Here is a 115,343-nt window from a genome sequence, read left to right on the forward strand (position 1 = left end):
CATCCCGGTCCTCTCGTACTAAGGACAGCTCCTCTCAAATTTCCTGCGCCCGCGACGGATAGGGACCGAACTGTCTCACGACGTTCTGAACCCAGCTCGCGTACCGCTTTAATGGGCGAACAGCCCAACCCTTGGGACCGACTACAGCCCCAGGATGCGATGAGCCGACATCGAGGTGCCAAACCTCCCCGTCGATGTGGACTCTTGGGGGAGATAAGCCTGTTATCCCCAGGGTAGCTTTTATCCGTTGAGCGATGGCCCTTCCATACGGAACCACCGGATCACTAAGCCCGACTTTCGTCCCTGCTCGACTTGTAGGTCTCGCAGTCAAGCTCCCTTCTGCCTTTACACTCTACGAATGATTTCCAACCATTCTGAGGGAACCTTTGGGCGCCTCCGTTACACTTTAGGAGGCGACCGCCCCAGTCAAACTGCCCGTCAGACACTGTCTCCCAGCCAGATCATGGCTGAGGGTTAGAGTGGTCATACAGCAAGGGTAGTATCCCACCATTGCCTCCACCAAGACTAGCGTCCTGGCTTCATAGGCTCCTACCTATCCTGTACAAGCTGTACAAACACTCAATATCAAACTGCAGTAAAGCTCCATGGGGTCTTTCCGTCCTGTCGCGGGTAACCTGCATCTTCACAGGTACTATAATTTCACCGAGTCTCTCGTTGAGACAGTGCCCAAATCATTACGCCTTTCGTGCGGGTCGGAACTTACCCGACAAGGAATTTCGCTACCTTAGGACCGTTATAGTTACGGCCGCCGTTTACTGGGGCTTCAATTCTGAGCTTCGCTCGAGAGCTAACCCATCCTCTTAACCTTCCAGCACCGGGCAGGCGTCAGCCCCTATACGTCATCTTTCGATTTAGCAGAGACCTGTGTTTTTGATAAACAGTTGCTTGGGCCTATTCACTGCGGCTGACCAATTGGTCAGCACCCCTTCTCCCGAAGTTACGGGGTCATTTTGCCGAGTTCCTTAACGAGAGTTCGCTCGCACACCTTAGGATTCTCTCCTCGACTACCTGTGTCGGTTTGCGGTACGGGCAGATTGTTTCTAACTAGAAGCTTTTCTTGACAGTGTGACATCGGGAACTTCGATACTTAATTTCTCTCCCCATCACAACTTGTCCTTAATAGAGGCAAGCATTTGACTCACCTCAAGACTTGTTGCTTGGACGCACATATCCAACAGTGCGTATTCCTTAGCCTACTGTGTCCCTCCATTGTTCAAACAAAACAAACTGGTACAGGAATCTCAACCTGTTGTCCATCGTCTACGCCTATCGGCCTCGACTTAGGTCCCGACTAACCCTGGGAGGACGAGCCTTCCCCAGGAAACCTTAGTCATTCGGTGGACGGGATTCTCACCCGTCTTTCGCTACTCATACCGGCATTCTCACTTCTAAGCGCTCCACCAGTCCTCACGGTCTAGCTTCGACGCCCTTAGAACGCTCTCCTACCATAGAACCTAAGTTCTATCCACAGCTTCGGTGTTATGTTTAGCCCCGGTAAATTTTCGGCGCAGGGTCACTCGACTAGTGAGCTATTACGCACTCTTTAAATGATGGCTGCTTCTGAGCCAACATCCTAGTTGTCTAAGCAACCCCACATCCTTTTCCACTTAACATAAACTTTGGGACCTTAGCTGGTGGTCTGGGCTGTTTCCCTCTCGACTACGGATCTTATCACTCGTAGTCTGACTCCCGGATATAAATCAATGGCATTCGGAGTTTATCTGAATTCGGTAACCCGAGAAGGGCCCCTAGTCCAAACAGTTGCTCTACCTCCATGATTCTAATTCCGAGGCTAGCCCTAAAGCTATTTCGGAGAGAACCAGCTATCTCCAAGTTCGATTGGAATTTCTCCGCTACCCACACCTCATCCCCGCATTTTTCAACATACGTGGGTTCGGTCCTCCAGTGCGTATTACCGCACCTTCAACCTGGACATGGGTAGATCACTTGGTTTCGGGTCTACGACCACATACTCATTCGCCCTATTCAGACTCGCTTTCGCTACGGCTCCGTCTCATCAACTTAACCTCGCATGGGATCGTAACTCGCCGGTTCATTCTACAAAAGGCACGCTATCACCCATTAACGGGCTCTAACTACTTGTAAGCACACGGTTTCAGGTGCTGTTTCACTCCCCTTCCGGGGTTCTTTTCACCTTTCCCTCACGGTACTGGTTCACTATCGGTCACTAGGGAGTATTTAGCCTTGGGAGATGGTCCTCCCGGATTCCGACGGAATTTCTCGTGTTCCGCCGTACTCAGGATACTGATCAGAGTGAACAAAGTTTCAGTTACGGGGCTTTTACCCTCTTCGGCGGACCTTTCCAGGTCGCTTCTCCTACTTCGTTCATTTATGACTCTATGTGTTCAGTCCTACAACCCCAGAAAGCAAGCTTTCTGGTTTGGGCTATTCCCGTTTCGCTCGCCGCTACTCAGGGAATCGATTTTTCTTTCTCTTCCTGCAGGTACTTAGATGTTTCAGTTCTCTGCGTCTACCTCTATTGACCTATGTATTCAGTCAATAGTAACACCCGATAAAGAGTGTTGGGTTTCCCCATTCGGAAATCTCTGGATCAAAGCTTACTTACAGCTCCCCAAAGCATATCGGCGTTAGTCCCGTCCTTCTTCGGCTCCTAGTGCCAAGGCATCCACCGTGCGCCCTTATTAACTTAACCTATGGTCATGTTAACTATTCCATTCACCCTAAGGTGAAGAAATACATTAAAAAATAAAACGCGATGTTTTCTTGGTTTCTTGCTTTTCTTACATGTTAAACACTATCCAGTTTTCAAAGAACAACTACTTACTTTCTGAGAAGATTAGACCTCTCAAAACTAAACAAAGTAAAACAACTGTGACGGTTCCGTTATATCCTTAGAAAGGAGGTGATCCAGCCGCACCTTCCGATACGGCTACCTTGTTACGACTTCACCCCAATTATCTATCCCACCTTAGGCGGCTGGCTCCCAAAAGGGTTACCTCACCGACTTCGGGTGTTACAAACTCTCGTGGTGTGACGGGCGGTGTGTACAAGACCCGGGAACGTATTCACCGCGGCGTTCTGATCCGCGATTACTAGCGATTCCGGCTTCATGCAGGCGAGTTGCAGCCTGCAATCCGAACTGAGAATGGCTTTAAGAGATTAGCTTGACCTCGCGATCTTGCGACTCGTTGTACCATCCATTGTAGCACGTGTGTAGCCCAGGTCATAAGGGGCATGATGATTTGACGTCATCCCCACCTTCCTCCGGTTTATCACCGGCAGTCTCACTAGAGTGCCCAACTGAATGCTGGCAACTAATAATAGGGGTTGCGCTCGTTGCGGGACTTAACCCAACATCTCACGACACGAGCTGACGACAACCATGCACCACCTGTCACTTTGTCCCCGAAGGGAAAGCTCTATCTCTAGAGTGGTCAAAGGATGTCAAGACCTGGTAAGGTTCTTCGCGTTGCTTCGAATTAAACCACATGCTCCACCGCTTGTGCGGGTCCCCGTCAATTCCTTTGAGTTTCAGCCTTGCGGCCGTACTCCCCAGGCGGAGTGCTTAATGCGTTAGCTGCAGCACTGAGGGGCGGAAACCCCCCAACACTTAGCACTCATCGTTTACGGCGTGGACTACCAGGGTATCTAATCCTGTTTGCTCCCCACGCTTTCGAGCCTCAGCGTCAGTTACAGACCAGAGAGTCGCCTTCGCCACTGGTGTTCCTCCATATATCTACGCATTTCACCGCTACACATGGAATTCCACTCTCCTCTTCTGCACTCAAGTTCTCCAGTTTCCAATGACCTTCCCCAGTTGAGCTGGGGTCTTTCACATCAGACTTAAAGAACCGCCTGCGCTCGCTTTACGCCCAATAAATCCGGACAACGCTTGCCATCTACGTATTACCGCGGCTGCTGGCACGTAGTTAGCCATGGCTTTCTGGTTAGATACCGTCAGGGGATGAGCAGTTACTCTCATCCTTGTTCTTCTCTAACAACAGAGTTTTACGATCCGAAAACCTTCTTCACTCACGCGGCATTGCTCCGTCAGACTTTCGTCCATTGCGGAAGATTCCCTACTGCTGCCTCCCGTAGGAGTCTGGGCCGTGTCTCAGTCCCAGTGTGGCCGATCACCCTCTCAGGTCGGCTACGTATCATTGCCTTGGTGAGCCATTACCTCACCAACTAGCTAATACGCCGCGGGTCCATCCATAAGCGGTAGCCGAAGCCACCTTTCATCTGTCTGCCATGCGGCAATCAGAATTATGCGGTATTAGCATCCGTTTCCGAATGTTATCCCCCACTTATGGGCAGGTTACCCACGTGTTACTCACCCGTCCGCCACTCCTCTACTATCGAGTGCAAGCACTCAATAGTAGAAGCGTTCGACTTGCATGTATTAGGCATGCCGCCAGCGTTCGTCCTGAGCCAGGATCAAACTCTCATAAAAGTTGAAACAACCCGTTAGGATTGTTTCGCTTTTTAACGATGCTTGAAGCTCATTAAAATGACTTGCTAGCGAATAATTATTCACTTTGTTTCTTTTGGTTCGACCCTTGGCCGAACCGCCGTTCACAGTTTGTTGTTCTACTTTGTTCAGTTTTCAAAGGTCTAATTTGTTTGCGTTGTCGTTTTGACAACTTCTAAATACTACCAGAAGCCATTTAATTTGTCAATACTTTTAGATAAATATTTTTTATTAATGTATATTTATTCAATATTGATTTCCTCGTTCAACACGACTTCAATATATTATCATGAATGGTTATTCATTGTCAAGCACATCATCTATGTTTTTTCTTTAATGCTTTATCTCATTATTCTGTTGCACAACTTGTGTAACAACTTCTATTAATATAACAAGTTTATTAATATTGGTCAATAGAAAAACAGCTTTTTTTCTTTTTTAGGCCAATCTTTTAATTAAATGAATCTAAATCACATTGATAGAGATGAAAATCTTTTTTTTCACCGTCTGCTATCCTATCTATTTTCTTTCCAACATAAGTGAATCCAATATCTTGATACAGTTTGTTCAAGTAGGCATTATCTGCTATACAGTCTAAACGTATTGCTGAATTTTTTTTCTTTTTAGCATAAAGTTTCGCTTCAGATAAAAGTTGTTTTGATATCCCTTGTCCTGAAAAACTACGTTGAACAGTTAGACGATGCAAATATACATAAGCATCACTTGAATCTTTACCCCAAAATTCTTCATCCCATTCACTTTGATGGTTCCATAAAACAAACATCCCTGCTAGTTGATCATCAATCCTGCCAATAAAAACTTCGCCACGCTTAATAGCTTCTGAAGTATTATGCCTGTCTTCACCTTTTAAAATTCCACTCCATTGCTTTGAGCCTTTTGTTTGTAACCACTGTGCAGCTTGTTGCAACATTTCTTTGATGAACGGTTCATCTTTTAGCTCAGCTCTTCGGACAACTAATTTTCTAGTCATATTTTTCCACTTCCAGTCTATTATATAGTAGTAAATCTATTATCTTCTATTAAAAAAAATAAAAAATCCTGATTATAGGTACAGTCAAGGCAATCAATGACTAGATTAGTTGCTGCTTGCCTTGACTATACGACATCAGGATTCGTATTTATTCGTTATTTTATAGACGTGCGTTTAATTCTTTTGCTAATTCTTCAAATCCAGGCTTACCCAATAGAGCAAACATATTTTTTTTGTAAGCTTCTACTCCTGGTTGATCAAATGGGTTTACCCCATTTAAGTAACCAGAAATACCGACTGCTATTTCAAAGAAATACATCAAATAACCTAAAGTATAAGCATCCGTTTCAGGAATCGTTACAAGCAAGTTCGGTACGTCTCCATCAGTATGAGCTAACAAAGTGCCTTGGAAAGCTTTAGTATTAACAAAGTCGATTTCCTTTCCTTGCAAATAACCCAATCCATCTAAGTCATCAGCCGTTGTTGGGATGACCAATGTGTGTTTAGCTTTATTTACTTTAATAATCGTTTCAAAGATATTTCTTTGTCCATCTTGAATGGTTTGTCCAACGGAATGTAAATCAGTGGAGAAGTTTGCACTTGCCGGAAAAATACCTTTTTGATCTTTTCCTTCTGATTCGCCGAATAACTGTTTCCACCACTCTGAGAAATATTGTAAGTTTGGTTCGTAGTTAACCAATATTTCAGTTGTTTTGCCTTTACGATATAGTGCATTACGAATAGCTGCATATTGGTAAGCTTCATTTTCTTCTAACTTATCGCTGCTAAAAGCGTCTACTGCATCTGCTGCACCCTGCATCAAAGCATCGATATCTGCTCCACTTGCTGCAATAGGCAATAAACCTACTGCTGTTAATACTGAAAAACGTCCGCCGATGTCATCTGGGATAATGAAAGATTCATATCCTTGTGCATTAGCTTCTTCTTTTAAAGCACCTTTTGCTTTGTCTGTTGTTGCATAAATTCGTTTTTTAGCTTCATCTTTGCCATATTTCTTTTCTAACATTTCTTTAAAGATACGAAACGCGATTGCTGGCTCTGTTGTTGTACCTGATTTTGAAATGATATTTACAGAAAAATCTTTGTCTCCAATAACATCAATCAAGTCGCTTAGATACGATGAACTAATACTATTACCGGCAAAGAAAACTTGCGGCTGTTTTCTATCTTCTTTAGGAAGAACGTTATAGAATGAATGATTTAAAAAATCTAGTGCCGCTTTAGCACCTAGATATGATCCACCAATACCAATAACCACTAAAACTTCTGAATCATTTTGGATTTTTTTTGCTGCAGCTTTGATACGAGAAAATTCTTCTTTATCATAATTTTTAGGCAAGTCAATCCAACCCAAATAGTCACTTCCTGCACCTGTTCCCTTACGCAACATTTTATCCGCAGTAGTCACTTGCTGTTGCATATTTGAAATTTCATGTGCTTGAACAAATTTGTCGATTTTTGAATAGTCAAATTTAATGTGTCCCATGTAAATCCCTCCATCATTTTATGTATTTATAAATGTACCCTTGCTTCATTTATCATACTTTCTTAACTTTAGTAGTTTTTTATAGAAATAGCAAGAAAAAACAGCATGATTTCACGTGGCATGCTGTTTGTTATTTTTATTTTAAAATTGTGGAACACCAGTAATTTCCCATTCTTCAAGAGCTTCTTTTAAAGTAGCTGATTGAACAAAAGAGAGATGCGCTAAATTTTCTTTCAAAATAGTACTTACCTGTATCTCTTTGTTTGCAACTTCAAATACAAATAAGGGAATATTCTTTCCGTTAACAACTGCATTTGTTAATTCAAATAAGTTTAGATTGTGGATATCAATAGCTAACTGTTGCTTTAGTTCTTCTAAAATACACGCTAACCCTGTTTGTGTATCAAGAATCTGAGTTACTGGAAAGGAAACTTTTTCATTTTCTTCCTTCACTAAAAATAAGTATTTACCTTCTGGGCTATGCGTCATTATAGTTCCAGCTACCCGTTGTCTTTCTGTCATTTTCAAACACCTCACGCTTAAGTTTTTAAATCCAGTCAGTAAATAGATAAATTTTTAATACAGCACAAAGAACAAATAAATCTTCCTCAGTTTATTTGCCTTGCTTCATCGTCTTTAGCTTCTTTGATCCAATACGGCATTAACTCACGGATAGTATCAAATCCATCACGATCCGTTTTTTCTTGGCGGTATTTTCTTTTTTTAGAATGGTACTGGAAATGATTTTGTTCTTCTAGTACTCTTAATGACAGACTAATTTTCTTTGTATACTCATCGATATCTAAAATCATAATATCCATTGTGTCTCCAACAGTTAATACATCATTTAGATTTTTAACGTATCCATGCGTGCATTCGGAAATATGAATTAATCCTTGCGTCTCTTTATCCAAAGAAACAAATGCACCATAAGGTTGAATACCTGTTATTTTCCCTTTAACTATCATCCCAATTTTATAATCCACCCGGTCACCTCATTTTAATACGTTTATAAAAATCTTCTATTTATTTGCTTCTTAATTGTATCATAACGATAAAATTTATGAAAATAGTATTCGCTTTCAAAGTCTGATTCTTTTTTTATGAAAGGTAAATAGTTATAGAATCACTATCTTTATTAACGTATACTGGGACAGAGATGAACAAAATTATTTTATTACAAGACAAAGGGAGTGTTTATATGGACTATTCGTTTGACGAAGTTATCGACCGTAAAGACAGTTTAGGACTTAAATGGAATAATTTAGATCAACAATTTGGTTGCGAAGAAGTTTTACCTATGTGGGTAGCCGATATGGATTTTTCCAGTCCACAACCCATACTTGATTCATTAAAGGGCGTTCTTGATACTCGTATTTTAGGCTACGCCACTCCTCCTGACACTCTTTATAACGCTATTATTCACTGGCAAAAAGAGCACCATCAAATGGAATTAACAAAAGACGCTATTTTATTTGCACCAGGAGTTGTTCCTAGTATTGCCGTTATTATTCAGGCTCTAACCAACGAACAAGACGCTATTATGATTCACGATCCTGTTTATACACCTTTTTCAACTATGATTGAATTAAATAAACGCCGCTGTATTCGTTCTACACTATTAATGGAGAACAATCAATTTAAAATGGATTTTGAAGACATCGAAAAGAAACTGGTTGAAGAGCAAGTGAAATTATTTGTTTTATGTAATCCACAAAACCCAGGTGGACGTGTTTGGTCTAAACAAGAACTCTTAACTTTAGCTGAACTCTGTAAAAAATACCACGTGCTCATTATTAGTGATGAAATACATGCTGACTTAATTTTTTCACCTTACCAATTTACTTCTTTAGTTACCTTAGACCCAAGCTACCAAGATTTTGTCTTAACACTTTCTGCTGCAACTAAGACATTTAATATAGCGGGTGTAAAATTAGCTATGATTTTTGCCCATAACCCAAAGCTCTACAAACAAATTCATCTTTACCAAGAAGCTATTGAACATAGTTGCTTGAATACATTTGGCTATGTTGCTACGGAGACTGCATTTACTCAATGTGGCCCTTGGTTGGAACAATTGATGGCAAGGCTCGAAGAAAATCTGACGATGGTTTGTCACTTTTTTGATACACGACTACCCCAAGTGAACTATATGAAACCACAAGGAACGTACTTATTCTGGTTTGATTGTTCTAGCCTTGGTTTGACGGACGAAGAATTGATGAATCACTTTATCCATGTAGGTAAAATCGCCTTAAACGCTGGTGTGGCATACGGTCCAGGAGGCTCACAATATATGCGCTTAAATTTTGCAGCTCCAAAAGTGCTTATTGAAGAAGGCTTAAAACGAATCAAATTTGCTTTTGAACAATAAAAATAAAAACGACTCGATAAGAAGAACACTTTAAAAGTGGCTTTTATTGAGTCGTTTTTACTTAGTTAGTTAGTTAGTTAGTTGTTCTGCCGCTAACAACAAACATCCAGTAATCCCAGCATTATCTCCTAGAGCTGGTGGAACAATGTATTCTTCTAATGGAGGCAGTTCAACATAATCACCCATTAGTTTTTCAAATTCTTGGCGAATTAGTGGGAATAGTTGTGCTTGCTTCATAACTCCTCCACCTAAGACAATTCTTTCAGGACTTACTATTAACGTATAATTCATCAATGCCTGAGCAATGTAGTAGGCTTCCATTTCCCAAACAGCTGAATCAGAGGTTAATTCATGACCTGTTTTTCCATATCTTTGTTCGATAGCTGGACCGGCTGCAATACCTTCTAGACAATTTCCGTGGTATGGACAAGTTCCTTTAAACGTTTCATCTGGGTGCAAACGAACCATGATGTGCCCCATTTCTGGATGACCGTATCCGGATAATAATTCTCCATTTACAACTGCTCCACCACCAATACCCGTACCAACCGTTAGATAAACACAACTAGAAAGCCCCATTGCTGCCCCTTTTTTCACCTCTCCTAACGCTGCTGCGTTAACGTCAGTCGTCCATCCTATAGGAATAGCGTATCTTTTTTTGATAGCTCCTAAGAAATCAAAGTTTTTCCAAGCTGTTTTAGGTGTTGTCGTTACGTATCCATAAGTTGGTGACGTTGGATTAACATCTATCGGGCCAAATGACCCAATGCCTATCGCTGATAACTCGAACGAATCAAAATAATTAAAAACGTGTTCCAGTGTTTCTTCTGGCGTTGTTGTTGGAATACTAATTTTCTCTTTTAATTCTCCTCGTTCATCACTTATTGCACAAACAAATTTTGTTCCACCTGCTTCAATTGCACCATACATCATTCATTAAACAGTCCCTTCTCACTCTTGTTGTCCACTATATTATAACATAAGTCGTAAAAAATGAGGGCGTTCTCAACTAATCTAATGAAAAAAACAGGGTAAACAAACTCTTACTGCTTCAATCACAACTCGTTTTAGCTGCTGTTAGATTTATTGAGCTTTTAATGGCTCAATTGACTTGTCGATTTTTTTTAAATAGGATATCTTATATTTATCTACTGCCCTTTTTGCATTTATTCTTTACCATTGGAGGTTTCAATCTTGCCTATAAAACTGACTGTCCTAACTATCTTAATCTTTGTTGCTCTTGATCACTTTTTAAATCCTATTGCAGGATTACTCTTTCCAATTGACGCCTTAGGGGTTCTTTTTAGTTTTCTCTATTGGTTTTTATTGCTCTTTCTTTCTTATAGATTAGCTTGTTATTTCACTAAATAAAAGACGTTTCATTATAAAAGTTAGTTATGGTTTGTACTCAGCCAAAATAAAAAAACTCATCGCAACTAGTGCAACGAGTTTTTTTATTTTTAACTTAAGCTAATTCGATTGTTTCGATTACAACATCATTAACAGGTTTGTCTTGAGGACCACGTTTGACGTTTTGAATAGATTCAACCACATCCATACCTTCAATAACTTGTCCAAAAACAGTGTGCTTGTTATCTAACCAAGGTGTTCCATCTGGAGCTGTAACGATAAAGAATTGGCTTCCGTTTGTCCCAGGTCCAGCATTAGCCATTGAAAGTGTGCCGTACAAGTTAAAAACTTCTGTTGAAAATTCATCTTCAAAAGAATCTCCCCATAAGCTTTCTCCGCCCATTCCAGTACCTGTTGGGTCACCACCTTGAATCATAAATTCAGGAATGACACGGTGAAAAATAACGCCATCGTAATAGCCTTTCTTTGCTAGGCCTAAAAAGTTTTCAACTGTTTTAGGAGCCACTTCTGGGAAGAGTTTAATTTTAACGTCACCCATCGTTGTTTTAACGGTTACTAATTTTTCGTTGTCTGCTATTTCTTTTGATAATTGAGAAAGTTGAGTCATGTTGTATCCTCCTTATTTTTAATTACTCTTCAATCATACTTAAGAAGTTAACTTTTTACCAATGATTTTAATCAAATACAGGAACTAATTTTTAATCTTATTGCTAACTTAGCGTTTTAAACCCTATTTAGAACTAAAAAAGATGATTTTTTAATTCTTTTAACTTAAGCATGCTCTGTTTTCATGGTATGATAGAGAAAATAAATAGGCTTTACTTAAAAAAGGTGGTACATTATGGCAATTTTATCTAATTTTCCTCTTATCGCTGCTGTAACCGCGATTATCTTTGCACAACTGATTAAAATTCCAGTTGCTTTTCTTTTACAAAGGAAAAGCACCTGGGGATTAGCTACTTCAACCGGCGGTATGCCTAGTTCTCATTCGGCATCTGTGACGGCTTTGATCACAGCCTTAGCCCTTCAAGAAGGTGTGAGTTCACCTTTTGTAGCAATCGCTAGTACATTTGGGATGATTGTCATGTTTGATTCGATGGGTGTTCGCAGACAAAGTGGCGAACAAGGGATCTTATTGAATCACTTAATCATTGATTTTCAAAACCTCAGCAACAAAGTTTTAAGAATTTCCCAAGAACCTGACGGCACACAAACCGTGCAAAAAGAGACTCATTTGAAAGAATATTTAGGACATAAACCGATTGAAGTCTTCTTTGGAATTTTAACCGGTATTGGCGTTGCCTTTGTTGTTAAAAATATTTTACTAACTATCGGATTCTGAAAAATTTCAGTTTGGTCGGATAATTATCTTAAAGCATCTTTTAGTGGACCAGTGTAGGTCCTGCTAATAAAGATGTTTTTATTTATATCGGAGACCATTGAATCCAAAAAAATTTCACGTTATACTAAAACACACCTGACAGATTTATTACTAGATGGAGGAATAACCTTGAAAACAACTGAAGAACTATTTGACATCACGATTATTGGTGGTGGCCCGACAGGCATGTTTGCGGCTTTTTATGGCGGTATGCGGAATGCAAAAGTTAAAATTATCGAAAGCCTTCCACAACTCGGCGGACAATTATCAATGCTTTATCCTGAAAAAGATATCTTTGATATTGCTGCTATGCCAGTGATTGGTGCCCAAGAATTAATTGACAACCTCGCTGTTCAGCTGTCTCGCTTCGATCAAACAACTTGCTTGGAAGAAGAAGTGGTTGATATCAAAAAGAATCATGACGGTATATTTGAATTACACACTAAGAAAGCCATTCACTATTCAAAAGCAGTTATTATTACTGCTGGAAATGGTGCGTTTCAACCGCGTCGCTTAGAAATTGAACAGGCAGAAAAATATGAAGGTAAAACCCTTCATTACTACGTTAATAATGTTGAACAATTTAAAAACCGAACCGTTGCTATTTGTGGTGGTGGAGACTCTGCTGTTGATTGGGCATTAGCGCTAGAGCCCATCGCTAAAAAAGTTTACCTCATTCATCGTCGCAATAAATTCAGAGCACTAGAACACAGTGTTTCTTTGCTTGAAAAATCTAGTGTTGAAATAAAAACACCCTTTGTACCTGAATCTCTAAGTGGTACCGATCGCTCTTTAAGCCACGTCACTTTAAAAGAAGTCAGAGGAGACCAAGAAAAAACACTAGAAATCGATGATTTTCTCGTTAATTATGGCTTTACTTCTTCTATTGGGCCTATGAAGAATTGGGGTTTTGAAGTAAAGCATAACGAAATTGTTGTTAACACAAAAATGGAAACCACTGTTCCTGGCATATATGCTGCTGGTGACATCTGTACCTACGACGGTAAAATCAAACTCATTGCGACTGGCTTCGGTGAAGCTCCTACAGCTATTAATAATGCGATGAGTTACATCAACCCAGACGAACGTGTTCAACCCATGCACAGTACTAGTTTATTTTAAAAGTCACTTTTTCCGACTATTTTCTTTAGTTACGGTATAATGGACTTATTTATTATAGGAGGTTTTACAACATGGTAAAAGAAAGTGAAGGTTTGCATCAAAAAGCACTTAGCTTGATTAAAGAACGTGGCGTAGAATTAACGGATATAGCAGATTTAGTTTTATTTTTACAAACACCTTATATTAAAGATTTAACCCAAGAAGAATGTTTGCTTAACGTTGAAGCTGTTTTAACAAAACGCGAAGTTCAAAACACTATCTTGACTGGGATTCAATTAGATATTTTAGCAGAACAAAACCAATTAATGGAACCTTTACAAAGTATCATTTTAAGTGATGAAGGACTTTATGGGATTGATGAAATTTTAGCTCTTTCAATTGTTAATGTCTACGGATCAATTGGATTTACAAACTATGGCTATATCGATAAAATAAAGCCGGGTATTTTAGCTCAACTAAACAGTCACGAAGGCGATAAAGTACACACCTTTATGGATGACATAGTCGGAGCTATCGCGGCGGCGGCAGCAAGTCGACTAGCACACGCCAACCCAGCAAAAAGCGACCTAGTAAAATAAGATAAGAAGAACTCTGTTCAGCTCTGACAAGGAAATGTAACATTACCCAAAGAGCTAAGGTTCAAAGCTCCATTATGGCAAGATTTGGAGCGACCTATCTTGTTTCGAAAAGAAAACAAGAAACAGTAAGCACCTTACTATTAAATTAGTAGGGTGCTTACTGTTTTTTATCTTTTTTTAAACGCTAATCGTTTAGTAGTAAAATAGCCGATTACCATCGCTAGCTCTATCAAAGAAAAAACTAAAATAAAGCAATGCATAAAGAATGCTTCTGGCAAAGCCAATATAATAGGGTCTGTTGAAGGATTGAATAACCAAGCATCGTTGTTAAAAAACAATTCATGGAAAGCAATAAATAAGGCATCGAAATTTAAAGCCACAATGACTAAAACAACAAAAGGCATAATCATTCCCCATTGAAATGGACGAACAAGTTTCCAAGTTTGTTCAGTACGTTTAATGTATCTCAAATAAAAGAAAGTTCCGATCGTTGATAGAAAAGCCACACTATAATTTAGTAAAAATAATCTCTTTACTTCATAAAAATGGAAAAGACCATCTTCTGAACTAGGAAAATCTGGCATCACTAATTCTGATACCCAAGGTTTATTTAAGTAGTCTAATAAAATAGAGTAATTATTCATAATCGTTTCTTTGCGGAAACCGAGTGATTCAGGAATAGTAAAATAAGTGACGTCAAATGCATATAACGGAGTGAAATTGATCGTAAAGGTAATGGCTAAAGTTAAAATGCATAAAAATAAACTGATTAAACCGAAAAAGTGACTAGCTGTCTTTTTCATCTTATTGTCCACTCATCTAACGAATGGATACTATGCGTAGGTTTTTTCATATCTAGTGTTAAGTCTTCTGGTTTCGTAAAACCAGTGTAAACCAATAAAGTATCGATGTCATTTTGAATACCAGCTAAAATATCTGTTTCATAATTGTCACCAACCATGACAACTTCTTCTTTCTTTAATCCAATTGCTTCCAATGCTTCACCCATAATAATCGACTCAGGTTTCCCAATGAATGTAGGCTCTACTCGAGTTGCAGCAACGACTAAAGCTACTAGTGAGCCTGCTCCAGGAACCATCCCTTTTTCACTTGGCATATTCGTATCTTTATTAGTCGCTATAAATTGGGCCCCTTTTTGAATAGCTAAAGTTGCTGTTTCAAAATCGGTATATGTAGCTTCACGATCTAAAGCAACAACGACGAAATCAGGATTTTTTTTATCTTCAATAAAGCCAGCTTTAGTTAAGGCATCTTTTAGACCTGTTTCTCCAATGGCAAAAACTTTATTGCCTTTATTTAATTTTTTCATATACTTAGCTGTCGCTAATGAACCCGTATAAATATGATCTTCTGTTACAGTAATACCAAAATTCGTCTGCAGATTATCCATCACTTCTTCTTGTGTTTTCGTTGTATTGTTCGTAACAAATAAAAAGGGTACCTGTTTATCTTGTAGTCGTTTGATAAATCTTGGGGCTGCAAGAATAGGTTCTGTTCCATTGTACATCGTTCCGTCTAAATCAATTAAATAGCCTTTATAATCCATACTTAATTTTACAACTCCTATTCTTTTTCTTTATCCGTTTCACTTATTTTACGCCGAATACTAAAGTGACGCTTACCATTGGCCTCATTCTTTGGTTTAAACGTTTCACTTTCTTGTACTTGCTTTTTCTCAATGGGCGTTGTCTTTATCTCTTTTTTAACAAAATCACGTTTTGGTTTTGGTTTTGGTTTGGGTCTTGATTTTGTTTTAGAACTTAAAGGAGCTTGTTTTTTATCCTTTTCAACATCAGCTCGTGTTGTTTGCTCTTTTGCTTCTTGTTTTTGATTCGTTGAATTTTTGTTTTTTTGGTTTCTTTTTCTTCTAATGGGTTTTTCTATTTTTTCTGCTGCTTCTTTCTTAGGCTTATTCTTTTTCGCTTCTAAGCGTTGGACAACAAAATAAGGACAGCCAAAATTACAGTATTCATATAAGTAATCTTCTAAATTATTAATCCTCTGGTCTTGTGGAACTTTTCGGTTACGATTATCATAAAACCCCTTTAGGCGTAACTGTTCAAATCCCCAGTCCGCTACAATATAGTCATATTTATCAAGAATTTCGCTGTATCTTTCACCTAGACGTTCGCCATCAAAAGCCTCTTTGTAGTCTTTAACAATTTCGTACTTTATTCCATCAATTGTAATCATAGTAGCATCTATACGATAAACAAGCTGTTCTATTTTTTCGCCAGTTAACTCTGATTCTAGTTGCAACGCTGAACCCAATGCCATTGTTTCTTTCTTTTCAGTTGTGCGTTTTCTTGAGGGAATGCGCTTTTTGCTATGTGATTCTCTCGTTGGTTGTTTTCTTGCTTTTTTATATTCGTCATTTTTCACGGTTTTCCCGTTAGACTTATTTTCCAAAGTCTGTTCTTTTGTTTTATCTATCTGTTCACTTTGATTGACTTCATTTCCTGGCATCTTTTCCACCTACATTTTCTATTCGTATTTGTTTTTCTTACTTATCCGTTAGTGTCTAATGGGAAACTCTTTTTGCAAATACTGTCCTAAAACATTCCTAATAAAATAAGGGAATAAAACTTCATTCTTTCCTTTCAACTCTATGGTCGGGAAAAATGGAACATAAAGAAAGTGATCAACCGTAGCAAAAGTATAGATTTTTTCTACTTTAATTTGCTCACCTTGCCAGGTTACCTCACCTGTTTTTTCATCAAGATGAATTCCACTATAACAAATTTCACCAAAAACTTCGCCTCTAAAACCCATCCCTTTAATTGGAAAATTGCGTAAGAAGAGATGGTTTTTATTCATCTCATACATCAAGCGAATCAACTCTTCGCCACTTAACGTACAGCGCATGACTCTGATAGGATGCGGTAAAATCTGATGCAGCTCATCATTGGTTACAATTCCTTTGATAATTGGTTGCATAAACAAACCCGCATTGACTATCGCTACACCCGTTTTAGCATAATCTTTAAGCGCCTCTAATCCAACCTCAACTAGATTAGATTTCTTCTGCCAACTGACAGATAAATTTTTAGGCACAAAAGCAATTTCTTGTTCGTTTAGGAGTTGATGACCTAGCTGTTCGTAGCCTTTTATCAAATCTCCTTCATTATCAACAGCTGGAAGCTGACTTGTTTCAGTAACTGTTGCCTGTGCGGAAACTAAGCGACTGCCTTCGACATCAAGGGTTACATGACCAACATATCTCCCAAACTTTCCAGCTGCTGCTATTAATGTATTGCGCACTTGTTCGCCTTCTGGTAATAAATGATGAGTATGTGAACCTAGGATGATTTTTATCATTGGATATTTTTCAGCAATTTCTCGATCTTCAAGAATACCTAGATGAGACAATAAAATCACCGTATCTACAAGAGGCGTTAATAACTCTAACATTTCGGGTATCACATCATCAGTCTCTTTTACTTTCCAACCAATTGGTTCGTAGCTAGTAGGAAAAGGCGCTGTTAAGGCAAATAAACCAATTTTATGTCCTGTTTCTGTCTGTAAAATATCAAACGGCTGGGTAAAATCCGGGTAAGCGGCAGTTTTTTTATCCAACACATTTGATAAAATAACTTTAAAGTTTGCTTCATCGTATAACTGATTCAGTTCTGCTTTTGAACTGCCAATTCCTTCATTGTTCCCAATTGTTACAGCATCGTAATGGACTTCGTTCAATAATTTCACATTCGCTTGCCCATTCGTCGCCTCCGTTAAAGGGTGGACTCGATCACACGCATCTCCAAGATCAAACAAAAAACACGGTTCATTTAACTGAACTTTTTCTTTCTTTTTAGCTTGAAGATAAGCAGAAATTCTTGGCCAATTTTCAAAATGAGAATGGAAATCATTGGTATGATAAATATGAATACGCTCCATAGCTTATTTACCTTCTCTTTCTAAAATTTAGATACATTCAGTATACCAATATTCATAAGATTTCGCTTGAATTTTAGAAAAAAAATAAATCTCTCCTTTTTTCATTCTTTTCATGCTAAAAACACAAAGAAAGAAGGTTTTTTTTGATCAATAAAATCAGTTGTAAAAAACTTTCAGTTAATTCTTATTTACAATTCAACTAGTTTAATGCTAATCTTAGGGTTCATGGCTTAGCTAACCCAACAGAAAGCGAACAATACAACGTATTATGACTACATTATGTCGTTTTGCATTAGACTATTTCTGACTATTTTTTATAAGTCCTTAAATTTATATCTGAAAAGATGAATGCTAGTCAGCCCTGTTGGTGGCTATTTTATTTAATGGTTTTTTAGCTAACTTATTTTAAAAAGCAACTGTTTTATATAAAGATAGGAAGCATAAGAGGTATTTAAAGCGCCTCCTATTCTTCCTCCTTTATTTATCTTCACAAATTGATTAAGGAGTGTGTCTACATGATTGAATTTAAAAATGTTGAAAAATATTACGGTGACTTTCATGCATTAAAAAATATTAATTTACATTTCAAAAAAGGGGAAGTTGTTGTAGTAATTGGTCCTTCTGGTTCCGGCAAAAGTACGATGTTGCGTTGTATTAATGGACTAGAAGAAATTACAAAAGGCGATTTGACTATTAATGAATACAATATTCACGATAAAAAAACAAACATCAATAAAATTCGGAAAAATGTCGGAATGGTTTTCCAACACTTTAACTTATACCCTCATAAAACAGTGCTAGAAAACATCATGCTTGCACCCGTAAAAGTATTGAAACAAACAAAAGAAGAAGCACAAAAAAATGCTGAAAAGTTATTAGATAAAGTAAATATGCTAGACAAAAAAGATTCTTATCCTTCTCAACTTTCCGGTGGACAACAACAACGGATTGCGATTGCTAGAGGGCTTGCAATGGATCCGAATGTCTTGCTTTTCGATGAGCCAACAAGTGCGCTTGATCCTGAAACGATTGAAGATGTTTTAGATGTTATGAAAAAATTAGCTAAAGAAGGCATGACGATGATTGTCGTTACCCACGAAATGGGCTTTGCTCGTGAAGTAGCTGACCGGGTTATTTTTATGGCAGATGGGCAAGTCTTAGAAGACCGTGAAGCAGCTGCTTTTTACGAGAATCCCCAAGAACCAAGAGCAAAACAATTTTTAAGTAAAATTATTAATCATTAATCAAAAGGAGGGTGTTTAAATGAAACAGACGTTTAAACCAGTTACTTTACTCCTTTTACTCTTTCCGGTACTTCTATTAGCAGCTTGTGGTACAAAAAGCTTATCTACAGTAGCTATTAACGACCGACTAGAAGAAAACCCAGAGATTACTTGGGGAGTAAAAGTAGATACAAGTTTATTTGGATTATACAATATTGAAACAACAGAGATTGAAGGATTCGATATTGATATCGCAAAAGCTTTAACGAAAGAGATCACCGGTGATGCCCAAAATGCAAATTTTGTTGAAGTCACATCAAAAACAAGGATTCCCTTATTAAAAAATGGCAATATCGATGTCATTATCGCTACGATGACCATTAACGAAGAACGTAAAAAGCAAGTTAATTTTTCGGATGTTTACTTCGCCGCTGGACAAGCTTTGTTGGTTCCAATGGACAGCTCAATCCAAGGTATTGAAGACTTATCCAGTGAAACAACTGTTTTAGCAGTTAAAGGATCAACATCTGCTGTAAATATCAGAAAATATGCGCCCGACGCGACAGTTCTTGAATTAGAAAATTATTCTGAAGCTTTTACCGCCATGCAATCTGGCCAAGGCGATGCAATGACCACGGATAATGCTATCCTGTTAGGCATCATTGCTAAAAATCCAGACTATCGTTTAGCCGGTGATAACTTCACTGACGAACCTTATGGGATTGCTATCAATAAAGGACAAGAGCCTTTTGTTAAAACGATTAATACTGCTTTACAAACCATTAAAGAGAATGGGATTTACGATAAAATCTACGCAAAATGGATTCCTAAATTAGATTAATTAGTGTACTTATTTCAATAGATAAAGTGAGGTGTCACCTATGATTCAAATTTTCAATGATAATTCAGGTATTTTACTTGAGGGGTTTAAATTCACCTTATATTCAAGTGTCATTGCCTTATTTTTTAGTTTAATAATTGGTACCTTATTCGCTATCTTTCAAATTTCAACAAATAAAGTGGTCAGATTATTAGCTAGTGCTTATGTTGAGTTTTTCAGAAACATCCCTTTACTGATTATCGTGATGTTTTTCTATGTTGTTGTTCCATTGTATTGGTTCCAAATTGATGGATTCACAGCTGGAACAATTGGATTGACGATTTACACGTCTGCTTTTATTGCTGAAACCATCCGAGCAGGTATTTTAAGTGTTCCAAAAGGACAAATGGAAGCTGGTCTTTCAACTGGATTTACCTATAGCCAAACAATGCGCTACATTGTCTTGCCTCAAGCGGTTAAAATTGTTATTCCGCCTCTTGGCAATCAATTTATCAATCTTGTTAAAAATTCATCGGTGCTGGCTATGGTAGCCGGTCTTGATTTGATGTATCAAGGAGACTTGATCGCAAGCACAACTTTTAATACATTTGATACCTATATTTTAATCGGTCTTTTATATTTAATCATCACTTTACCATTAACTTACTTGATGGCGCACATTGAACGTCGCTTAGCGAGTAACGATTAAAAGGAGGAAATTCAATTGAACTTTGTAGAGGCTTTATCATGGGTCAACATCCGCTTCTTGTTGGATGGACTCCTAGTTACCGTAGAAGTAGCGGTTCTTTCCATTATTTTCAGTTTTATTATTGGTAGTTTATTAGGCTTAGTTCGTTACTTGAAGATTCCAGCTGTTTCAAAATTAGTCGGTTTACTCATTGACTTAATTCGAAACTTGCCACTTTTACTGATTATCTTCTTCACCTACTTTGCTTTACCACAAATCGGCATCCGCTTAGACATCTTTTGGTCGGCGATTGCTGCAATGACTATTTTTGAATCAGCTATGCTATCTGAAATTATTCGTGCCGGACTAAACTCTATACCTAAAGGACAAACAGAAGCAGGTCTTTCAACTGGACTAACGTATAGCCAAACGTTGATGCATCTTATTATTCCACAAGCCTTTAAAGCGATGGTTCCACCTATTTTAAGTCAGTTCATCTCACTGATTAAAGACACTTCCTTGGCTGTCATTATCTCTCTTCCTGAGATTACACATAACGCTAAAATTATTTACGGTCAAAATACCGACTATGTTATCCCGATGTTTGTTGCAATGGCTTTATTGTATTTCAGTATTTGTTTTGCTTTATCACGTGTCGTCAAACGGTTGAAATTAGGCGTACAAATTTAAAAAAAGATTTCAACCATATATGTTGGTTGAAATCTTTTTTTATTTACTCTCAATTAACTTATATAGGTAGAAACAAATTCTTGAACCACTTTTTTATAGGCTTCTTTATTTTCTTGATAGGCTTTTGCATGCGCTGCATGTGGTGAGAGATACATCTTTTTAGGCGACGCATTCGCTTCGTATACCTCATGAAGCATTTTTGTTGGAACAAATGTATCCTTCTCACCATGGATAAAGAGCATTGAAACTTATTTTTCTTCACTTGGTTCACACTGCTCGCTTCACTAAACCAGTAGTTCGAACGAATTTTAGTGATTAAACTAGTGATTAGCACTAAGGGAAAAGCCGGTAAATGGTACATTTCTTTCAACTGATGAGCTAATTCACCTGTTACAGAACTATACCCGCAGTCTTCCACAATGACTTTAACATTAGCAGGTAAGGGTTCACCACTAACATTCATCACTGTTGCACCACCCATACTAATGCCGAATAAAGCTATTTCAGTATCTTTACCGACTTTTTCAAGCATTAATTGAATCCATTGCAAGTAATCTTTTCGTTCATGCCAACCAAATCCAATATAATTCCCTTCGCTTTCCCCGTGTCCTCTAGCATCTGGCACAAGGACGTTAAAGCCCATTTCAGCATATCGTTTGGCGTATGGTGCCATCTCTTTCAAATTGCCAGTATACCCATGAGCTAATAGTGCTACCTTTTTAGAATCTGGATTTTCTGCTAAATAAATAGCTGATAAGATCAAGTTATCCGTTGATTGAATCGTAAGAATCTGATGATTCGCTTTCTCGTACCACATTCGCTCCGTTCTCCACGGATCATCAAGCGGATAGACACCCGCAATAATAGCTTGCCCAATAAACTCTTTGTCATTTAACGCTACGGCTTTACGGTAAAAGAACTCTCCTCCGATACCTAATCCTATCATAAGTAGAATAACTAAAATAACCAAAATCATTAATGCTATTCCCCCCACATTTTCTCACTCCTACATACGCTTATTAACTAGTTCATTCTTTCCTAGCCTCTTTTGATGAGAATTAGTAGAGTTCTTTATCTATCGTATTGTAAAAATTCAGCAATTCTTTCGTCAACATCCTTATTCTCATGTAATTGACTGTGGCTGGCTTGGTCACCCGTTATTATCACCTCTTGGTAGTTAAATTTATTTGACTGCATTAAGTACCCAATGGATAAACTGCTGCTGAGAGAAACGGTGCCATCACTTTTAGATCCATCTGTTTTATCTCCAGCAATATTGAGCATTCCTGTTGATGCAGGATACTGTTGAATTGCAGCTGAAAATTCCGTGTAGCGCCCGCTATAAACAAGTGGACCATTTTGATGCAGTGCTTCAAGTGTTTGATTTTCATTACCAGCTACAAAATCATTAAATGGCGCACCCATTGCTACGAAACGTTTAACAACTGGCTGTGTATCTTCCTTTCCATAAGCAACTAAATATCTAAAGCTGCTAACTCCTCCCATTGAGTGCCCAACTAAATTCACTTCATCTACCTGATAAGTCGTTTTTAGATAAACCAAAACGGCTTTAATCCAATCAGCTTGATTCCATTCATTGTTTTTATTATCTACAAATAAAACCTGAATGAACGGATTAGAAGAATCGCTCTGCCAATTACCCGTCTCAAAAATACCGCCATCTGGTTCAACAGTTAGGGTTAACTCTTGTTTTCCGTAATCTTCAGCCTCAAAACGAGTTAGCATAGCATTGAATGTAAAATCCGTTCCGCCATACCCATGGATAAAAAGAGTCGGTATGCTAGCTTGGCTAGTGGAACTTGAATCACGTTTTTCGCTATTAGCTATTTTCTCTTGAGTAATCTCGCTTGATTTTGACTCACTTATTAACTGACTTTCATTAACGGAGTCTGCCCTTTTTTTGTTTCCACACCCTACCACTAGGATACTCAATAAAATAGCTATAAATGAAACTAAAACCACTCGCTTCAATTTTTTCCTCCCAACATTACTTCCACTTATCTGTACTTTCTTTTCTTACACTCATTATAACCCACCAACTAATTCTTCACCCTTCTAAATAGACAAGACAGACAGGAATATTACCTCACTCAGGCGTTTTCAACGCAAAGATGACCAGTCGATTCACTCTAGTCCATCACTCGGCAGTTTTTGTTTCGCTTTGGACAAGTGAGGTAGCTGGAGGTTGAATCTGGTCCGTTCCAAAGCCGAAACGCGAATAGGAGCAGTGATGAGGTTCTTTTCTTCAAAATGGACAAGTCAAACAAAAATATTACCTCACTCAGGCGTTTTCAACGCTAAACCGACCAGCTCATTCCCCCTAGCCTCTCACTTAGCAGTTTTTGTTTCGTTTTGGACAATTAAGGTAGCTGGAGGTTGAATCTGGTCCGTTCCAAAGCCGAAACGCGAATAGGAGCAGTGATGAGGTTCTTTTCTTCAAAATGGACAAGTCAGACAAACAGATTACCTCACTCAGGCGTTTTCAACGCTAAACCGACCAGCTCATTCCCTCTAGCCTCTCACTCGGCAGTTTTTGTTTCGCTTCGGACAAGTGAGGTAAATGGAGGTTGAATCTGGTCCGTTCCAAAGCTTAAATCTAAATTGGAGTAGTAAAAAAGATTTTTAAGTATAAAAACTTAAAAAACCTTTCTTTTAAACAAATAGGCTATTAGAGCGTTTCAATTATCTGGATATCTCCTGTGGATAAGTTAAAATCAAATAGCTCTAAATTAGATAATTGGCGCTGTATGTTATGAGATTTGGGGATAACCACGACTTTTCTCTGAATTTGATAACGAAGCAATACTTGTCCCCAGTTTTTCCCATACTTATCCCCAATAGTGGTTAACTTAGCTCGTTGTTCCTCGGTTACTCTACTTAATGGCCCCCAAGCTTCAGGTATGATTAATTGATTTTTCAAGTAGTCAATTAGTTCATTGTTCCAATTAGATGGATTGGATTCAATCTGATTGACAGCAGGTTGGATTTTTGTGTAAACTTTCATTTCTTCTAATAGTCTAATAGAAAAATTAGATACACCAATCGACTTTATTTTTCCTGCATCAACGAATGACTCCAATACTTGCCATGTTCTTTTTAACGTCTTTTTGTCTTCAATCGGCTGGTGGATTAAATATAAATCAATGTAGTCTGTTTGTAAGTTTTCTAAACTTTTCAATAAAGCTTGTTCAACGATTTCTTTAGATCCTATATACTCCTCAATTTCAGGGATTTTTGTTGTTAAGTAAAATTCTTCTCGAGCAATGCCGCTGTCTTTGATTGTTTGACCAACACCTGCTTCATTTCGATAATAAATAGCCGTATCAATTAAACGATAACCTGCTTTAATAGCTGATTCTAACGCTCTAAAATCATTATTCAAGTCACCTTTGTATTGATTTTCTACTTTTCCATACGTATTCGTCCCCGTTCCAACTAGTGGCATTTTCGTTCCATTTGCTAACGTAACTGTTTCCATTACTTGCCATCCCCTTTGTTGTATGATAAATCGAATCTATTATCTTTATAGTAGAGATTTTCACCTGTATAAGTCAAGTTAGAGGATTGATTTTTTTGAAAAGCAAAAAAGCCAAAAGTACGTTTTGAACATACTTTCGACTTTTTATTATTAGCTTAATGTTGATGGCTTAAGTTTTTTAATCCCAATATTTGCATAGCCACTTATCACCGTTAAGATTGGTGAAAATAAACAAAAGAAAGCATATGGTAAATACGTTAACGTTGGAACGCCTAAAGCAGTTGAGATAAAGACACCACTTACGCCCCATGGAATTAACGAATTCATCACTGCACCCGCATCTTCTAGTACACGTGAAAGAGCTAAAGGAGATAGTCCCATCTGTTTGTATGTTTTCTTAAAGGCATTTCCTGGCAAAACAATCGCTAAATACTGTTCACCGACTAAAGCATTAATGCCGATAGCAGATAATGCCGTAACTAGAATTAGATTCCCAATTGATAGACGCGCATTAGAAATTGGCGCCATAACTGTATCAATAATCTTAAATTCCATCAACAATCCACCTAGAGCAAGGGCCAAAATAATCAGTGAAATAGACCACATCATACTCTGAACTCCACCCCTTGAAAGTAACGCATCGATTATTTCATTACCTGTTGTTGAAACATATCCTTCTTGAATGTAACTGGACATCTGCGAAAGGCTGACTTCTGGCGAATGAATTTTTAATAATCCAATCGAAACAGCAATATTAATCAATAGTGTTGGGATAGCTGGAATCCTTCTCCATGAACTAATGAAGATAAGAACAATTGGGATGGCTGCTAACCAACTTACGGTAAAATTCGTTTCTATCACTTTTGTTAACTCAGCAACTTGGTTCGTTGTTGCAAGTTGCTTGTTCATTCCAAAAAACAAAAACAATAAAGCCGATAGAATCAAACTCGGAATCGTTGTCCACATTAAGTTTTTTATGTGTTTAAACAAATCTACTTCAGCTACTGCTGCTGATAAATTTGTACTATCGGATAAAGGAGACATCTTATCCCCAAAAACACTCCCCGATACAATCGCTCCCGCTACTAAACCAGGGGCAAAACCCATAGCTGTTCCCATCCCCAAAAAAGCTAATCCGATGGTAGAAACTGTCGTGAAGGCTGAGCCAATCGACGTACCCACTACGGCACAAATTAAAAAGACGGATGGAATAAAGAAGCTAGGATTTAATAATTTAAATCCAATAACCATCATCGAAGGAATAATCCCTGAGGCAATCCAAATAGCAATCAAGGCACCAATTAGAATGAAAATAATCATTGGAATAACACCTGTCTTCACACCTTTTTGAATGCCTTCGTGAATCTCTTCCCAGCTGTGTTTACGAAACCTTCCCCAGATGATTAGCACAGTTATGGCTAATAATAAGGGCGTTTGTGGATCCAAATTAAATTTAATAATGCTGACACCGATCATAATTAATAATAAAAATAGTAAAGCAAAACTTTCTCGTATTGACAATTTCTTCATTTTCTACACTCCTAATTTTTATAGTGATGAGGTAAAATGAGTCATACGATAATAGGTAATGCCTCCAGTTGTTTTACATAAAAACATTGCCCATACTTCCTTTCTTTCCTCTATGTAGTCATTTCTCTTAATGTATTCGTAGAAAAAACTATTCCACTTAGTATGTCTTATTAGTAAGGTCTTGTCAAAGTAATGTTACTAATGAAAAGGAAATTAGCCATGGCTAATCTCCTTTTAGATAATAATATGCTTTTAATAAACGGATTCTTCTAGAAATTTTTGGAGTTATCAACAGAAATTAATCATTTTGTTGATAAATAAAGGGATTAATTTCTACTATAATTTCTTTGCCCAGTGTAAAAGATATATTTTCTACAAAATGAGGTGCCGAGTGCACTTGAACTCCCATTTTGAAGACTTTAAAAACAAGACTAGAAACATCTCAAAAGTTTTTTGATTTAAGAAGTATAGCTATCTTTTCTTCTTTATTTTGAAGCAAATCTACTTCACCTGTTAATTTTACTGACCAGCCATATAATAAGTCATAGTCTATGGTATTCATTTCTTGATTTATTGTTGTCGTCATAGTCATCCCTTCAGGTTTAATTTTTTGATCATATCACTAACTATTTTAATCTTGACCTGCCTCTAAATAACGATAAAGGTTTAAATCTATTGGTTCAGAAAATTTTAATAACATCTCAACGACTTTTTTCTTTCCGCCATCTTGAGTTGGTTTTTCTAATTCAATAATTGTTTCTTCTACTGGTTTTACATCTCCTAAGTAATAAAATTCTGTTCCCTCATTGTCAGATTTTTTAGCGAATACGCGGATGGTCCAATCTTTGGGATGCATTAATTTTTTTACTTCCGGAGAGTTTAGCGATCTGGGAGCTTTCGTAAACCATTTCATTGTTGAAGTATCTAGTAGTTCATCTTCGTAAGCCATTTGAGCACCAGAAAAATTTTCACCTTTTTTTAGTGTAACAAAAATAACAAATTCTCCATTGCTTGTTGTATATCCTCCAATATTTTGATCGACCATTTGTTGTTGCCAATTTAGTAATCGTAAAACATCTTTGCGCTTGTATTTTTGATAGCGTGTTAAAAGTTCAGTAGGCACATAGCTAGCAGACTTCATCTTACCTGTATCAAGAATATCTTCCATCAATTTAATGAAATAAGCATGATTCATTTCTTTTTTGAATAATGGTGATAAAGTAACTTTATTCTCAATTTTTTCTATAAAAGCTTGTTTTTTATAAGCTTTAGCTAAAGATCCGGTATAAAAACTTAGGTCTAAGGTATTCAAAACAGATCTAATTATCTCATCGCTTACTAATAACGATTCTTGCTCAAATAATTGTTTTATATTTTCTAAAGACCAGGATCTATCAAGATCGTTCATCATATTTTGTAATAAAATTAGTTCCTGTTTTCTCATTCCTTGTAAAAATTCTCTTGTAGCGATCATTAAAAAAATAGTAGCGGTTTTTGTTAATGTTGCTTCATTTTTCTTTATATTTTCTAAGAACCCATAATAAGTTGCTTTTTTATTCGCAATTAATAGTGGGTCTAACGTTTGTTGTTCTTGGAAATCTTTAAGATAAGGAACTCTCCCAAGTCGATTAGAGAGTAAGTCGAAGCTCTTTCTTAATTCACTCATGCTATCCATAGCAACTTTATTAATTGAAGTGAAAATTTGTTGTTTCGCTATTTTTTCAAAGTTAACAGAAGAAATACCTGAAATAAAATTAGCATCAAATGTATCTTTACGTAAATTATTCTTGTCTCTTGATGTATCTCCTGATAGGGCCATCGGAATCATATAGTTATTTTTGTAGTTTCCAATAAAATCAATAACTGTAACAAATTCTTTGGAATGGTCTTTTCTTAGCCCTCTGCCTAATTGTTGGATAAAGATAATACTTGATTGTGTATTCCGAAGCATCACTACTTGATTTACTTTTGGTATATCAATTCCTTCGTTAAATATATCTACTGTAAAAATATAATTAATTTCACCTTTTTCTAATCGCTCAACTTCATTTTCTCGCTCTTCAAGTGAATGGTCCCCAGAAAGATAAGAGCTTGGTCTTCCCTTTTGATTGAAAATTCCTGAAAGAGTTTGCGCTTCTTGTTTACGACTACAGAATATTAATCCTTTAGGGCTATTACCAGAACAACCATAATAAGTTAACTTTTCAAGTAAATACGTTACTCTCTCTTCATCTACCAAATATTTCAAGTCTGTTGCCTCAGAAATTAACTCGCCATTTCTTTCATAATCTGTTACTCCAAAATAATGAAATGGACAAAGCATCTCTTCTTCAAGTGCTTCTTGAAGGCGTATTTCGTAAGCAATATTGTAATCAAATAGTTCAAAGATATTAAATCCGTCTGTTCTCTCTGGAGTAGCGGTCATGCCCAATAAGAACGAGGGTTTAAAATAGTCTAGTACACGATGATAAGACTTTGCACCAGCTTTATGGACTTCATCTATTAAAATATAGTCAAAATGATCTTTAGGAAACTGAGCCAGTATTTGCTCTTTAGAAATCGTTTGAATTGTAGCAAAAAGGTATTTCGCATCGATTTCTTTTTTATTCCCAGATAATATTCCATAGTCTTTATCCAGTCCACCAAGAATTTTTTGATAATCACTTTTTGCTTTATTTAGAATTTGTTCTCGATGAACAACAAACAAGACTCTTTTAGGCTTAACCTGTAAAACATCAAATGCAGATAGAAACGTCTTACCTGTACCCGTAGCTGAGATAACTAAGCCTTTTCCAGCTCCGGATTCCCTCAACTCAGCTAAGTTAGCTAAGGCAATTTTTTGCATCTTATTCGGTACAATATACGGTACATCTTTGTCTATTAAAGAGTGCTCATTGACCATTGTCATCTCTTTAAAAAAAGTTGTTGGTTGATAGAAATTTTTATAATTTAAAATCCATTCTGGAGTCAACAACTCCGCTTCTTGCCATTCTTTTTCCATATGCTTTTGAATATCTTGAATCATCTTCCCATGATTGTATGATGTTAAACGCACGTTCCACTCATAATTAATTTTCAACGCACTCATCGTTAAATTAGAACTGCCAATAATAAAAGAATGATAGCCTGTTTGTTTGAAAAGATACCCTTTGGAATGGAATCCTTGTTTTTTCGAAATACGTACCTCTATATTAGGTATATTAAGCAAGTCTTCAAACACTGCTGGTTGGTTAAAGGCTAAATAAATAGAAGTTAAAATTTTCCCTGTAATTTTTTGTCTATGTAAATCTGATAGTTGTGTTTTTAATGCAGCTAATCCATCTTGGGTTAGAAAAGCTACTGAAAAAAAGAATTCTTGACAACTATTCAACTCATCTTGTAAAACATTCAACATATACTGTTTTGTTTCAACATCGTTTATAATAATTTTAGGATCATATATCGAGCCCTCAACTCTTTGATCAATAAAAGCTTTTTTCAATGAACGTTCTAGAATATCAGTCAATAGTATCACATTTCTTTCATCAATTTTTTAACTGCCGGTATATCCGCCGGCGCCCATTCTAAGCTATCTAACTCTGAAGACTTAAGCCATTTCATTTTAGTGTGTTCTGTTAACTGGGGACTTCCTTTTTTTATTAGACAAATAAAAGTCGTTAAATTTACTAAACCAAAATCATAGGAATAACTTGTCTCTTCAAATTTTTCTGATGCTACTTCTACTTCAATCATCAATTCTTCTTTTAGCTCTCTTCCTAATGCTTCTTGGGGTGTCTCGCCGAGTTCAATTTTCCCGCCCGGAAATTCCCATAGCTTTGCTAATGTTTTAGTTTCTCCTCTCTGAGCACACAGTATCCGATTATTTTCTATTACTATCGCACCTACGACATTTATTTCTTTCACTTCTTTCCCTTCTTCCTTTTTTTATTTATAGATCTATTTTAGCATAGACATATTGGATTTAACGTAAAATTTATATCCAAACTACTTAATAAACTAGAATGAACTAGAATGAACTTAGCAATCTAGTTGACTGTGAAAAAAGCTATCCCTCAACACAAAAGGATAGCGCTCTTTATTATTCTTATTTTAGTTATTTACATAGTTAATTTGCTGCGTTTTAATGAGTTTAAATGTTGTTAACTCATCTGAATCCAAGTTTTCATTATACATATTAATAGCCGTCAGTTGATTATTTTCGTAAGTCTTATAATAATAAATACCTTTATCTGTATTCACACAACAAGCATAAGAGGTAATATCATTTTTCCCCTCTTTAGTGAGCGCACTGCCACGTACCATAGTTACTGAATCAAGGATATGGAAAAATTGCGAAAGATTTGCATTCTCATCATCCTCGGAAACAGCATTCATTTTATGAAAAGTCGCACGCACAAACCGAGATGCAGGAGAAACATCGCCAGGTAATCCTAGGCTGCCCATCCAAACTCCATAGGGTCTCAACTCAATTTCTGAACTAAAACGATCTATGGGATAGTGCGCTGTAAGATTTAAATAATTAGCCAGATTCATTTTATGAAATTCAAACGGTGGATTATTCGTTAAGACACCAAATAGATTGTCATGGATTCTTAACCCCACTTTCATTGGTTCCACTACGATACACTGATTACGGTCTGCTATCATCCAATGTTATGGTGCTAAAAGGATTTGTTCGTTGAAAGGCATGTTTACTATATTAGTGTTTTGTAAGGCCGCTTTCGTCTCTTCTACTGTCGTACAGATTCCTAATATCCAAGGAATCAGTTCAAATGGCGTGATATTAATCTGATCTTGTTTTTCTTTTAAATAAACGGCATTTCCTGGAAAATTTAGCGCAGCTATTGAAAGACCTTTTTCATTAGTCGCTTCAGCATATAGAGGGTAGTTCTCAATTACTGTTGCCATACCTATCATTGCATAATGGCTCTTTAATCTCTTGTATCTTTTTAAGCCAAAAGAAAATTTACGCGGTGTAACCACTACTTTTTCATTAAATGAATACTCAATATCCATATTTCTACCGAAATAAAAAGCAATCTTTTTATACGTTAGAGATGTGCACATATTTATTCCTCCTAATTCAAGAAAATAACAACTGAAAATTAAAAATATTAGGTTGTAACTTTTTCACAAAAACTAGATGAACTGCATTATAATTATCCTCCCACAGAATAGCCTTTGTTAGAAATAATAAAAGAAAATCGAGCGTTTATTTCAATTTATACTTAACCGTTTGAAATTAAGAATAGCCCATTCAACTTAATGTTGAATGGGCTATTCTTTAAAATTTGTTTTATAGTCAAATGAACCACTATTAAGTGAGAAAAGGTCAGTCAACTAAACTAATTTACTTAAAGATTATTCAGCTACGGTTGTTTCTCCAGTAATTGTTTCGCCATCAAAAGTTGATGCATCCATTAATTCTTGAGAATCAAACGTAACGTTTCCTTCAACAGTCGAGTTAGCAAGAGTAAAGCCTTCTGCTTTAACGATGATATCGCCAATAACTGTTCCATTTTCTATTTTAAAGTTTGGGGACTCAACAATAATCGTTGGTACAGTTAATGTGTACTCATCTGTTACTGTACGGTCTTCATCTTGTGCATATAGAGCTAGTTTACGGTAAACATCTGTACTTTCATCATCTTTATCGTAGAAAGTTCCAGCAACAACTAAATCTTCAGTTAGTGTAATATCATCTGTCGCTGCAAAGATCCAACCACCCTCTTCGCTAAGTCCCATAACTAAATCTTCTGGTTTACTACTAATTGATGCTCCTGCAACAACTTCTGTACTTTCAGCTGTTGATGATGAAGCCATTGACTCTTTATCCATTGCCTCATCGTCACTTCCACAACCTGCTACCATAATGACAAGTGATGCACAAAAACCTAAAGATAACCCTCTTTTTTTGTTTAACATATATACTACCTTTATTTTTTTTGGTTATAAAACGATAATCACCTTTCAAAAAGGTGAAAGCGTATTAAAACTTTCTTAAACAGTTTATTATGCATTTGTGAATTAATCAACAAATGAACTAAAAAAAGCCTAAGAATTTTATCTTAGGCCTTATAAATTGTGGTAGCTATTTATTTTTTTTAGCTAATCTTTTTCCCATAAAAGATTTAAAAGCACGCTTAAGCACATCAAAGAAACCCAACGAATGAACAATATATTCTGGTTCGATGTATTCTTTTATTGCTCGAAGGACTTTTTTAGGTTTTTTTGAAGAGAATGTATAGGTTCCGTTTTTCTTTGTTTCGATAGCGTAACGCGGAATCCATCTTCCTTTAAACATCACAGAAGCAATGACAAGATTAACTTCTTCCCATGGAATTTGAATAAACTTACGCGGATCACGCGCATGGTAAAATTCAAAGCCATTGTCCCCTATCATAATCTTTCCATAATCTGTTAACCCGGTAAAAGCGGTGGCATCTATTACCAAATCTACCTTTGTATTAATTGATTCAACCATTTTATCCGCTCCGTTTCTTTTATCTTATTTCGTTCATTATACCTTTTTTGAGAAGTTAAACCAACACAAAAAGTGGCTGAGAACAAGCTCAACCACTTTAGTGTTTGCAGACTTTTTAGTCTACGGATTTTCATCGGTTTATCTTTTTAAGATTATAGAAGTCCGATTAAGTGTCCACCAATACCAACTACGAATAAACCAAGAATGATAATGATTGGGCTAACTTTTTTGTTTAATAACCACATACACAAGAATGTTAATCCTAATGCTGCTAATCCTGGGATTAACTGGTCTAAGTTATTTTGTAATGTTGTTACTTTTGTAGAAGAAAGAGCTAAACCTGAATTGACTTGTTCAATTGCTTGACGCATGCCTTCTGCTCCTGCTGGAAGTTGATCCCATTCAATATAGGCACCTTTATCTAATTGAACTTCAGAAACAACTGGTTTAAAGCTAACCGTTACCCACCGCTGTACTAGCGAGGCTAAGACAAACATACCAAGGATAGACGCTCCTTTAGTAATATCTTGTAATACTCCGCCTGAAAGATCATCGGTAATTTTAGAACCTGCTTTATAGCCAAGTTCTTGTGTGTACCACATGAATCCCCAACGAATAGCATTCCAAGCTACGAAGAAAATAATTGGTCCAAGAATACTTCCACCTAATGCTAATGATGCTCCTAGAGCACCTAACATTGGACGTACAGTAAACCAGAATACTGGATCGCCGACACCAGCCAACGGTCCCATCATTCCTACTTTTACTCCTTGTATTGCTACATCATCAACTGGCATACCATTTGCACGTTCTTCTTCTAGCGCTAAAGTAACACCAATAATTGGTGAAGCAACATAGGGATGAGTATTAAAGAACTCTAAGTGACGTTTAAGTGCTGCTGCACGATCTTCTTGTGTTGTATATAATTTTTTAATTGCGGGAATCATTGAGAAAGCCCAACCACCATTTTGCATACGTTCGTAATTCCAAGAACCTTGGATAAATGTAGAGCGCCACGCAACGGCTAAACGATCTCTTTTAGTTAATATAATTTTTTCTACCATGTCTCTTCTCCTCCTTTAGGATCAATAATCGTTTAAGATGTCGCCAAGTGGATCGCCTGAGTTGCCTCCACCGTTTGATGAGCCGCCCATTTTAGAAAGGTTCAAGTAAATAAGAGCTAGTGCGACACCAATTCCTCCAATTGCGATAAGAGTTAATTGAGAAATTGCTGCTATTACGAAACCAAGAACAAAGAATGGCCATACTTCTTTTGTTGCCATCATGTTGATAACTAGTGCATAACCAACTGCAACAACCATTCCGCCACCAATTGCCATACCTTCTGTTAACCATAAAGGCATTGACTCTAAGAAGTTTTGAACTGATTCTGCTGGGATAAATAAAAGTGCTGCTGCTGGAATAGCAATACGAACACCTTGCATACATACTGCGCCAATGTGTAACCATTCAATTTTTCTGAAATTTCCTGTTTCAGCTGCTGTATCCATTAAATGTACGATAGGTACTGCTAATGTACGAACAACCATTGTTAAGAAAAGACCTGCAACGGCCAATGGAATTGCAACTGCGATTGCTGCTGGAATACCGGCAACGCCTTGTCCACCTAATACTAAAATAATTGCTGATGCAACAGATGCTAATGCAGCATCTGGTGCTACGGCTGCTCCAATGTTCGCCCAACCAAGTGCGATCATTTGAAGACTTCCGCCAAGAATGATACCGGCTGTTAGATTTCCTGTAACTAAACCGATTAATGTACATGCGACTAACGGTTGGTGAAATTGGAATTCATCTAAGATTCCTTCCATACCAGCTAGAAATGCAACAAATATTACTAAAATAATGGATATAATAGACATAATAGGCCTCCTATTTAATTTAATTTTGTTCTGTTATTTAGCTCGTGCTAACTCATTTTTAGCTTTTTTAAGGATGTCGTCCATATTAGAACCTGAATCATTTGGTACTTTACGTACATCAAATTTAACGCCTTTTTGTTTCAATTTAGTGAAAGCTTCTACGTCTTCTTTGCTCATAGAAAGAACATTGTTGACAACAACTTTTCCAACTGAGTGGGCCATTGAACCAACGTTGATCTCTTTAAAGTCTACTCCACCATCAATTGCTCTAAGAACATCTGTCGGATTTTCAAATAAGATTAAGGCTTTTGTTGTACCAAATCGAGGATCTTTAGAAATCTCAATCATTTTGCTAATTGTAATAACATTTGCTTTAACACCTGGAGGAGCTGCTTGCTCAATTAACTTTTTACGAAGTTCGTCTTTGGAAACGATATCGGAAACAACGATAATACGGTTTGGTTGAGTAGATTTTGTCCATGCTGTAGCAACTTGTCCATGCAATAAACGAGAATCCACACGTACTAATACGTATTTGATTTGTCCATCACCAACAACTGTATTTGGAGCAAGGTGTCCTTTAGGTAAACCATCTTCTGCAACTTTAACACCCGCTGCTTCTGCTGGTTCTAATTCTTCAGGTCTAATTCTAATGCCATCCTTAGCTGTTTCAAGAATGTGTGTTGCAATTTCATGAGCAGACGTCATGGATAAACGAGAAGCGTATGCCTCAATTACCATTGGTAAATTCAACCCAGAAACGATTGCCCATTTCTCTTTATGGTCTTCGAACAATGTGTTCGCTTGATTAAATGGAGTACCACCCCATAAGTCGACTAAGAATAAAACTTCATCTTGGTCATCAAAAGAAGCAACAGCTTTTTGCATTTTTGCTTTTACATCTTCTGGTCCTTCACTTGGCATTAACGTAATAGCCTTGACGTTTTCTTGTTCTCCAAAAATCATCGCTCCAGATTGTAAGATGCCTTCTGCGAACTCGCCATGGCTTGCTAGTATAATTCCTACCATATTTCTACCTCCTAAATAATGTATTTTCCTTTTACTGATTTAGATGCAATCAACAAAATTAAGTGGCCTCTTTTTCGTTTTTTGAATCTACTTTTTAATAAGTTCCTCACTTCTAACAAAGCACCTACTTTAAACCATAAAGGCTAAGATAAGCAATCACGTTAGATCGTTTAGTTCTTATCTGTTTCATCAGTCACTTATTATAATGCAAGTTCTGTGCCAACTTTAGTGTATTGCAATCAGATTGCTTTAAAACCAACAGTTAGACATCATTAGACAAACAAAACCGATACACTAATTAGTGTATCGGTTTTGTTTGTTTATTATTCTTCGATACTGTAGTGTATCATGTGTATGAATTAAGATTTAATCGATTGCTTTACTATAATATACTTTTTTGAAATAAAATTCCTAAAAGATAATCCTTACTAATTCTCTTATTGAGTATTTCTCAATTAAAAAGGAAGTTCTGTAATATTTTCATATACATATTTCAGTATGTCTATTTCGTACTTTGTATAACTACCTTGGAGTATTCCATCTTGGTATCTATCTTTGAAAACATCTTCAATTAGAATGTCCATTCCACCGTTAGAATACTTTTGATATTCTCTGACTACTGAATTAATAGCTTCTGTTCCAGTGAGTTCAGACAGAGGCTTAAGTCCATTTGCAATTGCATATAAAACAGATTTTTGTGTATCGTCAAAATAAGTTACTCTTAATTCTTTTCTTCCTACAATAAAATCATTGCTTTTTCTTTTAGAATGGAAACCTATCAAAACACATAGATAGAATATTTCAGAAATAGTCATATCCGTTTTTTCTGATAATTTTGTGTAGACATCTTCATATCGTACATCTGCTTTGATTGTTCTTTTCCCTTCGCTTAAAAAATCCATAGTTACCCTCTCACTTTCAACTCCATTATATTGCTTTTTTCCTCAATTCTTGTTCTTCCTTCTTCATTAACCAACTCGTAAACTTTACCAACTCTACCATAATGATCGAATGCATTTTGTTCTATTTTTGTTAATTCTGTATCCGTTAATAATAATATCCAATGATTTGTCATTTCAGGAATTTGCTGAATTAAATTATCTCTATTTTCACCACTAATACGACCAAAAGGGAGTATCCATTGTAGCGCTATCTTTTATAAGATTAGTCTGTCTAAAGAGCTATAAATTCCAGTTGAAAGGATAGTGATTTATAAAAAAAAATAAAAAGTACAAATTATTTAAGATAGATTATTTCTCTAAAAAACTATTATACGATTCTTTCAAAAACAAGAGAATTTGCTATTTTTTATTTTTGGGAATCGTCTTAGATAAAGAGAATAAACTAATGGTGCCATTTCAAAATATAAATCAATAAAAAAAAGAAGAAAGAGAAAAATCATAGCATTTAAGCTTTATTCTTCTGTTCTTTTTATTTAGATGCTCATAAGAATGTTCGAATTTGTAAGGATAATACAAATAATATTTATGTAATTAATAAACTCTTATCTGCTACTCTCTAGTATTTCCCATAATGAGAATAAAGCAGTTATAAGTTTGTAGGCGTATTTATTTAAAATATAAAATCCGTAAATTTCAAGTTTAAGTTAGCCACCCATTATTTTTCAGCTATGTTATCTTTGTTTAGAAAGAAAACTCAATTTTAGAGGTATACTTTCTTCTCATGCTTTTATTTACGATTGAAGAATATGTTTACCCTGTATTTTTTTGACTATTTTTGTTAATTTTGATTATTAGTTACATCACCTCTATAAAAATAATTCTGTATAAAGGCGAATTAAATTAACTAGCAAAAAAAGAATACAGCTCTTTTTTTTGAAAGAGAGCTGTATTCTTTTGCGAGTTAAAGCTGTCCCTATATTTTATCCTGATATAAAATTTCTAGTTATAAATACTGATCTTATTCTTTTGATAGTTCGTCTTCTGTAAACCATTTATGGTTCGTAACGGTTTCTCCACCGCTTGTTGGCTCATAGTCTATCATATACACCGTAGTATCTTCAAAGGAATCAATGGTGGCTGATGCACCCTCCATTCCTGCCATGTGTTTTGCTTCTACTATAATCTCTGTTCCTGGTTCCAAAGGTTTTTCTTGATCTTTAGTTCCAGCAATTTCTTCTTGAATAACCCATTTGTGGTTCTCTACTAACTCATCACCATTTGTAGGTTGAAACGTTAATTCATAGGCAGTAGTATCAAAAGCTCCTACTATTGTTGCAGTTGCACCTTTCATTCCTGGCATATGATCTGTTAGCAAAGTAACCTGGTCGCCTATTTCATATTCTGAATTTTCTGCTTCTTGTAATCCTACTGGAATTTCACTTAAATCGTCATGCTGCATACCTTCCATGCTTTCAGTTTTACTTTCGGTTTGAGAGTTACTACTCTCCATAGTTGGCATACTTGATTGTGTACCTCCATCAACAGCTTCTTCATTTTCATTGTCTTGGGATGAACAAGCAGTTAGTACTGTTAAAATAGTTAAAGTTAATACTCCTTGGATAACTTTATTATTCTTCATAATTTATCTTCCTTTCTTTTATGAACATTCTCAAACTTAACTTATAGTTTAATTTTTCCATATAAAAATGTCAATTTAATAGTCTTAATCAGAACTAGACTCTGGACGTTCTGTCACCTTCATAGAAAAATTGAAATAAAAGATCCGTATTTAGGATTATAATTAATTATTTCCAAAAACAAGTGTTTTTGGTAATATGTTTTTCTAAAGACCAATTTATTAGAAAACATTATAAAGTCAACTTTCTTAATATTACCAAAAACAATATCCATAATTATTACCAAATACCATTACATATAAGAGATAAATGGTAAAATTAAATTAAGTTGTTCTAAAAATCAGAGAATGACTTTATTTACATACATAATAAAAAAATATCTTAAAGAGGTGAAATCATGCGAATTGCCTATGCCAGAGTATCGACGGACAAACAAGAACTTTATCGTCAATTGGACGCTTTAAAAAAAGTTGGTTATGATAAGCTGATTCAAGAAAAATTTACAGGTACTCAAAAAAAACGTGCTGGATTAGATAGCTTATTTAATACCGTCAGACCAGGAGATATAATTATTATCGAATCGATTAGTCGATTGGGTAGAAAGACATTAGATATTCTTTCTACAGTTGAAGAATTAAAAGAGCAAGGAGTAGAAATCATTTCATTAAAAGAAAATTTAGATACCTCTACACCTACTGGTCAGGCTATGTTTCAGATGATGGCTGTAATTGCTCAACTGGAACGCGATCTGACAGTACAACGTGTAAATGAAGGCTTAACGTCAGCTAAAGCGCGCGGTGTGAAGCTTGGTAGACCGAAAATGGGTAAACAAAAAGTAAAAGATGCTTTAAGACTATATGATTCAGGCCAATATTCTGTTAAAGATATTATCAGAATAACTGGTATCTCTCAAGGATCGTTATACCGAAAGCTAAAAGAGAGAGAATCAAAAATGCTTTTATTTGATATAAAAAACAAACTAAAAAAAGATGAAGATCAGAGCTCTTGAGCTACTATCCTTCAGTTTTTTTAGTTTGAACTATTTGTATTTATCTTAACTAGAATAAATACAAAAAAACCAAATTCTTTACTTTTTCTAATACTATCTTTTTTTGCTTGTTTTCCTGTTTGAAGAAGTATCTCTTAAAACGAGTTAATAAAATTATCTATATTAAAATAAAACGACTCATTAATATAGAATTCATTATATATTTATTTGAGGTTTTTTTAGTACGAATTATAATTTATAAAAAATACGCATAAACTAAAGTCGTTTTAAATTTTATTGTATTTGATTATCTAGAATGTTATCATAATAGATGTATTTCGTGTTTTTTTACTCATAAAAGAATGATAAGCATCAGATAAATGAATAATACAAAGAGGTGTTATAGTGGTATACGAATCAACTGATGAAGTTTCTAAAAAATGGGGCATCTCCCCACGTAGGATTGCTACCTTATGTCAAAATAACAGAATCAATGGGGCTAGAAAAATTGGGAAAACATGGTTGATTCCTAATTATATCGAAAAACCACTAGATGGAAGGAAATCAAAAAACAATATGAACTTACATGATTTATACAAAAAAATGGAAGAAGGATATAATGTTATTTATCCTAGTCAAGATGGTGCTACTTACACAAGTCCACTAAATTATTCAGATGATTTATCTAAAACCAGACAAAGATGGTATAGATATAAAGAAGGATATTCTATTGAATTAGTTAAAAAGATTATAAGTGACTACTGTGAAGGTGATAATTTACAAATATTAGATCCTTTTTTAGGAAGTGGATCAACAATAATTGGAGCTAATTCTATTGGACACAGAGGGATTGGATTTGAAGTAAATCCTTTTTCTAATTTTTTATCTGAGTGTAAACTTAAAAATTATACTATTGAAGAAGCGGAACTCTTTAATAGTACTTATAAAGAAATAATTGAAGAATCGAAAGACAGTTCATTAGATTATTCTTTACCTGATTTATCGATTTCAAATAAGGTTTTCGATATAGAAGTAGAGCCTTTTTTTATGAAAATCAATTTTTTAATTAAGGAAAGAAATATTCCCCAAAATGTTAAGAACCTTCTTAAATTAGGCTGGTTATCTGCTCTTGAAATAGTTTCATTATATAGAAAAGCTGGGAATGGCTTAAAAAAAAGAAAATCACCTAAATCAACAGTAACAACAATTCTTGAAACGGAAGTAGTTTTGAGAAAGAACTATGAAGATATTTATTCTGATATAGTAAATAATACAGAATTGAAGTTTGATGCAAAAATAATCAATGATTCCAGCTTAAATATGTCATCATATATAAATGATAACAGCATTGATGCCATTATTTTTTCACCTCCCTATGCTAATTGTTTTGATTATACAGAAATTTATAAGTTAGAATTATGGTTTGGAGATTTTGTCAAAGCATATTCTGATTTGAAAGTTTTGAGATCTAGCTCTTTACACTCGCATCTTAATGGGATATCTCAATTAACAACAAATGCCATCATCGAAAAAAACGACCCTCTTTTTCTCCTTTTAGAGGAATTGAAAGGTCGAGAATTATGGGATAAGAAAATACCTGTAATGTTGGCTCTTTACTTTTTTGAGATGAAAGAAATTATAAAAAAAAGTTATGATGCTTTAAAGACAAATGGAGTATGTGCGATTGTTGTGGGTAACTCTGCATATGGTGGAGTGATTTTCCCAACTGATTTACTTCTCGCTAAATATGCTGAAAACATTGGATTTAAAGTTGATAGAATTGAAGTAGATAGATATATTATTACGAGCTCTCAACAGTATGAGAAAACGAAGAAATCAAAACAATATTTAAGGGAGAGTATCTTATGTCTAGTGAAATAATCAGTGTAAAGAATCTACCTAACAATCCAGAAAAAAACGGAACTTATTATATAGAACAAGCCAGTCCCAATACGTATACTCATGGGTTTTTTAAATATCCTTGTAAATTTATTCCTGAGATTCCAAGATGGAGTATTAAAAAGTATGGGAATGAAAAAGATATAAATATTTTCGATCCTTTTGCTGGTTCTGGAACAACTTTATTAGAAGGTATATTATTAGGTAATAACACGTATGGTACTGAGATAGATCTCGTAGCAAAAAAAATTATTAAAGCCAAAACTAATTTGTTTTCAATGAAAGATATTCAAGATGTTAAATATATATATACAGAAATAATTAACAAAGTAGAAAAAGAAGAAACTGTTATATATATTCCCAAAATAAATAATTTGGATCATTGGTTTAATAAAAATAATTTAGAGGTATTAGGCAAGCTGAAGACCTCTATTGATGAGATCAACAACGAGACTATTAAACTCTTTTTTGAAATTTGTTTTATTTCAATCATAAAAAAAGTTTCTAATGCTGATGACTCTTCACCTAAACCATATGTTTCTAGGAAAATTATCAAGACTCCTCCTGATGCACTAAATGAATTCAAAAAAACATTTTTAAGATACTTGTTAATGGAACAGGAAATGGTTGAAGAAAACATAACTAACATTTGTACTATTATTGAAGGAGATGCATTGTATTTTAAAACAAAAATAAAATTCGACTTAGCTGTGACCTCTCCTCCGTATATAAATGCTTTTGATTACCCTAGAACAATGAGGTTAGAAAACTTATGGCTCGAAACCATAGACGAAGATATGATAAGAAAGTCAAAAAAAGACTATGTAGGAACAGAACAGATAAACGTAAAAGAAGAAAGTAATAAACTGGATATTCTTAATAATTCTTCAATTTTAAAAGAAATTTATTATCAAATAGCTGAAATAGATTTGAAAAGAGCATTAATTGTTAAGAAATTTTTTGAAGACATGGAAAAAAATTTAATATCAGTAAACAAATCATTAAAAGAAAACGGATATTATGTTATTGTTATAGGTGACAGTACAATCAGAAAAATAAACGTTCCTAGCTGGAAAATCATCAAAGAAATAGCTCTAAAAAACGGATATTCTTATGAAACAAACTTCTCTTATGTTATTAGAAATCCTTACATTAGATTTCCACGCAATAATAAAGGAGGAAAAATTAGTTCTGATTGTGTGTTAGTCATAAAAAAGGAGAGTTAATATGGCACAAAAAAATAGAAGTAAAGAATTATGGTTAGTACCAAAAAGAAGTAGCATACATCAGACTATATGTTTAATAGAAGGTATTGTTGATAGAAATTACAATGGAAAATCCTGGGATGCTTCGAAACAAAATAATCTTGGAGTGAATTTAAAAAATAGAGGGGCTACTAATAATGGTAGAAATATATCTGATCAATCTATCCGTACTCTTTTAGCTTTACCACAATATCTTGGTCTTTTATATATTAATTCCAGTTCTACTCCTAATACAATAAATCTTACCAAAGCCGGAGAAAAAATATTGGATATGCATAGAAATAATTTAGTTAAAATTCCTAATTTAAAACAGGGTGGTGATTTTTTAATTACAGAATCATCCGTAGTTCTTGAACAAATGGAAAAACTAATAATTACTAATCCTATAATATTAAAAGATTGTGAGAATATTTTATTGTTTCCTTTTAGGATTACCTTATATCTACTAAGTAAATTAATTTATTTAGATCGAGAAGAAATAGGATATTATTTATTACGAATAAAGGAAGAGTCTGAAAAAGATTTAGTAATTCAAGAAATTAAAAATTTTAGAGATTTAGAACTTGAAAAAAGATCCAATTTAATGACAGAGTATAAAAAAACACATATAGGAAATATTACTTTAGTGAAAGCCCCCTCTGCTTCTTATTTCGAATCTATTTTAGAAGCTACAGGTATTATTGAACGAATTAAAGTCAAACCTAACAATAGAAAAAATAAGTTGCCTGCAATAAAAGTAAAAAAAGAATTTCAAACTTATGTAGAGAGTGTTATAAATAAAAAGTATCAGGACGCAGAAATCTACGATTTTGGTAAAAATGTAGATTTGTGGATTGATTATATTGGAGACCCTAGTAGACTATTTCCACCAATAGCTATTACAATAACTAATAGCTTGAAAAAGAGTTTTTTAATAAATATAGAAAAAGAAAATCACATAATATTTATTGATTTAATTGAAGAAAATGGTTTAATAGAATTGCCAATGTTTCCTAATGAGGAATACATACTATCTATTATTAGTATAGAAGACGGAACTGTTTTAGAGAGCATACATTTTATTCCGACATTTTCAAATAGAATAATAACTATCTCAACAATTTCTTCTATGAAAATAACAGAAATTCCTAAATTAACGTACAATCAACAATTTAACTTGATAAAACAAAAAATAATTAGTCATTCAGAAGCAAGTAACTTTAGTGGAGAATTTTCGAATTATTTAAACGTTTTATTGAAAAGTACTGGTGTTGATAAAACTAGTGATAAATCATTGCGAGGAGGGTACTATGAATATTTATTTTATAGTATTCTGAACCTTATGAAAAACGAGGAGTTAATAGATGATGTAGTCTGGAATGGAAGAATAGGTAAATTTGGTCTTCCTGTCGCTGCTCCAGGAGGAAAGATAGGTACGCCTGATATAGTATTTACCATAAATGGAATACACTATGTTTTAGAATTAACTACAATCAAAGCTAAGAGTTTTCAACAAAAAGCCGAAGTTCCTTCAGTCATTGATCATGTTCGAGTTTATAAGGATAATATTATAAGAGGTTATAGTGTTGTAGGGATATTTAGTGCCCCTTTAATTCATGATAGAAATAGTACTGTAATGAAACATCTTTTAAATGAGAATAATATTGAGTTTATTGGAATTACAGATAAAGACTTATTGGAGTTATTTGATTCAAAAAATAAAGATGAGCTTATCGAGAAAATTCTAAAAGTAATTTTATAATTCTGAAGATATGTGCGTTTTGCTTTACTGTGTTACAAACTACGATAAGATATACATGCACACACTTATAGTATCATTACTATGATTTTTAGTTCTATTAATTTTAATTTCAGCTCTTTCGAAGTGTTAATTGACCTATTGGTAATAATAGGGTTAGTTAGATTAGTAGGAGGGATGTTTATGAAATTAATCTTTGGCGAGGGAAAAACGTATAAACGAGATGAAATCACCTTAGAATTAAATAGTAACTAGTATTTTAAGTAGTGCTTAATACGTGAAGGTTAGAATCCTTCCATCTCGATATTTAATTCAAAAAAAAGGGAGCTGATTTTAGCTCTTTTTTTTTTTTGAATTAAATTACTGTCCAAGAAAACATTTAAACAATCACATTCTGAATTAACTTTTGTAAACTAGAATTTCCTAATTCTTGATTGAGAATTGAAATATTTAAAACCATTAGTCTAATTTATTTTCGATCAAGCTCTTTTAATAATTTGTATACTATAATTATAGTTTCTTCCTAAACGACCCAGTGACTCTAGTAATAATGTATCTTGTTGTCTTAGAAACTTTAGAGTTTCTTTTAACTCTAATCATTATTTTTTAACTTTGCTCCGTTGTTGATATACCTAGCTATCCTTCGTATTATCCCCTATTCCTAAACCATTTAATAGACACTTATAATCCACACTACAAATATAGTGAAATCAATAATCGTCATTGTCTATTATGGGTATACTTAAATCAGACTATAGTTGAAATAATTTTCAACTATAGTAAAAGAGGTCAGGATTTTTTATCCTAACCTCTTTTGCTTATTTATTCGTTAAGTCTTCTCCATTTGTTTCGATTACCTTTTTATACCAATTAAAAGATTTTTTCTTTGTACGTTTGAGCGTACCATTTCCATAATCGTCACGATCTACGTAAATGAAACCATAACGTTTACTCATCTCACCTGTGCCTGCAGATACAAGATCGATAGGTCCCCAAGTCGTATATCCCAATAATTCTATACCATCTAGTTCTACCGCATCTTTCATTGATTGAATATGGTCAGCTAAATATTTTATGCGGTAGTCGTCTTCTACGTAACCATCTTCATCAGGAGTATCAATAGCACCAAGACCATTTTCAACGACAAACAAAGGTTTACGATAACGATCGTAAATATCATTCATTGTAATTCTAAACCCAAGAGGATCAACTTGCCAGCCCCATTCCGTACTCTCTAGATATGGGTTATCTACAGTAGACAGTAAATTGGCTTCGCCTTGATCCATGTCTTCAGTATTAGCTGAAGCAACACGTGTTGAATAATACGAGAATGATATGAAGTCAACTGTATTATCTTTTAAAAGTTCTTTATCTCCTTTTTTAAAAGGAACTTCAATACCTTCTCGCTCCAATTCTTTTAAAGCATATGGTGGATATTCTCCTTGAGACTGTACATCAATAAAGAAGTAATTTTCACGATCTGCTTTTTGGGCAGCAAAGACATCCAATGGATTAGGTGTCATGGGATAAAATTTCCCACCAGCTAGCATACAGCCAACTTGGTTTTCAGGATCGACCTCGTGAGCAATTTTTGTAGCAAGAGCGCTAGCAATTAATTCATGATGTGCAGCTATATACTTCACTTCTTTTTGATTTTCACCTTTCTCAAAAACAATTCCAGCTCCCATAAAAGGCGCATGAAGTAACAGATTTATCTCATTGAACGTTAACCAGTATTTTACTAAACCCTTATAACGATTAAACAAGACACGGCATAATTTTTCGTAGAAATCGACAACTTTTCGGTTTCTCCAACCGCCATATTCCTTAATCAGATGCATCGGAATATCAAAATGAGTGATTGTAACTAGCGGTTCAATATTATACTTTTGGCACTCTTTAAATAGGTTCTCATAAAAAACTAAACCTTCCTCATTTGGTTCTTTTTCGTCACCTTTAGGAAAAATTCTTGACCAAGAAATACTCAAACGATAGGTACTGAATCCCATTTCAGCAAATAATGCAATATCTTCTTTATAACGATGGTACATGTCAATTGCTTCCTTAGCCGGATAAAAATGTTGGTTATCAAAATCCAAGTGCTTTACTTGTCCCGTTATGATTGAAAAGCGATCCTCACCTACAGGGACCACGTCTACGTTTGCTAAACCACGCCCATCTTCATCATATCCACCTTCAACTTGGTTGGCAGCCGTAGCTCCACCCCATAAAAATCCTTGTTTAAATCCCATTCTTATCTCCTCCAATATTATAAGTTTTCAGAAACTGACTTTTTCTTTTTTTGTTCTTCTAAAACTAATTTTTTATCGTACGCCTTTATAAAAGGATAGTAGATAATAAAAGCCGTAATTGCACAAATAAATGCGACAATAATTGCTCTCCAGTCTCCGCCAGTACCAATGAATGCTCCAATACCAACCGGAGATGGCCACGGTAATAAGGCTATAATAGGCTTTATCAATTCAAGTTTAATTGCAAAATATCCAATAGAAGCACTTACCATCGGTGCCAAAAAGAAAGGTATAGCTAAAAACGGATTATAAATAAGTGGTAAACCGAATATTAATGGTTCATTAATATTGAAAATCGCTGGTATCATAGATGCTTTACCAATAGCTTTGAGTTGTTCTGAATGTGCTTTGTAAGCAATAAAGAATGTCAAAAGCAAAGTCGCTCCTGATCCACCTACCGTTACAAAAGCGTTATTAAACTCACCTGCTAAAGGAATATTAGCGCCAGCTGCATTTGCTGCAAGGTTGGATAACGTTATTGGGGTTAGCAAAGAGAAAATGATGTTTGCTCCATGTATACCAACTAACCACAATGCGTGGACAATAAAGTAAATAACCATAATTCCAAGCCAGCTGTTCGTTAATTGCGTTACAAATCCAAAAGGAATCTCGATCAATTTGAATATATCCGTATTCAGTACGACTAATATTCCATTGATTAGTAAAACGACAAAAGCTACCATGAAAGCTGGAATCAGAGCAGTAAAGGCTCGTGATACCCCTGTAGGGACTTCTTCGGGTAACTTAATAATCCATTTTTTCTTCACACATAACTTATACAAATTAACTGCTAAAACTGCCATAATAATACCAGTAAATATCCCAACAGTTCCTAAACGTTGAACACCATCTCCACCAATTTGCCAACCATTAATAATGGAAACTTCTTCAGTCACCTCTGTTATTCGAGAAACGGAACCGTTTTCAAAAGCAAGTTGTGGAACAGAAATAAAGAATGCAAACACAGATAGTAACGCACCGTTTAGACCGCTCATCTCTAGTTCTTCTTCTTCAGCAATAATTTGTGCATACTCATATCCTAAACTAATATTGAAGTACAGAGCAAGAATTCCCATAGTAGCAGCATTAGCTAGCATATATAAGTCGCTAAATTTAAAGAATGTTGCATCAAAGAATCCTTTCAAAATTGGTATCGTTTCTGGTAAAACATTTAGCACTAAAAACATAGAGCCTACAATAGTAAAAGGAATAGTTGCTATCCCAGCACCCATGATTCCACGAACAATCTTAAGCTGAGCAATCTTACTTAATGGACCCATTAAGCTTTTTTCAAGTAGTTTAAATAATTTGTTTTCTTCTTCCATCTCATTCACTCACTTTCAAAGCTTTTTTGTATTTTAAAACTTCTTTATATAATCGGTCTTTTTTGTTATGAATCTTGACAAGTTTTCTTAGAGAAGTGGCCACGATAAGAGTGCCTAAAATTAAAACAAAAACTATCCCTATAAATCCTTGGAGACTAGTTGCCATGAAAGGAAAAGCCATTCTATAAAATGAGGAGAATAAGGATAAAGCTAAGAGTAAAATATTGACGATTAATTGAATAGTAAAATATTTTTTTATATGTTTTAAAGAAGTTTCTTTGTTGCCATATAATCTTATCTGTTCGTAAATCGGTAAGGTTATATACATCAATAGAAGTAATGGAATAAATAAAAGGGGGGATTTAGAGACAATTAATGATACGAACCAATTTAAATTTGCAAAGAACAATAAAGCTAGTGCGTAACGTATTCCTATAAATCTGGTATATTCCATATTTTTTAATGAAACTTTTTTTTTATAGCTTTCTGCACTATTTTCCATTATATTCCCCAACCTTTTCATAAAGAGCTAACATCTCTAAGGCAACCTCACGAAGAGTCATTGTTGTCATTAAATGATCTTGAGCATGAACCATAATAATTTCCATATTGATATTTACGCCATTTGCATATTTTTTTAATAAGTCTGTTTGAACCTTGTGTGCTTCGACTAAACTTTCATTAGAGCTCTCTAACTTTTCACGTGCTTTATTGTAATTTGATTCTCTCATGTCCTTGAATGACTCGTGTACAGTATTCCTTGCATCCCCGCTGTGCAAGATAATCGTAAAGGCTATTTTTTGAATTTCTTCAGATTCCATATTCTCATTTCACTCCTTTTATTTACTTTAATATTTGAATTAATTTCTTCTTAAAATCTTTATAATTCCTGGTACTTACTAGTGCATCTATGGAGGTCTGGCATTCTAATATTGGTAAGATGGCTTTACTAACCAATTCTATCTGTTGATTTCCAAAACGGTCTGGCAACAGCAACAAAGTCATTCTAATATTTTTATTATTTAAATCCCAATTAATCCCATTAGGTGTAATTAAAACAGCTACTTTAGATTTATTAGATGCTCCTTCCATAGGATGAGGTACAGCTATATCTTTTGAAAAAACAACAGAGCTAAACTTTTCTCTTAATTTTAATTGATTTTTTAAAAAAATTTTATCAATACTGTTGTCTTGCTCGACACTTTTATTTATCAAAACGTCAATAGCTTCTTCTCTGTTTGTTATCTCATTTGAGAAAACAAACAAAGAGGAATCAAAGTATTCATCAGTGATTTCTTTAATATCTATTGATTTTTCGAAAAACTTCATGCTTTTGTCTCTATCTATAGAGACATTTGATGAAATGACATTATTAATGGCTTTAATGTCCTCTTCATTAAGTAAAACACTGACATTAACAATTGGAATACTGAATACAATATTGGATAAATCAATTGAAGAAACAATTAAGTCAATATTTTTTAATCTTTCTTGTGTAATTTCATAATAGCTGATAATATCTTTAATGATAATTTTAGATCCTAATTCATTTTCTAAACGCAATCTTATAATTTGAGAGCTACCTAAGCCAGTTGCACAGATAACAAGTATCTGAGATTTACTTACACTCATTTGTCTCTCATTTGAGGCGATAACGTATAGAGCTATATAAGCCCATTCATCGTCAGAAATATTTTTATTCTCCATTACTTTTATGTTAGAAAAGGCATCTCTTGTTTGCTCAAACAAAGATTTATAGTTATTTTTTATTTCTTTTAGTAATGGGTTCAGTATTTTGCTCCCACTGTTTATTCTGATAATCAATGGAATAAAATGTGCTATTAATCCATTGATCAAAATTGAATCTTCAGAATAATGATACGACGTTTGTCTTTCGAGCTTTTTTAGTCCTTCAATTATTTGATCATGTAACTCTGATTCATTAATATTCTGTGAATCGAGCAAAACTTTATTTGATTGCCTACTTTTTAAGTGCAAAGCAATGTTATAAATTTCTGCATCTGGTAATAATATACCAGTGATTTGTTCTAAACGATTAATAATGTTTTTAGCAGTTTGAACTTCTTCGGCACTATTTAACTCATTACTATTCATGTTTGAGCTAACCTGATAACCTTCTTCAACTCGCATTATTGCTAAAGCAATATGGAGAGTTATGTTGAAAATGGTGGTATCATTTAATTTTAAATTCTGGTTTCTATACTCATCTAAAACAATTATTAGAATTTCTTCTAAACTAATGTTGTTTAGAATTAATGAAATCTGTTCAAATGACTTCATATTATTTTGGTATCGATCCAACAAGAAGTAACTTATGATAAAATGTCTCTTACTTCGTTCATCTCCTATGATACGTAAACCTTTTTGTTTGCTTGTTTTTAAACATAAGTCAAATGGTTTTAATGTCAAATTCATTTCCGTAATATCATTTATTAGTGTAGAATTTGAGATAAATAGTTCACTGAGACAATCCTCCACATAAATTAAATCATTTTCGAAAAAAAGACGTTGTAATAAAAAAAACTGACGATCGTTAGGCTCTTCAATATAACTGAGATCCCGTATTGTCTGATCAATATTCATATTATCTCTATAAAAATTCTTAAATACTATATCATCATGAACAATTAATCGATATCCATGGCCTCTTGTAGATTTAATCTGAGCTGATTTGTCATAAATCGATTCATCGAGCTGCTTCATATACTTTCGACTAGTCTTATCGGATACTCCTATAAGAGAGGCTATTTCTTGACTAGTTGTATATTTTGTTGAATTATGAAACAATATTTCTAAGATCTGTATCTCTTTTTTATTCAACAGATTAATCAAATCCTTTTTAAATATTATCTTCTACCAATTTAGCCATTTTCTCAGTACTCATAGGAATTGGAATATAAGCTTGAGGGGGAATATTTATAATTGGTTTACCAACTTTATCTGCTGCTTTTTTTAAATTATTAAAATACATTTTGGTTTGTGGGCTAACAAGATACAAGTCAAATTGATCTTTTTCAATTATTTTCGAACCTTGAGCTGCACTCGTTGCATCTAATTCTATCTCCTTTCCTTTCGATTGCAATAAGTCAGTTGTCTTTTTTGCAATCATTGATGAAGACATCCCACCTGCACAAATAATTAAAGCTTTTTTCATCTTTATCTCCTCCTTATTTTTAACTAACTTAAGTTTACGTTATAGCGCTTTCATTGTCTATATGATTAACTTCCGTTGCGTAACGGAAGTTAATTTCAGCACTTCATGAATTGCCAACACTTTATTAGAAAGGCTAATGGTTAATAGTTAAATAACTTGCAATGTAATTATAAGCAAATACTTCAGCGATATCTTTTCCCAGAAAATGAAAAATATTTTTATTGAGATATCTATTTTTAATAGTAAATAGTTTTCCTTCAACATAGCAAATACGATTGACAAAATAAAAAGAAGTTTCAATCTCACATTGAAGCCCAAGATTTCTTGTTACATTTGTTTCTGATCATTGTAAGTTAATAATCTCAGAATAAGTATTCTATCTTAAAATTTTCGTTAAATACTCTAATGAAATTAATTATAATCATATCAAGAAAAATTAATTTACCAGTATAAATATTGGCTACCTCAGACTAGGTAAGGAACAACTTTATCAAAAATTACATCAAAGGCCTCTCGTAAAGTATTTTTTTGATAATATACTTTATTATTAGACCGTTTATTATATGTAAGCGAACTTAATTTTTATATTTCTCATAAGTAACTTTTTCTAAAATTTGATTAACAATCTTTATGTATTTTCTTGTTATTCGTTCTCATTTTGATAATTTTTTATTCGTTATATGCAATCAATATAACAAATAGAAAGGATTAAACCAATACAGGCCTAACTCTTTCTATATATTTGTACCATATTATTTTATTGGTTTCATTTCATTTTCTTTTCTTTTAATAAGAATTATTTAATTTTCAACAAAAAACGAATGTTAAATTCCTGTATAGACATAGATCGTAGTTATTTGAATAATCAAGCCTTGCCAACTATTTAAATAATCTAAAATTAGCAAGCCATAAGTAACTAATTATTGATATTAAAAAACAAGATACAATGGAAACCCTAAATATTTTTTAGTTATCTAACGCATTATCAATTAAGATGTATCTAATAATTCTCACAAATATATCGGGTCTATAAATGTCTAATCAGAAATAATAAATATTAAAAAAATAGCGGAAATCTCATTTGGAGAAACGTACAAAATTTTCCTTGTCACTTTGTAAACTACTATCGAATCAAGTACATCGGTAACTACTGATATTGTTACAAAATATTTTTCGAGGTTTCTTTAGTATCAATATCTAGCATTTTCACTCTGATATTAAATTTGAAAAGAGATATATTCGCTATGATGACCTGAAAAATAATAGCGATGATAATCACGTTCACTTTTATTCAATTTTTGGGTATAACATTATTAAGATATTTTTTTCTTTCAGTGACTACAAAAAAATCCAGCAAAAAATCAGTTAATATTATAATAAGCTACTAAGTATAAAATAGCTATACTCATAGCATCGACATTTCCATCGTATACAACATTCATAAAAACAGCAACCAACGCTAGGGTATTTAAAGTTAGACCGGTTACTTGATTCAATAGCACAGACCAATCGGAACCGAATTAGCTTGTAATCCAATTTTTTCACTGAAGGGTTAAGCAATTAATAGTTTATAACAAACATAACCAACAAGAGCTATTGGTATAGTTAATAAGAAAACCACTATAATTGTAAGCATAGCTCTTGTGTTGACTAATCATTTTAAAAAGTTGAGAAGATCATTAAGAAATATAAAACTTATTTATTTTTAATCTCTAGTTTTTTTATCATTCTGATAAACACCCCCCTTTTCGTTATGAATATATTATTTTTTAGTCCATTTTATTGTTCTTTCTTCTTCAATATGACGAATCAAACTTATATTACAAACAACTACTTCACTATTTTCTTTTTGGAAATAGATATTTTCATGAAAAAAACCACAGAAAACTCCTACAATATCATCTTTATATTTCCCATTAAATAAACAGTCTCCTTGAACGATAACTACTTTTTTTGACTATAAGAATGATCGATTGACTCATATACTTGTTCTTCTTGTTTATCTTTTTTAAAATTTATTTTTTTAGAGCTTTTGCTTTTTTCGGCTGTCAATTCATTATGTTCGGACAATATTAACCCTTGCCACTTGGCCATTTTCCGGTCACTATAACCAGAAGTGTTGAGTTTTGAATGTAAAAAAGACTTAAATAATAATTCGACCTAAAAGAACGTTCGCTATATTATTTTACGGACTTATATTTTTTGAAGTTAAACTATTTACTCAATGATCTTAAATATATTAATCGAAACTCATAAACATTAGGTGCTCAATCAAATAAACATATGATATCTGTTGTTTTTGGGTAAAGTTTATTGTGCAATTAATAATAAAAAGAACAGGAAATAACACATAATTAGTTTTAGTTAGAAATATCATCCCACTTCATCAATTATAAATTTCTTTTTACCAATTTGATATTTGATTTTAATCTCTACATATCCCTTACTAACTATTGTATTAATCTCATCTAATAATGAACTTACTTGATAAGTACCATTATTTATCTTAAAGATAAGCTTTTCCTCTATCATTTTTGTTAATATATTATTCAAAGTTCCTACACTTATTCTCAATTTGTTTGCTAGTTTATTCTTCACATAAGAATTTAAGACTAGTTTTCTATCATTCTGATCCTTTATCCATAATTCAAATAATAGTTTGCTATGTTTTTTGGGGAGATCGTGTAGTAACATAATATCTTTCAAAAACACTTCAACTTGATTATAAAGTTCATCTTTTTCCATAATCTTTTATCTCCATCTTAATAAAATATGATTTTCTTTTATCTAGAATGTTAGTGTATCAAAAAATAAAGAAGTCTTTAATATCTTACCGAATACCAACAACTTTCACTTTAATCTCCCCAGAAGGAATGTCTATGGATACTTCATCGTTTACTTTACTTCCTAATAAACTTTTTCAGATAGGTGACTCTATTGAAATTTTATACTCTATGGGATTAACTTCTAGCGCACCAACAATGGTATAGTTTTCTTCTTCTCCACCAGGTAACTCTATAAAGGTTACGGTACTTCCGATTCTTACTATTGGAAATTTTTCATTCTTAGGATCAATTAGTTCTGAATGATTAAGCGTATTTTCAATTAATGTTATTTAATTTTGTAATAAAGATCGTTTCTTAAACACATCATCAAAGGTTGCAACTTCTGAAGAATGACAAAAACTACGTAGCTATTTGATTTCATTAGTTAGTTCTTTTTGTTTTTCCACTTTTAAATATATTAACTTTTCTTCTAGCTCTTTTTTACCTACTGCTGTCATAGGATACTTCTCTACCATAAAATAGGACTCTCCTTTTTGTAACCTAGCTCGTTTCTATTCTGTTAGAGAAACCACGATTATTTTAACTAATGTAGTTTAAAAATTCTTTTATCATTTCTTCATCAATTTCTCCGCTTTCTAATTCAGAAAAATAATTGTGAAATTGGAAAAGAATCTCGTCTGTATCGTTTAAATGGTCTAATTCTTTCTTTGTTAAAAAATCAAGATCATGCATAAAAAAAACTTCTGCATTTTCATAAGTCGTTATCTTAAACGCTTGGTCATAAATCATTTGTTTGTCTTTTTTTAACAGTTCGTTTTTGAATGCAGTCATTTCATTTTGGATTTTATTTTGTAGTGTCATTTTTTTTCTTCCTCTTTCTTTAAAGGTAACATCCTTATTTATTTTTCACTATTTCTGGAATATCCCAAGGCGTCATTATTCCGACAATATTAGTGGGTGACTTGATGTGTTCATTTTTTGAAATAAGTAAGACATAAGCTGTTTTACCTTCTTTTATTCTTTTATTAAAGATAGCTTCAACATCAAAGATTGATTTACTTTCATTGACTACTTCGTATAATCGTTTTTCTTCATGTGCACCCAATACTTCCTCAATCGTACTATCTTTAATTGAAATCAAATCTTCAGAAATAGCGTTTGCTAAAAATTTGTAATCCCATTTTCAGATACAATACCGACAAGTTTGTTGTCATTAAATACGGGAAACTGAGAATAACTTTTTTCTTTTACTTTTTTTAGAACTAAACTTAGTTTATCGCCTTGGTCAAATGTTACAACCTCGCTTAAAAACAAGTCTTTTACTTTTTTGGGATGTTTAATTTTTTCAGTAATCATCTCAATTTCTTCTATTAATAAACTACTAGGCGTTGCTATTGCTTCTTCTCCGCTAACTGTTTTATGAATCAATAAGTTTCTAAATTCACGAAAAAAGTCTAAGCTGTCCATATAACTAAGAATTACTTTATCTTTTTGGAATCGAGCTATTCCTCATAACGAACCAAAATCGGTCTCTGCTGACTTATTTATCTTTTTAACAACCACTTCTTGAAGTTTATTAAACGCATTATAAAATCGTGATATATTTTCACTAGTTTCGTTAAAGGAAGCGGTGTCAACTAACTTGTCTATTGATTCTATTATACCAATAACTAAGAGAGAATGTATATTGATTCTAGTTCTTTTTTTATGAGACAAATCCTTTCTTTTTCTTAAGAATACTTAACAACCATTGGTAAAAAAGACTAGACGTGATAGACTTATTCTGTTGTTTTAATACATTTTACAGCAAATGGAGTTGAACTAGTTTGATTAATAAGAATTACAAATGGCGTGCACTCGTTTTTAATCCTCTTGTCGTTATTGTCTATGGAATCGGATGCTACTACTTATCCTTATTTGCTAAGTACGGCGGTATTAGACTGAGAGTCCCCATTATCTTAATTATTTTTCTTAGCTTACTTCTTTGGTTTATTGGCTGCCTTTACTGGTATATGATAAACCGTTACGAAAAGAATACTAAAGAAAAGAAACCTTCCTATCATCTAAACCGATTTAGTCAGTTTATCTTTCTTTTAAGTGTGACTTCTCTTGTCTTGATTACACTTGCAACAGGTAAAAGTATCTACGAGAGTGGGACTCATTTAAATGGACGATTGGCTTTCGTCATTGATGAGTTAGTTAATAAACGAACGGTTCCTTTCAAGCATGATAATTTGTATCAAGAGGACTTAGATGGCTTATTTGAAGACCTAGAATCTAAAATTGATTTGCCTAAAGAACTGTATATCGATAATCACTTCGAATTGACCTTCAATAAAAAGGGAGAAATCACTTCTTTCTATAGCTTCTTATATGGTTTAAATGATAAGAGTGAAAAGAAAACTTTTTTAATCGATTATGACCGTTCAAAAAGCAAGAAGATAAACGTGGTTTTAAACGGATTTACTCATTCAACTTTTAATGAAACAGCTAGACTTCAGCCACTAATAGACGGTATAAAACATCTGCCTATCAAAGAAACCGTTAAGGATTGGGATGAAGAGACACTTGGCATCTACTATACGGGTTACCGTAACTGGGGATACAATGATAGCAGTATTCGTTATTTTGATAAAAGCGGAATGACTTTTCCGATAAAATCAACTGAAGAAGAAATAACTGGTTATACTATTTCTGTTTATACGCCTAATGAACCTAGTATAACACCCATACGCTTCATTGATTACTCCTTAATACGCTCTTCTCTACAAGAAAAAGTAGCGATAGATACTCATGAAACCAATGAAGATGAAACAGTCTTTTTAACTGAAAGAGTCGGTTACCAATTAAAGGTAGCCGATGCTGCTCTAGGTTCTCGTTTTTATGTATTGGATCAGACTACTGATGGAGGAGAGACTTGGGCAACAATTAATCCTGATCCTTTTTTAGGTGAAATAGGAATCAGTTCAGGAATAACGTTTATCACTAAAAATCTTGGCTTTATTGGACTATCTCATAGTGGATCTGATTATGCAGAACTGTATCGAACAGCGGATGGGGGTCGAACATTTAAGAAATTAACTTTCCCAGCTGTCGAAATTCCTTTAGCCGATACTAAAGAAGCCAATCCTTTTGATTTCCCAGGAGTTCCGTACAGAGAAAATGAGTCACTCTTTCTGCAAATAGGGCAAGGTGAGAATAGCGATTACCATGGTGGAAGTCAAGTCCTCTACCAGTCTGATGACGATGGAAAAACATGGAAGTATACTGCAGAGATTAAATAACTGTCTAGGGCTGACCTTTAAATGAAGGAATCTTTCATTCAGAAGTCAGCCCTTTTTTGTTTAGTTTTAAGTTAGACTCTAAATTGCTGAAAAGCTTTAGTTAGCATAGCATTCCTGACAAGCTAATAAGTTGTCTAGCTTGTCTAATTATTTTCGCTAAATGTTATAGAGATAACTTATACGTACTACCTGATTTTATTGTAGTTAGTCTGTTTTTCTATCAAGCTCTCGTAAAGCACTTTTTATTTCTTCTTATTCTTCTGGTAAAAATCTTTTATATAGATTTGTTTGTACTATTCCTTCGTTATTGGTAACAATATCAATAATTTTTAAGTTTATCATTCTAGATTGTGCTATTGTATAATTTCCTGCTTCAATAGCCTTTTCATAGCACTTGATAGCTTATCTATTATCTAACTTTATGCCTTTTCCATTTGCGTACATATCTGCAATCGCTAATACCCCTTCTTTATTTCCTAATTCAACTAACTTATCTTAGTATTTTTTCGATTCATTGTATTTGGCCATCTCTTCATGTAATTTACCTAATGCAAGAAAACCCTCTTCTTCATGACCTTCTAACTGTATCAACTCTTCATAAGACTCTTTTGCTTTGTCAAAATCTGATTGATTTTTATAGGCCTCACCTAAGCATTCTAAAACTTACACAGATCCTAATTTATAGGCTTTTTCAAACCACTTAATGTTATTTATGTCCTCTCTTTTATTTTCATCATAAATTAGTACACATCTTAAAACAACATCACTCTTACTTAGTTCTGCTGACTTTCTATACCATTCAATGGCTCCATTTATATTGTTCAAGCGCTCATCATCTATTTCTGCTACGAAATACATGGCCTGTTCATCTCGCAGGCCTTTTGTCTTAATGTACCAATTTATTACTACCTTGGACTCTTTCAAATGCTTATGATAAATCATTACGATTTAATTTATTGCATCAATACTTCCTGTTAATGCCTCTTCTTCGTACTGATTAACCGCTTTTTTATACCATTTAATTTCTTTGATCCGATTTTTTCTACTCCTAATCCTTGGTAATAAAATCTTTCTAACCAAAAAATTGCTTCATTTCCTTCAAGTTCTGCTACTTTCTGAAATAGACAAAATACTTTAGCATAATTCTGTTTTACACCTAGTCCTTTATAATAGAACTTCCCTAAATTAGTTCGTGCTATTAAATCATTTTCTTTTTTAATTACTAGGTGAATCATTTCCTATGCCATCTTATATTCTTCAGCGTCAAAACACATCATCCCAAATTGACTCACCGCTTCTGTGTTGCCGTACTTAATAGTGAGTCGATAAAGAGAACTAGCTTGTTTAATATGATTTATTCTTGAAAAATGATTATTAAAAGATAAATCTCCCAGATCTACCCTTGCTTTTGAATGATTATTTTCTATTAATCCTTCTAAATTTGAGAATAGTTCTTTATCTTCTTTTCGTAAATGCTTTCGAATATTATCAAGTATCGATATTTTCATTGTTTCATTTATATAACGTCTTCCTTCATTCATTCTCTTTTAATCAAATACATCTTTTTACAGATTGCTTTTCTTAACGTTACTACTTTATGTATTAAGTATCGGTCTTTGTATCTATCTGTTAGTAATTTCATCTGGTCTCTATCATCTCTCAACTTTAACAGCATTATAAAAAAAACAAGGAATGGAAGAAAACCATTTATTAAAAATAGAATTTGTTTTATACATATCCATGTATTATGTCTTTTTTATTGGTCTTGGATGAGTCATCTGAGTTCAGTATAAAAGATTTTTTTCTTTTCGAATAATTTAAACAAATTCGTGAAACAATTAATATTTCAGACAGCACTAATGTAACTAAATGAAGCTAAATCATCTGGCGCAGATAAAACAGATGTTATGGGTGAAGACTGGAAGGAAGCATTTGGTGAAAAAGTCGATTTGCTATTGATTCTGCAGGCGCAGCAACATTAAACAATTCATTAAGCACATTAAGACTTGGTGGAGCAATCGTTTTATTTGGTTCATCTACTGGTGATAAAGTAGAATTTAATTTACGTAACTTCTTTTATCGGCAGCACACATTAAAAAGCATTACCATGGGGAGTCAAGCAGAATCAGAAGAAATAATAGCGTATTCTTAAAAACATACTATCAGACCACTAATCGACAAAGTTTACGATTTCGAATATTATAAAAAAGCTTTTGAACGAGTAGGCTAAGCAAAATAAACGGGTAAATTTATATTAAAATTAGCAGACTAACTTATACCGCTATTACGACAAAAAGACAAACGATTTCATTCGGCATATTACATAAGCACGTATTAAAGAGGTATAAAAAAAAGAACCCACTCTGAGGAAGTCAAAATTCAGAGGAGGTCAAATCTGAACATAGTTAGAAAACGTTATTATCGAGTGTATTATGTGTATTTAATTCAGTGATTTTACCTGATTCAAGATAAACAATCCATTCGCATAAATTTGTCACGTAATCGCTGATACGTTCCAGATTTCCGGCTACAAAAATGTAATTAGCTGCACCAAATATTAACTCAGAATCTTTCTTCATTTCATTCAATGTTCTTTTTTGTAATTCGAAAGCAAGCTGATCGATTTTGTCGTCTTTTAGAGCAATTTTTTTAGCTTCTGTTACATCTGCTTCGATGAAAGCAGTTAAAGAACGTTCAACTAATTTCTTAACTTTTTCAGCCATTACCGCCAAGTCATTTTCAATATCCAAATTCTTTTTATTCCCTTTAACACGAATCGTTGCTTTGGCAATGTTAACCGCATGGTCTCCCATACGTTCTAAATCGGCACAAGCCTTCATGATGGTAATGATACGACGTAAATCACTGGTTACGGGCTGTTGCAAGGCAATGAGCTCAATAGATTTGGTTTCGATTTTTACTTGTTGTTCATTGATTAGGTGATCGTTATTCACGACTTTTTCAGCTATGGCTTTGTCATGGGCAACAAATCCCTTAACAGATAGATAGATTGATTCAGATACCATTAATCCCATCTGGTAAAACTGTGAATGCAGACTGTTTAGTTCTTCTTCGAATACTTTTCTCATGAAATAGACCACCTCTTATTTTTTTGAACTGTTATGCGTTTATTTGATTCTACTGACATTTGCTGTTTAACCGAACTTACCTGAAATATAATCATCTGTTCGTATGTCCTTAGGATTGGAATACATTTTTTCTGTTGAATCAAATTCAATGATTTCTCCATTTAAAAAGAAAGCTGTTTTATCCGATATTCGAGCAGCTTGTTGCATGTTATGTGTGACAATGATAATGCTGTAATTTTTCTTGAGTTCATGAATCAAGTCTTCTATTTTGGCAGTGGATAACGGATCGAGCGCTGAGGTTGGTTCATCCATCAGTATGACTTCTGGTTCTACAGCTAAAGCTCGAGCGATGCAAAGACGTTGCTGCTGACCTCCAGAAAGACTAAAGGCATTTTCACTTAATCTGTCTTTTACTTCATTCCATAACGCAGCACCTTTCAAGCCTCTTTCAACAACCTCATCTAGCGTCTTTTTATCTTTAATCCCATGAATACGGGGTCCATAAGCGACATTGTCATAGATGGATTTCGGGAAAGGATTGGGTTTTTGAAAAACCATCCCAACCTCTGTACGTAAAGCTTCTACTTTAGCGTCAGATTTAAAAATGTCCTCATTGTTATAGTGGATGGAGCCTTTCATTTTTACAGAAGGAACGAGCTCCACCATTCGGTTTAATGTTTTAATAAATGTTGATTTACCACATCCAGAGGGTCCAATTATTGCAACAACCTGTTTTTCAGGTATATCAATTGAGATATCTTTTAGTGCCTGTGTATCACCGTACCATAAGTTGAAATTTTTGACGGAATAGACAGACTGAATAGTTTCTTCTTTATTCATTATTTACCTCCTACATTAATAACGTTTTGAGTATTTATTACGAATAGCAATAGCCAGCGAATTCATCGCAATTAAAATAATGAGTAAGACTATGCTTCCGGCTGCGGCTACTGCTTGAAACTCTGCTTGGGGTCTGCTTGCCCAGCTGAAAATTTGAATAGGTAACACAGTAAAGCCATCTAATACGGAAGTTGGGGTATAGGCAATAAACGTCATTGCGCCAATCATCAACAGAGATGCTGTTTCACCGACACCTCTAGATAAGGATAGAATCGCTCCAGTTAATATTCCGGGTGTGGCTGCTGGAAGGACAACGGTTCGAATAATCTGCCATTTGGTTGCACCCATTGCATAAGCGGCCTCATACTGTTCTTGTGGAATAGATCGTATGGCCTCTTTTGAAGCGACGACTATGACCGGTAAAATAAGCAGAGACATGGTTAATCCTCCAGCTAAAATACTTCTACCCATTCCTAATATTCGAACAAATACTGTCAGACCAAGTAAACCAAATACAACGGAAGGCACTCCTGCTAAGTTTGCTATATTCAGTTCGATAAAACGGGTAAATTTATTTTTCGGTGCGTATTCTTCTAAATAAATGGATGTACCCACACCTAATATTAGAGAAACTGGTATCGTGATAGACATAACCCAAATAGTTCCGAGGATTGCAGCTTTAATTCCCGCATCTTCAGGTCTTCTTGATGCATAATTAGTGAAGAAATCAGTATTTAAATAGCCAATCCCTTGCGTAACAATTCGTATAATTAGAGTAGCTAGTACAATCATCCCAAAAAGAGTAGCTGTAAAGAAAATTCCTTTGGCCAGTTTATTTTTTGTAATTCTTTTAGATATTTGTTTTTCATCAGGTACAACAATTTTGTTTTTCATTAATAAACCTCCCTATATCGACGGGAAATATGATTGGCAAAGACATTCATGACTAAAGTAAAGAGGAACAGAGTCATCCCTACCGCATAGATACTATAATAAATAGTCGACCCAAACGTTGCATCCCCCATGCTGACTTGAACTATATAAGCAGTCATTGTCTGAATTGATTCAGTGGGAGTAAAACCTAAGTTTGGTGTGGATCCTGCTGCAGTGGCGACAATCATTGTTTCACCGATTGCACGTGATAGGCCTAAAACAAGCGAAGAAACAATCCCACTAAGTGAGCCGGGAATAACAATTTTCAAAGCAACTTCTAAACGTGTTGCACCTAAGGCCAATGCGCCATCTCGCATGGATTGGGGAACAGCATTCATCGCTTCTTGAGATAACGAAGTGATCTGGGGAATAATCATAATTCCTACAACTATACCCGGGCTTAAGGCATTAAAAATAGGTAAATCTGTGACAAACGTTCGTAATAAAGGCGTAACAAACGTTAAAGCAAACAACCCATAGACAACTGTCGGAACACCGGCTAATACTTCCAAGATAGGTTTCAATACTTTACGTCTTTGATCACTGGCGTATTCACTCAAATAAACGGCTGCAGCTAAACCAATTGGGATAGCAACTATCATCGCAATTACAGCAATGGTGAATGTGCCAGAAATTAATGGCCAAATACCATAACTGGGATCATTTCCGAAAAATGGGTACCATTCTGTGCCGGTTATGAAATCAATAAAAGAAACCTGCGTAAAAAACAAAAAGGTTTCTCTGAATAAAGTGAAAATGATTCCTACCGTTACAAGAATGGAGAGAGAAGCCATGAGTAAAAATAAGTTAGGCATTAATTTCTCGATTTTATTATGAGAGGATTGTTTAGCTCTATTTTGTTTAATCCTTTCACGTATAGTTGATTGCATGATGTAACACTCCTTAAACATAGGCAAAATGTCCATCGAGTGAGTCCGCGATGGATATTTTGCTGGATATTAATCTTTGTTATAACTATTTCTTACAAGTTTTTAATAGTAATCACTGATTTTTTCTGAAAGTTATAAAAATTTATCTTAAGCTTTCAAGCGTTTCTAGACCCTCTGTATAAATGGAATCATCAAGCGCTACGTATCCAACTTCAGTAGCCATTTCTCCGGCCATTTCCAATGTATACTTAGCAAATTCATAAGCCGTATCATTTTCTACAATAGATTCATTATTTACGTAGAAGAATAACGGTCTAGATAGAGGCTCGTAAGTGCCGTCTTGAACGGTCTCATCTGACGGTGTTATGACTTCCCCATTATTATTTTCGATGGGAACAATTTTAACGGTATCTTTATTTTCTACATAATATGCATATCCAAAGTAAGATAATGCATTTTCAGATCCTTTAGTACCTTGAACCAGCACGTTATCGTCTTCTGATAAAGACGCTTCTTTATTAATTTGCTCTCCGTCTAAGATGATTTCATCGAAATAATCGTATGTCCCGGAATCTGCCCCTGGGCTAAACAATAGAATTTTTTCATCTGGCCAGCCTTCTCTTACATCTGCCCATGTTTCGACGTCACTTTCTTCTAACCAAATGGATTTTAGTTCGTCAAGAGTTAAATAATCTACCCAATCATTTTCCGGATTAACAACGACTGATAATCCGTCAAGAGCTATTTGAAATTCAGTGTACTCAATGCCTGCGTCCGCAAGCAAAGCAGCTTCTTCTTTTTTCATTGGTCGAGAAGCATTCGTGATATCTGTTTCTCCAGCGATAAATTTTTCCATTCCTCCGCCAGTTCCTGATACACCAATAGTTGCTCGAGCTTCTGGGTTTACAATAGAGAATTCTTCAGCTACGCCCTCCATAATTGGAAAGACGGTTGATGATCCGTCAACCTGAACTGAACCAGTAATGCCTTCAGTTGTTTCGTCAGTCGATGTGTTTCCACATGCTGCTAAGAGAAGTACCATACTTAGTGATGCACCAATTTTTGCCAACCCACTCATTTTCATATAAAATCCCTCTTTCTCTTTATAAGTTGAACATCTCCTGTTCATACTTTCATAATAAACGACTAACATTGATTCCACGTAAATTGAATGTAAAGATTATGTAAATATTCATGATAGTTGAATTGGTGTGCAAGTATTTCTTATGTGAATATGCTTTATGTGACTTAAACTTAGTTAAATCACCAGGCTATTTAATCTGTCCTTGCTTTAAATAACACCACTTTACAGGTCCTTAAAAACTTCGTTTTTCTTATGCCGCTATTCAGGAAGTGCCTGCCCATAAGATTGATACCTTTTAGCTTCTTGATTAATGATACGTTGGACAATTACTTCTGAAACACTTCCGTCTCTAGCAATCGTCTTAATTGTTTGAGAATCTATCGCTTTGATTAAAATAAGCCCTTTGACTGTATCTGCAAGAAAGGACTTTTCTTTAACATTAAGTGTTTTAGCAGTAAAAGTTGAGTGACATGCTTTACACATGAATCGTTGTTTTTTCAATAATAAATAAGTCGGATAGATTCCAGACATTAGTAGTGTAATACGAGACAAGTGAGTTCCGTTCCGATAATGAGAATAGTTTTGATTGGGAGTATAACATTTAGGGCATGTCGATGGCGTATATGTTAATATTCCTTCAATAAATTTGCTTTTTTCCCTTTATATTGATTATATTTGACACAATTATTATTAAAATGGATATTTCCATCTTGAATATATAATACTTTTAGCCTAGCATTTGAAGTAGGCACGTGAGTTCCTCCTAGTGGTAAATTTTCGTCAATTATCATTCTGCAAGAAAAATCACTTGTTTTCTATTTATATGATATAAAAAAGAAAAATGACGTCAGTGAGTTTTTTACTCACCAACGTCATATATTGTACAACCGTTTTTTCTAAATTCGCTCAATACTCTAATGGTTTCTTTGTGTAGCTTTACTTGTTCTTGCTGATATTCCATATATGGTTAAGTGGCCCTTCTCCTTTCCCCAAATCAAGCATAGCCTTTAATGCGCCAGATATATAGTCTTTTGCTAGTTGGATTGATGTTTCCAAATCTATACCTTGAGCAAGCCCCACAGTGATTGCACTGGACAAAGTGCACCCGGTTCCATGAGTATTTTTATTGTCAATCCTCTCCCCAATAAACCAACGGTACTTATGGTTATGGTATAAAAGATCATTGGCATCGTTTAGGCCATGTCCACCTTTACAGAGAACAGCACATTCGTATTCTTCACTAATTATTTTCGCAGCTTTAATCATATCTTCTTTTGTTGTAATAGAAATCCCTGATAATATAGAAGCCTCCGGAATATTTGGTGTCAACAAAACTGCCTGACGAAACAAACATTTCTTTAGGGTTTCCATTGCATCTTCTTCAAGAAGTCTTGAACCACTAGTAGCGACCATTACTGGATCTACAACAATATTCTTCGCATTATAAAAGTTTAATTTTTCTGATATGATTTCAATTAGTTCGGCTGATGAAACCATGCCAATCTTAATTGCATCTGGATAAATATCAGTAAAAATACTATCCAACTGTTTACCTAAAAATTCTGGCGTGACATTCATAATTTCTGTAACACCCATTGTATTTTGCACAGTAAGTGCTGTAATTGCACTCATAGCATATACACCGTTTGCAGTCATCGTCTTAATATCAGCCTGAATGCCGGCGCCTCCACTAGGATCGCTTCCTGCAATTGTCAGTGCAGTCTTCATATTTTACCTCCATTTACTTTATTTACTTAAAAAAATATTAAAATTGCTTAGTTTTTTAAAATAGCTGTAACTGTTTTTCTTAATCTCTTCCCAATCTGCCGCTTGGTAATAATCAAATACATCAACTATCCTGAAGTCAGCTTTTTTTGCCGTCTGAATTACATGGAGTACATCTTAAAAAACCATGCGTTCTTGGTAAGTCCCTTCACATACCCAGCTGTTGCGAAAAATATATCCGTATTTGATTTGCTCGTACCTATTTCAGTACATGCAAATATTTCATCAAATTCACCGATGATATCTAGTCTTATAAAAACTCTTTCCACAAGATTCCTGCTACAAGCTAACACAGTAACTATTTTAACATTAAACTACTTCATATTTTTTATCACCTGTTTCACACCCTCCTTAAGTTGGACCTGGTTGTAATGAAAATTTTTCAAGAGCGTAATTAATTCCCGCTGTAATTTTAGCCATCTCTACATTTAGAAGATAGCTATCATTTGAAAACTCAGTACTATTTATCATAGTCATAGAACATAATGTTTTACTAACATTTTTTCTGTTTCTATGCCCATCCTTTTCAAATATATCTAAACGACTTTATCCCAAATTGACATAGAGTCTAGTGTAGTACCATCTATATCAAAGATTACTCCTTCAATCATAATCTTGTCGCTCCCGAATATAAATATCATAATAGCTTAGTTTATCGCTTTTTAGTTAGATTTTGTGAACCTTCCAAGCATCCACAAGCTCAGCAGATGCAGACTTTGGATCATCTGCCTTAGTCACAGCTGATACGACAAAGAAACCTTCAACACCCGTTTGCGCCAGTTGAGGTATATCTTGAAGCTTTACTCCTCCGCCTACAACAACCGGGATTGAACTAAGTTTAGCAAGCTTAGCAATCTCTTCAAAACTTCTGGTAAGTACTTTCCCGTTCGTATCTAATCCACAGTCTGGTTTGGTAAGTGTTTCATGTAGCGGTCCAACACCAAAGTAATCCAACAGAGAAGCATCTGCTGTTTTGATATACTCAAACAGTTCAGTAGTTCTAGCTGATAAACCGATGATTGAGTCTTCCCCCAAGTATTCACGGCAAACTTTTACAGGGATATCCGATTGTCCGACATGAATCCCATCAACTTTTATTCCTTCTTTTCTTGCGGCCAATATGACATCTAGTCGGTCATTTACCACAAGTGCAACATAATGGGACTTGCCAACTTCTGCAATTGCATCTGCAGCTTCACGAGTCAGCTGAATCAACTCGCGGGCAGATGCAACTTTGGAACGAACCTGTACGAATGTAAAGCCAGCTTCAACTGCCTCTTTGATTATTATGCCAACAGATCGGCCTTTTGTATTCTCTGGGCCTATAACTAAATATGCTGAAATATCAACTCTTTTTCTAATGTCCATTTTTTTCCTCCTACGTGTATTAGTAATATTATCACTTTTTAATTTTAGATTTGCAGTTATACCTAGCATGTGAATTAGACTTCCGTAAGCTCAAATGGATTGTTGGCTATATCGTCTGCTGTTGCTTTATACAATTCATCAAGAAATTGAATCTGAAAACTTGCTGGACCATCTACTTTATCTCCGGCTCGCTTTCCAGCTATATTGTATACTGCAGTAGCAGTAAGAGCAGCAATAAAAGGCGAAGTAGCGGTTGCATAAATAGCAACAACACCACCCAAGGAGCAACCTGCTCCTGTAATTTTCTCCATAAAATGGGATCCTCCAGAAGAACGAGCTATGATGGAACCATCGGTTATTAAATCGGTTTCGCCAGAGACCGCAACTGCACCACCTGTCCACTTAGCCAATGCCACAGCTGCATCCTTTGCGGCACTTACTGAGTCCGTAGAATCAACGCCACGAGTATTAGATACTTTCTCTCCACCGTCCAATCCCCACTGCCCAGCCAAAGCAATAATTTCTGAAGCATTCCCCCTGATTATATTGGGTTTATACTCTTTGAACTCTTGTAACAATTGGTTTCTAAGGCTACCAATTCCAATTGCAACTGGATCTAGAACCCAAGGTTTGCCCAGACTACGTATAACTTTTGCTGTTCGTAGTAAAGTTTCCTCATAAATCGGAAGAAAGGTACCAGTGTTTATATATGTGGCTCCAGCGGCTTTCGCTAAAAACTCCCCCTCATCAGGCAGATAGACCATAGCAGCAGATCCTCCGACGGCAAGTTGCGCATTTGCTACAAAATTAATAGTGACACTGTTAGTAATTGATCCTGCCATAGGGTTAGTCTGTTTGACAGTTTTAACTGCTTGAATCATCTGATTTTTAATATCTTTCTTATTTATCATTTCACATTATTCCTTTCCTTACTATTCTATGGATGTAGTTTGTATAGAATGCGATTCCTTGTGTTTTTTGTATATATTATTCATAACTCATGTCCCAAAATTTCATTCCGTATTCAAATTCTAGCATATAGTCTAGAAGCTTTTTAACTTCTACACATTCATCCCTTCTGGAGTAAATTGTCAGAAAAAGATTATACCTGGTGATATACTAAATGAAACTAAAGTAAATCCTCCAAATATTAATTTCAAGTTTATATTGGTGCCAGTTATTGCTGTAAGTTCAATTGCCATTATTCCTTCAAAAAAATCTAAAGGTATCTGTAATGAAAAAAAGAGGATTCACATTAACCCAGTATTTTATTTCTCCCAACAATTTTATTTACTATAATACATATAATAAAGATGATTATCATGACCGGTAAGGTATTACCAATCGGAGTATCTATTTTCATAAATAGGCGATATAGTGTTAAACCTACTAACTATACGATAAGATTACTTCTGTCAAAATTTAATAAAGTACTATCCATCTTTAATATAAAATAGTGGGCAATCAGAATGGCAATCACCGGAGCAAAGATTGAGCCGATGAAATACAAAAAATTCTCGAACTAAGATACAGGAAACAACATTGCAAGCACTGTACCCATAACGCACATAATAACAGCTGCTACCTTCTGATTTATTCTTTTTGATATACTGACTGAACTAACACCGGCTGAGTAAACATCAAGAAATGTCGTAGTAGCAGTGGAAAGAATGGTAACGATCAATCCGGTAATACTAAGTCTTGCTGAGAACATGGTTTTTACAATATCGTTCTATCCAGCAAATAATGCAGTATCCAGATTCAGGCCGATAACATATATCCAATAGCTCATAAAAAAATACGTGACCGAACTTGCCAGAGTAACCTTATGCTTCTTTTTCGCCATTCTAGTATAATCTGAAATTAAAGGTAGCCAAGATAGTGGCATAGCTACTGATAGTTCGACTGCTACACCAAAACTCAATCCACCTGCAGAAGTAGTGCTGAGATCACCACTGAACACTACAATACTAATCAAAATTGGAAGAACAAAAAATCTGCTGATCGCAACAATATTTATCTTTCCAAGACTTCTAATTCCATTGAAAATCCAAATAATAATGAGAACTCCAATAATAAGTGATCAAACCCAGGTACCACCAACACTTAATACCGCGTTTGCTGCGATTGCTCCTGATGCAATCATTACACCAGTCCAACCTACATGCTGCAATACATTAAGTGAAGAAAACAATATAGAGTCTTTTTCTGAAAATGAGATTTCCAAGGTTTTCATCGTAATTTCCCCAGACTTTGCACAAATAATCCCTGCCAAGTGAAGCAATAAAAAATTTTGTTAATATTTCCGCGATTGGTGCTACTGCTCCGGACTAAATAAGCGCATTAGAGAATACACTTGTTTTAATTTGTTCTATTTTAAAACCTCTCTTGCTTTTTTTATTTGAACTGAAAAAAAACGAAAAAAAAGAGAAACACCTGAAGGCATTTCCCGTAAAAGTCTAGCTTATAACTTCCTACGTTGGCATTATCCAAATCAGGTTAAGGGTCGAAGTCGATAACTTCCTCTCAGTCTGCTCACAAACTCCCCTGTTTAATTATGTAATTTTTTATATCATATCATTTATCAATTATTTGTCAAGTTTATAATTGGCTTGGATAGTGTCAACTTCTATTGTTGGGAAAATAAGTTGATACTATCGTAATCACATATTTTCTTTCTCACGCGCATTTCTTCTCTTATAATTGATATCACTAGTGTCGTATAAACATAGTTTGATTGACCCAATTTTTTATTTTTTTGAAAAAAGTCAAAAATATGGAAGAAAACCATTTATTAAAAACAGAATTTGTTTTACGCTTATCCATGAATTAGGTCCTTTTTATTGGTCTTGGATGAGTCATCTGAGTTCAGCATAAAGGACTTTTTTGTCTATTGCAATAATATGAACAAATTCTCGAACCGGATAATGTTTCATGCAACACTAGTAATTTCGTAACCAATAATATTATAGATCAGCTTGTAATAGGAAGATACTTAAAATATGAATCGAGTAGGAGGAGCCTCGCGGCTCCGACCTCTCACACCACCGTACGTACCGTTCGGTATACGGCGGTTCCATTTTATACTAAACATGTATTTTATCGTAATGCTCTACACAAGAGACTAAGCCAAATTGGGCAAGTCTCTTGTTTGTGATAGTCGTTGTTAAAATCCAAGAATAGGCAATACGTACGACACCCTTACTAGTGTGACTATTTTTATAGGCACTGTATTTGTCCATCCCTAATTTTATTAAGTTCTTTCGCCGATTCTTAGCTGTTTTCCATTTATGCCAAATACACATTCTGTGACGGACTCTCAAATGAGAGTCAATTTTCTTTAAAATGCTTTTCATTGAACCTATTTTATAGTCGTTTATCCACCCTCGAATCACTTGCTTCAGTCGTTCCACTTGATATTTCGTATCAATACTCCAATTCTTACGTGTAAGTACTTTAAGTTTATATCGAAAGTTTTCTACTGAGATTTTATGTGGTTTCGCTTGATAGGTTTTCTTATTAAAATCTCGGTAAAAACCAAATCCTAAAAATTTCATTTCTGGATTATTTGGCTTCGTAATCTTAGATTTTGTACTATTGACAATCAATCCTAATTTTTCTTCGATAAATTTTGTAACGGAACGCATCACTCTTCTCGCTGACATTCCACTCTTAACCATAATGATACAATCATCAGCGCAACGAACGAAACGGAGGTTTCGTTTTTCCAGTTCCTTATCAAGTTCATTAAGCATGATATTGCTCAATAGCGGTGAAAGGTTCCCTCCTTGCAGAGTTCCAATGCTAGTATCTTGAATAATCCCATTAACTTGTACTCCACTGACAAGAAATTTACGAATCAGCGAAATTACATCTCTATCGGAGATTATTCTAGAGACTAAATTCATCAATCGGTCATGTTGCACCGTATCAAAGAAACGTTTAAGAACGATATCAACAATCCAGTCATATCCTTCATTGAAGTACACTAACGCCTGATTAATCGCCATTTCAGCTTGCCGGTTTGGTCGAAAACCGTAACTATAGTTACTAATACCTTTATCGAATAAGGGAGTCAATACTTGTGCAATGGCTTGTTGAATCGTACGGTCTTTAACTGTCGGGATTCCTAGTAAACGAACACCACCATTTGGTTTAGAAATCTCCACTCGAAGGACGGGTGAGGTTTGGTAGTTTCTTTGACGAATCTGAGCCATAACTTCTTCTTTGTTTCGAAGAAAATATATTCCTAGCTCATCAATTGTCATGCCGTCCACACCTGCGACACCTTTATTTCGTCTTACTTGTTCGAATGCTACAGTCAAATCCTCTTTATCTAAGATACGCTCAAGGATTTTTCTTTCATACATGTTTGTTATTTCCTTTCCTTCTCGTGAAGTCGGTATCCACTTTCTCGTCTTTTGACCAGCGGTTGATTTCCATAACGATAAAACGGTTCAGCTCTTCGCTCTGTCTAACTTTCACTAGCTGTACTAGCTGACTTCTCCTGTCTCAGGCTTGTATCACTACAAGTTTTTGAAATAAGAATAGGAGACCTCCCTAGTTAAGGTGCGAACTCTTTCTCTCCAACTATCTGCCATATTTACATCACACGATTGATCCATTAGCTATTGGACTTCAGCTTCTTTTGCAACCTTATCCTCATGCACTGCCTCCTATATGATTTCTGTTCGTCAGACCAGAGATTTGCCTCGAGCTTCCTTCAGATTCCACCTCACGGTGGACACCCTTGCTTTTAGCTATATGCTTAGTAAGCGCAAAACGAAACGGTATCTAGCTATGACAAATAACCCTTGCTATAATGTTTTTATATTATAGTGAGGGTTATTTACAATTTTCTTGAACTTCTACACTCCATGGCAATAGCGCTTGAAGTAATTCAGGGTATTCTTTAAATGGTGTATCAGGCAATTCTTCAAATAAATAGTTCAGATATTTAGTTGGATTTAACCCATTTAATTTTGCCGTTTGGATTAAACTATAGACAACACCACTTGCTGTTGCACCCTTGGTGCTGGTAGAAAAATTCCAAGCTTTACGACCAACTACGAATGGACGAATGCTGCGCTCTGCTAGATTATTCGAGAGTTGACATTCCCCATCTTCAAGGTAGTTCATTAAGTAAATCTTTTGATTTTTTGCATACTGCAATGCTTTTCCAAGAATAGAATTTTTTAATGCATTTGTATGCTCTACCCAATTCCAAAACTGATTTAAGAGTGGTATTGCTTTTTCTTTCCGTAGGCTGAGCCTTTCCTCTGGAGAAAGATAAGCAATAGATCGTTCAATCTCAAAAAGTTCATCACAGAAGTTTTTTCCAACCTCAGACTGAGAGTTAGTTTTTGTACTATTTTTTGGAATGCCATCATTAAATTTTCTCCGTAGGTGAGCCCAACACCCGACACGTGTTACATCCGTGACTTTATTATAACCTTCGTATCCATCACAATGCATAAAACCATGATATCCTTCTAAAAACTTACGCGCATTTTCTCCAGCTCGAGTAGGTTTATATTGGTAAAGCGCCATTTGCTCAGAGGCATCTTTACTACTTTGATAAAGCCACATATAGGACTTTGAGGTAGCCGGTTTATTTGGCTCTTTTAAAACCTGCATCGTCGTTTCATCTACATGAATAACTCGTGATTGCAGTAACTGCTTATGTAATAAGTCATATATAGGCTTTAACCATAGGTTAGAAGCTGTGATAACCCAATTTGCCATAGTGGCACGACTCAGTACGATTCCATAATTTTCCCATTCTTTTTCTTGACGATAAAAGGGGATACTCAATTCAAATTTTTGATGCATTAACCAGGCTACTGAACTTGCAGAAGCTAAACTTCTAGGGATAACCGGTGCAGGTGTTGGAGCTTTTACAATAGCATCTGCACCATCTTTCTTACAAGTTGGACACTCATAAGCATAACGCATAATTTTTCTCACCTTCAGGTGAGCAGGAATAAATTCAACTTCTTGTCGAACTTCTTCTTTTCCAATAATGTTTAATTCTGTATTGCACCATTCACAATGGCATTCTTCTTCATGTAATAGACAATTAACATTAACGACTGGAAGTTCTTTTATCATTTTTTCTTTTTGTCCAATTGTCCGTCTTTTTACTTTAAAGTCTTCTAAGTGATTGATTTCAGGTGCTTTTTTATCTTGGTCGATTTCTGCCTCATTAAATAGGTTTAAATCTTCGTCCGTAAATAAGCTCAGTTGGTTTTCAACAGGTGGGATCATTTTAGACTTCTCACTAGAACGACCAAATAATTTTTGAGTAAGTAGCTGCACTTGTTCGGTTAATAATGCCAACTGTTCGGTTAACTGTTTATTTTGTTCATTTGCTAACTCTAGTTTTTTGATCAAGATTTGTTCTAATTCAGTCATTTTCCACACCTGCCTTTCCTTCAATTTGATACTCTTATTATACCAGAAAAAGCATGCAAAAAACAGATAAAATCGTTGTCAAATCAACGATTTTATCTGTTTTTAAGTTAATTAAAATACCCAGGTCTCACTTTCTTTATCGCTTTTGGTTGATCTATTTTCAAACCTTCTAAAAGCCATCTCAGTTCTTGTTGTGTAATCTTTCGGACTTCTTCTATAGTTCGGGGCCATTGGATTACACCATTTTCAAGACGCTTGTAAAGCATTATAAAGCCATCGCCTTCCCAGTAAAGAGCTTTATATTTATTTCGACTTCCACCACAAAATAAAAATAGTCCATTTCCAAAAACGTCCATACTATAGTGGTCTTGTATAATGGACGCGAGTCCATCAATCGATTTACGCATGTCTGTTTTTCCACAAACAATATAAATTTGTTTGACTTTAGAAAAATCGATTAGCATATCATTCTAGCTCCTTTAAAAGGGTATAAAGAATGTATTTATCGATTCCATTGTAAATATAAATATCCCGATTGCTCGTGACATCCCTAATTTTACAGGCTAGTTTGAGATTCTGCGGATTTTTTTTATCAGATTCCTTAGCACTTAAATCCATTTGGTGCAATGAAATAGCTACGATATCTTGTTTTTTATTTATCATTATCATTCCTCCAACTTGTTTGCTATAGAACCAAGTATAGAGTGAAATTAAAGTCTGTTAAAGATATCCGTTCATTTTGCGCTTACTATGCTTACCGCTAATCGGTCGCACTCAGGACTTTCACCTGTTAGAGTTTGCCCATGCTGGGCGAACATCGAGTAGGAGGAGCCTAACGGCTCCGACCTCTCACACCACCGTACGTACCGTTCGGTATACGGCGGTTCCATTTTATACTAAACATGTATTTTATTGTAATGCTCTACACAAGAGACTAAGCCAAATTGGACAAGTCTCTTATTTGTGATAGTCGTTGTTAAAATCCAAGAATAGGCAATACGTACGATACCCTTACTAGTGTGACTATTTTTATAGGCACTGTATTTGTCCATCCCTAATTTTATTAAATTCTTTCGCCAATTCTTAGCTGTTTTTCATTTATGCCAAATACACATTCTGAGACGGACTCTCAAATGAGAGTCAATTTTCTTTAAAATGCTTTTCATTGAACCTATTTTATAGTCGTTTATCCACCCTCGAATCACTTGATTCAGTCGTTCCACTTGATATTTTGTATCAATACTCTAATTCTTACGTGTAAGTACTTTAAGTTTATATCGAAAGTTTTCTACTGAGATTTTATGTGGTTTCGCTTGATAGGTTTTCTTATTAAAATCTCGGTAAAAATCAAATCCTAAAAATTTCATTTCTGGATTATTTGGCTTCGTAATCTTAGATTTTGTACTATTGACAATCAATCCTAATTTTTCTTCGATAAATTTTGTAACGGAACGCATCACTCTTCTCGCTGACATTTCACTCTTAACCATAATGATACAATCATCAGCGTAACGAACGAAACGGAGGTTTCGTTTTTCCAGTTCCTTATCAAGTTCATTAAGCATGATATTGCTCAATAGCGGTGAAAGGTTCCCTCCTTGCGGAGTTCCAATGCTAGTATCTTGAATAATCCCATTAACTTGTACTCCACTGACAAGAAATTTACGAATCAGCGAAATTACATCTCCATCGGAGATTGTTCTAGAGACTAAATTCATCAATCGGTCATGTTGCACCGTATCAAAGAAACGTTCAAGATCGATATCAACAATCCAGTCATATCCTTCATTGAAGTACATTAACGCCTGATTAATCGCCATTTCAGCTTGCCGGTTTGGTCGAAAACCGTAACTATAGTTACTAAAACCTTTATCGAATAAGGGAGTCAATACTTGTGCAATGGTTTGTTGAATCATACGGTCTTTAACTGTCGGGATTCCTAGTAAACGAACACCACCATTTGTTTTAGGAATCTCCACTCGAAGAACGGGTGAGGTTTGGTAGTTTCTTTGACGAATCTAAGCCATAACTTCTTCTTTGTTTCGAAGAAAATATATTCCTAGCTCATCAATTGTCATGCCATCCACACCTGCGATACCTTTATTTCGTCTTACTTGTTCGAATGCTACAGTCAAATTCTCTTTATCTAAGATACGCTCAAGGATTTTCCTTTCATACATGTTTGTTATTTCCTTTCCTTCTCGTGAAGTCGGTATCCACTTTCTCGTCTTTTGACCAGCGGTCTATTTCCTCTTCCAATATTGATTTCCATAACGATAAAACGGTTCAGCCCTTCGCTCTGTCTAACTTTCACTAGCTGTCTTCACTACTACGGCTTCTGCTGACTTCTCCTGTCTCAGGCTTGTATCACTACAAGTTTTTGAAATAAGAACAGAAGACCTCCCCAGTTAAGGTACGAACTCTTTCTCTCCATCTATCTGCCATATCTACATCACACGATTGATACATTAGCTATTGGACTTCAGCTTCTTTTGCAACCTTATCCTCGTGCACTGCCTCCTATATGATTTCTGTTCGTCAGACCAGAGATTTGCCTCGAGCTTCCTTCAGATTCCACCTCACGGTGGACACCCTTGCTTTTAGCTATATGCTTACCGCTAATCGGTCGCACTCAGGACTTTCACCTGTTAGAGTTTGCCCATGCTGGGCGAACAAAAAGACACTTCTATAATTAGAAGTGTCTCAGATATTAGTGAAAGTGTCCTATTTTCATTTATAAATATTCTTTTTATTTCTATATTTAATCCTGTTCATTCTTATTATTATTTCAAACTTTTCACAGTATTTTTCTCATCATCTGAATGGCGATAGAAATGGAAGAATAGTAATCCGGCTGCCATAGACAAGTATCCGATAGCTGTACTCATACCTGTACCAAAACCGATTTGACCCGCATGAATAAATCCAAAGAAGGAAAGTACGGCGGCTACCAAACTATAAATAGCTGCTTTGTTGTATTGTTTTTCAATTAAGAAGATAACAATACTGATCAACATCATAGAAACCAATATATCTGATGATCCAAGAACTCTCCAGCCTTCATAATAAACACCATTATTTTGTAATACATCTAAGCCAACTTCTCCCGCACTCGTGCCTGCAGCTGTTAAAGCATTATTAACTTGTAGAATAACGAAACTAGCAATAAAAGGCATTAAACCTAATATCATTGCAGGTATGTGTTTTGGATCGGCGGTCTTAAAGGCTTGCGTTCCAATAGACATCGCAATATAAATTAAGATTGGCAATAAAGCTACTAAAGGAATAATCGACAACATTAGTGGAAGTAGTCCAACAAAAGCTATCAAAATAATACTGATACCCGTTAAGATAGAATAACCAACACGTGCGCCGGTAGCTTTCCAACCTGGATGTCCGATATAAATAATAGTTGGGTAAGGACTACCTAACATTGCTCCAAAAAGTGTTAATAGAGCTGGAACCAATAAAGATAAAGTAGTAGGATACTCATCTCCATCAGCAGTAGCACTTTCAACGTTATCTAAACTTTCTAAAAAGTCATAAATAGCTAGTGGAATAGCGGCTGCTAAGAAAGGAGACAAGTAAGAAAAGCCATCCATTAAGTGATTTAAAGCAAATGAAGGAGTAGAAAGTGAGAAACCACTAACAGCTGCTTGAACATTCGCAACGTCCATGTAGCCTGTTACCCAAGCTAAGGTCATTCCAATTACGATTGCTAACAGACCCGCAGGAATGTTTCCAGGCAATCTTTTATGAGCAATCCAACCGGCTAAAACAATAACTAGTGTCAATAAACCAATATAAGGAGTAGAATAGACTTCACCCATTGGGTTCATCGCAATATACGTTAACGCAATTCCTGCTAACGAGCCTAATAAAGCACTACGAGGAATATATTTTTGAATATATGGACCAACAAATGCCCAATTGTCATAACCAGACCTTGAACTACGTTCCAAGCTAAAGCTGTTGACCAAGCCAGTACCCAATCACCTGTTTGTGCATGTACAGGTAAAATAATCCCGAATGCGACAATAAAGTAATGAGGAACACTAAGTCCATAAGGTAAAGCTGTTAAATCTGAGCGATTTTCTTTTAACGACTTACGACGTGCTTGTATTCCAAAAATGATGCTTCCAATTCCAATTGACAATGCTGCAGCTGGAACAATATTTCCATAAATAATACTTGATGGCATATTGATAGCTGCTAATAATCCGATTGCTGCTAACAAGTTTGTTAGAACATTACTAAATAAACCAAAGAATCCATTTGCGTCCCCTTTAACAAACCAGGGAGTACCTGTTGATTTTTCTTTCATCATTATTCTCCTCCATTTCGTATTAGTTTATAGCCTCTAAAAGGTTTTTTGATTCCGTTGTCCAACCAAATATACCGCCTTGTTGGTTGATCATTCGGATGGAATCTTCGTGATCTTTTTTATCGAATGCTGCACAGCAATCTTCTAACATTAAGCACTCATAACCTCTATCGTTTGCTTCACGTATTGTTGATTGGACACACACGTGAGTTGTTACACCTGCAAGAAGTAAACTTTTAATATTTTTATTTTTTAAAATCGTTTCTAAATCTGTTTGATAGAAAGCGCCTTTACCTGGCTTATCAAGAATAACTTCGCCTTCTATTGGTTGCAATTCGTCAACGATATCATGACCATACTCGCCACGGACTAGAATCCGTCCCATTGGACCTTCTTCGCCAATTCCTCCGCCACGTTTGGCTTTGCTTGCTGGTAAATCTGTTAAATCTGGTCGGTGACCTTCTCTTGTATGAATCACAAGCATCCCTTTTTCTCTCGCTTTATCTAAAACTCGCTTAACGTTAGGAATGATTGAGCTCGTTGTTGAAACATCGTTTCCTAATTGTTCGCCAAAACCGCCTGGATATAGAAAATCACGTTGCATATCAATAATAATAAGTGCTGTTGTTTCCAAATCTAATTCAAATCCATAAGGTTTAGCTTGTATTGTAAATTCTTTAGTCATCATTTATTCCTCCATTATTTTTTTTATAAAACATTACCAAAATGATAGCAACTATCAAGTAACTAATAGCTGTTTCTAAACCAACGCCAATTCCAACAGTTTCATAATGAATTAATCCAAAGAAAGAGAAAAATGATCCAAGGATTGCTGTTAGAGCGGCATAATGAAACTTTTGATCGATTATGAAAGTCAAGATGCTGGCCCAAAGCATACTAATAATAATAGCCCCGGAACTTAAAGCAACTAACCCTCCATAAGGCAGACCAGCTTTTTCTATTGCTTCATAACTAACAGTCAATGCATCGGTACCTGCTGCAGTTAGTGCATTTCCAATAATATTTTTCCCCCAGTCTGCTAACCAAGGAATTAAGGCCAAGATAACTGCTGGAGCATACTTAAGATCCACTTCTTGAAAGGCTTGTGCTCCTATCATTAAACCAATATAAATTAAGATGGGCAACACTGCTGCAAGTGGAATAATACTTAATAATAATGAAATAAGTCCCAGCCAAGTAATCGCTAAGACTGCTACTCCGGTAGCAAGCGTATAGCCAATTCTTGCTCCTGCTTCTTTCCAGCCAGGATGGCCGATAAAAACGGCTGTAGGAAAAGGACTTCCAAACAAACTGGCTAAAATACTTGTAGATCCATCTGCAATCATAGTTGTTGTCGTACTGTATGAATCGCCTGCTACTTCAGCACTTTCTACATTATCAATTGTCTCAAGCATATTATAAATTCCAAGTGGAATAGCTGAAACAATAAAAGGAAGTGCACTAGAAAACCCGCTTACAATTCGATTGATTGAAAAAGATGGAATAGAGAATTCGATACTATTGGCAGAAGCAATTAATGCATCCAAGTCCATAACGCCAGTAGCCCATCCAATAACTGTACCTATAATAATAGCAACTAAACCAACAGGAAGATGAAAAGGAAACTTAACTTTTCCAAACCATCCTAATAAAATAATGATTAATGAAATCAAACCGATATAGGGTAAATCAAATGTTTGCATTGCAGGTGCCATAGCAATAAAAGTAATAGAAGCACCAGCTAAAGATCCCAGCATTGCTGAGCGAGGCAGTAATTTTCTAATCTTTGCTCCAAAAATAGAGCCAGATAATTCAATAATTCCTTCTACAAATCCCCAAGCTAAACTAGCATACCAAGCCAAGTAAGGATCGCCTGTTGCACGATAGACCGGTCCCATAATCAAAAAGATGATTAAAAACATATGTGGGACACTAGTTCCTGAAGGCAAAGCCGTTACGGTATTTCTTTTTTCTTTTTTTACCAATTGAAAAGCTAAAAAGCTATAGATTACACTACTTGCAAAAATAGATAGACCGACTGCTGGTAAAATTGAGCCAAAAGTTATTGTAGCAGGTATTCCCGTACTGATTAGCAATCCTGCCATTACGAGTAGATTCGTCAGATTGTTAGTAAATAATCCAAAAAATCCATCGATATCTGTTTTTTGCCAAAACTTAACCTGACCATTGAATGACTCCATAACTCTTACTCCTTCGAATTAGCTTGCACTATAATTCATTTTTTAATTAAGTGTTTATTCAGTTTCACTTTAATTAGCTTTATTTTTATATTCGAATGCTCCATAGGGACCTAAAGAGATCAATTTCCAGAGTCCTATTGAGCATTCGAATCACAACGGTAATTCATTCCTCATTCATTTTTATTTCTCAACTTTTATCTTAACTTAAAGAGCTTCTTTGAAAGCTTTAATAAATTTTTCTGAGTCAGAAACATTACCAAAGACGCCACCTTGCATCTTGATTGATTTTATCGCTGATTCGCAGTTTCCTTGATCTGTTGCGCCCGTAGCATCTTTCAACAGAATACAGCCATAGCCATAATCATTAGCTTCTCTCATAATTGTGTGCACACATACATCTGCAGTAATTCCTGTTAGAACTAAATGAGTAATTCCTAAGTTTTTTAAAATTAAATGAATATTACTGCTTGCGAAGGCACCTTTTCCTGCCTTATCAATAATGATTTCTCCTTCAAGAGGGTACAACTCATCGATAATATCCCAGTTTTTTTCTCCACGGATAAGCAAACGTCCTAGGCCTTTTTCTGGCCTATCGCCGATTCCAATTCCTTTTCCAATAATCTTAGATCTCAACACTTTTAAATAAGGAGCATCAGATAAGTCTGGAGAATGTCCTTCTCTTGTATGGATAATTTGAATATCTGATCCTCTTATTGCATCTAGCACATTTTTGATTGGTTTAATTGCACTAGCCGTTAAAGATAGATCATATCCCATCACATCAACGTATCCGTTCTCACCACAAAAATCTGTTTGCATATCAACAGATATAAAAGCCGTTCTGCCAGAATCAAGTTCCACATAAGCTGTCTCACCAAAGTCCGGTGCATCTTCAACTTCTAATGTAATGATTTTCCCTTTTATCTCACCGTATTGCCACGTAGGATAAGGAATAATTTTTTCTTCTTGGAATAGTTTATAATCTTTTTCGAGTTGCATTTCTACTTTACTCATTTTTTTATCCATCTTTTTTTCCTCCTTCACCATTTTAGTCAAAACTAGTTAACTAGTTTTTTTCTTTCTCTAAAAATAATTTGTTCCAGTAAAATTACAAGGATAATAACTAGAATAACAGGGTTACTCATAATAGTACCGACAATTCGTGGGAAACCTTTAAAGAATTCAGTTGATAACCTAGAAGTTCCAAGAGCAAAGAAGATTGAAAATCCAACAATAAAAATCTCTCTCGTTTCAAATTTTACTGATTTCTTAGAAGAATCTATGCCTATTCCAATTAATGTAGAAGCAACTCCTAACAGAACAGCTCCTGCAACTGGCTCAGGTATAGCTGCCATTAAACCAGCAATTTTACCAAAAAAACTTAAAAATACGACGATAACACTTGAAATAATAATAAAATAGCGTGAGGCTACTTTCGTTAGTAAAAGAAAGCCTAAGTTTTCACCATACGGCGCATATCCTGGTACACCCAAGATACCTGCTAAGGAACCTTCTATTAAACCAAAAACAGTAAATAATTTCTTTTTTCTCTTAGGAGAAACCGTTAAATCTAATAAACCTACATAACCTTGGACATTTCCATAGACATTAATGGCTGAAAAAAAGTGTACGATTATCATAGTGATAATTAAATCAAGTGGTGGCATAGTCATTCCAAATGGAAATAACTTTGGAATAAGAATAGTTGGCATCGTTTCGACTAGCTCCCAATTGAATGTACCTTGAACCATAAAAATAATATAGCCCAAGACAATAACAATTAGTACTGGGATAGTGGCAAGGATTCCTTTACCTTTTATAGAAAGAAAACCACAAACTAGGGCTAAAAAAATCCCTACATAATAAGCCCAACCTACTCCATAGACCGCTAACAGCTCCATTCCTGAAAAACTAGTAGCCAATCCTACCATTAAAATCATCGAACCTTGAGTAAGAGGTGTCCACACTTTTCCAATCGTATTCAAAATACCGGTCACTCCAAGTAGAGCTACAACTATCCCTGCTATAATGAAAGCATTGAAAGACGCTAATGCATAGGCCTCTCCACCTACTTCATAAGCTGCTACTATAGCTAAAGAGGGGATAATGTTAGGTCCGGAAATCATAGAGAGTTTGTGTCCAGCTATGGTCTGAATTAATGTAGATAAACCAATCATTAATACAATTCTTCCCATATACTCCGCCAGAACGGCATCATCTAAATTCAGTCCTTTTCCTACAATAGCATAACCCCATATCACTGGATAAACCATAATCATGATCCACTGAAGTGAATAAAGAATACCATCTTTCCAGTTCTTTGGTTTGTCTTCTGGCCCATAAATAAGATGCAACGACTCAGGTTGTTTTTTCATAATTTCCCCTTCTTTAGTTGTCATATTAGTCTTGGCGTTTATAAATAACACTATTTTAATCTTCTATTTTTGAGTAGATAATCGTACCATCTAGTCCTAGAATAGCCTCTTTTGTTTTATCCATTGAGGTAATAATTGCTTTTCTCCCCCGTTTAGATTTAACAAAATAAATAGCCGCTTGGATTTTCGGTGACATGCTACCCTCTAAAAATTGGCCTTCATTCAGCCAGTTTTCTGCTTCATTAATGGTCATTTCATCTAAATTTTCTTGATTTGGTTTATTAAAGTTTATCGATACTTTATCTACTGCTGTTAGAATAAATAGATAATCAGCATCCATCTCTTGCGCCAAGTATTGACTTGCTAGGTCTTTATCAATGACACCCTCCACACTTACTAGTCGATCTCCAGATTCAAAAACAGGGATACCTCCCCCGCCTACTGCAATAACAACCATTCCAGCTTTTGCTAATACATTGATACTCTCTTGTTCTACGATTTTAATAGGAATTGGAGAAGGGACTACCTTGCGGTACCCTCTTCCCGAATCCTCAATATATTTATCCCCCGTTTGTTTCATCCAATTTTTTGCTTCTTTTTTTGTATAGAATAAACCTATTGGCTTAGTTGGAAATTCAAATTCTTTATCTTGTTTATCGATTAATGTTTGCGTAACAATAACGACAACGGACTTATCTATTTTTCTCTTTTTAAACTCTTCTCTCAGAGCATTTTGTAAGTGGTTACCAATGTAGCCTTGACTCATTGCTCCACAATCTGAAAGAGACATTAAAGGAATCTTCTTTTTTTGTTTTGCTCCTAGGGAAAAGGCTAATTGCATCATACCTACTTGCGGAGCATTGCCATGAGAGACAACAACATCGTGTCCTTGCTCAACTAAATCAACAATAGAACGACTTGCTTTTTTTGCTAGTTGCCGTTGTTCGATGGGCGTATCTCCAAAAATATGACCTCCTAGTGCAACGACAATTCTACTCATGCGGTTGTTTCCGCTTTATACTTTTCAACAAAGGCCATTAAAGCATCTTCAAAACATTCTTTTGGTGGATGTACAATACCTGCGCCAATTTGGCCAATTCCAGCTACTTTATGAGCCATACCTGTATTGATGATTGGTAAGACTCCTGTGTCGATGACTTTTCGTAAGTCAATTCCTAATGCTGAACCTCTAAAGTTCAATGGAGGAAGAGAGTAGTTGCTATTTTCTCCAACAGTGATTGTATACATTTGCTCACTATTTCGAATAGCATCATCTACGTCACCACCAACGAATTGGACGATTGCTGGTGAAGCTCCCATTGCAAATCCACCGATTCCCATTGTTTCTGTGATACAGCTATCCCCTAAATCTGGTGCTGCATCTTCTGCGCTAAAACCAGGGAAGAAGAGACCTTCAACAAAATTTGCTGGAGCTGTGAACCACTCGTCTTTTCCTAAACCACTAATTCTAATACCAAACTCGACACCATTTCTTGCCATCGTTGTTACGACAGTAGAATGAGCTACACCATGACTTGCATCTAAAGCTGCTTTAGATGCTGGCATGGACAAGTTTAAGAAATAATGTTCATTGCCTTTTATAAAGTTTAAAACTTCTTTTATTTCATTTTTTTCTAAATCTGTTTGTAAGAAATAGCCGGAAATTTCACGATAAAATAAACTAGTAGATGCTTTATTTCTGTTGTGACACTCATCTCCCATATGCAAAGCTTGAGCTGTAATTGATTTAATATCGATACCTTCTTCAGTAAGGCTCAATGCTTTTTTAAGTGCTGGCGCATAAACTTCTTGCAACCATTTTAAACGTTCAATAACTTCTGATGAGTAAGCACCAAAACGAAGAACTTTTCCAAGACCTTCATTTACTGTACAATAAGTTCTATTTCCGTGAACAACGTTTTCAATAACATGTACCGGCATAGAAGGTGAAACAATTCCCGCCATTGGTCCAACAGTAGAATGTTCATTACAAGGGGCAAATTCTATCTCGCCAGCTTCGATAAGCTTAACAGCTTCCTCTTCATTGTGTGCTAATTCTTCAAAAATCAAAGCGCCAATGATTGCTCCTTTTACCGGACCAGCCATTCTTTCCCAAGTTATCGGAGGGCCTGAATGCAAGATTAATCTAGCATGCATTCCTGGTATAACGTCTAAAGCTTGTCCAATATCAATTAAATAAGGATGGGCGTCCTTCATGCGCTTTATTACTTCCTTGTTTGCTTCTTCAATCTTATCGTTATCCGCAATCAAGTCTAACGCATTTAAAAGTTTGATATTTCCTCCAGCAGGTGGCTGCCAATTGACTTGTACAGATTCTGTTTGTTGGATTTCCATCTCTTTGTTAAATTTAACTGTGCCAATATTGATTACTTTCAAATCTTGATTAAATAAATTATTCATTTTACTCAAACTAATCTCCCTACTTTCAAATTAATTTTATTGCTAGTTCGGCAGCTTGTTCGTTGCTATCTGCAATGCATATATTTAACTCTTCTAATTTTCTAGCTTGTTCTGAATAATCTTGTTTGTCAGTACGTGTTCCACAAATATAAGCAATAATTGGTAAGTGACGTCCATTTTCTTTTGCAATCTTTTGAGCTTCTTCTAATGCTTCAAACGTTACCCCTACAGGATCTTCGTGAGAACCGTATCCTAATTCAAAATCAAGTAGTAAAACGGCTGTTGCTGGATCTTTTGCTTCTTCGATAATACGCTCATTTCTCAAAGAAGGTTCAATCATTGGATGCGGTTTACCTTGTGTAAATTCGTCATCACCTAAATCGACTAGTGTGTTTCCTTGACTAGCGTGTACATCTACAAGTTTTTCATTTGCTCTTTTTGCAACATTACTTTTAATTTCATCTACATGAGGTCTAATAACCGTTAAGGCTTCTGAAGTAAGTGTGCCTCCACAAAATAGGCCACGAATGTATTTTTGAGAAGCCGTTAGTTCTTCTTTTTGATTCTTAATCCATTCATTTTGTTTGTCGCTTATTTCATTAGACAAGTCTTTATCAGAACTACCTAGTGCTTTTACAGCAAGTACAGCGCCTTGTCTTAGTGTTCCTGCGAATGTTGCACCAACTTTTTCTACTTCTTTTGCGTCTCCATCTAAGAAACAAACAACGACAGGTTTTTTCATTGCTTTAATTTGTTCCATAATTTTATCTTGCACGCTTGCTGCAGGTGGCTTAGAAATTAGAACGATTACTTTTGTATTGCCATCGTTTTCAAGCGCTTTCATACCTTCTAGCATCATAATTCCACCGATAGGCTCTTGTAAGTCTCTTCCACCAACACCAATAGCTTGTGAAATACCTTCTCCTAATCGGTCAATTTGGACACTTACTTCTTGTAACCCAGTTCCTGAAGCTCCTACTAAACCGATATTTCCCTGTCTAACTTTATTTGCAAAACACAATCCAACATTATTAATAATGGCTGTTCCACAGTCGGGTCCCATTACGAAAAGACCTTTTTCTTTGCCTAATTCTTTTAATTCTTTTTCTTCTTCTATTGTTACATTATCACTGAATATCATGACATTCAGGTCTTTATTTAACGCTTTACGTGCTTCTCGAGCAGCGTAGTTTCCTGGTACAGAAATGATAGCTAGGTTAGCCTCTGGCAATAAGTTTAATGCTTCTTCTGTATTTTCTGTTGACGTTTCACCGTTCTTTTTCTTACCGCCTTTTTTCGCATTGAGCTCTTCTTCTATTTTGCCAAACACGTCTTCCATATTTTCTTCAGTGTCTGCTTCGATAGCAAGAATTAGGTCATTTTCTGACGCACTACTTGCTTCCTCTGTTAATAAGCCAATATTTTCTAACAATTCTTTATTCATTTGAGTTGCCATTGAGACGACTGCCTGTTTTACACCATCTAATTTACTGATACTTGCTGATAAAGACATTAATGTAACCGAATCATGATAAGCATTTTTTTCTATCATTACTTTTGAAACCATTTTTTTACCTCCTATATGAATTATTCATTTGGTCGTAAGCGAAAATTACTCCTACAAGCATATCTGTCCCAGATGTAGCGCCAATCTTTAAAAATGGCTGGAGGTACCTAGTTATGTCCTCTTCTTGATAATGTCTAAGCAAATCATTAAGTGCTTGATTTACATAACCATTGACACCATTTTCAAGCATAAATGCACTAATCGATGTTGATCTTTTTTTTACATGTTCTATCCAGTTATTTCCTTCAAAGCTCTCAATTAAAGGGCTCTCAAAAAGATGCCAAACAGCTAAGCAACCTAGTAAGAAATCATCACCTGATGGTGTCAAACCTACTCCTAAACCGACTAATTTGTAGCTTTGCTTTACTACCGCGTTAAAGTCTTTAGCTGCTAGTTCTTCTGACATTTTCCTTATTGCTTGTAGGAAAAATGCAACGTAACTATTTTTAACCGAGCTATTGGCTAATTCCTTGTTAGAATAAATCTCCCAAGCTGAAACTAACCCACTATCGCTCCCCTGCTCTTTGATAAATTTGTAGATAGTTTTTGAAAAACTATCCGATGAAAGTCGTTCGCTCAGATTTTTTTTACTTATTTTCACAAGACTATACGTTGCTTTAGTATAATCCCATTCTACTTGCTTAATTTTTATCGTATTTTTTTGTGATAACCTCACTGGATCACCAGGAGCTACCTTACTTTTCATAGCATTGAACAGCTGCTTATCTGCTGTTTTCATCATCCCTGGTGAAGAAATAACTTCTTCTAAAGCTAATGTAAGTAGACTACTTTGATCAGTAGCTAGTATATTGATCACTTTATTAAAAACACTATGAACCGTTCCAACTAAAGAATTCACTTCCTTATTTTCCAGCCCATCTACTACTTGTTGATCAATAATTGTTATCGTTCCTATCTCTTGTTCAGACACTTTTTTCACCTTTGCTTTTTAGAAAATTTTCTTTTTCATTAATAAATATGTCCTTCTTTATTTTAGTCGGAACAACTAATTGCATACAAGAAGAGCTTACTCATCTAGTTTTGGCCGTTTAATTACTGTTTTGTCACATTAACTATTCTTATAAGTCATTATGCTTTAGCAATAACTGCTACTGGGCCACCACCATCTGGACCTTGGTGCTCTGCTCCGCCTGAAACGTAGACCATTGGATCTTTAGTCAAAGTAGAAATAACAGCATTCACAACTGCACGAGCATGTCTTGTGTGGTTTATATCTGAATCTTCTAACATAACCGTACGTCTATCACGACATTTCCCTGTAGAAGAAGCTTCTGCTTTAGCTAATACGTTTACGATTTTATCTAATTCTTTGTCCGAAGGATACTCTTCAAATACTAATCCAGCTGCCCTCATTGCCTCTTTAACAGCCTCAATATCGATAGCATCTTTCATTACGGCGGAACCACTTAATAAATCACTAGCTGAGTTTGTAGAGTTTCCAATAAGAATAATTTCATCGTTTAATAATTCTACACCAGCAGATGTTGAAGCTACTCCTGAATACAGACTGTAGTCATGACAAATCATTTCGTCATTTAATTGATCTTCTGTAACTTCTCCTAAAGCAAGTGCTACTCCTAATGCTGAAGCTCCTCTAGAGTAGCCCATTGATTTATAGGTATCATTAATCGCAACTTCTTTGCCACGTTTTTCTGCTTCTTCCATTCTTTCTGCTGTCAATAATGGACATTTGATTTGAACAAAATGAACATCTTCGGGGCTATCGATATGAGCATCTTTCATAGCTTGTGTAACACATCTAGCTACTTCTTTTACTTGCTCCATTCTTCCAATTTCCTCAGGTTTGAAGTCTCTCGTGAAAGCAATTCCTGCTGCTAATCTCTTTTCGCCTGTTGAGTTCGTTTCTCCTTCAACTTCTTTTTTAACAAAAACAGTTAAATGAGGAGACATAACGCCTTCTGTTCCTCCAGACATGATAAGAGCAACTTTTTTTTGAACTTCTTCTGGCGAACTATTCAATACACCTGCTAAATAGTAAGAAATCGCCATGTTTGAGAATCCGCGTGTGTAATCATTTACACAACCGTTCCCTTCAGTTTTGCCTAAAATAGCTATGATTTCTTCTGCTTTGATTGTTTTATCGTCAACCAGTTTCTTTAATCCTGAAACGTCATCTGGTGAGTCTGTTGCTATACGAAATACTTCTACTTTTTGCATAATTTAATTCCTCCTAATTAGTTTAAGATATCTTTTTTTAGTTTACTTTAGCTTAAATAATCCATCAATTTGATTGGTTCATTTAATCGTTCAAATTAAATTGCTTTCATTCGAAGCCTCCTTTCAATTGGGTTAATTTTTTTAGATGACTATAAAGGCTACTATCATAATGATTAATAGCATACCAACAACAAACTTAGTATTGCTCTTAACGATATCTAAAACCGTCATGTCAAACCCTTCTGCTAATGCTGCTACGTTAATTTGAACTGGGCTAATTTGCGTACCTAATCCAGTTGCTATTGCAACAAATCCCATTGCTTCAGATGACAACCCAAGGGTACTTAATGTTGGCAATATTAAGGCTAGAACACCTGCCGCAAATGCTCCTGATGGGATAGCAATTAAAAAGGCCAGAATCATTGTAACCGGCAACAAGATTATTTCAGGAACTGTTTTAGCAATTGATGCAATCTGTTCGAAGGTTCCTAATTCCGCAATCATATTGATAAAGGCTAAGAATATTCCTACTGCAAACAGAGTGGTTAAAATAAATTTAGAGCCATCAACTAACGCTTCACTCATTTCATTCAAATTCAACGGTGTGCATATAACCGTAAGTATGGCCGTTATAATAACGATGGTCGCTGGGGTAAACACCTTGGTACCGATTAAACCATTTAGATAACTACCTACTACAACCATTGCAAGTAAAGCAATGAAAGGAAAAGCTCGGCCTAACAAACTGATGTTGCTTTGCTCTTTTTCACCTTCTACTTCTTCTTCTTTCTTCATAACTAAGCTGCCTCTTTTGTGAACACCATAAATGGCCAAAGCTACAGCTACGAGGTAAAATCCAATCGTGTAAGGCAACATTGCTGCAGCGTGATCCACTACGTCTCTTCCTGAACTCGTTGCAACCAGAACTGTCTCCGTTGAAGAAGGAGCAGTAGTAAAACCAACAGCCGATATAATTGCCATGGCTGCTATTACTTCTGGAATAGCTCCTACGGCTACAGCCATTAAGGGAGCTGTTACCATTGTATTACCCGCTGCTGTTCCAGCTGCGTAAGTCGCAAATCCTTGAATCAATACAATAATTCCGGCTAAAATAGCTATTCTTCCTCTTAAAACTCTTTTAGCTAAATCAACTAGTGCTTTTATACTTCCTGCTCTAGATACCATTACAGCTGTTGCTGCATAGATGATAGGAACAGTAATTCCAAGCATATTAGAAATACCACCTATAAATTGTTCGGTGATACTATCAAATCCAAAACCACCAATAATAATGGCTAATATTCCACCTGCAAATCCAGCCACCAGCATGTGTTGGTTACTAAATAATAAAATCAATACGACAACTACGGGTATTAAATTAATAAATAATTCCATGTTTTTTCCTCCTTGTGTTTTAAGCTTCAAAAAAATATAACCATTTATTAGATACTATAAAATCAGTTCCTACTAGTTTGATAATGGCTCTCTCTTATTTAGTTTATTGAAACACTATAATGGCTTTTCTATTTTTAAAATGATACTACATATTACATTTAGTGAAATAATTATCAATCTACTCATAACTCTTTCTTTTATCTATCTTCTAGCTCAATAAGATCGCCCTGTGATACTGTAAATCTTAAGGATATAACCTTTTTCGTTTTTATAAGAAAAAAATTCTACAAATCTATTTTTATTCTTTTTTAATCTATTTATCCTTCCTGTGGTAATTCAAACATTGACATTATCCTTCATAGTTCATTTAGAAAAGATTTTTTTGTATCGCTTTCTCCTATGCATTTATTGTAACAAAGATTGGAAGGGTTTTCATCGTAGTAAAACCCTAAAAAAAAACACTCTGATTGTCATATAGTGACAATCAAAATGCTAATCGTTCTATTTAGTTATAATTTAACTTCTTCATTCTTGAAGTCTATTCTCTTCTATCTATTTCTGTCCACATATTGATGTGGTGAGCAAGGACAATTTCGGCTATTTCTAACCCGTCATCTATATTTATTCCTAGTTCTTTCAATCGGTTTATTCGATAGCGTAGCGTATTATAATGAATGAACAACTTTTTAGCTGCTTCTTTATGATTAAATTGTGTTTCTATTAATGCCATAAGAGTTTTTAATAAGTCCATGTTCACCTTTTGATCGTATGCTAAAATATCTCCTAGTTTACGTTCAACATATTTATCTAAAACTTTTGTATCTTGCACTTCTTTAATGACGCTAAATAACTCGTTATCGTCGTAATGGCTTACAAAACAAGCCTGCTTTAATTTACGACCGATAAACCAACTATCTTTGGCTTCTTTATAAGTTGCTGGGAATGAAAGAGAATTTAATACGGGATTAGATATTCCTATCCCTATAGGATAATCGTCTCCTAATTTTCTGATCAGCGAGTTTCCAATTGCTTTCATTTTTTCTTTACTGTTGTTAATAAAAGCAACGTTGACAAATAAAACCAAAGAACCGTCTATATAAGTTACTTTTATTTTTTTATTCGTTGTAATTAATTCTCTTTTTAATATATTCTCAATTATTTGACTGTGGAGTATTTTTTCATAGTCTCGCATTTTAGTTAGTTCATTTTTATTAAATAATTTTAATACAAAAATAACTTCTGGAAATTCCATTTCCCAACCATATATTTTTGCTTTTTCAATAGTAACTAATTGACTATAATTCGTTCCTTGCAAAATATCTCTGATAAAAGAATCTTGAAAGTTTCTTTCTTTTTCTGCTACAGCATGATTTTTATAAAAAACGGAAGCTAATAATAGAGAAGCCTCTTCAACCGCTACTAGTAGATTTCGATTTTTTTTATCTCCATCCAAAAGAATCAAATAAGCGAATTTATTAGCTTGCGCTTCTATTGAATAGTTTATAAAATCTTCACTAGTATAAACTTTGTCTTCGTGTTTGACCACTAGTGAATCTATTCCTACTTTTTTATCAAGTAAATGAATTGTTAATTTTGTTTTATCAATACTTCTTGATTGAGATATTAAGTTTGTATCAACATCTAATAAAATCACTGGATGATCTACTAAGTCTGAAAAGCTGTCAATCATAGCATTGACATTTTCTCCTTTTAGAAACATGTTCATCAGTTGATTGTGGACTTCTCTTTGAAATTGTAAAGCTGATATGTGTTGATCTAAAGAAAATTTAATTATCTCCGAAGCTAAATCTGATAAGTTCTCATCACTGTGAATTTCAATAATAGGAAAATTTAACTCATTCGCTTGTTTTAACATACTTTCTGGGATTGTTTCAATGTACCTGCCGGTTTTTATACAAATTCCAGCTGCTGATGCTGCCGAACTTTTAGGTATAATACTCTTCATTGCTTCAGCATTATTAATGATTGGATAAAGCGTTGTAATAATCAAACTATTTTCTTCTAAAAATTCTCCAATATCCGGTACTTCCATCAAGGTTGCTTTCTTTACGATATTTATTAATCCGTTTTCACCTGCAACTACTTTGGCTCCTGAAAAGCCTTTTAACTTCAAGATATCTTTTACTATTGTAGCCATGGTAATCTCCTTTGCTTATACTACCCATAGATTAATTGTTTAGTTATTATCTCAACTATAACATTAACTTATTTTACATAACAATTACTAAGCTCACCGAAAATCTGACTCTATCTAAATAAGATAAGTTCAGCTGGAATAAAAATAATTTTTCTTCTATTTATTATTATAGTTTAGCCTTTTTCTTTTAATTTTATTGCTTCTTGCTATTTCAATAGGAATTGAGATATATAATATTTAAATCCCAATTATTTCACTAAAAATACTCAAAATGATTGTCGATTTAGTTTTTCCAAGTACCTTTTAGAATAAAAATATAGATATATGAAAAAGACTAAATTTTTTTATTGATTAGAAAAAAATACAGTCAACAGTTGTTTTACCTGCCTTAGTCGTTCGCTCATTTATTTCGAATAGTAAAGTTCTCATTTAAAAAATCTCCATAAATAGATACTTGTTTAACAATAGCACTTGCTTTAGTGTAGGAATCTAAAACAATAAAATTAGCTTTTTCTCCTATTTTAATAGCGTAATCAAACTTTAAATTTTCCCCTGGGATTACCGTTGTCATATCAAATAATGTTGCTAATTCTTTTTCTCCACCCATATGACAGGCATGTGCTGCTATTAAAGCTTCTTCCAGCATATTGCCATTTCCAAATGGATTAAAAGGATCTTGAATATTATCTGAACCTATCATCACTGGTATGTCTCTACCATGAAGATAGCGAACAGGCGTTACACCTCTAGGAGCATTTGTTTCACTTCCTCTTCCTTGTAAATAGAGATTGGTTGAAGGAAGAGAAATAACGTTAATTTTTGCTTCTGCTATTCTACTAGCAATCTTTTCCAACTCTCCTACTTTTTGAGCGGCTAAGCTACATAAATGACAAGCTGTTACGCGTCCTTCATACTTATTTGCTATCGTCGTTTCTGCTAAATCTAAAATAGTTAACGAATTTGGATCATCTGTTTCATCGATATGCATATCGATGTCTACATCGTACTTCAAAGCTAAAGCTGTTAGGTCTTTTATATGCTTTGCGGGATTTTTCTCTATTGCTGGAATTCCTCCTACAAGATCTGCTCCTCTTTTTAAGGCATTTTCCATGAAAAGAAGATTTTCTGGGTTTTCATTAATTCCTTCTTGAGGAAAGGCAACAATCTGGATTTCAAGGCTATCTTTGTACTCTTCTTTCAATTCCAGCAATGCATCAATCGAACTTAATTTAATATCGCTATCCACATCGATGTGAGTCCTGATAAATCGTGTACCGTTTTTTAATGATAATTGTATAACCTTTTCCGCTCTTTCTTTTACCTCTTCTTTTGTCATTTTCTTTTTATAAGATTGCATAATTTTGATTGCTTCAGTTAATGTTCCACTTTTGTTTATAACTGCTTCGTTAATTAAGGCTTTATCTAAATGCATGTGACTATCTACGAAACCTGGAATAGTCAACCTCAGATTTAAATCAATGACTGAATAATCTCCATCCAATGAACTAGATTGATCTGTTATTTTTTCAACTCTCTTATTTTTAATATAAATATTCTTCACTTTATCTTCAAATGGAAAATAGGCATTTTGTAGGATATATTGTTTCATTTTCTCATCTCTCCTCTAAAAAAATCTCTTAATAAGCCTTTTAAACAGTTGGTTCTTTTCTAGCCGTACTACCCGTTTAATAAAATCGATAACCCCACTATTATTAAGCGCTTTCAAAATTTAGGTCTAACTGGAACTAAATGACTGACTAACCTTTCAAATTCCATTGTACCATAGTATTATATTTGTTCTATTTTTCTCTCTTACTATATATAAAAAAAGCTTTATCCTAGAATAGGACAAAGCTTTTTATAATGCGTTATTCTTCTTCAAATAATTCTTTCATTAACTCTTCTATTTCAACTCTCAACCTATCTGTACCTACTCTATCGATGGTGATAGTATCTCCATCAAAAATCAATAAATCTCCAACTTTACTGTTATTAGGTAGTTTACTTTTAGGAATATCTCGCATGTGTTCACCAAATTCAATGACTGCTAGCTCACCTTCAAAACGATCAATGATTCCTTGTTCCATTTACCTCACCATCCTTGGGGTGATTTTTATACCATTTGAGCTAAATACAATATTGCCAGACTTATCTGTTCTGTGAACATTTGACCTAACTTTCTTCAATCGATTCAATACATCAGATGTCGGATGCCCGTAGCCATTTTTACCTACGGACAAAACAGAATAAGTAGGAACTGTTTTTTCTAAAAATTTTGCAGAAGTAGAATACTTAGATCCGTGATGTCCTACTTTTAGCACATCAACTTTAGAAATCAATTTTTTAGCTAGTAAATCACTTTCAGCTGCGTTTTCAGCATCTCCCATAAATAAAAATGATTTTTTATTGTGTTTAAGGTGCAATACTCCACTCCAGTTATTCAAATCTGATTTACCATACACTCTAACAGGTCCAAGAAATTTTAGCGTAATATCTTTAGCTTGCGTGGGTATTTCTACTCCTAATTTAGCGACTGTAATTTTCATGTTTTTACTTTTGACTGCTAAAAGAAAATCTTTATAGGCTGAAGTAGTATGACTAATATTAGGAGCATACACTTTATTAACTTTCACAGTCTTTATTACATAAGCTAGTCCTCCGACATGGTCCGCATCTGGGTGTGTAGAGACAACAGCACTAAGCGTTGTTACTTTATTCTTTTTCAAATAACTAACAATTTGAGGACCTTTTCCTTTCCCACCACCATCAATTAAGATATTTTCATTAGGTGTCTGAACTAAAACGGCATCCCCTTGTCCGACATTTAGAAAGTGAACATTAACATAACTAGCAGCCGTAACCTCTTTTATTCCAGTAAAAAATAATGCAAACAAAAGAATAAGACTAACTATTCTTATCTTTTTCATACGTACTCCTCCAGTCAAATTAATGTATTCTTATTTAAAAGTATACGTTATTTTTTTAACAGAGTATATACGCAGTTTAATTGATAATGATTTAAAAAAAATAATTTTATTGCTACAAAAAAGAGATAAAGCATCTACTGCTTTATCTCTCCTATAATTTACTCTTTGATATTTTTTTTATTTTACTGACTTACTAGAATTTTCAAGCAGCTTAATTAACGAGCGATACTGTCCTTTAAACGAGGTAACTTGTTCAAAAATATCTTCCCCATCATTTAACATTTTTACCGTTACCCAACCTAAAGATTCTGTTACTGTACTAGCAACAGTCGCGTTAATTGCAGCGCCCGCAACAGTACCAACCGTCGGAATAAACTTTAGTATATTTCCAACTGCACTTCTACCTAAACCAACAATTATTAATTCCTTGGATAAGCTTTTACCCAAACTCTCAGACCATGACTGGCCAAATATCTTATGCAAACGAGCCATCATTGTTAATTGAACCGGTACTAGTAAGAAAGCATCTGAAAAAGGAATGGGTGAAAAACCAATAATCACTGCCGTTAAAGAAGCAGCATGAACCGTTTTATGGCATTTTTTACGTGTCTCATCATCAACACCTTCTAAAAATGTCTCAAAAATAGCATCAAACTGATTTTTGCTCTTATTAAGTTTTTTTTCAGCTTGCTCTTTTGATTTATCATAAGTATTGAGTACGATAGCTGATGTTTTTGATGGCAATTTTTTTAGTACATGTGAAAAGAAGGATTCAAATTCTTTTTCACTTTGCTTCAATTCACTATCTAAATTTTCTGTTTTAACTTGATCCGCTACTTCTACTTCTTTTAAATCTTCTATCTTATCAGTCATAGATTTTTTTCCGAACAACTTTTTCATATTAACTCCACCTTTATTGTTTAGTATAGAGCCTCTAACCTTTGCGAATAAATTGGTACTTATTCTTCACATAACTCACATAATTGAAATGTTGAAATATTTAAAATAATAGTATCTTCTATTCTTCTGTTTAATCATCTTTTGTACTTAGCCTTAAAGACAGCCTTTACAAAAAACACTATCCTAGGTAATTATTATCTACTTAAAATAACCTGTCATTGACTGTAAAAAGCATCGGTTAGCCCTTCGTAATGTAGCGACTTTAAGTCATCTTGTTTAAATATACAATCATTTATTACTATTGGCAAATCCGAATCACTTTCATTTAATAAACGGAAAACTTTCATTATTTTTAATTTAGACATAGAAAATTCAATGTCTGATTGCTCATGGTACTTCACCACTACTGGTCATAAGTAATCTTGAGTAACTTCGTTGTATTCTGAAAAAAGACAAAAAAAGGAGTACTTACGTAAAAGACAACTATTTCCAGAAAAATTTACTTGTTTAACTGATTCCATTACCGATTGACACTCTTTCTTTAAAAATCTAAGTCGGTATCAAAAAGTTAAACCATTCTTCTGTCGGTTAAAATAATAGATAACAAAAAAATCGTTTGATTTGAAAAATTGACCGTTTACTTTTTGTTTTTAACTTGATTAAATAATTTAATAGACTGGTAATCATAGCTAAAACCAATTGATTAACAAATGCTTATTCACTTCTCAAAATTTTTTTTAATCATCACATGTTGTTTAATAGGCTTGAAGAACAGCTTTATTTGCCAATGTACTTTTTACATTTCTGCAATGCCAGTAGATATTCAGTCAAAGCGATTAGTAATAACTCGGAGAGTTCGCCCCTTTTTATCTTGAACGGTTACTAAACGAAATCTTGCCGTTAGATGGTTCTGAGCACCTAATGTGACCATTTTGTCGCTGATAGCGAAATCCCTGTTAGAGGGTACTAATGGTTCTAAAATATGAACTTTTGTATTCTTTTTGATTCTTTTCACAATGAAGTAGCCCTACTAGTGCATCTTATCTAACCGTTCAAAATCAAGGTAACCGCGATCAAACACATAAGTCGCTTCAGGTTGATTAACCACTACTTTCAACTGATTTATATCGTGTTCGACCATGTTAGTCAGTGTAAATTCCTCTGGGTAAAGATGGTCATTATCCATAAAGCAGAGTTTCAAGTTAAGCTTAACTGGTGACTTTGTTTTACGAAAATTAGCCCACTGATAAAAATTTTGATTAAGTGAAAACGTCGAAGAATCAATTAGATAGAGACTATTTCGTTTCATTACTGGTCTTTTATTCTTAGCCTGACTAATAGCTAAAAGAAGCTCTGAATCTATTTTTGAGAGAGTTCCGGAGAGCAGGGAATAACAGATACTAGTCATGCCCATTTCTTTTTGACGTTCTTTCGAAACAAAGGTCGCTTCCACTTCTCTGAGACTTTCTTTTTCGTCGTTGATTCCATAAAGAAAAAATTGAAGAGCTCGAGAGAAACTAAGTTTATTATGGTATTTATCAAAGCCAATTTTTTGAATAGGCCTTGGTAAATGATCTAACTTAATGAAAAAAACATTTATTAAAAACAAAATTTATTTTGTACTTATTCATGAATTTAGTCCTTTTTATTGGTCTTGGATGAGTTATCTAAGTTCAGTATAAAGGACTTTTTTGTCTATTGAAATAATATAAACAAATTTATACAATATATAATTTTTCATGCAACACTAATGATTATCCATATAAATTTAGCTCCTTTTTCACTGCAGTTGTCAACTAATAGTATACCCTATTCCTAGATTTTTTTATCCTTTTTTAGTGTAACCTTTCCTTTGAGCTTTTTCTTCTTTTCTACAAATTCATCTAATATTTTATAAAAAAAGCTCAAAAATCAGTAAACTGATTTTTGAGCTTTTAATTAGTTTAAGACTGCCTCATTTTCCATAAGATACTCAGTTTCAAACTCATCCAATAATAGTTGAACTTCAGCTGTTGTCTAGTTTTCAATAATTGGACACGTAGTACACTAGCTCCTTTAAATTTAAAGGAGCCGATGAAGTTGTTTAAAGATATACGTATCTATTTTTGAAAATTGATCAAATAAATCTAAATAAGTTCTGAATAAATCTAGCAATCCTTTTGGTCCATGCTCTCTTAGCTCTTTTTCAAAAAAAATGAATTATAGAAAATTCCACCTCCTATCATCACGTCATTAATCCATAATTTTCAGCTTTAAATAAATTTTAAGCGGTAGAAAAAGACCAACTATGTAGGAGCATAAATATAGACGAATGTTCGTTTCTGTTAAATAGTATATCTACAATCCGTAATTTTTTGAGTTTAATTTCACTAAAAAAAGTCTATTATTCCAAGTCTTTCAACTGTATATTTAAATAATCATTTTCTGTTAGAATTTATTATCTGTTCTTTAATAGTCCCTACTACTAAATCAACTAATAGAAAGAAACCTATACGTGAAATTGAATCATCATGTTTTGTATCGATATCATCCGCATATGAGTATAGTTTCAGATTTGCATATGATGATAATACATTAGATTGGAAAGAAGTTAAACTGATAATTTTCGCTTTTTTCATGTGAACTTTTCGAGCAGTGTCAATGATTTTTTTTGTATTTCCCGATAAAGAAATTAATATTATAACATCATCTTCTGTAACTAAATTAGTGAAAGATTCCGATAAATTATAATCCTTGATAAAAAAACAGTGAATACCCATAGAAAATAACAAATGTTCCATATAGTGTCCGACAGCTTTACTAGTTCCTCTAGCCATAATAAAAATGTTTCGCGCTTGCAAAACTTCTTGTGCACATCGGGTTAAATTGTTATCTGACACTAAAGAAAAAGTTTTTTCTATACTTTGCTTTCTGTTTTCACGAATTGATTGTTTTTCATTTTTAGGAGCAGAAGCTTTTTCTCTTAATTGATGATTTATATAGTATTTCAATTCTTTAAAACCACTAAATTCTAATTTTTGAGAAAGATTAACAATGATTGTTTTAGAAACAAAAGCTAAATCGGCTAGTTGATTAATTGTAAGATAGGGGATTTCTTCAATATGACTAATAATATAAGTAAGTGCTTTTTTTTCACTCTCAGTTAAGTCATCGTAGTTATCTATAAACTTTAGCATCTTAAAACATCCTTTTTTTAGATAAGGCTATTATATCATATCTGCCTATCCCAAATCCTACTAATTTTAACTAAAAAATTAAATCATCGATTTTGGATTCAACCAATTATCTAATTCTTCAATAGTAGCATAACCTAATGATAATGCCGACTCTCTTAAGGATTGATTTTCTGACAGTGCTTTCTTAGCAATCTCTGCAGCTTTCTCATAGCCAATATATGGAGTAAAAGCAGTTACTAACATTAAAGATTCACTTACATATTCTGTCATTTTTTCTTCATTGACACTAATCCCTTTCAAACACTTCTCCCTGAATGACTGCATTCCATCAGTTAATAGTGTTACCGTCTGAAGAAAATTATAGATTAGTACAGGTTTATAAACGTTTAACTCAAAGTTTCCCTGGCTTGCAGCTATTTGAATAGTTGTATCGTTCCCCATTACTTGGGTAGTTATCATCGTCAATGCTTCTGCTTGCGTTGGATTTATTTTCCCTGGCATTATTGAACTTCCAGGCTCATTACTGGGTAAAGTCAGCTCCGCCAATCCGTTACGTGGACCACTCGCTAACCAACGAATATCATTGGCAATCTTCATTAAATCACTAGCTAAGGCACGCAAAGCTCCATGAACAAAAGATATTGGCTGGTGACTGGTTAAAGCAAAAAATTTGTTCGATTCACTAATAAAAGGAATCCCTAATGACTTCTCTAATTCTTGACATATTTTTATTCCAAAATTATCTGGAGCATTAAGCCCAGTTCCTACTGCTGTACCTCCTATTGCTAGTTTCAGTAGTGAATCACTACTGAGCTGGATAGCACTTCGACTATTTTCAATCATACCTTTCCATCCGCTCACTTCTTGTCCAAATGTTACTGGAGTAGCATCTTGCATATGGGTTCGGCCTATTTTGATAACATTCGCATACTGTCTCTCCATATCGGTCAATTGTTTCAACCACTTTTCAATTTCCGGAATAAGCCGAGTTTTTACTTGACTTATAGCAGCAATGTGCATAGCCGTTGGAAATACATCATTGGAACTCTGAGAGAGATTCACATGATCATTGGGGTGGATGTCATTATCAGATGAAGCTAAATGAGCGATTACTTCATTCACATTCATATTTGTTTGCGTGCCACTACCCGTCTGCCATAAACATAAAGGAAAATGCTTTGCGTAACCATTTAAATCATTTAATAACAAAGAACAAGCATCCTGTATCCTGACTGATCGTTCGATAGAAAGTTTTTTTTCATTTTCATTAACTACTGCACATATTTTTTTCACTTGAATCAAAGCTTCAATCAATGATAAGGGCATTTTTTCAGTTCCTATATGAAAATTTTCCAAGCTGCGTTGTGTTTGTGCTCCCCAAAAAACTTCTTTCGGAACATTAATTTCTCCCATTGAATCTTTTTCTATTCTATTCATTAAATTTGATTCACCCCAGTTTCTTTTGCAGCCTGTGCTACATATTGAGCAACCTTTTCTACTACTGCTTTATTTAAGGCATCCGGAATAATATATTCCTCAGACAACTCTTCGTCCTGAACCATATCTGCAATCGCATAAGCGGCTGCTATTTTCATTTCATGATTGATGGTTGAAGCTCTCACAGAAAGAGCTCCTTTAAATATCCCAGGAAAAACCAATACATTATTGATTTGATTAGGAGAATCAGAACGACCTGTACCCATAATCCTGACACCAGCCTTTTTCGCATCTTCATACATAATTTCCGGAACTGGATTTGCCATTGCAAACACAATTGGATCATTCGCCATGGACTCAATCATTTCTTTGCTAACTATCCTACCAATTGAAACACCGATAAAAACATCCGCATCTTTTAATGCTTCACTTAGATAACCTTGGATACCTCTTGGATTAGTTTTTTCCATCAAGTTTTTTTTATGTGGATCTAATGGAATAATCCTATTGTCTGCCAAAATACCGTTTTCATCACAAACTATAATATCTTTTACACCCATTTGCATCAGCAAATAAATGATAGCTGTACCAGCAGCACCAGGACCATTTAAAACTACTCTTAAATCACCAATTTTTTTACCAATCAAACGTAAGCTATTTAAAATCCCAGCAGTCACCACTATGGCAGTCCCGTGCTGATCATCGTGGAAAACTGGTATAGGTAATAAATCATCTAATCTTTTTTCAATTTCAAAACAGCGTGGTGAAGAAATATCTTCTAAATTAATACCGCCAAAAGTAGGAGAAATATTTTTTATAGTTTGAATAATTTTTTGTGAATCTTTTGTGTCCAAACACACAGGAAAAGCATTTATTCCAGCAAACTCTTTAAAAAGAATTGCCTTTCCCTCCATTACTGGCATAGAAGCTTCTGGACCAATATCCCCCAAACCCAAAACGGCTGTTCCATCAGTTATAACCGCGACTAAATTTCCTTTAGAGGTATAGCGATAAACGTCTGAAGGATTTTCAGCAATTTTTCTACAAGGTTCGGCAACTCCTGGAGTATACGCTAAACCCAAATTTTTTCTAGTATCAATGGATACCTTACTTTCAACCGATATTTTTCCTTTTTTTGCCTCATGTAAAGCTAAACTTTCTTCATTATTATCCATTTGTTTCTCACCTTTCATTCTTTTCTTATCTTAGTAAATAGAAAGAGACCTCTTTTTTATTACTACAGAGGACTCTTCTAACATTTTATTGTTTAATTTTGTATTACTTTGCTATGGTAGTAGTTTTCAATTTCTTTAGATATCTCCTTCGCACGTTTAGCCTCTTTTTCTGCAATTTCAATAGATAAGCCAATATAGTTACTTGGATTAATCATATTACGTACTTCTTCTTCCGTAAATTCTTTAGTAATCAAATCATTAGCCATCAGATTTGTATAGAAATCTTCACCTTCATTTGCTGTCTTCATAGCAATTTCATACATCAAGGAGTGGGACTGATCTTTGCCCAGCTTCGTTGCTAATTCCATCATCACGTTCTCAGTATTGTCTAGACCTTTATTTCTCCATACATTGTGCAGCATGCGTTCACGATGTGGCACCATAGTTCGTGTTAATTCCTCAGTTCGAAGCAGGACTTCAGTTGCTAGCTCCATTGCTTCTTCTAATATACCATCGAATAGCATATAACTACTGCTATCTCCTTCATAAGGTCGCACGGATGAATACATTCCAATGCCCGGTAAAGAATATAATTTTTGCGAATTTGCAACAATCCCTTTTGCAAGTTTTGGATTAATTTTATGTGGCATTGTACTACTTCCTACTGTACCCTTACTGAAACCTTCAGAAATTTCAGCAATTTCTTCTAATGTTGTACTATAAACTTCTTCACCAATTTTATGACAAATATTAGCCATTAAAGCTAAATTCATCATATACTCGATTTTATGTGTACTAATATTTCGTGAAGCAACTTCCATCGGATACATTCCAGTCAATTCAGCAACTCGTTTCTGAACAGATGGACCTACTTCTGGCATCGAACTAAAAGTACCTACTGCGCCACCCATCATAATTTTAAAAATACGTTTTTCTACTTCTTGCATTCTTTCGTAACATTCGATAAATTCGCTAATCCATACAGAAACTTTATAACCATACGTAATCGGAGTTGCATGACGACCATGAGTGCGACCTGCCATAACAGCATCTTTATTATCCTCGGCTAGTTTACTTAGATTTCCCAGGATCTCACCAATTAATTGCATGTACTTATGATGAACCTGTTTCACCATATACAATTGTGAACTTTGCTGAATATTTTGGGTAGTGATTCCATAGTGGACATATTTGCCACTTTCTTCCGGACAGGCTTTAACTAAAACTTTCAAAAACGGTACAAATCCATGACCAATCTTCCGGTAAATCCGATCCATTTCTTTGAAGTCGATATTTTCTATTTTAGCTGCCTCTTTAATATCTTTAGCTGCTTCTTTGGGAATAAACCCAGCTTCAGCTTGTGCTTCGGCTAAAGCTGATTCAAATAATAACCAAGTTTTATATTTCTCTTCATCAGAAAATAAATGTTTAATCCCTCTATCATCCATTGTCTTACTTTTGGAATCATATAATGCTCTCATTTTCTTATTCCTCCTAAAAACATATTTCTAATCAGTACTATACCAATGCAAGATCTACTGCATTTCGGACAAACTCCACTTGAGGACCATATACGATATGAATATGCTTATCAGCTGGGAAAAAGAATCCCGTACAGCCTGATTTTTCCAAAAGATTTTTATCAACTACACTCACGTCTTTAATATCAATCCTCAAACGTGTAATACAATTCTCTACATTTTCAATGTTACTTCTTCCGCCTAAAGCTTCTATGACTATATCTGCAATCTCATCGTATCTTTTTTCTCTAATCAAGGTATTATCCAAATTTTGAGATTCCTCTCGTCCAGGTGTCTTAATATCATACTTCAAAATTGCCCACTTGAATATGAAATACGTAACAGTACCCAGACCTGTTCCAATTAAAACTAAGAAAATCCAGTTGGTTTTTTCATATAATAATCCAAAAATAGCAAAGTCAAAAATAGTTCCACGTATATACCCAATACCGACATTGGCTAAGGACAATAACACCGCGCCTAAACCTACAATACCCGCATAAAGCACAAACAATAACGGTGCAATAAATACAAAGGTAAATTCTAGTGGTTCCGTAACATTTCCTAACATGGCAGTTAATACCATGGTGATTAACATCGATTTAACTACTACCTTATTTTCTTTTCGAGTAGTCTTGTACATTGCCAAAGCAATTGCTGGAAATAAGAATAACGTTACTAACATTTGTTGTTGAGCCATAAAACGAGTTAAATCCGGCATCATAGACCAGTATTGACTATTAGGTCCTTGATTGAATAATACTTCATTCATAGCAGGCACAACACCTACAAAAGTTTCACCATCAATTACATAAGATCCACCCGCTTCAGTGAAACGGAACAGTGCATTCCATACATGGTGTAAACCAAACGGTATAAACAAACGTTCTCCTGCTGCAGTAAAGAAAGGTCCCATCGTGCTTAGGAATACAAATGATAATTTCATTAATCCTCCAACAAATACTTCCCAAACGAATGGCAATAAAGCTCCAATAGAAACCATTATACCAATCGTAATAATTGACACGGATTTCTTTCCAGAGAAGAAAGCAAAGGCTGTAGGCAGTTCCAAATTATAAAACTTATCAGTTGCCCATGCTCCAATTAATCCTGTAATAATTCCGCCTGCCGCACTAATATTCATTGTTTGAATACCTAAAACGTTAATTTGTCCAACCTGAGTCATAATTTCGGGATCCGCCATTTTTCCAGTTAACGTTAACCAAACATTCATCGTTATAATTAATGTTAGGTAACCTGTAACTGCAGCAAAAACAGATATTCCTTTATCTTTTTTACTCATCCCGTAAGCAACACCCATCGCAAATAACAAAGGAATATTATCAAAGATAACACTAGCAATGGTACGCATACTAATTAAAAGTGCATTAATATTTTCGTTTCCCAAAAAAGCAAATCGCTCAATCATATACGGTTGCACAAATGCTCCACTAATTCCTAAAATCATACCAACCGGTGCTAATACACCAATTGGCAATAATAGTGTTCGTCCAAATTTTTGAACTGAATCACTAAATTTTTTCTTTTTAGCCATTTAAACCACTCCTTTTCTTTAAGACAAACACAGCTTATCACTGTTACTTAAAATATAAAAGCGCCTTCATTTTATATTTTATGGCATAGGTCACATCTTATGACCTATGTCCTACAGGAAATAGATTTTTCTACTTAATTTGATTGATTCATACTTTTATCAGAATATTAAATAATTTATACTTATGCTACTCATACAACTCTCTTCTTTAAAAAGGAGTAAATAGATTGCTCTAAGTTGGGTAGTAAAATCCGAAGAGAAAAGAACAGCATTAATTTCTTCAAGCTAAGTATTAATCTATGACTCTTTTTACTTTTTAATTTGTCATGACATACTTAGTTTCAAAATTCTTTTGTTTTTGGAATCAACTCCCAGTGAGCATTTATCTTAATCATCTCTGTATTCGTACACAAACGAATACGTTAGATAAAGATATGTTCATCTACACTAATAACTCCTAGTCTGATTAGTATTAGGTACTGTGTTGGTTACTATGAATCCTACCTATCTTTATCCTATATTAAGAACAAATTACTTTAAACTATCATTTCTATTAAAAGACACTGATTTTCTTTACCTAACGCGATCTATTGATTTTCGCACAGAGTTTACCTAACCTTGTTAGGTTTTTAAATATTAATTATTATCAAAACACTTCAGTTGACAATTTTAAATATCGTGTTAAAGCCTGAATAATTCATACCTTTAATTTTTTGTTGTTTTTAATCAATTAACACACTTTTTTCAAATTTTTTTCAAATTAACGTTTAATAGTTTTACTTTTTGGTACTTAATTCATTTATTTATTGGTTTCTCATTAAGAAAGTACGAATTTTGGGCATAGTTGGTCCTTGGTTTTGATTGGTTTTTTTAAAAAAAATTAAGGAGTTTTTAAATATAATGCCGAATCCTTTGGATTCGATTAAAGACGGCATAAAACTCCGCTTGATAAACATGCGAACTAGAAATTTTTAGATACATTTCTCTCGCAGTACTCACTAGTTTGCCAGCTACTTTGAATAAGCGAAGACGAATCGTATTAATTTGAAGTCCTTTATAATTTTTATCAAAACAAGTTGTACGCAAAAAATTGATTAGGTTGTATGCAAGGACACTTATCATCATACGTGCATGATTTTCAATAAATTTAGGGCTATCTGTCTTATCAAAATAGAAACCATTTTTTGCTTCTTTAATGTAGTTTTCCATAGCACCACGCTTTTTATACGTCTTAAAAACTTGTTTTGATGAAATATTTTCTGAAAAATTTGTGACAATAAACGTATGCTTGAAAAGTAATTCACCCATTTCTCGAATGGATTGAATGCATACTCTACGCGGTTTAGACCAAGACGCTGCTTGATAGGAAACGGAATAATAGTATTCTTCTTTTTCATTCCAAGGATAATTATCGTCGTAATACACAAACTCTTCTGCTAATCGGTATAAATTATTATTATGTTTTAGGCGAATGACAAAGTTTGACCCATATTCTTCGCATAACTCATAAATATCAGGTGTTGCAAATCCACTATCTCCACGCACTAAAATATCTGTCGTAGGGACTGCTCGATTGTAATGATCTAATAACGGTTCAAGAAACCCTTTAACTCCTTTAGACGTGTATTGATTTCCTGAACGAAGTTTAGCTTTTAAAAAATCGCCCGTTAATCCATCGAATGCGACTAATGGATGATAACCGTTTGTTCGATAGTGGGCATTATAATCTGTTTGTTCCTGAATACCGAAGGTATCAGAGTGTGTAGAATCCAAATCAATAATCATATTCATATCATTGCGAACAAATCTCGCTTGGTCAATTAATGTTTGATTAAAGGTTTGTAAATCATTAATCGTTTGGTCTGTAATGCGATCAAGAAACCGAGAGATAGTCGGTTGAGAAGCCAAACACTCTTCTTGTAATAGAGTTTGTAATACTGGATCATATTGTAAGATAGTCGCAGACGAATCAGCTTTATAGCCAGCAATTAGTTGAAGAATTAGTTGTTTTAAAATTTTATGGTTAGTGTGTTTCCAATAGCGACGATTTTCATTATATGAAATGAGTTTTTTTGACAATTCTTCAAAATGAAAAGTATCCATTAATTCATCAACTAAAATTAATCCTGAATCACTCGATAAACGACCACCTGTATGAGAGACATATAAATGGTTATTGAATTTCATTGCTTTTTCTTGTAAAGTAATCATTGAGAGAACCCCTTTCTATTGGTTGGTTGTGATGATATAACCATAGCAGAAAGGGGTTCTTTTTTCATCACCTAATGGGTGATAAAGCAAATTAGTTTAAACGCTGTAAAATCAACATCGATTAGTATTTTTAGAAAAGCTATGAATTATTCAGGTAAAGTTATGAATAATTAAATTATTAATATACAAACCAATGATACAGAGATAAAAATAAGAAAAGAACTTACAGAGAGTTTGGTGTGGTGTGAACCAAGCAGTTACTGCTTATTAAATGGACCGTAGAGGGCGCAATGAAAGATTGTCTTTGTAATCGAGTATAATGTGACGTTATGACTTACGTTAGTAGTCAGGAATATGTTAGTATTTCGTAGAGATTATGGCTTTGCCATAAATTGGGGTGGTACCACGGGTTTATTTACTCGTCCTTAACAGTTTATTCTGTTAAGGGCGAGTTTTTTTGTTTTTAAAAATGAAAGGAGATTCATAATGATTAAGGAAGCCATTGTAAAGCTTACAAATAAAGAAAACTTATCTTATCAAATGGCAGAAGAAGTTATGGATGAAATAATGAAGGGATCTGTTACTGACCTTCAAATAGGAGCTTACCTCGTTGCTCTATCCATGAAAGGCGAAACCATTGTTGAAATCACTGCATCGGCAAAAGGGATGAGAAACCACGCCGTTAAATTATTACATGACTTAACTGTTTTAGAAATCGTAGGTACTGGTGGAGATAAATCGAATTCCTTTAACATATCAACGACATCAGCCATAGTTGTTGCCGCAGCTGGTGTTTTAGTTGCAAAACATGGAAACAGAGCCGCTTCCAGTAAAAGTGGCGCAGCAGATGTACTGGAAGCATTAGGTGTGGCTATTTCAATTCCAGTAGAAAAGAGTAAAAAAATATTAGAAGAAATTGGTTTATGTTTCCTATTTGCACAAACCTATCACTCAGCAATGAAGCATGTTGCACCAGTAAGAAAAGAACTTGCCATTCGTGCCATCTTCAACATATTAGGGCCTTTATCGAATCCGGCAGGAGCCAGCATGCAGCTAATGGGTGTTTACGACGAAATGCTTGTTGAGCCACTTGCAGAAGTTCTTTTAAGACTTGGCGTTAAAAAAGCTATGGTCGTGTATGGAAAAGATGGTCTTGATGAAATTTCTATGAGTGCGTCAACAAAGGTCTGTGAAATAAGAGATGGTTGGTTCAAAACATACGATATAAATCCAGAAGAGTTGGGCTTTACTCTTCGTAAAAAAGAAGATTTAGTAGGTGGTACTCCCAAGGAAAATGCCGCTATTACACTTGGTATTTTAAATGGTGAAAAAGGTCCAAAAAGAGATACCGTTGTCTTAAATTCTGCTGCTGCTCTTTATCTTTCAAAAGATGATTTAACTTTGCAAGAAGCCATTCATGAAATAGAATATATCATCGACAGTGGCAAGGCTCTTAAAAAATTAAATGATTTCATTCGTCTTTCAAATGAGGTGTTGTAAATGATTTTAGAAGAATTATCAACTTACGCAAAGGTACGCGTTGCTGCGGATAAAAAAGTGCTCTCTTTAAAAGACTTAAAGATAAAAGTAAATCATTTGCCTAAAGGCGATTTCCGCTTTGAAAACGCACTTAAAAGAAAGTCAATTGCCATTATCTGTGAAGTGAAAAAGGCCTCTCCTTCAAAAGGAATCATCTCTGAGGATTTTCCTTTTGTGCGCATTGCAAAAGAATTCGAACATTCTGGTGCTGACTGCCTCTCTGTTCTTACCGAGCCAAAATGGTTTCTGGGAAGTGACGAGATATTGAAAGAAATAAGATCAGCTGTCACTCTACCCATTCTCAGAAAAGACTTTACAATTGATGACTATCAAATTTATCAGGCAAAATTGTTAGGAGCAGACGCTATTTTATTAATTTGTTCCCTACTAGACACACCGGTTTTAAAACATTATCTTGCTATTTGTAATCAGCTCGGTCTATCCGCACTTGTTGAAGCTCATAATAAAGATGAAATAATTTCAGCCATAGCAGCTGGTGCTAGGATGATTGGAGTAAACAATAGAAATTTAAAAGATTTTACAGTTGATCTATCTAATTCTGTAAATCTTAGAAACACTATTCCAAAGGATATCTTATTTGTAGCAGAAAGCGGCATTCTAACGGTAAATGATGCGATTAATCTTATAAAGATAGGTGCAGATGCACTTTTAATAGGAGAGGCTATGATGAAGTCTGAAGATAAAAAAGCCTTTATAGATGAAATTAAAAGAGAGGGTTCCATTTATGAAAATTAAAATTTGTGGTTTATCTAGAGAAAAAGATATTGAATATGCAAATCTAGCTATGCCTGATTTTATTGGCTTTATCATCAATTTTCCAAAAAGTCATAGAAGCATTACTTTCGAACAAGCAAAGAATTTAAAAAGTAAATTAAACCCCAAAATCAAAGCAGTAGGCGTCTTTGTAAATTTACCCTATCAAGCTGTCGCTAAGATTTGTAAAGAAAATACAATTGATATCGTTCAACTTCATGGAAAGGAAGATAATGGCTATATAGAAAATTTAAAAAGGCTTACGGATAAAAAAATCATTAAAGTTTTTATTGTCGATAAGGATTTTGATCCTATAAAAGCAGAAAATTCTCTCGCAGATTACATTTTATTTGATAGTGGGATGGGCAGTGGGAAAAGTTTCTCCATTGAACAGATAAGAAACATAAAGCGACCATTTTTTCTGGCAGGTGGTCTTTCTTCAGAAAATATCGAAGAAGCTACGGCTTTTATTCAACCTTTTAGTGTTGATCTATCGTCTGGTGTCGAAACGAATAAGACTAAAGATTTGAAAAAAATGATAGCTGCTGTAAAACAAACACATAGGAGGAAAATAGGATGACAGATACGGTAAAAAAAGGAAGATTTGGAATTCATGGAGGTCAATATATACCTGAAACACTTATGGGTACTCTTTCAGAATTAGAAACGGCTTATGACTATTATAAAAATAATGAGGATTTTCAAAATGAACTGAGTGAATTACTAAATGAATATGCCGGCAGACCCTCTAGACTTTATTATGCCGAAAAAATGACGAAGGACTTAGGTGGTGCAAAAATTTATCTTAAACGAGAAGATTTAAATCACACTGGTGCTCACAAAATTAATAATGTGCTTGGACAAGTTTTATTAGCGAAGAAAATGGGAAAAACTAGAGTCATAGCTGAAACAGGTGCTGGTCAACACGGCGTAGCAACTGCCACTGCCGCTGCGCTTTTCGGAATGGAATGCGAGATATTTATGGGCAAAGAAGACACAGAAAGACAGGCTCTTAACGTTTACAAAATGAAACTGCTAGGTGCATCTGTACATGAAGTTACCGCGGGTACAGCAACCTTAAAAGATGCCGTATCGGAAACGATGCGTGAGTGGACAAAACGTATTGATGACACTCATTATGTTCTTGGTTCTGTTGTAGGTCCGCACCCTTTCCCTACTATGGTAACGAACTTTCAAGCTGTCATCTCAAAAGAAATAAAAGAACAAATTCTTGAAAAAGAAAGTAGACTTCCCGATGCTATTATCGCCTGTGTAGGAGGCGGTTCAAATGCAATCGGCGCTTTTTATAACTTTATCCAAGATGAAGACGTTCGTCTAATCGGATGTGAAGCTGCTGGTGAAGGAGTAGATACACAAAGAACTGCTGCAAGTATTACAACCGGTAATGTCGGGATTTTCCATGGGATGAAGAGTTATTTCCGTCAAAATGAAGATGGTCAGATATCACCTGTCCACTCCATTTCAGCTGGTCTTGATTATCCAGGTGTCGGTCCTCAGCATAGTCACTTACATGATATTGGCAGAGCAGAATATGTTCCAGTAACCGACGAAGAATCCGTCGTTGCTTTTGAATATCTTTCAAAAATGGAAGGAATCATTCCAGCAATCGAAAGTGCTCATGCCATCGCATATACCATGAAATTTGCGCCTACCCTATCAAAAGATAAAATAATTGTGATAAATCTATCAGGACGTGGCGATAAAGATTGTGCTGCAATAGCTAGATATAGGGGGGAAGATGTTAATGAATAGAACGAAGCAAGCTTTTGAAAATGGTAAAGCCTTTATTCCCTTCATAACCTGTGGGGATCCAAACTTAGAAATCACTGAGAAACTCGTCTATGCCATGGAAGAAGCGGGAGCAGATTTAATAGAATTAGGTATTCCTTTTTCTGACCCCACAGCAGAAGGTCCTGTAATACAAGCTTCTAGTTTAAGAGCTTTTAAAAACGATATGACTACTGATAAAATTTTTGAGATGGTTAGAAAAGTCAGAAAGAACTCTCAAGTCCCTCTTGCATTTATGATCTATGCAAATGTCGTCTTTTCATATAATATCGAACGATTCATTAAAACTATGAAAGAAATAGGCGTTGATGCCTTGATTGTTCCTGATGTGCCTTTTGAAGAAAAAGATGAATTTTTAATGGCTTGTACTAAATATGAAATAGACTTCATTTCACTTATCGCCCCAACTTCCAAGGAAAGGGTTAATACAATCGCTAGCCAAGCAAAGGGATTCGTTTATTGTGTTTCTTCTTTAGGAGTAACGGGTACAAGAAATACTCTCTCTAATGATATTGGAGAAAGTATTGAAAGGATAAGAAAAAACAGTACCGTTCCTTGCGCTATTGGTTTTGGAATTTCAACTGTAGAACAAGCAAAAAAAATGGCTACTTTATCAGATGGCGTTATCGTCGGTTCAGCCATTGTAGAAATATGTGGCGAGTACGGAGAAAAATGCGTCCCTCATGTAAAGGATTTTGTCTTTCAAATGAAAGAAGCTATTAGAACACTATGACCCTATTATTAGATATATTGACACCAGAAATGATAGAAATCAATTATGAATGTAAAACACGCGATGAAGCAGTATCTTCAGCAGGTCGTCTACTTGTCAAAAAAGGTTATGCCAAAGAAAGCTACATCAATGCGATGATTAAAAACATCGCAAATAATGGCACCTATATCGTTATTGCGCCAGGCATTGCGATGCCTCACGCTAGACCTGAAGATGGAGTATTAGCTATTGGTTTGAGTATCGCCATCTTAAAAGAACCAGTAGTATTTGGACATCCGAAAAATGATCCCGTAAAAATTGTGGTCGGATTATGTGCAGTGGATCATCAATCTCACTTAAAAGCCTTATCTGAACTAGTGGACATACTTGGTAACGAAGAAAAGGTGAAAAATATAAAGGATGCAAAATCATCCGAGGAAATTATAGCTATTGTAAAAGGAGGAGCTAAAAATGATTAAAATTGTGACCGTTTGTGGAGCTGGAGTAGGAAGTAGCTTAATGATGCGCCTATTTTCGCAGCAAATTTTAGATGCTGAAGGAATTGAAGCCAATGTGGAAGCATCAGATATTAGTTCTGTGAATCCAGATAGTTATGATATTTTGATTACGACTTCTGATTTTGCAGATGCGCTACGTGATTCTTCAGCCCGTATTGTTCGAATTGATAATATGATGGATAAGCCTTACTTGAAAGGACAACTTTTAGAGACAATAAAAAACTTATCGTAAAAGGAGAAAAACTGTGGGACTATTTATGTACTTTATTACTACTATCTTAGGACAAGCTGTCTTTATTATTGGATTTGTAGTCCTAATAGGAATGATTGCTCAGAAAAAATTATGGTTTCAGATTCTTCCAAGTGTCATTAAAACGATGATTGGTTTTACAATGATCAATATAGGTGGGCAAACATTAGGTGTTGCCCTTCTCCCTTTACAACCAATGTTTTCTAAAATCTTTAACATTCAGGCAGTACCTACTGATATCGGTGCTGCTCAAACAGAAAGTTTATCAGAGATAGGGCCTGAAATGGCTCTGATATTTGCTTTTGGTTTCCTCGTGAATCTACTTCTTGCACGCTTTACGAAATGGAAATACGTTCACCTTTCAGCACATGTTTCCTTCTTTTATGCTGGATTAATCGCGGCTTTACTAAAATTCAATACCTCACTTGAACTTATACCCTTAGTCTTAATTGGATCACTTTTACTAGGATTTTATATGACGATAAGCTGTGCCTATGTTGCACCGCTCATGAAACACATCAAAGGTGGAGAAGGATTCACTCTTGCTCATTCCAGTTCAGTTGGACTTCTCATTTCTGCTGGTCTGGCAAAATTATTCGGAAACAAAGAAAATGATTTAGAGACGATGCATATACCAAAGCAATTTAATTTTTTAAGAGAAATGACTATTGCTCTTACTCTTGTTATGTCTCTCTTATTCTTATCTATTTCCCTTGTCGCAGGGGCTGGATGGGTCACTGAAAACATTAGCAATGGACAAGATGTTATTGTGTACTCTATCCTTCGCGGTGTTGAATTTGGTGTTTGGATTACTGTTATTCTTACTGGCGTACGAATGATGCTTTCAGAGATTATTCCAGCGTTTCATGGAATTACTACTAAACTTATCCCGGATTCAATTCCTGGATTAGATATCCCGCTATTATTTCCTCATTACCCTACTTCCGTTATCGTTGGCTTTCTTTCTAGTCTCGTCGCTGGATTAATGGGCATGCTCGTTTTAGGCTTATTTAATTATCCGATTGTTGTTTTCCCAGCTTTAATTCCAACATTCTTTACAGGCGCCATTACGGGTATTTTTGGTAATGCATTTGGTGGAAGAAGAGGCGCTCTGATTGGCTCTTTTGTAAATGGTTTAATCCTTATTTTTGGCCAAGCGTTTCTTTTACCAATGGTTGGAAGTTACGCCCCTATTATGCGTATCTTAAGTGAAACGGACTACGCGTTTTATGGACCACTTCTAGGTCTTCTGCTTAAAATGATAGGTGGATAATAAAGGCTATATAGTTGAATTCTTCTATATTACTACTTTCAATCGTTCCCAAAACAGCTGTTTTGGGAACTTCTTTTCGTACAAGATAAAATAGTCAAAAAATACTTTTATTATACTAGAAATACGCTCTTCTATCCTTATTTCAATTAAAAAATAGAAAGAATCACTACTGAAATAACAGTGTTTAACCATAAAATGACTTATCCTATTAGTTTAAAAATAGTGAATTGGAAAAAAAGAGCTCCTAACTATTCCGTTTGGAAACTAGATTTATTCAACTTTTTTGTTCGAATTTTATAATGAACTAGATTTAGGCTGTACTTGACCATCTATGGAACTTGTATTATACTATTTTGAAACGTAAAAATATAAACCTAAACTTCGCCACCGGGTGAAGTGTATAAGGTATTCTGCAGCATTCCATTAGGTCTTTGGAGGAATGTTATCAGAATACCTTTTTATTTTGAAAGGAGAAAAAAATGAAGCATTCAGTCCTTAAAAATTTTATTAAGTATACCAGTGTTAATATTCTAGGCATGATTGGTCTTTCTCTATACATCTTAGCGGATACCTACTTTGTTTCTAAAGCTTTGGGCTCAATAGGCATAGCCTCTCTGAATCTTTCAATCTCTATTTATAGTATCATACATGGTCTAGGTTTAATGATAGGGATTGGGGGGGCTACTAAATTCATTATATTAAAAGTACAAAAGAACGAGAACGCTACTCGTGTATTTTCCACCTCTTTAAAAATAGGACTTGCGATAGGGACACTATTAATCTTGATAGGTATTTTTGGCTCAAAGCGTTTAGCTATGAGTCTAGGAGCAGATAGTTTAACTCTACCATTAACGCAAACGTATCTGACTACAATTTTAATTTTCGCACCATTTTTTATAGTGAACAATATTTTATTAGCTTTTGTACGAAATGATAATAATCCAAATTTATCAATGATTGCCATGCTAGTCGGTAGTTTTTCAAATATTATTTTAGACTATGTATTTATATTCCCGCTTAATATGGGAATATTTGGTGCTGCTTTTGCAACCGGGCTGGCCCCAATTATAAGTATTTTAGTTTTGATGGTTCATTTCGCGCATAAGAATCATACGATTAAGTTGATCAGAAATAAATTTGAACTACATCTAGTTTACGATATTTTTAGTTTAGGACTGTCTTCATTTATTATTGAAGTCTCTTCAGCCGTTGCTTTGATTACTTTTAACATCGTTATTTTACGACTAGAAGGAAATGATGGGGTAGCAGCCTATGCCATTGTAGCAAATTTAGCTTTGGTAGTCATTGCAATTTTCACTGGATTAGCTCAAGGAGCCCAACCGTTAATAAGCAACTATTTTGGGCTAAAAGAATTGGATAAGCTTAAAAAAACACGTAAATATGCATTGGTTACAGCTTTTGTAATCGCGTTTGTAATCTACACTGTAACTATGGTATTTTCTGAAAGCTTCATCCAAATTTTTAATAGTGAAAACAATAGTCATGTTGCGCAAATGGCGGATATAGGGCTAAAATTTTATTTTCTTGGGTTTTTCTTTGCCGGTATAAACATTGTAACTACCATGGTCTTGAGTGCAACAGAAAACATTAGAGAAGCTCTATCCATCTCACTTTTACGAGGATTGATCCT

Annotated in this window: 98 protein-coding genes, 2 rRNA genes, 6 pseudogenes and 1 riboswitch (2 of these 107 cut by a window edge); of the genes and pseudogenes, 23 read left to right on the plus strand and 83 right to left on the minus strand. The window is 34.8% G+C overall.

Annotated elements, in window-relative coordinates:
• From B9Y54_RS00485 to yugI, 6 genes are all read right to left on the minus strand, one after another.
• Positions 1 to 2,695, minus strand: a 23S ribosomal RNA gene (locus B9Y54_RS00485); it reaches 226 nt to the left of the window's first position.
• 203 nt (positions 2,696 to 2,898) lie between these two features.
• Positions 2,899 to 4,456: ribosomal RNA gene (locus tag B9Y54_RS00490) — 16S ribosomal RNA — on the minus strand.
• The 16S and 23S rRNA genes sit together here, the layout of an rRNA operon.
• 469 nt (positions 4,457 to 4,925) lie before the next feature.
• Positions 4,926 to 5,465 carry a GNAT family N-acetyltransferase gene (locus tag B9Y54_RS00495; RefSeq protein ID WP_085558485.1) on the minus strand — a complete coding sequence of 180 codons (540 nt, stop codon included), beginning with the start codon at positions 5,463 to 5,465 and terminating at the stop codon, positions 4,926 to 4,928.
• Between the two features lie 160 nt (positions 5,466 to 5,625).
• Positions 5,626 to 6,972 (minus strand): glucose-6-phosphate isomerase, encoded by a 1,347-nt coding sequence (locus B9Y54_RS00500; RefSeq protein WP_085558486.1) that lies wholly within the window; start codon positions 6,970 to 6,972, stop codon positions 5,626 to 5,628.
• 141 nt (positions 6,973 to 7,113) lie between these two features.
• Positions 7,114 to 7,494: a hypothetical protein gene (locus B9Y54_RS00505; protein WP_085558487.1), complete on the minus strand. Its 381-nt coding sequence runs from the start codon at positions 7,492 to 7,494 to the stop codon at positions 7,114 to 7,116.
• An 86-nt stretch (positions 7,495 to 7,580) separates the two neighbouring features.
• The gene (gene yugI, locus B9Y54_RS00510) at positions 7,581 to 7,958 is read right to left on the minus strand and encodes a S1 domain-containing post-transcriptional regulator GSP13 (RefSeq protein WP_085558488.1); all 378 of its coding nucleotides are present in this window, start codon (positions 7,956 to 7,958) and stop codon (positions 7,581 to 7,583) included.
• A 215-nt stretch (positions 7,959 to 8,173) separates the two neighbouring features.
• Here yugI and B9Y54_RS00515 point away from each other — a divergent pair, with 215 nt between their 5' ends.
• Entirely contained in the window at positions 8,174 to 9,346 is a 1,173-nt protein-coding gene (locus B9Y54_RS00515; protein ID WP_085558489.1) for a MalY/PatB family protein, read from the plus strand.
• A gap of 69 nt (positions 9,347 to 9,415) precedes the next feature.
• Here B9Y54_RS00515 and B9Y54_RS00520 read toward each other — a convergent pair whose 3' ends face one another.
• Both B9Y54_RS00520 and B9Y54_RS00525 read right to left on the minus strand, forming a co-directional pair.
• Positions 9,416 to 10,279 (minus strand): ROK family protein, encoded by an 864-nt coding sequence (locus B9Y54_RS00520; RefSeq protein ID WP_085558490.1) that lies wholly within the window; start codon positions 10,277 to 10,279, stop codon positions 9,416 to 9,418.
• Between the two features lie 532 nt (positions 10,280 to 10,811).
• On the minus strand, positions 10,812 to 11,324 hold the full coding sequence (locus B9Y54_RS00525) for a peptidylprolyl isomerase (RefSeq protein WP_085558491.1): 513 nt from the start codon (positions 11,322 to 11,324) through the stop codon (positions 10,812 to 10,814).
• Between the two features lie 234 nt (positions 11,325 to 11,558).
• Here B9Y54_RS00525 and B9Y54_RS00530 point away from each other — a divergent pair, with 234 nt between their 5' ends.
• From B9Y54_RS00530 to B9Y54_RS00540, 3 genes are all read left to right on the plus strand, one after another.
• Entirely contained in the window at positions 11,559 to 12,059 is a 501-nt protein-coding gene (locus tag B9Y54_RS00530; protein WP_085558492.1) for a divergent PAP2 family protein, read from the plus strand.
• A gap of 168 nt (positions 12,060 to 12,227) precedes the next feature.
• The gene (locus B9Y54_RS00535; RefSeq protein WP_085558493.1) at positions 12,228 to 13,220 is read left to right on the plus strand and encodes an NAD(P)/FAD-dependent oxidoreductase; all 993 of its coding nucleotides are present in this window, start codon (positions 12,228 to 12,230) and stop codon (positions 13,218 to 13,220) included.
• 71 nt (positions 13,221 to 13,291) lie between these two features.
• Entirely contained in the window at positions 13,292 to 13,798 is a 507-nt protein-coding gene (locus B9Y54_RS00540) for a phosphatidylglycerophosphatase A family protein (protein ID WP_085558494.1), read from the plus strand.
• A 167-nt stretch (positions 13,799 to 13,965) separates the two neighbouring features.
• Here B9Y54_RS00540 and B9Y54_RS00545 read toward each other — a convergent pair whose 3' ends face one another.
• The 4 genes from B9Y54_RS00545 to B9Y54_RS00560 are packed head-to-tail and all read right to left on the minus strand — an operon-like array spanning position 13,966 to position 17,716.
• Positions 13,966 to 14,601 carry a TIGR01906 family membrane protein gene (locus B9Y54_RS00545; RefSeq protein WP_085558495.1) on the minus strand — a complete coding sequence of 212 codons (636 nt, stop codon included), beginning with the start codon at positions 14,599 to 14,601 and terminating at the stop codon, positions 13,966 to 13,968.
• On the minus strand, positions 14,598 to 15,365 hold the full coding sequence (locus B9Y54_RS00550; RefSeq protein ID WP_085558496.1) for a TIGR01457 family HAD-type hydrolase: 768 nt from the start codon (positions 15,363 to 15,365) through the stop codon (positions 14,598 to 14,600). The genes B9Y54_RS00545 and B9Y54_RS00550 overlap by 4 nt, the downstream gene beginning before the upstream one ends.
• A 17-nt stretch (positions 15,366 to 15,382) precedes the next feature.
• Positions 15,383 to 16,285, minus strand: coding sequence for a YutD family protein (locus B9Y54_RS00555; RefSeq protein ID WP_085558497.1), 903 nt, complete (start codon positions 16,283 to 16,285; stop codon positions 15,383 to 15,385).
• Between the two features lie 48 nt (positions 16,286 to 16,333).
• On the minus strand, positions 16,334 to 17,716 hold the full coding sequence (locus tag B9Y54_RS00560) for a bifunctional metallophosphatase/5'-nucleotidase (RefSeq protein WP_085558498.1): 1,383 nt from the start codon (positions 17,714 to 17,716) through the stop codon (positions 16,334 to 16,336).
• A 515-nt stretch (positions 17,717 to 18,231) separates the two neighbouring features.
• On the opposite strand from B9Y54_RS00560, the gene B9Y54_RS00565 reads away from it, so the two are divergent.
• The 4 genes from B9Y54_RS00565 to B9Y54_RS00580 are packed head-to-tail and all read left to right on the plus strand — an operon-like array spanning position 18,232 to position 21,137.
• A complete protein-coding gene (locus B9Y54_RS00565) occupies positions 18,232 to 18,960 on the plus strand; it encodes an amino acid ABC transporter ATP-binding protein (RefSeq protein WP_085558499.1) in 729 nt (242 codons plus the stop codon).
• A gap of 19 nt (positions 18,961 to 18,979) precedes the next feature.
• Positions 18,980 to 19,780, plus strand: a complete 801-nt coding sequence (locus tag B9Y54_RS00570) for a transporter substrate-binding domain-containing protein (protein WP_085558500.1) — start codon at positions 18,980 to 18,982, stop codon at positions 19,778 to 19,780.
• Positions 19,781 to 19,820: 40 nt separating this feature from the next.
• On the plus strand, positions 19,821 to 20,468 hold the full coding sequence (locus B9Y54_RS00575) for an amino acid ABC transporter permease (RefSeq protein WP_085558501.1): 648 nt from the start codon (positions 19,821 to 19,823) through the stop codon (positions 20,466 to 20,468).
• A 15-nt stretch (positions 20,469 to 20,483) separates the two neighbouring features.
• Positions 20,484 to 21,137, plus strand: coding sequence for an amino acid ABC transporter permease (locus B9Y54_RS00580; RefSeq protein ID WP_085558502.1), 654 nt, complete (start codon positions 20,484 to 20,486; stop codon positions 21,135 to 21,137).
• 53 nt (positions 21,138 to 21,190) lie between these two features.
• Here B9Y54_RS00580 and B9Y54_RS00585 read toward each other — a convergent pair.
• The 16 genes and pseudogenes from B9Y54_RS00585 to B9Y54_RS00650 all read right to left on the minus strand — a co-directional run bounded on the left by B9Y54_RS00585 (position 21,191) and on the right by B9Y54_RS00650 (position 38,103).
• Positions 21,191 to 22,113 (minus strand): annotated as a pseudogene (locus B9Y54_RS00585) (alpha/beta hydrolase).
• A 95-nt stretch (positions 22,114 to 22,208) separates the two neighbouring features.
• On the minus strand, positions 22,209 to 23,120 hold the full coding sequence (locus tag B9Y54_RS00590; protein WP_234987921.1) for an alpha/beta fold hydrolase: 912 nt from the start codon (positions 23,118 to 23,120) through the stop codon (positions 22,209 to 22,211).
• Between the two features lie 706 nt (positions 23,121 to 23,826).
• Positions 23,827 to 24,636: an aldo/keto reductase family protein gene (locus B9Y54_RS00595; RefSeq protein WP_085558504.1), complete on the minus strand. Its 810-nt coding sequence runs from the start codon at positions 24,634 to 24,636 to the stop codon at positions 23,827 to 23,829.
• Positions 24,637 to 24,786: 150 nt separating this feature from the next.
• Positions 24,787 to 26,166, minus strand: a complete 1,380-nt coding sequence (nhaC, locus tag B9Y54_RS00600; protein ID WP_085558505.1) for a Na+/H+ antiporter NhaC — start codon at positions 26,164 to 26,166, stop codon at positions 24,787 to 24,789.
• A 442-nt stretch (positions 26,167 to 26,608) separates the two neighbouring features.
• Entirely contained in the window at positions 26,609 to 26,752 is a 144-nt protein-coding gene (locus B9Y54_RS12235; RefSeq protein WP_159446028.1) for a hypothetical protein, read from the minus strand.
• A gap of 45 nt (positions 26,753 to 26,797) precedes the next feature.
• Entirely contained in the window at positions 26,798 to 29,671 is a 2,874-nt protein-coding gene (locus B9Y54_RS00605) for a DEAD/DEAH box helicase (protein ID WP_085558506.1), read from the minus strand.
• 5 nt (positions 29,672 to 29,676) lie between these two features.
• The gene (locus tag B9Y54_RS00610; RefSeq protein ID WP_085558507.1) at positions 29,677 to 30,069 is read right to left on the minus strand and encodes a (deoxy)nucleoside triphosphate pyrophosphohydrolase; all 393 of its coding nucleotides are present in this window, start codon (positions 30,067 to 30,069) and stop codon (positions 29,677 to 29,679) included.
• Positions 30,070 to 30,255: 186 nt separating this feature from the next.
• A pseudogene (gene bsh / locus B9Y54_RS00615) lies at positions 30,256 to 31,233 on the minus strand (choloylglycine hydrolase).
• A 294-nt stretch (positions 31,234 to 31,527) separates the two neighbouring features.
• The gene (locus tag B9Y54_RS00620; protein WP_085558508.1) at positions 31,528 to 32,091 is read right to left on the minus strand and encodes a hypothetical protein; all 564 of its coding nucleotides are present in this window, start codon (positions 32,089 to 32,091) and stop codon (positions 31,528 to 31,530) included.
• A 166-nt stretch (positions 32,092 to 32,257) separates the two neighbouring features.
• Entirely contained in the window at positions 32,258 to 32,650 is a 393-nt protein-coding gene (locus tag B9Y54_RS00625) for a DUF956 family protein (RefSeq protein ID WP_085558509.1), read from the minus strand.
• A gap of 152 nt (positions 32,651 to 32,802) precedes the next feature.
• Complete coding sequence (locus tag B9Y54_RS00630) at positions 32,803 to 33,714, minus strand: PTS system mannose/fructose/sorbose family transporter subunit IID (protein WP_085558510.1); 912 nt, start codon at positions 33,712 to 33,714, stop codon at positions 32,803 to 32,805.
• Positions 33,715 to 33,735: 21 nt separating this feature from the next.
• Positions 33,736 to 34,533, minus strand: coding sequence for a PTS mannose/fructose/sorbose transporter subunit IIC (locus B9Y54_RS00635; RefSeq protein WP_085558511.1), 798 nt, complete (start codon positions 34,531 to 34,533; stop codon positions 33,736 to 33,738).
• Positions 34,534 to 34,566: 33 nt separating this feature from the next.
• Complete coding sequence (locus tag B9Y54_RS00640; protein ID WP_085558512.1) at positions 34,567 to 35,562, minus strand: mannose/fructose/sorbose PTS transporter subunit IIA; 996 nt, start codon at positions 35,560 to 35,562, stop codon at positions 34,567 to 34,569.
• Between the two features lie 455 nt (positions 35,563 to 36,017).
• Entirely contained in the window at positions 36,018 to 36,464 is a 447-nt protein-coding gene (locus B9Y54_RS00645; protein ID WP_085558513.1) for a hypothetical protein, read from the minus strand.
• Positions 36,465 to 36,466: 2 nt separating this feature from the next.
• Positions 36,467 to 36,637, minus strand: a complete 171-nt coding sequence (locus tag B9Y54_RS12240) for a hypothetical protein (RefSeq protein ID WP_159446029.1) — start codon at positions 36,635 to 36,637, stop codon at positions 36,467 to 36,469.
• A gap of 845 nt (positions 36,638 to 37,482) precedes the next feature.
• Positions 37,483 to 38,103, minus strand: a complete 621-nt coding sequence (locus B9Y54_RS00650; RefSeq protein WP_085558514.1) for a YdhK family protein — start codon at positions 38,101 to 38,103, stop codon at positions 37,483 to 37,485.
• A gap of 395 nt (positions 38,104 to 38,498) precedes the next feature.
• Here B9Y54_RS00650 and B9Y54_RS00655 point away from each other — a divergent pair, with 395 nt between their 5' ends.
• The 4 genes from B9Y54_RS00655 (at position 38,499) to B9Y54_RS00670 (ending at position 43,994) form a co-directional block, all read left to right on the plus strand.
• Positions 38,499 to 39,110, plus strand: a complete 612-nt coding sequence (locus B9Y54_RS00655) for a recombinase family protein (RefSeq protein WP_085558515.1) — start codon at positions 38,499 to 38,501, stop codon at positions 39,108 to 39,110.
• 384 nt (positions 39,111 to 39,494) lie between these two features.
• Positions 39,495 to 40,970 carry a DNA methyltransferase gene (locus B9Y54_RS00660; protein ID WP_085558516.1) on the plus strand — a complete coding sequence of 492 codons (1,476 nt, stop codon included), beginning with the start codon at positions 39,495 to 39,497 and terminating at the stop codon, positions 40,968 to 40,970.
• A complete protein-coding gene (locus tag B9Y54_RS00665; RefSeq protein WP_085558517.1) occupies positions 40,955 to 42,214 on the plus strand; it encodes a DNA methyltransferase in 1,260 nt (419 codons plus the stop codon). Before B9Y54_RS00660 ends, B9Y54_RS00665 begins: the two co-directional genes overlap by 16 nt.
• A 1-nt stretch (position 42,215) precedes the next feature.
• The gene (locus tag B9Y54_RS00670) at positions 42,216 to 43,994 is read left to right on the plus strand and encodes a PDDEXK family nuclease (RefSeq protein ID WP_085558518.1); all 1,779 of its coding nucleotides are present in this window, start codon (positions 42,216 to 42,218) and stop codon (positions 43,992 to 43,994) included.
• 815 nt (positions 43,995 to 44,809) lie between these two features.
• Here the strand turns inward: B9Y54_RS00670 and B9Y54_RS00675 are convergent.
• The 12 genes and pseudogenes from B9Y54_RS00675 to B9Y54_RS00725 form a co-directional block, all read right to left on the minus strand.
• Positions 44,810 to 46,243, minus strand: coding sequence for a 6-phospho-beta-glucosidase (locus B9Y54_RS00675; RefSeq protein ID WP_085558519.1), 1,434 nt, complete (start codon positions 46,241 to 46,243; stop codon positions 44,810 to 44,812).
• Positions 46,244 to 46,260: 17 nt separating this feature from the next.
• Entirely contained in the window at positions 46,261 to 47,628 is a 1,368-nt protein-coding gene (gene celB / locus B9Y54_RS00680) for a PTS cellobiose transporter subunit IIC (RefSeq protein ID WP_085558520.1), read from the minus strand.
• A gap of 1 nt (position 47,629) precedes the next feature.
• Positions 47,630 to 48,130: a hypothetical protein gene (locus tag B9Y54_RS00685; protein ID WP_085558521.1), complete on the minus strand. Its 501-nt coding sequence runs from the start codon at positions 48,128 to 48,130 to the stop codon at positions 47,630 to 47,632.
• Positions 48,120 to 48,449, minus strand: coding sequence for a PTS cellobiose transporter subunit IIA (locus B9Y54_RS00690; RefSeq protein WP_085558522.1), 330 nt, complete (start codon positions 48,447 to 48,449; stop codon positions 48,120 to 48,122). Before B9Y54_RS00690 ends, B9Y54_RS00685 begins: the two co-directional genes overlap by 11 nt.
• Positions 48,450 to 48,471: 22 nt before the next feature.
• Complete coding sequence (locus B9Y54_RS00695) at positions 48,472 to 50,469, minus strand: BglG family transcription antiterminator (protein ID WP_143062489.1); 1,998 nt, start codon at positions 50,467 to 50,469, stop codon at positions 48,472 to 48,474.
• Between the two features lie 19 nt (positions 50,470 to 50,488).
• Complete coding sequence (locus B9Y54_RS00700) at positions 50,489 to 50,803, minus strand: PTS cellobiose transporter subunit IIB (RefSeq protein WP_085558524.1); 315 nt, start codon at positions 50,801 to 50,803, stop codon at positions 50,489 to 50,491.
• Between the two features lie 1,944 nt (positions 50,804 to 52,747).
• A complete protein-coding gene (locus tag B9Y54_RS12245) occupies positions 52,748 to 52,897 on the minus strand; it encodes a hypothetical protein (protein ID WP_159446030.1) in 150 nt (49 codons plus the stop codon).
• Between the two features lie 279 nt (positions 52,898 to 53,176).
• Entirely contained in the window at positions 53,177 to 53,548 is a 372-nt protein-coding gene (locus B9Y54_RS00705; protein ID WP_085558525.1) for a hypothetical protein, read from the minus strand.
• A gap of 85 nt (positions 53,549 to 53,633) precedes the next feature.
• A pseudogene (locus B9Y54_RS13080) lies at positions 53,634 to 53,918 on the minus strand (GreA/GreB family elongation factor).
• A gap of 250 nt (positions 53,919 to 54,168) precedes the next feature.
• Positions 54,169 to 54,450 carry a hypothetical protein gene (locus B9Y54_RS00715; RefSeq protein WP_085558526.1) on the minus strand — a complete coding sequence of 94 codons (282 nt, stop codon included), beginning with the start codon at positions 54,448 to 54,450 and terminating at the stop codon, positions 54,169 to 54,171.
• A 34-nt stretch (positions 54,451 to 54,484) separates the two neighbouring features.
• Positions 54,485 to 54,730 carry a hypothetical protein gene (locus tag B9Y54_RS00720; RefSeq protein WP_143062490.1) on the minus strand — a complete coding sequence of 82 codons (246 nt, stop codon included), beginning with the start codon at positions 54,728 to 54,730 and terminating at the stop codon, positions 54,485 to 54,487.
• A 20-nt stretch (positions 54,731 to 54,750) separates the two neighbouring features.
• A complete protein-coding gene (locus B9Y54_RS00725; RefSeq protein WP_085558528.1) occupies positions 54,751 to 55,056 on the minus strand; it encodes a CBS domain-containing protein in 306 nt (101 codons plus the stop codon).
• Between the two features lie 359 nt (positions 55,057 to 55,415).
• Between B9Y54_RS00725 and B9Y54_RS00735 the strand changes: the two genes are divergently transcribed.
• Positions 55,416 to 56,873 carry a WD40/YVTN/BNR-like repeat-containing protein gene (locus B9Y54_RS00735; RefSeq protein WP_234987762.1) on the plus strand — a complete coding sequence of 486 codons (1,458 nt, stop codon included), beginning with the start codon at positions 55,416 to 55,418 and terminating at the stop codon, positions 56,871 to 56,873.
• Positions 56,874 to 57,368: 495 nt separating this feature from the next.
• On the opposite strand, the pseudogene B9Y54_RS12885 reads toward B9Y54_RS00735, so the two are convergent.
• The 4 genes and pseudogenes from B9Y54_RS12885 to B9Y54_RS00755 form a co-directional block, all read right to left on the minus strand.
• A pseudogene (locus tag B9Y54_RS12885) lies at positions 57,369 to 57,521 on the minus strand (hypothetical protein); the annotation flags it as partial.
• 15 nt (positions 57,522 to 57,536) lie between these two features.
• Positions 57,537 to 57,731: a hypothetical protein gene (locus tag B9Y54_RS00745; protein ID WP_143313949.1), complete on the minus strand. Its 195-nt coding sequence runs from the start codon at positions 57,729 to 57,731 to the stop codon at positions 57,537 to 57,539.
• Between the two features lie 116 nt (positions 57,732 to 57,847).
• Entirely contained in the window at positions 57,848 to 58,108 is a 261-nt protein-coding gene (locus tag B9Y54_RS00750) for a tetratricopeptide repeat protein (RefSeq protein WP_085558532.1), read from the minus strand.
• 3 nt (positions 58,109 to 58,111) lie between these two features.
• A complete protein-coding gene (locus B9Y54_RS00755; protein WP_085558533.1) occupies positions 58,112 to 58,414 on the minus strand; it encodes a hypothetical protein in 303 nt (100 codons plus the stop codon).
• Between the two features lie 413 nt (positions 58,415 to 58,827).
• Between B9Y54_RS00755 and B9Y54_RS13085 the strand changes: the two genes are divergently transcribed.
• Positions 58,828 to 59,025: a zinc-binding dehydrogenase gene (locus B9Y54_RS13085; RefSeq protein ID WP_085560467.1), complete on the plus strand. Its 198-nt coding sequence runs from the start codon at positions 58,828 to 58,830 to the stop codon at positions 59,023 to 59,025.
• A 253-nt stretch (positions 59,026 to 59,278) separates the two neighbouring features.
• Here the strand turns inward: B9Y54_RS13085 and phoU are convergent, their stop codons facing one another.
• The 39 genes and pseudogenes from phoU to B9Y54_RS00950 all read right to left on the minus strand — a co-directional run bounded on the left by phoU (position 59,279) and on the right by B9Y54_RS00950 (position 106,817).
• Positions 59,279 to 59,962: a phosphate signaling complex protein PhoU gene (phoU, locus tag B9Y54_RS00765; RefSeq protein WP_085558534.1), complete on the minus strand. Its 684-nt coding sequence runs from the start codon at positions 59,960 to 59,962 to the stop codon at positions 59,279 to 59,281.
• 66 nt (positions 59,963 to 60,028) lie between these two features.
• Positions 60,029 to 60,802, minus strand: coding sequence for a phosphate ABC transporter ATP-binding protein PstB (pstB, locus tag B9Y54_RS12115; protein WP_090005092.1), 774 nt, complete (start codon positions 60,800 to 60,802; stop codon positions 60,029 to 60,031).
• A 15-nt stretch (positions 60,803 to 60,817) separates the two neighbouring features.
• Positions 60,818 to 61,696 (minus strand): phosphate ABC transporter permease PstA, encoded by an 879-nt coding sequence (gene pstA, locus B9Y54_RS12120; RefSeq protein WP_090005093.1) that lies wholly within the window; start codon positions 61,694 to 61,696, stop codon positions 60,818 to 60,820.
• Positions 61,696 to 62,625, minus strand: coding sequence for a phosphate ABC transporter permease subunit PstC (gene pstC, locus B9Y54_RS00775; RefSeq protein ID WP_085558535.1), 930 nt, complete (start codon positions 62,623 to 62,625; stop codon positions 61,696 to 61,698). Before pstC ends, pstA begins: the two co-directional genes overlap by 1 nt.
• Before the next feature lie 142 nt (positions 62,626 to 62,767).
• Positions 62,768 to 63,709 carry a PstS family phosphate ABC transporter substrate-binding protein gene (locus tag B9Y54_RS00780; protein WP_085558536.1) on the minus strand — a complete coding sequence of 314 codons (942 nt, stop codon included), beginning with the start codon at positions 63,707 to 63,709 and terminating at the stop codon, positions 62,768 to 62,770.
• A 258-nt stretch (positions 63,710 to 63,967) separates the two neighbouring features.
• Positions 63,968 to 64,351, minus strand: coding sequence for a transposase family protein (locus B9Y54_RS00785; RefSeq protein ID WP_085558537.1), 384 nt, complete (start codon positions 64,349 to 64,351; stop codon positions 63,968 to 63,970).
• 294 nt (positions 64,352 to 64,645) lie between these two features.
• Entirely contained in the window at positions 64,646 to 65,437 is a 792-nt protein-coding gene (gene thiD / locus B9Y54_RS00790) for a bifunctional hydroxymethylpyrimidine kinase/phosphomethylpyrimidine kinase (RefSeq protein ID WP_085558538.1), read from the minus strand.
• A gap of 723 nt (positions 65,438 to 66,160) precedes the next feature.
• Positions 66,161 to 66,862 carry a thiamine phosphate synthase gene (locus tag B9Y54_RS00795; RefSeq protein WP_085558539.1) on the minus strand — a complete coding sequence of 234 codons (702 nt, stop codon included), beginning with the start codon at positions 66,860 to 66,862 and terminating at the stop codon, positions 66,161 to 66,163.
• Positions 66,863 to 66,936: 74 nt separating this feature from the next.
• Positions 66,937 to 67,773 (minus strand): hydroxyethylthiazole kinase, encoded by an 837-nt coding sequence (gene thiM / locus B9Y54_RS00800; RefSeq protein ID WP_085558540.1) that lies wholly within the window; start codon positions 67,771 to 67,773, stop codon positions 66,937 to 66,939.
• Between the two features lie 1,172 nt (positions 67,774 to 68,945).
• Entirely contained in the window at positions 68,946 to 69,098 is a 153-nt protein-coding gene (locus B9Y54_RS12415; protein WP_200805339.1) for a hypothetical protein, read from the minus strand.
• A 218-nt stretch (positions 69,099 to 69,316) separates the two neighbouring features.
• A riboswitch (TPP riboswitch) is annotated at positions 69,317 to 69,421 on the minus strand.
• 527 nt (positions 69,422 to 69,948) lie between these two features.
• Entirely contained in the window at positions 69,949 to 71,232 is a 1,284-nt protein-coding gene (gene ltrA / locus B9Y54_RS00810) for a group II intron reverse transcriptase/maturase (protein ID WP_085558541.1), read from the minus strand.
• A 475-nt stretch (positions 71,233 to 71,707) separates the two neighbouring features.
• Positions 71,708 to 73,276 carry an IS66 family transposase gene (gene tnpC, locus B9Y54_RS00815; RefSeq protein ID WP_085560468.1) on the minus strand — a complete coding sequence of 523 codons (1,569 nt, stop codon included), beginning with the start codon at positions 73,274 to 73,276 and terminating at the stop codon, positions 71,708 to 71,710.
• A 107-nt stretch (positions 73,277 to 73,383) separates the two neighbouring features.
• Complete coding sequence (gene tnpB, locus B9Y54_RS00820) at positions 73,384 to 73,740, minus strand: IS66 family insertion sequence element accessory protein TnpB (RefSeq protein ID WP_085558542.1); 357 nt, start codon at positions 73,738 to 73,740, stop codon at positions 73,384 to 73,386.
• A 1-nt stretch (position 73,741) separates the two neighbouring features.
• Positions 73,742 to 73,939, minus strand: a complete 198-nt coding sequence (locus B9Y54_RS00825) for a hypothetical protein (protein WP_085558543.1) — start codon at positions 73,937 to 73,939, stop codon at positions 73,742 to 73,744.
• A 233-nt stretch (positions 73,940 to 74,172) separates the two neighbouring features.
• Positions 74,173 to 75,456: pseudogene (gene ltrA, locus B9Y54_RS00830) on the minus strand (group II intron reverse transcriptase/maturase).
• A 603-nt stretch (positions 75,457 to 76,059) separates the two neighbouring features.
• Positions 76,060 to 77,238 carry a SulP family inorganic anion transporter gene (locus B9Y54_RS00835; RefSeq protein WP_143062510.1) on the minus strand — a complete coding sequence of 393 codons (1,179 nt, stop codon included), beginning with the start codon at positions 77,236 to 77,238 and terminating at the stop codon, positions 76,060 to 76,062.
• Positions 77,151 to 77,603, minus strand: a complete 453-nt coding sequence (locus B9Y54_RS00840) for a hypothetical protein (protein ID WP_085558545.1) — start codon at positions 77,601 to 77,603, stop codon at positions 77,151 to 77,153. The genes B9Y54_RS00835 and B9Y54_RS00840 overlap by 88 nt, the downstream gene beginning before the upstream one ends.
• A 19-nt stretch (positions 77,604 to 77,622) precedes the next feature.
• Complete coding sequence (locus B9Y54_RS00845; protein ID WP_085558546.1) at positions 77,623 to 78,285, minus strand: cysteine hydrolase family protein; 663 nt, start codon at positions 78,283 to 78,285, stop codon at positions 77,623 to 77,625.
• Entirely contained in the window at positions 78,278 to 79,801 is a 1,524-nt protein-coding gene (locus B9Y54_RS00850; RefSeq protein ID WP_085558547.1) for a xanthine permease, read from the minus strand. The genes B9Y54_RS00845 and B9Y54_RS00850 overlap by 8 nt, the downstream gene beginning before the upstream one ends.
• 204 nt (positions 79,802 to 80,005) lie before the next feature.
• The gene (locus tag B9Y54_RS00855; protein ID WP_200805340.1) at positions 80,006 to 80,827 is read right to left on the minus strand and encodes a cysteine hydrolase family protein; all 822 of its coding nucleotides are present in this window, start codon (positions 80,825 to 80,827) and stop codon (positions 80,006 to 80,008) included.
• Positions 80,828 to 80,859: 32 nt separating this feature from the next.
• The gene (locus B9Y54_RS00860; RefSeq protein ID WP_159446031.1) at positions 80,860 to 82,176 is read right to left on the minus strand and encodes a uracil-xanthine permease family protein; all 1,317 of its coding nucleotides are present in this window, start codon (positions 82,174 to 82,176) and stop codon (positions 80,860 to 80,862) included.
• Between the two features lie 55 nt (positions 82,177 to 82,231).
• A complete protein-coding gene (gene arcC / locus B9Y54_RS00865; RefSeq protein ID WP_085558549.1) occupies positions 82,232 to 83,176 on the minus strand; it encodes a carbamate kinase in 945 nt (314 codons plus the stop codon).
• Positions 83,173 to 84,597, minus strand: a complete 1,425-nt coding sequence (locus tag B9Y54_RS00870; protein WP_234987924.1) for a YlbE family protein — start codon at positions 84,595 to 84,597, stop codon at positions 83,173 to 83,175. The genes arcC and B9Y54_RS00870 overlap by 4 nt, the downstream gene beginning before the upstream one ends.
• A gap of 25 nt (positions 84,598 to 84,622) precedes the next feature.
• Complete coding sequence (fdrA, locus tag B9Y54_RS00875) at positions 84,623 to 86,164, minus strand: acyl-CoA synthetase FdrA (protein WP_085558551.1); 1,542 nt, start codon at positions 86,162 to 86,164, stop codon at positions 84,623 to 84,625.
• Positions 86,165 to 86,168: 4 nt separating this feature from the next.
• Positions 86,169 to 87,095, minus strand: a complete 927-nt coding sequence (locus tag B9Y54_RS00880; protein ID WP_085558552.1) for an oxamate carbamoyltransferase subunit AllH family protein — start codon at positions 87,093 to 87,095, stop codon at positions 86,169 to 86,171.
• Between the two features lie 158 nt (positions 87,096 to 87,253).
• A complete protein-coding gene (gene atzD / locus B9Y54_RS00885) occupies positions 87,254 to 88,363 on the minus strand; it encodes a cyanuric acid amidohydrolase (protein WP_085558553.1) in 1,110 nt (369 codons plus the stop codon).
• Positions 88,364 to 88,504: 141 nt separating this feature from the next.
• Complete coding sequence (locus tag B9Y54_RS00890) at positions 88,505 to 89,758, minus strand: hypothetical protein (RefSeq protein ID WP_085558554.1); 1,254 nt, start codon at positions 89,756 to 89,758, stop codon at positions 88,505 to 88,507.
• Between the two features lie 538 nt (positions 89,759 to 90,296).
• The gene (locus tag B9Y54_RS00895; protein WP_085558555.1) at positions 90,297 to 91,916 is read right to left on the minus strand and encodes a PucR family transcriptional regulator; all 1,620 of its coding nucleotides are present in this window, start codon (positions 91,914 to 91,916) and stop codon (positions 90,297 to 90,299) included.
• A 400-nt stretch (positions 91,917 to 92,316) separates the two neighbouring features.
• Positions 92,317 to 93,525 carry an amidohydrolase family protein gene (locus B9Y54_RS00900; RefSeq protein ID WP_085558556.1) on the minus strand — a complete coding sequence of 403 codons (1,209 nt, stop codon included), beginning with the start codon at positions 93,523 to 93,525 and terminating at the stop codon, positions 92,317 to 92,319.
• Between the two features lie 259 nt (positions 93,526 to 93,784).
• Positions 93,785 to 94,003, minus strand: a complete 219-nt coding sequence (locus tag B9Y54_RS00905; RefSeq protein WP_085558557.1) for a DUF3006 domain-containing protein — start codon at positions 94,001 to 94,003, stop codon at positions 93,785 to 93,787.
• Positions 94,004 to 94,843, minus strand: a complete 840-nt coding sequence (locus B9Y54_RS00910) for a ComEC/Rec2 family competence protein (protein WP_085558558.1) — start codon at positions 94,841 to 94,843, stop codon at positions 94,004 to 94,006.
• 177 nt (positions 94,844 to 95,020) lie between these two features.
• Positions 95,021 to 95,743 (minus strand): YcjF family protein, encoded by a 723-nt coding sequence (locus tag B9Y54_RS00915; protein ID WP_085558559.1) that lies wholly within the window; start codon positions 95,741 to 95,743, stop codon positions 95,021 to 95,023.
• A gap of 588 nt (positions 95,744 to 96,331) precedes the next feature.
• A pseudogene (locus B9Y54_RS13010) lies at positions 96,332 to 97,374 on the minus strand (IS4 family transposase).
• A gap of 786 nt (positions 97,375 to 98,160) precedes the next feature.
• Entirely contained in the window at positions 98,161 to 98,919 is a 759-nt protein-coding gene (locus B9Y54_RS00925; protein ID WP_085558560.1) for a MurR/RpiR family transcriptional regulator, read from the minus strand.
• A gap of 78 nt (positions 98,920 to 98,997) precedes the next feature.
• Positions 98,998 to 100,356, minus strand: a complete 1,359-nt coding sequence (locus tag B9Y54_RS00930) for a class II fumarate hydratase (protein ID WP_085558561.1) — start codon at positions 100,354 to 100,356, stop codon at positions 98,998 to 99,000.
• On the minus strand, positions 100,356 to 101,531 hold the full coding sequence (locus tag B9Y54_RS00935) for an NAD(P)-dependent malic enzyme (protein WP_085560470.1): 1,176 nt from the start codon (positions 101,529 to 101,531) through the stop codon (positions 100,356 to 100,358). Before B9Y54_RS00935 ends, B9Y54_RS00930 begins: the two co-directional genes overlap by 1 nt.
• Positions 101,532 to 101,623: 92 nt before the next feature.
• Entirely contained in the window at positions 101,624 to 103,012 is a 1,389-nt protein-coding gene (locus tag B9Y54_RS00940; RefSeq protein WP_085558562.1) for a class-II fumarase/aspartase family protein, read from the minus strand.
• Positions 103,013 to 103,049: 37 nt separating this feature from the next.
• Positions 103,050 to 104,606, minus strand: a complete 1,557-nt coding sequence (locus B9Y54_RS00945; protein WP_085558563.1) for a PTS transporter subunit EIIC — start codon at positions 104,604 to 104,606, stop codon at positions 103,050 to 103,052.
• An 891-nt stretch (positions 104,607 to 105,497) separates the two neighbouring features.
• Positions 105,498 to 106,817, minus strand: coding sequence for an IS1380 family transposase (locus B9Y54_RS00950; RefSeq protein ID WP_085558564.1), 1,320 nt, complete (start codon positions 106,815 to 106,817; stop codon positions 105,498 to 105,500).
• A 486-nt stretch (positions 106,818 to 107,303) separates the two neighbouring features.
• On the opposite strand from B9Y54_RS00950, the gene trpD reads away from it, so the two are divergent.
• The 9 genes from trpD to B9Y54_RS00995 form a co-directional block, all read left to right on the plus strand.
• On the plus strand, positions 107,304 to 108,317 hold the full coding sequence (trpD, locus tag B9Y54_RS00955; protein ID WP_085558565.1) for an anthranilate phosphoribosyltransferase: 1,014 nt from the start codon (positions 107,304 to 107,306) through the stop codon (positions 108,315 to 108,317).
• Positions 108,318 to 109,112, plus strand: a complete 795-nt coding sequence (gene trpC, locus B9Y54_RS00960) for an indole-3-glycerol phosphate synthase TrpC (RefSeq protein ID WP_085558566.1) — start codon at positions 108,318 to 108,320, stop codon at positions 109,110 to 109,112.
• Positions 109,102 to 109,710 (plus strand): phosphoribosylanthranilate isomerase, encoded by a 609-nt coding sequence (locus tag B9Y54_RS00965; protein ID WP_085558567.1) that lies wholly within the window; start codon positions 109,102 to 109,104, stop codon positions 109,708 to 109,710. Before trpC ends, B9Y54_RS00965 begins: the two co-directional genes overlap by 11 nt.
• The gene (gene trpB / locus B9Y54_RS00970; RefSeq protein WP_085558568.1) at positions 109,707 to 110,903 is read left to right on the plus strand and encodes a tryptophan synthase subunit beta; all 1,197 of its coding nucleotides are present in this window, start codon (positions 109,707 to 109,709) and stop codon (positions 110,901 to 110,903) included. The genes B9Y54_RS00965 and trpB overlap by 4 nt, the downstream gene beginning before the upstream one ends.
• The gene (gene trpA, locus B9Y54_RS00975; RefSeq protein ID WP_085558569.1) at positions 110,896 to 111,672 is read left to right on the plus strand and encodes a tryptophan synthase subunit alpha; all 777 of its coding nucleotides are present in this window, start codon (positions 110,896 to 110,898) and stop codon (positions 111,670 to 111,672) included. The genes trpB and trpA overlap by 8 nt, the downstream gene beginning before the upstream one ends.
• The gene (locus tag B9Y54_RS00980) at positions 111,669 to 112,130 is read left to right on the plus strand and encodes a PTS sugar transporter subunit IIA (RefSeq protein ID WP_085558570.1); all 462 of its coding nucleotides are present in this window, start codon (positions 111,669 to 111,671) and stop codon (positions 112,128 to 112,130) included. Before trpA ends, B9Y54_RS00980 begins: the two co-directional genes overlap by 4 nt.
• A complete protein-coding gene (locus B9Y54_RS00985) occupies positions 112,123 to 112,401 on the plus strand; it encodes a PTS sugar transporter subunit IIB (protein ID WP_085558571.1) in 279 nt (92 codons plus the stop codon). Before B9Y54_RS00980 ends, B9Y54_RS00985 begins: the two co-directional genes overlap by 8 nt.
• Positions 112,402 to 112,414: 13 nt before the next feature.
• Positions 112,415 to 113,692 (plus strand): PTS ascorbate transporter subunit IIC, encoded by a 1,278-nt coding sequence (locus B9Y54_RS00990; RefSeq protein WP_085558572.1) that lies wholly within the window; start codon positions 112,415 to 112,417, stop codon positions 113,690 to 113,692.
• Positions 113,693 to 114,171: 479 nt separating this feature from the next.
• Positions 114,172 to 115,343, plus strand: the 5' portion of a protein-coding gene (locus B9Y54_RS00995; RefSeq protein ID WP_085558573.1) for an MATE family efflux transporter. It continues 148 nt past the right edge of the window; only the first 1,172 of its 1,320 coding nucleotides appear in the window; the start codon lies at positions 114,172 to 114,174; the stop codon falls past the right edge of the window.

The sequence above is a fragment of the Carnobacterium iners genome (assembly GCF_900177385.1).
In the GTDB taxonomy this organism is placed as follows: domain Bacteria; phylum Bacillota; class Bacilli; order Lactobacillales; family Carnobacteriaceae; genus Carnobacterium_A; species Carnobacterium_A iners.

What these genes read in the sequence shown, in the direction of transcription:
- B9Y54_RS00725 (WP_085558528.1), bottom strand. Translation starts at nt 55,056, where the DNA reads ATGGACAGCTTAGACTTTTTTCGTGAATTTAGAAACTTATTGATTCAT.
- B9Y54_RS00930 (WP_085558561.1), bottom strand. Translation starts at nt 100,356, where the DNA reads ATGAATAGAATAGAAAAAGATTCAATGGGAGAAATTAATGTTCCGAAA.
- B9Y54_RS00620 (WP_085558508.1), bottom strand. Translation starts at nt 32,091, where the DNA reads ATGTTAAACAAAAAAAGAGGGTTATCTTTAGGTTTTTGTGCATCACTT.
- tnpB (WP_085558542.1), bottom strand. Translation starts at nt 73,740, where the DNA reads ATGCTAATCGATTTTTCTAAAGTCAAACAAATTTATATTGTTTGTGGA.
- B9Y54_RS00515 (WP_085558489.1), top strand. Translation starts at nt 8,174, where the DNA reads ATGGACTATTCGTTTGACGAAGTTATCGACCGTAAAGACAGTTTAGGA.
- B9Y54_RS00570 (WP_085558500.1), top strand. Translation starts at nt 18,980, where the DNA reads ATGAAACAGACGTTTAAACCAGTTACTTTACTCCTTTTACTCTTTCCG.
- B9Y54_RS00525 (WP_085558491.1), bottom strand. Translation starts at nt 11,324, where the DNA reads ATGACTCAACTTTCTCAATTATCAAAAGAAATAGCAGACAACGAAAAA.
- phoU (WP_085558534.1), bottom strand. Translation starts at nt 59,962, where the DNA reads ATGAGAAAAGTATTCGAAGAAGAACTAAACAGTCTGCATTCACAGTTT.
- B9Y54_RS00555 (WP_085558497.1), bottom strand. Translation starts at nt 16,285, where the DNA reads ATGCCAGGAAATGAAGTCAATCAAAGTGAACAGATAGATAAAACAAAA.
- B9Y54_RS00675 (WP_085558519.1), bottom strand. Translation starts at nt 46,243, where the DNA reads ATGGGATTTAAACAAGGATTTTTATGGGGTGGAGCTACGGCTGCCAAC.
- B9Y54_RS00910 (WP_085558558.1), bottom strand. Translation starts at nt 94,843, where the DNA reads ATGAAAAAGATAAGAATAGTTAGTCTTATTCTTTTGTTTGCATTATTT.
- B9Y54_RS00940 (WP_085558562.1), bottom strand. Translation starts at nt 103,012, where the DNA reads ATGAGAGCATTATATGATTCCAAAAGTAAGACAATGGATGATAGAGGG.
- atzD (WP_085558553.1), bottom strand. Translation starts at nt 88,363, where the DNA reads ATGCAAAAAGTAGAAGTATTTCGTATAGCAACAGACTCACCAGATGAC.
- B9Y54_RS00650 (WP_085558514.1), bottom strand. Translation starts at nt 38,103, where the DNA reads ATGAAGAATAATAAAGTTATCCAAGGAGTATTAACTTTAACTATTTTA.
- B9Y54_RS00890 (WP_085558554.1), bottom strand. Translation starts at nt 89,758, where the DNA reads ATGGAATTATTTATTAATTTAATACCCGTAGTTGTCGTATTGATTTTA.
- thiD (WP_085558538.1), bottom strand. Translation starts at nt 65,437, where the DNA reads ATGAAGACTGCACTGACAATTGCAGGAAGCGATCCTAGTGGAGGCGCC.
- B9Y54_RS00595 (WP_085558504.1), bottom strand. Translation starts at nt 24,636, where the DNA reads ATGGAAACAGTTACGTTAGCAAATGGAACGAAAATGCCACTAGTTGGA.
- B9Y54_RS00690 (WP_085558522.1), bottom strand. Translation starts at nt 48,449, where the DNA reads ATGGAATCTGAAGAAATTCAAAAAATAGCCTTTACGATTATCTTGCAC.
- B9Y54_RS00635 (WP_085558511.1), bottom strand. Translation starts at nt 34,533, where the DNA reads ATGTCTATTATATCCATTATTTTAGTAATATTTGTTGCATTTCTAGCT.
- B9Y54_RS00705 (WP_085558525.1), bottom strand. Translation starts at nt 53,548, where the DNA reads ATGGAAAAAGATGAACTTTATAATCAAGTTGAAGTGTTTTTGAAAGAT.
- B9Y54_RS00750 (WP_085558532.1), bottom strand. Translation starts at nt 58,108, where the DNA reads ATGATTCACCTAGTAATTAAAAAAGAAAATGATTTAATAGCACGAACT.
- B9Y54_RS00980 (WP_085558570.1), top strand. Translation starts at nt 111,669, where the DNA reads ATGACCCTATTATTAGATATATTGACACCAGAAATGATAGAAATCAAT.
- B9Y54_RS00715 (WP_085558526.1), bottom strand. Translation starts at nt 54,450, where the DNA reads ATGACACTACAAAATAAAATCCAAAATGAAATGACTGCATTCAAAAAC.
- ltrA (WP_085558541.1), bottom strand. Translation starts at nt 71,232, where the DNA reads ATGTATGAAAGAAAAATCCTTGAGCGTATCTTAGATAAAGAGGATTTG.
- B9Y54_RS00860 (WP_159446031.1), bottom strand. Translation starts at nt 82,176, where the DNA reads ATGAAAAAACAACCTGAGTCGTTGCATCTTATTTATGGGCCAGAAGAC.
- B9Y54_RS00540 (WP_085558494.1), top strand. Translation starts at nt 13,292, where the DNA reads ATGGTAAAAGAAAGTGAAGGTTTGCATCAAAAAGCACTTAGCTTGATT.
- B9Y54_RS00850 (WP_085558547.1), bottom strand. Translation starts at nt 79,801, where the DNA reads ATGGAGTCATTCAATGGTCAGGTTAAGTTTTGGCAAAAAACAGATATC.
- B9Y54_RS00915 (WP_085558559.1), bottom strand. Translation starts at nt 95,743, where the DNA reads ATGAAAAAGTTGTTCGGAAAAAAATCTATGACTGATAAGATAGAAGAT.
- B9Y54_RS00985 (WP_085558571.1), top strand. Translation starts at nt 112,123, where the DNA reads ATGATTAAAATTGTGACCGTTTGTGGAGCTGGAGTAGGAAGTAGCTTA.
- B9Y54_RS00505 (WP_085558487.1), bottom strand. Translation starts at nt 7,494, where the DNA reads ATGACAGAAAGACAACGGGTAGCTGGAACTATAATGACGCATAGCCCA.
- B9Y54_RS00755 (WP_085558533.1), bottom strand. Translation starts at nt 58,414, where the DNA reads ATGAATGAAGGAAGACGTTATATAAATGAAACAATGAAAATATCGATA.
- B9Y54_RS00630 (WP_085558510.1), bottom strand. Translation starts at nt 33,714, where the DNA reads ATGGTAGAAAAAATTATATTAACTAAAAGAGATCGTTTAGCCGTTGCG.
- B9Y54_RS00745 (WP_143313949.1), bottom strand. Translation starts at nt 57,731, where the DNA reads ATGTATTTCGTAGCAGAAATAGATGATGAGCGCTTGAACAATATAAAT.
- B9Y54_RS00640 (WP_085558512.1), bottom strand. Translation starts at nt 35,562, where the DNA reads ATGGTAGGAATTATACTAGCAAGCCATGGCGAGTTCGCAGAAGGCATC.
- B9Y54_RS00700 (WP_085558524.1), bottom strand. Translation starts at nt 50,803, where the DNA reads ATGAAAAAAGCTTTAATTATTTGTGCAGGTGGGATGTCTTCATCAATG.
- B9Y54_RS00670 (WP_085558518.1), top strand. Translation starts at nt 42,216, where the DNA reads ATGGCACAAAAAAATAGAAGTAAAGAATTATGGTTAGTACCAAAAAGA.
- B9Y54_RS12415 (WP_200805339.1), bottom strand. Translation starts at nt 69,098, where the DNA reads ATGAAAACCTTGGAAATCTCATTTTCAGAAAAAGACTCTATATTGTTT.
- fdrA (WP_085558551.1), bottom strand. Translation starts at nt 86,164, where the DNA reads ATGGTTTCAAAAGTAATGATAGAAAAAAATGCTTATCATGATTCGGTT.
- arcC (WP_085558549.1), bottom strand. Translation starts at nt 83,176, where the DNA reads ATGAGTAGAATTGTCGTTGCACTAGGAGGTCATATTTTTGGAGATACG.
- B9Y54_RS00550 (WP_085558496.1), bottom strand. Translation starts at nt 15,365, where the DNA reads ATGGATTATAAAGGCTATTTAATTGATTTAGACGGAACGATGTACAAT.
- B9Y54_RS12245 (WP_159446030.1), bottom strand. Translation starts at nt 52,897, where the DNA reads ATGGCCAAGTGGCAAGGGTTAATATTGTCCGAACATAATGAATTGACA.
- B9Y54_RS00655 (WP_085558515.1), top strand. Translation starts at nt 38,499, where the DNA reads ATGCGAATTGCCTATGCCAGAGTATCGACGGACAAACAAGAACTTTAT.
- B9Y54_RS00500 (WP_085558486.1), bottom strand. Translation starts at nt 6,972, where the DNA reads ATGGGACACATTAAATTTGACTATTCAAAAATCGACAAATTTGTTCAA.
- B9Y54_RS00965 (WP_085558567.1), top strand. Translation starts at nt 109,102, where the DNA reads ATGAAAATTAAAATTTGTGGTTTATCTAGAGAAAAAGATATTGAATAT.
- pstC (WP_085558535.1), bottom strand. Translation starts at nt 62,625, where the DNA reads ATGCAATCAACTATACGTGAAAGGATTAAACAAAATAGAGCTAAACAA.
- B9Y54_RS00625 (WP_085558509.1), bottom strand. Translation starts at nt 32,650, where the DNA reads ATGGTTGAATCAATTAATACAAAGGTAGATTTGGTAATAGATGCCACC.
- B9Y54_RS00870 (WP_234987924.1), bottom strand. Translation starts at nt 84,597, where the DNA reads ATGAATAATTTATTTAATCAAGATTTGAAAGTAATCAATATTGGCACA.
- B9Y54_RS00925 (WP_085558560.1), bottom strand. Translation starts at nt 98,919, where the DNA reads ATGCTAAAGTTTATAGATAACTACGATGACTTAACTGAGAGTGAAAAA.
- B9Y54_RS00950 (WP_085558564.1), bottom strand. Translation starts at nt 106,817, where the DNA reads ATGATTACTTTACAAGAAAAAGCAATGAAATTCAATAACCATTTATAT.
- B9Y54_RS00520 (WP_085558490.1), bottom strand. Translation starts at nt 10,279, where the DNA reads ATGATGTATGGTGCAATTGAAGCAGGTGGAACAAAATTTGTTTGTGCA.
- B9Y54_RS00665 (WP_085558517.1), top strand. Translation starts at nt 40,955, where the DNA reads ATGTCTAGTGAAATAATCAGTGTAAAGAATCTACCTAACAATCCAGAA.
- B9Y54_RS00545 (WP_085558495.1), bottom strand. Translation starts at nt 14,601, where the DNA reads ATGAAAAAGACAGCTAGTCACTTTTTCGGTTTAATCAGTTTATTTTTA.
- trpD (WP_085558565.1), top strand. Translation starts at nt 107,304, where the DNA reads ATGATTAAGGAAGCCATTGTAAAGCTTACAAATAAAGAAAACTTATCT.
- B9Y54_RS00945 (WP_085558563.1), bottom strand. Translation starts at nt 104,606, where the DNA reads ATGGCTAAAAAGAAAAAATTTAGTGATTCAGTTCAAAAATTTGGACGA.
- B9Y54_RS00560 (WP_085558498.1), bottom strand. Translation starts at nt 17,716, where the DNA reads ATGGAGCGTATTCATATTTATCATACCAATGATTTCCATTCTCATTTT.
- B9Y54_RS00905 (WP_085558557.1), bottom strand. Translation starts at nt 94,003, where the DNA reads ATGGAACAAGGAATCATTGATCGTTTTGAAGGTGAGCTAGCAGTCATT.
- B9Y54_RS12240 (WP_159446029.1), bottom strand. Translation starts at nt 36,637, where the DNA reads ATGACAAATCATTGGATATTATTATTAACGGATACAGAATTAACAAAA.
- B9Y54_RS00845 (WP_085558546.1), bottom strand. Translation starts at nt 78,285, where the DNA reads ATGACTAAAGAATTTACAATACAAGCTAAACCTTATGGATTTGAATTA.
- B9Y54_RS00825 (WP_085558543.1), bottom strand. Translation starts at nt 73,939, where the DNA reads ATGATAAATAAAAAACAAGATATCGTAGCTATTTCATTGCACCAAATG.
- B9Y54_RS00900 (WP_085558556.1), bottom strand. Translation starts at nt 93,525, where the DNA reads ATGAAACAATATATCCTACAAAATGCCTATTTTCCATTTGAAGATAAA.
- B9Y54_RS00495 (WP_085558485.1), bottom strand. Translation starts at nt 5,465, where the DNA reads ATGACTAGAAAATTAGTTGTCCGAAGAGCTGAGCTAAAAGATGAACCG.
- pstA (WP_090005093.1), bottom strand. Translation starts at nt 61,696, where the DNA reads ATGAAAAACAAAATTGTTGTACCTGATGAAAAACAAATATCTAAAAGA.
- celB (WP_085558520.1), bottom strand. Translation starts at nt 47,628, where the DNA reads ATGGAAGAAGAAAACAAATTATTTAAACTACTTGAAAAAAGCTTAATG.
- B9Y54_RS00685 (WP_085558521.1), bottom strand. Translation starts at nt 48,130, where the DNA reads ATGGAAAATAGTGCAGAAAGCTATAAAAAAAAAGTTTCATTAAAAAAT.
- B9Y54_RS00935 (WP_085560470.1), bottom strand. Translation starts at nt 101,531, where the DNA reads ATGGATAATAATGAAGAAAGTTTAGCTTTACATGAGGCAAAAAAAGGA.
- B9Y54_RS00840 (WP_085558545.1), bottom strand. Translation starts at nt 77,603, where the DNA reads ATGATGAAAGAAAAATCAACAGGTACTCCCTGGTTTGTTAAAGGGGAC.
- B9Y54_RS00645 (WP_085558513.1), bottom strand. Translation starts at nt 36,464, where the DNA reads ATGGATTTTTTAAGCGAAGGGAAAAGAACAATCAAAGCAGATGTACGA.
- B9Y54_RS00575 (WP_085558501.1), top strand. Translation starts at nt 19,821, where the DNA reads ATGATTCAAATTTTCAATGATAATTCAGGTATTTTACTTGAGGGGTTT.
- trpC (WP_085558566.1), top strand. Translation starts at nt 108,318, where the DNA reads ATGATTTTAGAAGAATTATCAACTTACGCAAAGGTACGCGTTGCTGCG.
- B9Y54_RS00895 (WP_085558555.1), bottom strand. Translation starts at nt 91,916, where the DNA reads ATGGCTACAATAGTAAAAGATATCTTGAAGTTAAAAGGCTTTTCAGGA.
- B9Y54_RS00530 (WP_085558492.1), top strand. Translation starts at nt 11,559, where the DNA reads ATGGCAATTTTATCTAATTTTCCTCTTATCGCTGCTGTAACCGCGATT.
- B9Y54_RS00795 (WP_085558539.1), bottom strand. Translation starts at nt 66,862, where the DNA reads ATGGACATTAGAAAAAGAGTTGATATTTCAGCATATTTAGTTATAGGC.
- B9Y54_RS00855 (WP_200805340.1), bottom strand. Translation starts at nt 80,827, where the DNA reads ATGGATAAAAAAATGAGTAAAGTAGAAATGCAACTCGAAAAAGATTAT.
- tnpC (WP_085560468.1), bottom strand. Translation starts at nt 73,276, where the DNA reads ATGACTGAATTAGAACAAATCTTGATCAAAAAACTAGAGTTAGCAAAT.
- B9Y54_RS00565 (WP_085558499.1), top strand. Translation starts at nt 18,232, where the DNA reads ATGATTGAATTTAAAAATGTTGAAAAATATTACGGTGACTTTCATGCA.
- nhaC (WP_085558505.1), bottom strand. Translation starts at nt 26,166, where the DNA reads ATGAAGAAATTGTCAATACGAGAAAGTTTTGCTTTACTATTTTTATTA.
- trpA (WP_085558569.1), top strand. Translation starts at nt 110,896, where the DNA reads ATGAATAGAACGAAGCAAGCTTTTGAAAATGGTAAAGCCTTTATTCCC.
- B9Y54_RS12235 (WP_159446028.1), bottom strand. Translation starts at nt 26,752, where the DNA reads ATGACGACAACAATAAATCAAGAAATGAATACCATAGACTATGACTTA.
- B9Y54_RS00780 (WP_085558536.1), bottom strand. Translation starts at nt 63,709, where the DNA reads ATGAAAATGAGTGGGTTGGCAAAAATTGGTGCATCACTAAGTATGGTA.
- pstB (WP_090005092.1), bottom strand. Translation starts at nt 60,802, where the DNA reads ATGAATAAAGAAGAAACTATTCAGTCTGTCTATTCCGTCAAAAATTTC.
- trpB (WP_085558568.1), top strand. Translation starts at nt 109,707, where the DNA reads ATGACAGATACGGTAAAAAAAGGAAGATTTGGAATTCATGGAGGTCAA.
- thiM (WP_085558540.1), bottom strand. Translation starts at nt 67,773, where the DNA reads ATGATAAATAAGAAAGATATTAAAAATCAGATGATTCAAGCAGTTAAA.